The organism is Psychrobacter sp. AOP22-C1-C5, from assembly GCF_052378885.1.
Taxonomy (GTDB): Bacteria; Pseudomonadota; Gammaproteobacteria; order Pseudomonadales; family Moraxellaceae; genus Psychrobacter.
In genome coordinates this window covers 57,672-173,014 of the sequence record NZ_JBQSYC010000003.1, presented here as the reverse complement: position 1 = coordinate 173,014, position 115,343 = coordinate 57,672, and the positions used below count along the sequence as shown (strand labels likewise).

General features: G+C 41.7%; 94 protein-coding genes, 1 pseudogene and 1 riboswitch (2 of these 96 cut by a window edge). Of the genes and pseudogenes, 35 read left to right on the top strand and 60 right to left on the bottom strand.

Annotated features, from left to right (window positions below; genetic code table 11):
• On the top strand, positions 1-65 hold the 3' portion of the coding sequence (aroE, locus tag ACT3TH_RS05485) for a shikimate dehydrogenase (RefSeq protein ID WP_444754846.1). The gene continues 796 nt to the left of window position 1, outside the view; only the last 65 of its 861 coding nucleotides appear in the window; its start codon lies off the left edge, out of view; its stop codon occupies positions 63-65.
• A gap of 91 nt (positions 66-156) precedes the next feature.
• On the opposite strand, the gene ACT3TH_RS05480 is transcribed toward aroE, so the two are convergent.
• On the bottom strand, positions 157-1,284 hold the full coding sequence (locus tag ACT3TH_RS05480; protein WP_444754845.1) for an FUSC family protein: 1,128 nt from the start codon (positions 1,282-1,284) through the stop codon (positions 157-159).
• A 408-nt stretch (positions 1,285-1,692) separates the two neighbouring features.
• On the opposite strand from ACT3TH_RS05480, the gene ACT3TH_RS05475 reads away from it, so the two are divergent.
• On the top strand, positions 1,693-3,513 hold the full coding sequence (locus ACT3TH_RS05475) for an acyl-CoA dehydrogenase C-terminal domain-containing protein (protein ID WP_444754844.1): 1,821 nt from the start codon (positions 1,693-1,695) through the stop codon (positions 3,511-3,513).
• A gap of 122 nt (positions 3,514-3,635) precedes the next feature.
• Positions 3,636-4,121: a hypothetical protein gene (locus ACT3TH_RS05470; RefSeq protein WP_444754843.1), complete on the top strand. Its 486-nt coding sequence runs from the start codon at positions 3,636-3,638 to the stop codon at positions 4,119-4,121.
• An 87-nt stretch (positions 4,122-4,208) separates the two neighbouring features.
• Here the strand turns inward: ACT3TH_RS05470 and ACT3TH_RS05465 are convergent, their stop codons facing one another.
• A complete protein-coding gene (locus ACT3TH_RS05465) occupies positions 4,209-4,583 on the bottom strand; it encodes a 5-carboxymethyl-2-hydroxymuconate Delta-isomerase (protein WP_444754842.1) in 375 nt (124 codons plus the stop codon).
• 100 nt (positions 4,584-4,683) lie between these two features.
• Positions 4,684-5,172: a Cys-tRNA(Pro) deacylase gene (gene ybaK, locus ACT3TH_RS05460; RefSeq protein ID WP_444754841.1), complete on the bottom strand. Its 489-nt coding sequence runs from the start codon at positions 5,170-5,172 to the stop codon at positions 4,684-4,686.
• Positions 5,173-5,337: 165 nt separating this feature from the next.
• Here ybaK and plsB point away from each other — a divergent pair, with 165 nt between their 5' ends.
• Positions 5,338-8,091, top strand: a complete 2,754-nt coding sequence (gene plsB / locus ACT3TH_RS05455; RefSeq protein ID WP_444754840.1) for a glycerol-3-phosphate 1-O-acyltransferase PlsB — start codon at positions 5,338-5,340, stop codon at positions 8,089-8,091.
• A gap of 229 nt (positions 8,092-8,320) precedes the next feature.
• Positions 8,321-9,670 carry a hypothetical protein gene (locus tag ACT3TH_RS05450; protein ID WP_444754839.1) on the top strand — a complete coding sequence of 450 codons (1,350 nt, stop codon included), beginning with the start codon at positions 8,321-8,323 and terminating at the stop codon, positions 9,668-9,670.
• Positions 9,671-9,765: 95 nt separating this feature from the next.
• Here ACT3TH_RS05450 and ettA read toward each other — a convergent pair whose 3' ends face one another.
• Entirely contained in the window at positions 9,766-11,427 is a 1,662-nt protein-coding gene (gene ettA, locus ACT3TH_RS05445; protein WP_444754838.1) for an energy-dependent translational throttle protein EttA, read from the bottom strand.
• A gap of 394 nt (positions 11,428-11,821) precedes the next feature.
• Between ettA and ACT3TH_RS05440 the strand changes: the two genes are divergently transcribed.
• From ACT3TH_RS05440 to ACT3TH_RS05425, 4 genes are all read left to right on the top strand, one after another.
• Positions 11,822-13,036: a flavin reductase family protein gene (locus tag ACT3TH_RS05440; protein WP_444754837.1), complete on the top strand. Its 1,215-nt coding sequence runs from the start codon at positions 11,822-11,824 to the stop codon at positions 13,034-13,036.
• Between the two features lie 29 nt (positions 13,037-13,065).
• Entirely contained in the window at positions 13,066-14,358 is a 1,293-nt protein-coding gene (locus tag ACT3TH_RS05435) for a fatty acid desaturase family protein (protein ID WP_444754836.1), read from the top strand.
• 231 nt (positions 14,359-14,589) lie between these two features.
• On the top strand, positions 14,590-14,883 hold the full coding sequence (locus tag ACT3TH_RS05430; RefSeq protein WP_444754835.1) for a GNAT family N-acetyltransferase: 294 nt from the start codon (positions 14,590-14,592) through the stop codon (positions 14,881-14,883).
• A gap of 127 nt (positions 14,884-15,010) precedes the next feature.
• On the top strand, positions 15,011-15,304 hold the full coding sequence (locus ACT3TH_RS05425) for a 4a-hydroxytetrahydrobiopterin dehydratase (protein ID WP_444754834.1): 294 nt from the start codon (positions 15,011-15,013) through the stop codon (positions 15,302-15,304).
• 101 nt (positions 15,305-15,405) lie between these two features.
• Here the strand turns inward: ACT3TH_RS05425 and ACT3TH_RS05420 are convergent, their stop codons facing one another.
• Positions 15,406-15,561 (bottom strand): DUF1328 domain-containing protein, encoded by a 156-nt coding sequence (locus tag ACT3TH_RS05420; RefSeq protein WP_087041892.1) that lies wholly within the window; start codon positions 15,559-15,561, stop codon positions 15,406-15,408.
• A 561-nt stretch (positions 15,562-16,122) separates the two neighbouring features.
• On the opposite strand from ACT3TH_RS05420, the gene ACT3TH_RS05415 reads away from it, so the two are divergent.
• The 3 genes from ACT3TH_RS05415 to ACT3TH_RS05405 all read left to right on the top strand — a co-directional run bounded on the left by ACT3TH_RS05415 (position 16,123) and on the right by ACT3TH_RS05405 (position 19,691).
• Entirely contained in the window at positions 16,123-17,424 is a 1,302-nt protein-coding gene (locus ACT3TH_RS05415; protein ID WP_444754833.1) for a saccharopine dehydrogenase family protein, read from the top strand.
• A 552-nt stretch (positions 17,425-17,976) separates the two neighbouring features.
• On the top strand, positions 17,977-18,756 hold the full coding sequence (locus ACT3TH_RS05410) for a hypothetical protein (protein ID WP_444754832.1): 780 nt from the start codon (positions 17,977-17,979) through the stop codon (positions 18,754-18,756).
• A 479-nt stretch (positions 18,757-19,235) separates the two neighbouring features.
• Entirely contained in the window at positions 19,236-19,691 is a 456-nt protein-coding gene (locus ACT3TH_RS05405; protein ID WP_444754831.1) for a hypothetical protein, read from the top strand.
• 128 nt (positions 19,692-19,819) lie between these two features.
• On the opposite strand, the gene ACT3TH_RS05400 is transcribed toward ACT3TH_RS05405, so the two are convergent.
• Positions 19,820-22,366, bottom strand: coding sequence for a helix-hairpin-helix domain-containing protein (locus ACT3TH_RS05400; protein ID WP_444754830.1), 2,547 nt, complete (start codon positions 22,364-22,366; stop codon positions 19,820-19,822).
• 391 nt (positions 22,367-22,757) lie between these two features.
• Between ACT3TH_RS05400 and ompR the strand changes: the two genes are divergently transcribed.
• Both ompR and ACT3TH_RS05390 read left to right on the top strand, forming a co-directional pair.
• Positions 22,758-23,516: an osmolarity response regulator transcription factor OmpR gene (gene ompR, locus ACT3TH_RS05395; RefSeq protein WP_444754829.1), complete on the top strand. Its 759-nt coding sequence runs from the start codon at positions 22,758-22,760 to the stop codon at positions 23,514-23,516.
• A 36-nt stretch (positions 23,517-23,552) separates the two neighbouring features.
• Positions 23,553-24,737, top strand: coding sequence for a CobW family GTP-binding protein (locus ACT3TH_RS05390; protein WP_444754828.1), 1,185 nt, complete (start codon positions 23,553-23,555; stop codon positions 24,735-24,737).
• A 107-nt stretch (positions 24,738-24,844) separates the two neighbouring features.
• Here ACT3TH_RS05390 and ACT3TH_RS05385 read toward each other — a convergent pair whose 3' ends face one another.
• The 4 genes from ACT3TH_RS05385 to ubiG form a co-directional block, all read right to left on the bottom strand.
• The gene (locus ACT3TH_RS05385; protein WP_444754827.1) at positions 24,845-25,111 is read right to left on the bottom strand and encodes a DksA/TraR family C4-type zinc finger protein; all 267 of its coding nucleotides are present in this window, start codon (positions 25,109-25,111) and stop codon (positions 24,845-24,847) included.
• Between the two features lie 301 nt (positions 25,112-25,412).
• A complete protein-coding gene (locus tag ACT3TH_RS05380) occupies positions 25,413-26,237 on the bottom strand; it encodes a YciK family oxidoreductase (RefSeq protein ID WP_444754826.1) in 825 nt (274 codons plus the stop codon).
• A 112-nt stretch (positions 26,238-26,349) separates the two neighbouring features.
• Positions 26,350-27,060 (bottom strand): HAD family hydrolase, encoded by a 711-nt coding sequence (locus tag ACT3TH_RS05375; RefSeq protein WP_444754825.1) that lies wholly within the window; start codon positions 27,058-27,060, stop codon positions 26,350-26,352.
• A 75-nt stretch (positions 27,061-27,135) separates the two neighbouring features.
• The gene (gene ubiG / locus ACT3TH_RS05370; RefSeq protein WP_444754824.1) at positions 27,136-27,996 is read right to left on the bottom strand and encodes a bifunctional 2-polyprenyl-6-hydroxyphenol methylase/3-demethylubiquinol 3-O-methyltransferase UbiG; all 861 of its coding nucleotides are present in this window, start codon (positions 27,994-27,996) and stop codon (positions 27,136-27,138) included.
• Positions 27,997-28,340: 344 nt separating this feature from the next.
• On the opposite strand from ubiG, the gene ACT3TH_RS05365 reads away from it, so the two are divergent.
• Positions 28,341-28,961: a thiol:disulfide interchange protein DsbA/DsbL gene (locus ACT3TH_RS05365; RefSeq protein ID WP_444754823.1), complete on the top strand. Its 621-nt coding sequence runs from the start codon at positions 28,341-28,343 to the stop codon at positions 28,959-28,961.
• A gap of 157 nt (positions 28,962-29,118) precedes the next feature.
• Here ACT3TH_RS05365 and yjgA read toward each other — a convergent pair whose 3' ends face one another.
• From yjgA to mazG, 8 genes are all read right to left on the bottom strand, one after another.
• Complete coding sequence (yjgA, locus tag ACT3TH_RS05360) at positions 29,119-29,631, bottom strand: ribosome biogenesis factor YjgA (protein WP_444754822.1); 513 nt, start codon at positions 29,629-29,631, stop codon at positions 29,119-29,121.
• Positions 29,632-29,688: 57 nt separating this feature from the next.
• The gene (gene rapZ, locus ACT3TH_RS05355; RefSeq protein WP_444754821.1) at positions 29,689-30,654 is read right to left on the bottom strand and encodes an RNase adapter RapZ; all 966 of its coding nucleotides are present in this window, start codon (positions 30,652-30,654) and stop codon (positions 29,689-29,691) included.
• A 42-nt stretch (positions 30,655-30,696) separates the two neighbouring features.
• Positions 30,697-31,620, bottom strand: a complete 924-nt coding sequence (panC, locus tag ACT3TH_RS05350) for a pantoate--beta-alanine ligase (RefSeq protein ID WP_444754820.1) — start codon at positions 31,618-31,620, stop codon at positions 30,697-30,699.
• Positions 31,621-31,646: 26 nt separating this feature from the next.
• Positions 31,647-32,447 carry a 3-methyl-2-oxobutanoate hydroxymethyltransferase gene (panB, locus tag ACT3TH_RS05345; protein WP_444754819.1) on the bottom strand — a complete coding sequence of 267 codons (801 nt, stop codon included), beginning with the start codon at positions 32,445-32,447 and terminating at the stop codon, positions 31,647-31,649.
• A gap of 108 nt (positions 32,448-32,555) precedes the next feature.
• Positions 32,556-33,128, bottom strand: a complete 573-nt coding sequence (gene folK / locus ACT3TH_RS05340) for a 2-amino-4-hydroxy-6-hydroxymethyldihydropteridine diphosphokinase (protein ID WP_444754818.1) — start codon at positions 33,126-33,128, stop codon at positions 32,556-32,558.
• A gap of 62 nt (positions 33,129-33,190) precedes the next feature.
• Positions 33,191-35,416, bottom strand: a complete 2,226-nt coding sequence (pcnB, locus tag ACT3TH_RS05335) for a polynucleotide adenylyltransferase PcnB (RefSeq protein ID WP_444754817.1) — start codon at positions 35,414-35,416, stop codon at positions 33,191-33,193.
• 163 nt (positions 35,417-35,579) lie between these two features.
• Positions 35,580-35,963 (bottom strand): ComEA family DNA-binding protein, encoded by a 384-nt coding sequence (locus tag ACT3TH_RS05330; protein ID WP_444754816.1) that lies wholly within the window; start codon positions 35,961-35,963, stop codon positions 35,580-35,582.
• On the bottom strand, positions 35,947-36,813 hold the full coding sequence (mazG, locus tag ACT3TH_RS05325; RefSeq protein ID WP_444754815.1) for a nucleoside triphosphate pyrophosphohydrolase: 867 nt from the start codon (positions 36,811-36,813) through the stop codon (positions 35,947-35,949). Before mazG ends, ACT3TH_RS05330 begins: the two co-directional genes overlap by 17 nt.
• 184 nt (positions 36,814-36,997) lie before the next feature.
• On the opposite strand from mazG, the gene ACT3TH_RS05320 reads away from it, so the two are divergent.
• A complete protein-coding gene (locus tag ACT3TH_RS05320) occupies positions 36,998-38,485 on the top strand; it encodes a phosphomannomutase CpsG (protein ID WP_444754814.1) in 1,488 nt (495 codons plus the stop codon).
• Between the two features lie 85 nt (positions 38,486-38,570).
• Here ACT3TH_RS05320 and ACT3TH_RS05315 read toward each other — a convergent pair whose 3' ends face one another.
• The 3 genes from ACT3TH_RS05315 to ACT3TH_RS05305 are packed head-to-tail and all read right to left on the bottom strand — an operon-like array spanning position 38,571 to position 42,588.
• Positions 38,571-39,998 (bottom strand): UDP-glucose/GDP-mannose dehydrogenase family protein, encoded by a 1,428-nt coding sequence (locus ACT3TH_RS05315; RefSeq protein WP_444754813.1) that lies wholly within the window; start codon positions 39,996-39,998, stop codon positions 38,571-38,573.
• Positions 39,999-40,035: 37 nt separating this feature from the next.
• A complete protein-coding gene (gene pgi / locus ACT3TH_RS05310) occupies positions 40,036-41,709 on the bottom strand; it encodes a glucose-6-phosphate isomerase (protein ID WP_444754812.1) in 1,674 nt (557 codons plus the stop codon).
• Positions 41,710-41,712: 3 nt separating this feature from the next.
• Positions 41,713-42,588, bottom strand: a complete 876-nt coding sequence (locus tag ACT3TH_RS05305) for a UTP--glucose-1-phosphate uridylyltransferase (protein WP_444754811.1) — start codon at positions 42,586-42,588, stop codon at positions 41,713-41,715.
• 393 nt (positions 42,589-42,981) lie between these two features.
• Here ACT3TH_RS05305 and ACT3TH_RS05300 point away from each other — a divergent pair, with 393 nt between their 5' ends.
• The 6 genes and pseudogenes from ACT3TH_RS05300 (at position 42,982) to ACT3TH_RS05275 (ending at position 48,851) form a co-directional block, all read left to right on the top strand.
• A complete protein-coding gene (locus ACT3TH_RS05300; RefSeq protein ID WP_444754810.1) occupies positions 42,982-43,428 on the top strand; it encodes a capsular polysaccharide export protein, LipB/KpsS family in 447 nt (148 codons plus the stop codon).
• A 216-nt stretch (positions 43,429-43,644) separates the two neighbouring features.
• Positions 43,645-44,904: a nucleotide sugar dehydrogenase gene (locus ACT3TH_RS05295; protein WP_444754809.1), complete on the top strand. Its 1,260-nt coding sequence runs from the start codon at positions 43,645-43,647 to the stop codon at positions 44,902-44,904.
• A 284-nt stretch (positions 44,905-45,188) separates the two neighbouring features.
• A pseudogene (locus ACT3TH_RS05290) lies at positions 45,189-45,329 on the top strand (NAD-dependent epimerase/dehydratase family protein); the annotation flags it as partial.
• A gap of 163 nt (positions 45,330-45,492) precedes the next feature.
• Positions 45,493-45,735, top strand: a complete 243-nt coding sequence (locus ACT3TH_RS05285) for a hypothetical protein (protein WP_444754808.1) — start codon at positions 45,493-45,495, stop codon at positions 45,733-45,735.
• 208 nt (positions 45,736-45,943) lie between these two features.
• Positions 45,944-46,978 (top strand): capsular polysaccharide export protein, LipB/KpsS family, encoded by a 1,035-nt coding sequence (locus tag ACT3TH_RS05280; protein ID WP_444754807.1) that lies wholly within the window; start codon positions 45,944-45,946, stop codon positions 46,976-46,978.
• 10 nt (positions 46,979-46,988) lie between these two features.
• On the top strand, positions 46,989-48,851 hold the full coding sequence (locus ACT3TH_RS05275; RefSeq protein ID WP_444754806.1) for a glycosyltransferase: 1,863 nt from the start codon (positions 46,989-46,991) through the stop codon (positions 48,849-48,851).
• Here ACT3TH_RS05275 and ACT3TH_RS05270 read toward each other — a convergent pair.
• From ACT3TH_RS05270 to sdhC, 12 genes are all read right to left on the bottom strand, one after another.
• Entirely contained in the window at positions 48,812-49,516 is a 705-nt protein-coding gene (locus ACT3TH_RS05270; protein ID WP_444754805.1) for a hypothetical protein, read from the bottom strand. The two genes, ACT3TH_RS05275 and ACT3TH_RS05270, sit on opposite strands and share 40 nt — an antisense overlap.
• Complete coding sequence (locus ACT3TH_RS05265; RefSeq protein WP_444754804.1) at positions 49,500-51,500, bottom strand: glycosyltransferase; 2,001 nt, start codon at positions 51,498-51,500, stop codon at positions 49,500-49,502. The genes ACT3TH_RS05270 and ACT3TH_RS05265 overlap by 17 nt, the downstream gene beginning before the upstream one ends.
• 59 nt (positions 51,501-51,559) lie before the next feature.
• The gene (locus tag ACT3TH_RS05260) at positions 51,560-53,746 is read right to left on the bottom strand and encodes a glycosyltransferase (RefSeq protein ID WP_444754803.1); all 2,187 of its coding nucleotides are present in this window, start codon (positions 53,744-53,746) and stop codon (positions 51,560-51,562) included.
• Between the two features lie 106 nt (positions 53,747-53,852).
• The gene (sucD, locus tag ACT3TH_RS05255) at positions 53,853-54,728 is read right to left on the bottom strand and encodes a succinate--CoA ligase subunit alpha (protein ID WP_444754802.1); all 876 of its coding nucleotides are present in this window, start codon (positions 54,726-54,728) and stop codon (positions 53,853-53,855) included.
• 138 nt (positions 54,729-54,866) lie between these two features.
• Entirely contained in the window at positions 54,867-56,033 is a 1,167-nt protein-coding gene (sucC, locus tag ACT3TH_RS05250; protein ID WP_444754801.1) for an ADP-forming succinate--CoA ligase subunit beta, read from the bottom strand.
• Positions 56,034-56,178: 145 nt separating this feature from the next.
• Complete coding sequence (gene lpdA, locus ACT3TH_RS05245; protein WP_444754800.1) at positions 56,179-57,633, bottom strand: dihydrolipoyl dehydrogenase; 1,455 nt, start codon at positions 57,631-57,633, stop codon at positions 56,179-56,181.
• Between the two features lie 263 nt (positions 57,634-57,896).
• On the bottom strand, positions 57,897-59,138 hold the full coding sequence (odhB, locus tag ACT3TH_RS05240; protein WP_444754799.1) for a 2-oxoglutarate dehydrogenase complex dihydrolipoyllysine-residue succinyltransferase: 1,242 nt from the start codon (positions 59,136-59,138) through the stop codon (positions 57,897-57,899).
• A gap of 139 nt (positions 59,139-59,277) precedes the next feature.
• Positions 59,278-62,163 carry a 2-oxoglutarate dehydrogenase E1 component gene (locus tag ACT3TH_RS05235; protein ID WP_444754798.1) on the bottom strand — a complete coding sequence of 962 codons (2,886 nt, stop codon included), beginning with the start codon at positions 62,161-62,163 and terminating at the stop codon, positions 59,278-59,280.
• A 908-nt stretch (positions 62,164-63,071) separates the two neighbouring features.
• A complete protein-coding gene (locus tag ACT3TH_RS05230; RefSeq protein WP_444754797.1) occupies positions 63,072-63,782 on the bottom strand; it encodes a succinate dehydrogenase iron-sulfur subunit in 711 nt (236 codons plus the stop codon).
• 213 nt (positions 63,783-63,995) lie between these two features.
• Complete coding sequence (sdhA, locus tag ACT3TH_RS05225; RefSeq protein ID WP_444754796.1) at positions 63,996-65,846, bottom strand: succinate dehydrogenase flavoprotein subunit; 1,851 nt, start codon at positions 65,844-65,846, stop codon at positions 63,996-63,998.
• A gap of 361 nt (positions 65,847-66,207) precedes the next feature.
• The gene (gene sdhD / locus ACT3TH_RS05220; RefSeq protein ID WP_444755114.1) at positions 66,208-66,609 is read right to left on the bottom strand and encodes a succinate dehydrogenase, hydrophobic membrane anchor protein; all 402 of its coding nucleotides are present in this window, start codon (positions 66,607-66,609) and stop codon (positions 66,208-66,210) included.
• A 2-nt stretch (positions 66,610-66,611) separates the two neighbouring features.
• Positions 66,612-66,998, bottom strand: coding sequence for a succinate dehydrogenase, cytochrome b556 subunit (sdhC, locus tag ACT3TH_RS05215; RefSeq protein ID WP_444754795.1), 387 nt, complete (start codon positions 66,996-66,998; stop codon positions 66,612-66,614).
• A gap of 1,017 nt (positions 66,999-68,015) precedes the next feature.
• On the opposite strand from sdhC, the gene gltA reads away from it, so the two are divergent.
• On the top strand, positions 68,016-69,296 hold the full coding sequence (gene gltA, locus ACT3TH_RS05210) for a citrate synthase (RefSeq protein WP_444754794.1): 1,281 nt from the start codon (positions 68,016-68,018) through the stop codon (positions 69,294-69,296).
• A gap of 153 nt (positions 69,297-69,449) precedes the next feature.
• Here the strand turns inward: gltA and ACT3TH_RS05205 are convergent, their stop codons facing one another.
• On the bottom strand, positions 69,450-70,415 hold the full coding sequence (locus tag ACT3TH_RS05205) for a hypothetical protein (RefSeq protein WP_444754793.1): 966 nt from the start codon (positions 70,413-70,415) through the stop codon (positions 69,450-69,452).
• A 29-nt stretch (positions 70,416-70,444) separates the two neighbouring features.
• Positions 70,445-70,993, bottom strand: coding sequence for a type IV secretion protein Rhs (locus ACT3TH_RS05200; RefSeq protein ID WP_444754792.1), 549 nt, complete (start codon positions 70,991-70,993; stop codon positions 70,445-70,447).
• Positions 70,994-71,414: 421 nt separating this feature from the next.
• Between ACT3TH_RS05200 and ACT3TH_RS05195 the strand changes: the two genes are divergently transcribed.
• Both ACT3TH_RS05195 and ribBA read left to right on the top strand, forming a co-directional pair.
• Complete coding sequence (locus ACT3TH_RS05195) at positions 71,415-72,707, top strand: replication-associated recombination protein A (protein ID WP_444754791.1); 1,293 nt, start codon at positions 71,415-71,417, stop codon at positions 72,705-72,707.
• A gap of 325 nt (positions 72,708-73,032) precedes the next feature.
• Positions 73,033-74,145: a bifunctional 3,4-dihydroxy-2-butanone-4-phosphate synthase/GTP cyclohydrolase II gene (ribBA, locus tag ACT3TH_RS05190; RefSeq protein WP_444754790.1), complete on the top strand. Its 1,113-nt coding sequence runs from the start codon at positions 73,033-73,035 to the stop codon at positions 74,143-74,145.
• Between the two features lie 146 nt (positions 74,146-74,291).
• Here the strand turns inward: ribBA and ACT3TH_RS05185 are convergent, their stop codons facing one another.
• The 6 genes from ACT3TH_RS05185 to ACT3TH_RS05160 form a co-directional block, all read right to left on the bottom strand.
• Positions 74,292-74,783, bottom strand: coding sequence for an acyl-CoA thioesterase (locus ACT3TH_RS05185; RefSeq protein ID WP_444754789.1), 492 nt, complete (start codon positions 74,781-74,783; stop codon positions 74,292-74,294).
• Between the two features lie 50 nt (positions 74,784-74,833).
• Positions 74,834-75,793 (bottom strand): hypothetical protein, encoded by a 960-nt coding sequence (locus ACT3TH_RS05180; RefSeq protein ID WP_444754788.1) that lies wholly within the window; start codon positions 75,791-75,793, stop codon positions 74,834-74,836.
• Positions 75,794-75,857: 64 nt separating this feature from the next.
• Positions 75,858-76,844: a uroporphyrinogen-III synthase gene (locus ACT3TH_RS05175; protein WP_444754787.1), complete on the bottom strand. Its 987-nt coding sequence runs from the start codon at positions 76,842-76,844 to the stop codon at positions 75,858-75,860.
• Between the two features lie 82 nt (positions 76,845-76,926).
• Positions 76,927-77,961, bottom strand: a complete 1,035-nt coding sequence (hemC, locus tag ACT3TH_RS05170) for a hydroxymethylbilane synthase (protein ID WP_444754786.1) — start codon at positions 77,959-77,961, stop codon at positions 76,927-76,929.
• 223 nt (positions 77,962-78,184) lie between these two features.
• Positions 78,185-78,922 carry a LytR/AlgR family response regulator transcription factor gene (locus ACT3TH_RS05165; RefSeq protein ID WP_444754785.1) on the bottom strand — a complete coding sequence of 246 codons (738 nt, stop codon included), beginning with the start codon at positions 78,920-78,922 and terminating at the stop codon, positions 78,185-78,187.
• A 117-nt stretch (positions 78,923-79,039) separates the two neighbouring features.
• On the bottom strand, positions 79,040-80,065 hold the full coding sequence (locus ACT3TH_RS05160; protein WP_444754784.1) for a histidine kinase: 1,026 nt from the start codon (positions 80,063-80,065) through the stop codon (positions 79,040-79,042).
• A 239-nt stretch (positions 80,066-80,304) separates the two neighbouring features.
• Between ACT3TH_RS05160 and argH the strand changes: the two genes are divergently transcribed.
• Together argH and ACT3TH_RS05150 are read left to right on the top strand one after the other, a co-directional pair.
• Positions 80,305-81,678, top strand: a complete 1,374-nt coding sequence (argH, locus tag ACT3TH_RS05155) for an argininosuccinate lyase (RefSeq protein WP_444755113.1) — start codon at positions 80,305-80,307, stop codon at positions 81,676-81,678.
• Positions 81,679-82,012: 334 nt separating this feature from the next.
• Complete coding sequence (locus ACT3TH_RS05150; RefSeq protein WP_062843543.1) at positions 82,013-82,303, top strand: oxidative damage protection protein; 291 nt, start codon at positions 82,013-82,015, stop codon at positions 82,301-82,303.
• Positions 82,304-82,393: 90 nt separating this feature from the next.
• Here ACT3TH_RS05150 and phoU read toward each other — a convergent pair whose 3' ends face one another.
• The 5 genes from phoU to pstS form a co-directional block, all read right to left on the bottom strand.
• A complete protein-coding gene (gene phoU / locus ACT3TH_RS05145) occupies positions 82,394-83,179 on the bottom strand; it encodes a phosphate signaling complex protein PhoU (protein ID WP_444754783.1) in 786 nt (261 codons plus the stop codon).
• Between the two features lie 122 nt (positions 83,180-83,301).
• Positions 83,302-84,222 (bottom strand): phosphate ABC transporter ATP-binding protein PstB, encoded by a 921-nt coding sequence (gene pstB, locus ACT3TH_RS05140; protein ID WP_444754782.1) that lies wholly within the window; start codon positions 84,220-84,222, stop codon positions 83,302-83,304.
• Between the two features lie 154 nt (positions 84,223-84,376).
• Positions 84,377-85,162 carry a phosphate ABC transporter permease PstA gene (pstA, locus tag ACT3TH_RS05135; protein ID WP_444755112.1) on the bottom strand — a complete coding sequence of 262 codons (786 nt, stop codon included), beginning with the start codon at positions 85,160-85,162 and terminating at the stop codon, positions 84,377-84,379.
• A 183-nt stretch (positions 85,163-85,345) separates the two neighbouring features.
• A complete protein-coding gene (pstC, locus tag ACT3TH_RS05130; protein WP_444754781.1) occupies positions 85,346-86,299 on the bottom strand; it encodes a phosphate ABC transporter permease subunit PstC in 954 nt (317 codons plus the stop codon).
• 218 nt (positions 86,300-86,517) lie between these two features.
• Entirely contained in the window at positions 86,518-87,696 is a 1,179-nt protein-coding gene (pstS, locus tag ACT3TH_RS05125; RefSeq protein WP_444754780.1) for a phosphate ABC transporter substrate-binding protein PstS, read from the bottom strand.
• A gap of 346 nt (positions 87,697-88,042) precedes the next feature.
• Positions 88,043-88,173, top strand: a riboswitch (TPP riboswitch).
• Between the two features lie 243 nt (positions 88,174-88,416).
• Between pstS and thiC the strand changes: the two genes are divergently transcribed.
• A complete protein-coding gene (gene thiC, locus ACT3TH_RS05120; protein ID WP_444754779.1) occupies positions 88,417-90,546 on the top strand; it encodes a phosphomethylpyrimidine synthase ThiC in 2,130 nt (709 codons plus the stop codon).
• Between the two features lie 213 nt (positions 90,547-90,759).
• On the top strand, positions 90,760-93,969 hold the full coding sequence (locus ACT3TH_RS05115; protein ID WP_444754778.1) for an autotransporter domain-containing protein: 3,210 nt from the start codon (positions 90,760-90,762) through the stop codon (positions 93,967-93,969).
• Positions 93,970-94,220: 251 nt separating this feature from the next.
• On the opposite strand, the gene ACT3TH_RS05110 is transcribed toward ACT3TH_RS05115, so the two are convergent.
• The 3 genes from ACT3TH_RS05110 to ACT3TH_RS05100 all read right to left on the bottom strand — a co-directional run bounded on the left by ACT3TH_RS05110 (position 94,221) and on the right by ACT3TH_RS05100 (position 97,148).
• Positions 94,221-95,075, bottom strand: coding sequence for a hypothetical protein (locus ACT3TH_RS05110; RefSeq protein WP_444754777.1), 855 nt, complete (start codon positions 95,073-95,075; stop codon positions 94,221-94,223).
• A 167-nt stretch (positions 95,076-95,242) separates the two neighbouring features.
• Positions 95,243-96,133 carry a fructose bisphosphate aldolase gene (locus ACT3TH_RS05105; RefSeq protein WP_444754776.1) on the bottom strand — a complete coding sequence of 297 codons (891 nt, stop codon included), beginning with the start codon at positions 96,131-96,133 and terminating at the stop codon, positions 95,243-95,245.
• A 166-nt stretch (positions 96,134-96,299) separates the two neighbouring features.
• A complete protein-coding gene (locus ACT3TH_RS05100) occupies positions 96,300-97,148 on the bottom strand; it encodes an EamA/RhaT family transporter (protein WP_444754775.1) in 849 nt (282 codons plus the stop codon).
• A 368-nt stretch (positions 97,149-97,516) separates the two neighbouring features.
• On the opposite strand from ACT3TH_RS05100, the gene ACT3TH_RS05095 reads away from it, so the two are divergent.
• The gene (locus ACT3TH_RS05095; RefSeq protein ID WP_444754774.1) at positions 97,517-99,418 is read left to right on the top strand and encodes an ABC transporter ATP-binding protein; all 1,902 of its coding nucleotides are present in this window, start codon (positions 97,517-97,519) and stop codon (positions 99,416-99,418) included.
• Positions 99,419-99,728: 310 nt separating this feature from the next.
• Positions 99,729-100,346 carry an alpha-ketoglutarate-dependent dioxygenase AlkB family protein gene (locus ACT3TH_RS05090; protein ID WP_444754773.1) on the top strand — a complete coding sequence of 206 codons (618 nt, stop codon included), beginning with the start codon at positions 99,729-99,731 and terminating at the stop codon, positions 100,344-100,346.
• Positions 100,347-100,380: 34 nt separating this feature from the next.
• Here the strand turns inward: ACT3TH_RS05090 and ACT3TH_RS05085 are convergent, their stop codons facing one another.
• From ACT3TH_RS05085 to ACT3TH_RS05070, 4 genes are all read right to left on the bottom strand, one after another.
• Positions 100,381-101,235 (bottom strand): EcsC family protein, encoded by an 855-nt coding sequence (locus ACT3TH_RS05085; protein WP_444754772.1) that lies wholly within the window; start codon positions 101,233-101,235, stop codon positions 100,381-100,383.
• Positions 101,236-101,463: 228 nt separating this feature from the next.
• A complete protein-coding gene (locus ACT3TH_RS05080; protein WP_444754771.1) occupies positions 101,464-102,462 on the bottom strand; it encodes an NADP-dependent oxidoreductase in 999 nt (332 codons plus the stop codon).
• Positions 102,463-102,516: 54 nt separating this feature from the next.
• Positions 102,517-103,275, bottom strand: coding sequence for an endonuclease/exonuclease/phosphatase family protein (locus ACT3TH_RS05075; RefSeq protein ID WP_444755111.1), 759 nt, complete (start codon positions 103,273-103,275; stop codon positions 102,517-102,519).
• Between the two features lie 201 nt (positions 103,276-103,476).
• A complete protein-coding gene (locus ACT3TH_RS05070; RefSeq protein ID WP_444754770.1) occupies positions 103,477-104,589 on the bottom strand; it encodes an AOC03_06830 family ribosome hibernation factor in 1,113 nt (370 codons plus the stop codon).
• A 619-nt stretch (positions 104,590-105,208) separates the two neighbouring features.
• On the opposite strand from ACT3TH_RS05070, the gene ACT3TH_RS05065 reads away from it, so the two are divergent.
• The 4 genes from ACT3TH_RS05065 (at position 105,209) to ACT3TH_RS05050 (ending at position 108,913) form a co-directional block, all read left to right on the top strand.
• On the top strand, positions 105,209-107,404 hold the full coding sequence (locus ACT3TH_RS05065; protein WP_444754769.1) for a M3 family metallopeptidase: 2,196 nt from the start codon (positions 105,209-105,211) through the stop codon (positions 107,402-107,404).
• The gene (locus ACT3TH_RS05060; RefSeq protein ID WP_444754768.1) at positions 107,405-107,662 is read left to right on the top strand and encodes a YheV family putative metal-binding protein; all 258 of its coding nucleotides are present in this window, start codon (positions 107,405-107,407) and stop codon (positions 107,660-107,662) included.
• 132 nt (positions 107,663-107,794) lie between these two features.
• Entirely contained in the window at positions 107,795-108,319 is a 525-nt protein-coding gene (locus ACT3TH_RS05055) for a hypothetical protein (RefSeq protein ID WP_444754767.1), read from the top strand.
• A gap of 30 nt (positions 108,320-108,349) precedes the next feature.
• Positions 108,350-108,913, top strand: coding sequence for a hypothetical protein (locus tag ACT3TH_RS05050; RefSeq protein WP_444754766.1), 564 nt, complete (start codon positions 108,350-108,352; stop codon positions 108,911-108,913).
• A gap of 270 nt (positions 108,914-109,183) precedes the next feature.
• Here ACT3TH_RS05050 and pnp read toward each other — a convergent pair whose 3' ends face one another.
• The 7 genes from pnp to ACT3TH_RS05015 form a co-directional block, all read right to left on the bottom strand.
• A complete protein-coding gene (gene pnp, locus ACT3TH_RS05045) occupies positions 109,184-111,286 on the bottom strand; it encodes a polyribonucleotide nucleotidyltransferase (RefSeq protein WP_444754765.1) in 2,103 nt (700 codons plus the stop codon).
• A gap of 817 nt (positions 111,287-112,103) precedes the next feature.
• On the bottom strand, positions 112,104-112,370 hold the full coding sequence (rpsO, locus tag ACT3TH_RS05040; RefSeq protein ID WP_058023603.1) for a 30S ribosomal protein S15: 267 nt from the start codon (positions 112,368-112,370) through the stop codon (positions 112,104-112,106).
• A 390-nt stretch (positions 112,371-112,760) separates the two neighbouring features.
• Positions 112,761-112,934, bottom strand: coding sequence for a hypothetical protein (locus ACT3TH_RS05035; RefSeq protein WP_444754764.1), 174 nt, complete (start codon positions 112,932-112,934; stop codon positions 112,761-112,763).
• Positions 112,935-113,071: 137 nt separating this feature from the next.
• Positions 113,072-113,233, bottom strand: coding sequence for a hypothetical protein (locus tag ACT3TH_RS05030; protein WP_444754763.1), 162 nt, complete (start codon positions 113,231-113,233; stop codon positions 113,072-113,074).
• A gap of 66 nt (positions 113,234-113,299) precedes the next feature.
• Positions 113,300-113,824 (bottom strand): type 1 glutamine amidotransferase domain-containing protein, encoded by a 525-nt coding sequence (locus tag ACT3TH_RS05025; protein ID WP_444754762.1) that lies wholly within the window; start codon positions 113,822-113,824, stop codon positions 113,300-113,302.
• 401 nt (positions 113,825-114,225) lie between these two features.
• Positions 114,226-115,302 (bottom strand): tRNA pseudouridine(55) synthase TruB, encoded by a 1,077-nt coding sequence (gene truB, locus ACT3TH_RS05020; protein ID WP_444754761.1) that lies wholly within the window; start codon positions 115,300-115,302, stop codon positions 114,226-114,228.
• Between the two features lie 9 nt (positions 115,303-115,311).
• Positions 115,312-115,343 carry the end of a ribosome-binding factor A gene (locus ACT3TH_RS05015; RefSeq protein ID WP_346716724.1) on the bottom strand. Its footprint extends 358 nt past the window's final position, so only the last 32 of its 390 coding nucleotides appear in the window; its start codon lies beyond the right edge, outside the window; the stop codon is at positions 115,312-115,314.

The window sequence follows — 115,343 nt, the reverse complement described above, 5'->3', positions numbered from 1 at the left end:
TTGAGCGTTGGACGGGTCATCGTATTGATGTAATACAAGCAACTGAAGAATTGAATAAAGAATAGATAAAATAAAGCATAAAAAAGGCGTATAAACCCAATGTATACGCCTTAAATTTGTCTATCTTTTTATAAAGATAAGATTGTCTAAAACGCGTCATTCAAAACGCGCCAATAGCCATTTTTCCATGCGCCGTAACGGCGTGCGTAGATTGGTTGAATGCATCACCACTGCCCCTGCCAGACCAACCAAACAGCCAATTGCTGTATCAAACAAGCGCGCCTGAATTACGGATTGATAGGCTTGCTCAGTAAAAGGCAACCCGCTGCCATACTCAGCAATGAATATTGTCAGTGGTGTGATAAATATCACAGCCAGCCCATAATGCCGATCAACCAAAGATTCTATACAAAGCATCATGAGCAAGATTGCCGATGCCACGCCCCATATTGGCAAATCCCAAGCCAGCATCCAACTCGCTAACCCCAAGCCCAAGATTGTGCCTAGCAGACGATGTATCTGCTTAATCCATACGGTTCGCAAATGAATACCTTGAATAATTAAAAAGCAGCTGATTGCCGCCCAGTATGGATTGGCGAGATTTAACATCAAGGTAATGAGTAAGGCCAGACTGACAAAACCTGCCACGATCATACTTTCGCCCAGCGTGTCTGGCTCATAGCTATAAGTGGGCGTCGGTGTAGCTGGGCGCGTCGCTACTAAAAACAACGAATACAACAGCGACAGTATTAAGGCAAAACCACTGCCTAGCATTACCAACCCCATAGCGGGCATAAGTGCTTCTAAAGGCAAAGGAATAAATAGGGCAATAGCACCTGCCATCATAACAAACAATCCAGCGGGCGGTGGCTGACGATAGTAGCGACCCAAAATCACAATACCAAACGCCATTAAAGTAAATACTGGCAATTTTAATACAGGGACTTGCTGTGCAATCAAACCCAGCGCAAAACATAGTGACATGGCAAAGCTCCATGCCATCACTGTCACCAATCGATAAGGCAGTTTGCCAACGAGCGGCGTATTTAAAATCACCATCGCACCCAAAGATGCCTTAATCCCTGAGGACAAGTCACCAAAATAAGCACCCACAAATACAGGGAAACTAATGGCAATTGCAGCAATAATTGGCATGTGCCAAGGTCTTTTGCTTCGGTTTACGGTCAGTAGATGAGACAGCTCACCACCAATCAGTGTTTTTATGCGAGCAAGCAGTTCTATCAGCCAAGAATCTTGCTGGGGCTTGCGTGTCGACTCACCCATCACTGGCGCTCCTTATACTATAAATACGTATATCTGTCGTGTGTTAAAACCAATGCTAAAGACAAATACGTACTGTTCAATGAACAGTCATAAAAGCCAAACCGATTTATTCATAACTTATTATTTACGTTTTATACGATTGCAATGAATATTAGTTATTAGTTATATATTTGTCGTCATATAAGACTTATACTGCTATTACTACTGTGACGGCCGCTTTCTATCGAGAAAGCCTTAACATTACTCAAAAAAAATCATCTGTTTTTAACAAACTCAAGTAACGACCAGTGTTATTGTCTAGTTTCATCCAAAATAATCAAACAATCGTTTATATAAACTGTCTATACCAATCAGGGCTTACCAACTAAGCCGACTACCTAAGATAACGAATAACTAAAGAGAGCGACTATGTTAACTTACAAAGCACCTTTGCGTGATATCAAGTTCTTGATTAACGATGTTTTTGACTTTCAGACGCATTATAAAGACTTGGACAATGGCGCAAACGCCGACCCCGAAACCATCGACATGATATTACAAGGCATGGCTGATTTTGCCGAAAATGTCATTGCTCCTATCTATCAGTCTGCTGATGAAGAAGGCTGTCATTTTGAAAATGGCGTGGTGACAACACCAAAAGGTTTCAAAGAAGCGTACAATCAGTTTGTCGAAGGTGGCTGGCAAGGTATCTCATATCCTGAAGAATATGGCGGTATGAATCTACCTATGTCGATTAACCTTATCAAAGGTGAGATGATCGGTACTGCAAACTGGCCATGGGCGATGTATTCTGGTCTATCTATCGGTTGTACCAACACATTATTGCAGTATGGAACAGACGAGCAAAAAGCGATTTATCTGCCTAAGCTGGTTGAAGGAACTTGGGCTGGCACCATGTGCTTGACTGAGCCGCAGTGTGGTACCGATTTAGGACAGGTCAAATCAAAAGCCATTCCACAAGATGACGGTACTTATAAAATCAGCGGCACTAAGATTTTTATCTCAAGTGGCGAGCACGACTTGACAGAAAATATCGTTCACATCGTGTTGGCTCGTTTGCCAAATGCGCCAGAAGGCACACGCGGCATCTCATTGTTCATTGTACCAAAATTCACGCCTAATGCAGGAGGTGAATTGGGTGAACGTAATGCCGTGGTTTGTGGTTCAATCGAACACAAAATGGGTATCAGCTCTTCTTCTACGTGCGTATTGAACTTCGATGGTGCGACGGGTTATCTGATCGGTGAGCCGAATAAAGGCCTAAAAGCCATGTTCACCTTTATGAATACTGCTCGTATCGGTACTGGTATCCAAGGTCTAGCGCATACTGAATTGGCGTTCCAAAATGCCTTGCCATATGCCAAAGAGCGTCGTTCTATGCGTACGTTATCAGGCACCAAAGAGCCTGAAAAAGTTGCCGATGCCATTATTCATCACGCTGATGTACGCCGTATGTTATTGACGCAAAAAGCCTTCGCTGAAGGTGGCCGCTCAATGATTTATCACTCTGCTCGCTACGCTGATAAAATGGCACAAGGCATCGTAAATGGTGACGACGAAGAATTTGAAAAGTGGGATGACAAACTTGGGTTTTATACGCCAATCCTAAAAGGCTTTTTGACCGAGCTGGGTATCGAAGCGGCCAAGCATGGTCAGCAAATCTATGGTGGTCACGGCTATATCAAAGAATGGGGCATGGAGCTGATCGCTCGTGATGCTCGTATTGCTACTTTGTATGAAGGGACGACTGGCGTACAGGCGCTGGATTTACTTGGCCGTAAGGTTATCTTGCAGTCTAAAGGTAAAATTATCCGCGACTACACCTCAAGCATCATGAAATGGTGTGGCGAGTACGCACTTGACAAAGACATGCGTAAATTTGTTTGGGCACTCACCAAATTATGTGCTGAATGGAATACCCTCACCGTACGCTTGATGCTGATGGCACGTAAAGATCGTGAAATCATCTCAGCCGCTTCAGAAGATTTCTTGATGTATTCAGGCTATGTCATGATGGGTTATCATTGGGCACGCATGGCAGCTGTCGCTTATGAAAAAATCAAAGATGGCGGCGTAGAATCACCGGAATTCTACAAAGCGAAAGTCCAAACGGCGGAATTCTATTTTGATAAAATATTGCCACGTACTTCGGGCCACGCCGAAGCGATGGTCGCGCCAAGTGAGAGCATGACATCGATGGACATTGATAACTTCGCTTTCCTAGACTAGGATTGCATAAAACTTATATCACGCTCGTTAAAAAAAGCGCCTAGCAATTAGGCGCTTTTTTATGTTTAACTAAAACTCACTGCGCTTATTAAAAGAATAAGTAGCAATATTCGGAGTCCATTATGTTGCCTATCAACCATAAAACCGTGTCGCTAGCTTCAAAAGGCTTAGGAGTGCTGTTGCTCAATACCGCAATTATCATTATAAGCACTAATAGTGCCATTGCTAAAAACAGCGATACCCCTATTCACTTTGCCAAAGGCGCAATCACTAGCGTGACGACTGGTAAACTCAACCCCAATGAAGATGATCATTGGTACCGTTTTCAGGCAGAAAGTAAGCAGTATACCGTGATCAATATTTTGCCACTGGCAGGGACTTCTGAAACCGCCAATGTGGGCATCCTGCACATGCCAAACGGTACGCAAGAGGGGACCAAAGGCGGTATTGTTTATCAAGGCTGCTTACCCACGACCGGAGAATATCGCTTGCGTATCGCGCGCAATCTGATGGCAACCAACGGCAAAACTGCAGGCTATACAATAGAAACCATGATACTACCTAAATACGCCAGCGAATCCCTATGCAAGCAATTAGCGCCCAAGTAGTCATCGCTACAGTCAGTCAGCGCACCCGCTTTATAAAAAGCTTGGACAGCACAAACGCTTGAACTGTCCAGTATTAATTTTCTAGTATTAACTACCCAACATTTTCTTGTGATAAACCGCACTAATTTCTTCGACTTCAACACATACTTGTAGCGAGGCGCGACCTGATTGTTTTGGGTTAAGCTCGGCTTCTATTGCTGCCACCAACAATTGCGCTAGTTGATTGCGAGTTGCCAAATCACGCCCTGTCATTATTTTTAGACTGGCATAAATAAAACCATCGGCTTGTTCATCATCTTCTATGCCCACCAAAAACTTCTCAATCGGGACGAGACGGGTTTTGATTTCTGCTGGTGCACCAAAGTGACCGCTGTCCCATAGTGCTTTATTCAAAGATTTGAGTAAAGACTCTTCATGAACGATACTGACATTGGGCGTTGCTTGAATGGTCAAATGCGGCATAAATACATCCTTTAAAGTACGAGTGAAAAAAGTGGGGGGGAAAGATAACAGATCAGCGACTACAAGCCGCTCAATTTATCCACAATCAATAATAACCGTTTTAGTCATCGGTAATCGCGCTAAAACGAGCAGCAAGAGCGTCAGCCAATTGTAGAGGCGGTAGCTCAATCTCTAGGCCGCGGCGTCCACCACTCACATAAATCGTGGCATGCGCTTGCGCGGAGTCATCTATGATGGTCGTTAAACGCTTTTTTTGTCCTAGTGGACTGACGCCGCCCAGCACATAACCAGTGCTACGCTCTACTTGCTTGGGGTCAGCCATTTGGACTTTTTTGCAGGACAGCAATTTATTAGAGGATAAGGCTTTAGCCATTTTCTTAAAATTCAATGTTTTATCTACCGGCAAAATAGCCACAGCAAGCGCACCTGCATCTGTCGATACCACCAATGTTTTAAAAACCTGCGTAACATCAACCCCAAGCTTTTCAGCGACTTCTAATCCAAACGAGGCGGCTTGACTGTCATGAATATATTCGTGTAATCGGTAATCAAGACCACGTTTTTTAGCAAGATCAATGGCTGGCGTCATAAGCGTTTACCTTTATTTGTTACCACGACTGCGCTAGCAGCCATGAGCTTCCTTGTGAGCATTAAGCAATAGGAATAATAGCAGTATATACAGACACTATATATCGCTTTGATGGCTTTTATGGCATTATAAGCGCAACATATTTGACTATTTTTGATACTAATTATGATACCGAAGTTCCTGAAAAAACGGATTTTTACAGCGCCCACCGCGACCAATAGCCCATCTGCAACTGACACCAATTCAGCCGCCTCCACAACTTATGCGAAGGCGCCAATCAATCAGCTGTATCGTAAGCTATCGGGTCAACTGCTTGACGTTGCCGTCAAACCCAAGCTCTTGGGCGAGCTGCCTGAGTTTGAAGCTGACGATCAGATACTAAGATTTTATGTATTACAAGATTATTCGCGCTCAAACAGTATTTTGATCGATTTGCAGACACAAGAACATAAGCTACCACCTGCGTTGGTGGGCGTAAATGATGCTGCCCATCGTATTAAAGAAAATGCAGCCATCATTTTTTTGAATCATCCAAATGCCAAAGACAATCAATTATCACCGCGCCTTTCACGCTTGGTTTCTGCTGTATTGCAGTATCCAGATCTGAAGGTACGTTTGGTGCCTGTCTCTATTCTGTGGGGACGCGCGCCAGAAAAAGAGGACTCGCTGTTTAAGCTGCTCACGGCCGATAACTGGGAAGACCCAAGTATCACTAAGCAGTTATTTAATATCGGCGTGATGGGACGTGACACTTTTGTACAATTCCACCCGCCGCAAGATTTGCGTACCATCATCAATGACAATCTTAAAGGCGATACAGAGGACGATACTACCCTTGATTCAGTAGCTACTGAACCAAGTAGAAAGGTATCAAATAATACAGACAATGAAAATAATGCTAGCGTATCGCCAAGTTATTCGTTGATGGCGGCGGCTGATGGCAATCGTGAGTTGGTTCGTACCTTACAGCAGCAGTTGACGATTTATTTAGACAAGCAGCGTGCCAGTATGCTCGGTCCTGATTTATCAGACAGGCGTAACCTCGTAGACAAGCTGGTGTACTCGCCAGCCATTAAGCACGCGATAGAAGCAGAAGCCGAAAAGACAGGTACTAGCGTTCGTGAAGCTCGCTTGTTGGCCAAAGGCTATGCTAATGAGATGGTCAATGATTACTCACACTCTATCGTGCGCGGATTTTATAAGTTCTTAACTTGGTTATGGACACAGTTGTATGATGGCGTCGAGGTTCATCATTTTGAGCGCGTGCGCGAGCTTGCCGCGGACTATGAATTGGTTTATGTGCCTTGTCACCGCAGCCACGTTGATTATCTATTACTGTCTTATGTCATTTACAAACGTGGTCTCAGTATTCCTTATATCGCAGCAGGCGACAATTTAGACGTCCCAGTATTAGGCCCTCTATTACGGGGCGCTGTGGCTTTCTATATACGTCGTAGTTTCCGTGGCAACGCGCTGTATACTGCCGTCTTACGTGAGTACATGCACACGCTCATCACGCGTAACACACCGATTGAATACTTTATTGAAGGCGGGCGTTCGCGTTCTGGGCGTTTGTTACCACCGAAGATGGGCATGCTTGCAATGACAGTGCACAGTCAATTGCGCCAGACCAATAAACCAGTGGTTTTCATTCCAACGTATATCGGTTATGAGCGCATCATGGAAGGCGGCACTTATGTCGGTGAGCTAAAAGGTAAGCCAAAAGAGTCTGAATCTTTGATTGGATTGTTGAAGGTTGGCCACAAAATCGAGCGAATCTTTGGTACGGTGCATTTGAGCTTTGGTAAACCCCTATATCTCAGCGAGTTCATGCAAAAATTTGATGTGCCAGCCAACAGTCTGCCACCTGATCGTACCGACACCCCGCTAGATGACAAAACCAGTGCTATGGTCGATAATATTGGCGTCAAAGTCATGCAGCATATCAATAAAGCGGCAGTGGTCACGCCTGTGTCGTTGCTGTCATTGGTACTGCTATCCGCACCCAAAGCGGCCTTAGATGAAAGCAGTTGTCGTGAGCAAATCGCACTCTATCAGGGGCTTGCTCAGCAGTTAGCGTATTCCGATGACACTGTCATCACAGATATGAGCCCGCAGCAAATCATTGATTACGGTATCAAGCTTAAGCTTATCGAACGTACGCCGCACATCTTAGGCGATATTATTCAAATCGCAGGCAAGCAAGCAGCATTACTCAGCTACTTCCGTAATAACATTTTGCATGTCTTTATCCTATTGTCGTTCTTGGCTGCTTTAGTGGCGCGTAATGGCCGCATGGAACGTAGTCGCTTAAATAGCATTGCTGAGCAGTTATATCCATTTTTACAAAGCGAGTTATTTTTGTATTATCCTGCTCATAGTCTAGGCGATACTCTAGATAAAAAAGTCGATAGCCTACTCTCTCACGGACTGATTGTAGAATTAGGCAACGGCATGCTTAGTGTGCCTGAGTCGAATAGCATGTGTTACCAGCAGCTGCAAGTATTGGCGACCCCTGTTGGACAAAGTCTTGAGCGTTACTTTATGACCCTTGCTCTACTGGCTCAACAAGGCTCAGGCAATTTGACCGAAAACGAAGTCGTTGACTTGTGTCACCTGCTTGGCCAACGCTTGTCTGTGCTATACGCTGATGATATTCCTGACTTCTTTGACCGTGCTTTATTTACTAGCTTCATTAGTGCCTTGACTCGTCTCGATTACTTACAAAAGAATGAGGAGACTGGCGTATTGACATTCGATCACCGCATCAATGACATTGCTCATCACGCCAAATACGTCTTGACGCCTGACATGATGCAAATCTTGCATCAAGTAGCAAGCTTAGATGAAAGTGAGATTACTCATGCCATTACTGAAATTAGTAATAAAAAGCAGCGTAAATTTGGGCGTAAACGTTAATAATCGATAAAAAAGTCAGCAGTGGGCTGTTTGCAACCAATTGATAGTTTTTATTCAGAAGGGACTTTTAAGTCCCTTTTTGTTTGCTATCTGATTTATTTTTGCTATGATTGCAGAGCATTGTAAATCGCTATTAAAATTGTAATCATTAAAAAGCGCATTTCATAATGTATTTTAATTTCTTAAATAATCTGACCCCTCGCCTGTCGTCATGCTATGACAGCTATATATGAATCTAAATTTTTATCAAGTAAATCGTCCTTTTTCTTTGTTCAATACCTCTCAAATTAACCATTCACGAAACTTCCAAAGCTCAATAACACCCAATATAGATAGCTCAACATTTATATTGTTTCCCTATATCATGCCACAACCCCCTTATCCTACACCTCCTAGTTCTATAGCTAAATTCACTAGATATGTCAGAAATGAAAGTATTTATAACGATCTAAAAAGTCTTAATTCTCAGCAAATCAAAGAATTCCTACTTAGCTATCAAGCTTTTAAGCATCAAATATTCGGTACTCAAAATCCAACCGATATTACTAATCCTTTCTATCAATGGGTAATCAAACACAACTTATCCGCTTGGGATATTCAAAAAAGTATTATCGACTGCTATCACAATGATATTAATAAAAAGGTTAAGCCTATTTGGTCTCGAGCTCGTATGGGACAAAGTCGAACCATATTGCCTGATGGTCGTATTATCTTAATCGGTGGCGAGTACGAAGACGCTTACGATCCAAATTTTTGTATTTATAATGACGTTACGGTGATTTATCCAAACGGTGATATCAAGATCTATAACTATCCAAAATCTGTATTTCCGCCTACCGACTTCCATACGGCGACGCTGATAGGTTCAGGAGATAGCGAACATATTATTATTATCGGCTCATTAGGCTACCCTGAGGATCGTAAATTTAGTCATACACCAGTTTATCGTCTCAATACGCGTAGTTTTAAGATAGAGCAAGTTGCCGCACGCAATAGTATAGGTTGGATTCACCATCATAACGCTGTATTAAAAGACAATCGAATTATCGTCACAGGTGGTCAGGTTCTGATAGATGAGACTATGCCCCTACTCGATAATATCGATACGTGGGTACTCAACCTAAACACACTCATTTGGAAAAACATTACAAACCTGTGTAGAAAATGGCAGCGCTTTTATGTCAAACGACAAGACGATAGCTGTCTCAGTCTTTACGACTATGGACAACTGAACTATCAAATAGAATCAAACAATCTGCAACAGGCTAAATACCATATTGAGACCATTAAACATTTGATAGGTAAAGCACCTGATCTGGACAGTTATCGTTTGCTCCTTATTCCGCCTATTGATCATGAAGTTGTTTCTACTTTTGATGATAGCGATAAGCTAAATAGCTACGATACAACACTATATGTAGATGGTATTAAAGTAGGCTATAAAACCAGTGATGACAGCTGCATCCAAGTAATTATTGAAGGCAAACTATCCAGTGATAAACTTGAATTATTACAACAAAGCCTACGTCATAAATTAGAAAAAGTTGAAAACATGGCTTGTGAGATCATAGACATCTAATTTAACCCATTCATTAAATTAAACACAAAAAAAAGACCTCTAACGATTAGAGGTCTTTTTTATTACGTCAGATCTAAACTTTTACAGCCAAATTCCTAGGTAGAAATCTTTTTATATTTCATGCGCTTAGGGCTGGCATCATCACCCATGGTCTTTTTGCGATAAGCTTCAAACTCAGTGTAGTTGCCATCGAACCATACCGGGCCTTCATCTTCAAATGCCAAGATATGAGTGGCGATACGGTCAAGGAACCAGCGATCATGCGAGACGACCATAACTGTGCCTGGGAATACTTGAATCGCATCTTCTAGTGCACGTAAGGTTTCGATATCCAAATCGTTTGATGGTTCATCGAGTAGCAGTACGTTAGCACCTTGCTTCAATGTCTTCGCCAGTTGCAAGCGGTTACGCTCACCACCAGAGAGTTGACCAACATGCTTTTGTTGATCTGAGCCTTTAAAGTTAAAGCGACCGATGTAGGCACGGCTTGGCGTCGTATAGTCGCCAACAGTGATGATATCAAGGCCGTCCGACACTTCTTCCCAGACCGTTTTCTTATCATCTAGGTTGTCACGTACCTGACCGACGTAGGCCACTTTAACACTTTCACCCAAATCAACTGAGCCAGTATCTGGCGTATCGCGCTCGGTAATCATGTTGAATAGCGTGGTCTTACCGGCACCATTTGGCCCGATAATACCAACAATAGCGCCCGCTGGTACGTTAAAGCTTAAGTCTTTATAAAGTAAACGATCACCAAATGATTTGGAGATATCGTTCACTTCAATGACTTTGTTACCTAGACGTGGACCAGGTGGAATATAAATCTCAGAAGTCTCATTACGTTTTTGGAACTCGGTTGAGTTCAACTCTTCAAAACGCTGGACACGAGATTTAGACTTGGCTTGTTGACCTTTTTGATTTTTACGAATCCACTCAAGCTCTTTTTTCAGTGCTTTAGCAAAAGATTCTTCTTGCTTGTTTTGCTGCTCAAGACGCGTATTCTTTTGCTCTAGCCACTCAGTATAGTTGCCTTCATACGGATAGCCATGGCCACGGTCAAGCTCCAAAATCCACTGGGCGACATTGTCCAAGAAGTAACGGTCATGGGTAATGGCCACGATCGTACCGCTATAGTTCTGCAAGAACTGCTCAAGCCATGCGACAGATTCTGCGTCCAAATGGTTGGTCGGTTCGTCAAGTAACAGCATGTCAGGGCGTGATAGCAGCAAACGGCACAATGCGACGCGGCGTTTTTCACCACCAGACAGTTTGCTCACATCCGCATCCCATGGTGGCAGACGCAAGGCATCAGCCGCTTTTTCTAGCTGGGTGTTTAAGTTGTGCGCATCCCATGCTTGAATGATGTCTTCCATCTTGCCCTGCTCTTCTGCAAGCTTATCAAAATCAGCATCAGGTTCCGCATATTCTGCGTAAATAGCATCCAGACGCGACAATGCATCTAAGGCTTCGCGCATGCCATCTTCGACATTACCACGGACGTCTTTGCTGTCATCAAGCTGTGGTTCCTGCGGCAGATAGCCCACTTTTGTACCTGCTTGCGCACGGGCTTCACCACTAAACTCAGTATCCACGCCTGCCATGATACGCAGCAAGGTGGATTTACCTGAACCATTAATACCCAATACACCAATTTTGGCACCTGGGAAAAACGATAGGTTAATATTTTTGAGAATTTCACGTTTAGGTGGAACAAGTTTTGACACGTTGTTCATCGTGTAGATATATTGAGCCATTAACACTCCGATAGACTGCATAGAAGAGGCAAGCGAATCATACTCAGCAATGATACCAAGCGTGCTACACCTCAAAATCAGGGTTACAAATTATGGATCATTATCGCATTGTGACGCATACCCTGCAAGCTGAGAGGTTGTTTTACCACGTGTTTTACCGCTTTTGTCATGAATCGGTGATATTTAAAGGTACAAGCTGTGACGAAACTGACAATTAAGCACACAAAAAAAATCATGAAATCTTTCGATAATTTAATCAATAGTCGTTAGAATGTTAGATTACCTTAACAAGATCAAGTAGTTTGCTCTAACTGATAACCCATAAAACTGCCTAAATTTTGATATAAAATTGATGGTATTATTTGTCTATAAGCATTAGGAAGGTAATAACTCTATGACCACTGGTTACCGCCCTGAATGGGTTCAAGGTGCGTTTGTTGATTTTATTGGGTCGCGCTTGCACCCGTTTTGGTCTCTGAAGATACCGAAACTACGCTTTTTAGCACGGCATCAGTTAAGTGATGATTTGATAGCGCTACAGTTTGAAACCAATTATGCCTTTAGACAACAAGCGCCTGACTGGCAAGGTGGACAGTATCTGAATTTAAGTGTTCTTATTGATGGTACTTATCATCAGCGCAGTTACTCGCTAGTGGGTCTGCCCCAACAGCCGCTTTGGTGGCAAAATGAGATCGTTAATAATAAAACAAACAAAAATAATCAACGTCATACGGTGACGATTGCCATTAAGCCACAAGGATTGGTTTCGGATTACTTAACCAAACGTATGTCCCTTGGCACAGTAATCAATAGCAGCCTCCCAAGTGGTGCATTTACCTTAACACAAACACCATCGGTAAAGCTGGCAAGCGCCCTTATTAAACAAGAATCTACCGTACCATTGGCATTTAAGAAATCCACACCGTTACTGTTTATTGCGGGTGGTAGCGGCATTACGCCAATGCTAGGACTCATCACGCAGGCACTAAAATACGGACATCAGGTCACCTTATTACATTACAGTCGTGCTGTACTGCTTCAAAATGAATGGCAACAACTGGCTGCAATATACCCAGCTTTTACTTATCATTTGATTAATACAACAGATTCCAATACTTACTTGGTAGGCACGCGATATTTGAGCGGACACAGCTTGTTGGCATTAGACTTGCCATTGGCAGATACGCAGATATTTGCTTGCGGCTCGCCCGCTTTATTGGCTGGCTTATACAATGCAGCTACCGAGATAAGCTTGCCACAGAACAAACAGTTGCGTGACAACATCATTGTAGAAGACTTTGGCAATGCTTCTTCTGATTTCACTAGCGACCAAATACACGATAAAACAGCAAAGCAAGAAGCACAGACGATTTATTTACGCGCACGGCAGCAGCAATTTAGCAGTGACACGACTTTACTGATTGCCGCTGAAAAAGCAGGTATTCGCCTAACCCACGGTTGCCGGCAAGGTATTTGTCAATTGTGCCGCTGTCGTAAAATAAGCGGTGTGGTCAAAAATATCCAAACAGGCAAACTCAGCAGCGATGGCAATGAATTTATACAGACTTGTATCAATATTGCTATGACTGACGTGGTATTAGATGTTTAACGATTTTTCAAAATAATGAGTACCAATCAATGAAAATAAACAGCAATCACAAAAGCCTACCACCCCAAGCTGGGCGCTATCCGATATTGACAGGGACGCCATTGACAAAAGAGCAGACGGAAGCTCTGGGTGAAGAGTTGAACGCCCTTTACCACAGCGTGATGGACTCGCTAGGCAGTGATGAGGCAAAGTACATTCAGCGAGTTTATGCCACAGTAGTATATAGCGAGCTGGTCGCACGCGGCTTATTGGCCACAGCAGGACGACTGTCAACAAAACCTCATCAAGTAGGTACTTGGTTAGCGGGCACAGCTTTGCTCAGTTTTAGCAAAATACTGAACAATATGGAGCTTGGGCACAACGTGATGCACGGTCAATATGACTGGATGCAGCACCCGTATCTCAACAGCCAGAAGTTCGATTGGGACAACGTCTGTCCTTCTCCATTATGGCAACATTCACACAATTACTTGCATCATACCTTTACCAATATTCTCGGCCGTGATCATGATGTGGGCTACCATCTGATTCGAGTGACTGATGAGCAGACTTGGACACCAAGTGACCGCTACAATATGTTCAAAACGGCAATATTGGCATTGGGCTTTGAGTGGGCAGTCGCTTTTCACGACATTCAAATCAGTGTCGATGAGTATGCAGACTCTCCTGAGCTACACAAAACGATGCAACAAAAATCGCGCGCACTATTTGCCAAAATCGCTCGGCAAGTGGGTAAAGACTACATTGTCCTACCGACTACAGTGGGGCTGACGCTGGGTCGAGGTAGTGCTCTAGCGACGCTGAGCGGTAACGCTACTGCCAATGTTGCCCGTAATCTGTGGACATGGGGAGTGATTTTTTGTGGACATTTTACTGAACAGGCGCATATTTATACTCAGCTCGATGCCAATGAGAGCAAAGGCGACTGGTACGTGCGCCAAATTCTAGGTTCTAGCAATATCAAAGGCAGTAAGTTGTTTCATATCTTGACGGGCAATTTATCGCATCAGATTGAACATCATATCTTCCCTGATATGCCGGCCAGCCGTTATGCCAGCATAGCCCCACAGGTACAAGCCATATGTCAAAAGTATGGTTTAACCTATAATACAGGCCGCTTCAGTACGCAGTTCCGGCAAGTGCTCGGACGTATCCGCCATTTCAGTAAGCCAAGCGCAGATGAGTGGCAAGCCCATACACAGTCGCTGGCTAATATTGACACTATTGCTGCTAATAATGTTGATCCAAATACTCAAGCCCCCACTGGTTTAAGTAGATTTCTTTCTCCAGTCGTCCGTCACGCTGTGTCCTATGCTTGGTGAATGCTTTACATAAGATAAGTCTATCAATATTAAGAATGTTAACAGTCATACTATCTACTCTTACGCTAAGTTCCTAGATTGTTGAATATCATTCATCCATACTTAGGGCAACCATATAACAATTTATGAATATTCCTTTTTAAATGGCAGCAATTTGAGTGGCAGCAAGCTGTACAATCAACAGAATGCACCCAAAAGTTTAATAATAACATCCAATGATGGAGAGTAAATATGAGCAACCAAACATCCGAACCAAATCTTGAAATTACCCATAATCAAGCAGCAAACCGTTTTGAAACCTCTATTGGCAGTCAGACGGGATACATCAGTTATCAAGAACGTGATGGCAAACTGGTTTATGACCACACTATCGTACCTCAAGAGTTGGGCGGACGTGGTATTGGATCTGCACTGGTCAAAGAAGCGCTGGATTATGCACGTGAACATAATAAGAAAGTAGTACCTCAATGCTCATTTGTATCGTCTTATATTAACAACCATCCTGAATATCAGGACTTGATATAGTTCGACATTACCGAACTAGGCATATAACAATAGGTCTGCTAAAACATGTGATCACTTATTTATCAGTCATCTGTGTCCCATATAATTTTTAATAAACCAAAACATCATAACAATAAAGGTTATTAATATGAGTAGTTTATCCAACAAACAAATTGATCTTCAGCTAGAAGATTTGGCAGGATGGGAACGCGACGGCAATAGTATCGTCAAAAGCTATCACTTTAGCGATTTTATTGAAGCCATAAGCTTTATGAATCAAGCGGCCTTTCACGCAGAGGCGCTTGAGCATCACCCTGAATGGCACAATATTTATAATGTGGTAAAAGTGCGCCTTACCACACACGATACAGGCGGCATTTCTAGTTTGGACATCCGCTTGGCAAAACGCATGGAACATATCATTCAACCCAAACGTTTTTAGTGCTTTTGTTATCATCTATTTTAGCGAATTTTAAATAAGCAATACCAAAAAAAAGTCCTCAATTGAGGACTTTTTTTGACTTAACGAAGTATGATATGACGTTACATTTTGCGACTGACAAATGCTACGATAAATAGGATGACAGCAACAGCTAAGAAGATATATGCCAAATTAGCAGATAGGCCAGCGACGCCGCCAAAACCTAGTAAACTTGCAATCAATGCAACTACAGCAAAAATAATAGCCCAGCGAAACATAACATTCTCCTCAAATTAATTGTTGAAAAATAAGATGAATAAACGAATAAAGTAAGTTTCAGTTAAATACTTCCTACTGAAATAGTAACTACTAATATTTGTCTAAATTCCTCCGATTCTCCTTTAATGTACTTTTTGTTTTTTTAGTACTTGTTATAACTGCTTACGATTCATAGATTAGCAATGTTTGACTTTAAAAAACGTTCATTTTGGTAATGATAGCGATAACTTATGTAATCTTTGTAGCAAATCTTAGTATTATGCCACTTTTGCCCAACTTTATAGTGTTTGTGTGTAGAGATGGTGACACTCTAACCAATAGTAATTATTTTCGTCCTATAATCTGCTATACATGTTATCAATAAGTAAAGATTGTCTTTACTAGGACAACCATTTTTAAGAGTAATTTTTAAAAACATAAATTTTGATCAACATATATGCTACTAACAAACCTAGTTAAATACGTTAATTCATTCACTGTGTGAATACCTTAACTTATTGTTTGAGCCCTCAAGCATTTTTAATAATTCATCTACAACATACCTATTAAGGACAATAACTATGAACGATAACGCGGATACGTCAAACAGCACATCACAAAGCAATACGTCAAAAAGCAATGCAGAAAAGCGCCCTTATGCGGTTGTTTTGTATGGTGCGACAAGTTTTGTGGGAAAAATTACAGCGCACTATTTGACATCGTTTTTATCCAACGCTAAAGATAAGGATGGTGCCAACGTCACTTGGGCAATAGCGGGCCGTGATGAGGAAAAGCTCAATAAATTGCAGTCTGAACTTGACAGTAAAGTAGATATTATTATTGCCGATAGTAAGGATGTTGCCAGCTTAGATAAAATGACCGAGCAAACTCAAGTCATTATCTCAACCGTCGGCCCTTATCTTAAATACGGTGAGCCTTTGATTAAATCATGTGCTGAAAAAGGGACTGACTATGTCGATCTCACAGGCGAAGCCATTTTTATCAAAGACATGATGGACAAGTACCAAGATACTGCCAAACAAACTGGCGCTCGCATTGTCAACTCGTGCGGATTTGACTCTATCCCATCAGATTTGGGCGTTTATTTTACCCAAACCAAAGCAGAAGAAAAATTCGGTGAGACTTGTAACGTAATTCACATGCGAGTGAAAGCAGCAAAAGGTGGTCTATCAGGCGGTACAATTGCTTCAATGGCAACTATTTTTGAAGAAGTCGGTCAAGACCCCTCGCGCCGTAAGCAAGTAGCAAACCCTTATTTGCTTAACAACGATAAAGAAGCACCAAATGTGCGCCAAACCAATATTAGCAAGCCAGAATATGACAGCGAGCACAAACGCTGGGTCGCGCCGTTTGTCATGGCAAGTATTAATACTCGCATCGTCCATCGTACCAACCAATTGCTCGACTACGAATATGGTCGTGAATTCAAATACGATGAAGCAATGTGGATGAAAGATGGAGTCAAGGGTAAGTTATCGAGTTACGCGATGAGCGCAGGCTTGTTTGGGTTCGCCACTGCCATGATGATCAAACCAAGCCGAGAGTTTTTATCCAAACATGTGCTACCCAAGTCAGGCTCAGGTCCCTCTAAAGATGAGCAAGAGAACGGCTATTTTGACATTCGCTTCTTTGCACAAACCGCCGGGGAAGAAACCATTACTACCAAAGTAACGGGCGACAAAGATCCTGGTTATGGCAGTACCTCGCGAATGCTGGCACAAGCAGCATTATGCTTGGCACAGGATGTCAGTAAAGAAGATGTCAGTGGTGGTTTTTGGACGCCCGCCTCTGCTATGGGCGATAAGCTTTTGATGCGCTTAGAAGAGCACGCTGGTCTCAGCTTCGAAGTTGTTGAAGGTTAGATGGTCTAAATTTATACTTTATTAAATTCTTAAAACATTTTCTGATTCGGTTTTTGATCAGTTGGAAGTTTTAACCGCATTAGTTCTCAATTGATTGTTTTATAACCGTATCTTGTACGCAAGGTACGGTTTTTTATTTTTCAAAATTTTTAGTTCTTGCAAGCAATGTTAATAAATAATAATAACGTTATTTTTAGGTAAGCGATGTTGCCGATTTTCGCGACTTTAATACATTATGCTACACATTCCTAGCGTAATGTCACAGCCATATTGCAGCGAGTGACGTAGGATTGAACAGGTGAGGACATTGGTCATAGGGCATTATCTCTAGTTTAGTAAATCCGGTCTATGACTTTTAAAAATGATCCAGTCTTATTAAGGTACATTTTTAAAAGACAAACGAGGCACTCTATAAAGATGCCAACAAGATAAGCCAATTATAAAAACACTTTAAAGAACCGTGCGGTGTAATCTGCGCAGTTTCTACCTGAAAAATTTCTATTACAAAGCCTCATACTCAAAAAATTTATTCATCATTCAGAGGAAATTACCATGAAACTAAATATAATAACCGCCGCAGTAATGACGACAGGTCTTGCCATGTACGCCAGCTCTGCTAATGCCGCTATGACCACAGATGGCCATGGCAATGTCGGCTATGACAGTTATGATGAGTGCGTGACAGCTGTCAAAGATGGCTCAGCCAAGTTTTATACGCCTTATACTTATCAAAACCCTAAGCGCCAAGCTGGAGAAGCCACTGTTAAAAAAATGCGCTTATCAGAAGTCATGATTCCTCAAAGCGTGGTTAACAGCAACAGCTTACGCACCAGTGACTACTCTGCAGGTGCTTGCGACTTAGGTGTTGGTCAATCAAATGGTCGTTATGGCGTTTCAGGGGCATTGGTTGGCAAATATGTGCCTATTGCAGCTGATATGCCGGTCAACGTCTATATGGACACAGCCGGTAATCCGGTACGCTTAACCATGCAGCAATGCGATAACCATTTCGGCAGTAAGTTCCCCACGCCAGTTGTTAGTGAAGTCGAGGCACCAGAGGCACAAGTTGCTATCACTGAAGTACGTACTATGGAACCAGTCATTGTCGAGACCACTCGTGTTATCCGTCCTTCCAAGTTCAGTATAAAAGAAGTCATCATTGCACCATCGGATCAGGTAAAACGTGTGAACACCGCGCAAGGCACAGCAGTTGCTATTGAAGGGGTAAATCGTACTGTCATCGTCGGTGAAGAAGCAGATCCAGACATCATTGACAACATCGAAATTGACCAGACTTTCCCTGTAAAACGTGTGCCAGACACCAATCCTTAATAAAGGACTGTAATTTTAAACACTGACCAATATATAATTATTGGTTGGTGTTTCCATGCTTAATAAATAACTAAAATTGTTTGAAGTGGGCATAAAATAAAAAATAAACGCTTTATTTTATGGCAATTTTTAATCTGACAATAAGAATACAGTAATTGCACAAAATCACCTGCCAACATCAATCTGTTAGATTATTAATCTATGCACTACTGAATCATTGAATGCTTAATTGCTATTCTCCTCCTTGGAGTTTGTAATCGATTTAGGTTAGCTTATAAAACTCTTCATTGAAATCGATCATGATAATCGCTTAATGGTTATCATGATTTTATTTTTTCTATAGATTGAATGTTAGAGATAGTAAATATATATATTCAAAAGACTAAATAAAATTTTGATATACAAAAAACGCTAAATAAGAGTCAAGTTTGAACCCTTTTAAACTGACATTATAAGACTATAAATTAAGGAATTCATTAATGAAAAAACGTACCCTACCTTCATCGCTACTTATTGCTGCCGTGCTTACTATTCCAAGCCTAGCTATGGCAGCACCTGCTACTAATACAACAACGGCAGCACAAGCAGACATGCAAGCAGCGGCAGAAATGCAGGCAGCGCAAGCAGCATCTGCTAACAATACTCTTGAGACTCAAGCTGCAGCTGCTAATAGCGAACAGGGCGCAGACCAATCTAATTCGTTTGTAATTAATGAGACGCAAAGAATCTCAAGAGCCAGTGGAAATAGCATAACTAACACTGCTACTTCACAAGTAATGCCTACTGATCTGCAAACCCAGCAACAAGACATGCAGCAACCAGGCGATATACAGCTACAAACTCAGCAACCAGATATGCAAGATCCAGAAGCTGACCTACTACAAGAACAAGACGCTCAAGAAGTCATGATACAAGAAGAAGAAATGGCAGAATAAAAAATATTGATCGCGAGTTTCAAAGAACACTGTATAAAACATTTTATTGAACTTGTTATTCAATATACCAGTCAAAAAAAGGCAGCCTAATGGCTGCTTTTTTTATTGCTTGTCATTACTAATACTGACTATTTTTTAGCTTTAGTCACACCTGCTTCTTTTAATAAGGCGCCAAGCGTACCCATTTTGTTAGGAGCTTCTGTGTTTTCAGGTTTGGCTGCCTTCTTACTACGATTGGTCGCGCTGCTCTTGTCCTGACGATTTTCTTGGCGACCGTCTTGACGATTGCTGCGCGGCTTTGAAGCGCGCTTATCAGCGGCGGGACGATTACTACGAGGACGACTGGCTTTGTCATCATTCGCAACGTTTGCCTCAGCAGACTTCGCAGCTGGGCGCGCTGATTTTTCAGCTTCAGGTTTCATACTAAAACCAATACGACCACGTTTTTCGTCAATGGAGATGACACGTACTGAGATAATATCACCCGGTTTAACACGGTTCATCGGATCAGCAACAAAATCGTTGGCCATCTGCGAGATATGTACCAGACCGTCTTGGTGAACGCCGACATCAACGAAGCAACCAAAGGCGGTGACATTTGTGACCACGCCTTCAAGTGTCATACCTTCACTCAAATCTTTAATGCTATTGACGTCATCACGGAAACTTGCCGTTTTAAACTCAGGACGCGGATCACGTGCAGGCCTAGCTAGCTCATCCAAAATAGCCTTTACGCTGATGTTATCATCGTTAGCAGCAAGTGCCGTGGTATCGATGGTATTTAATACCCCTTCGTTACCGATGATATCTTGCAGCGCTTTGCCCGTTTGCGTCAATAAGCTATCAACCAGCGCATAGCTTTCTGGATGGACACCTGTCGCATCAAGTGGATTGCTACCACCATGAACACGTAAAAATCCTGCTGCTTGTTCAAAGGTTTTCACCCCTAGACGCGGGACGTTCTTTAGCGCTTCACGACTGTCAAAAGCACCGTGTTCTTTACGATAAGTAACGATCTGCTGCGCGACATTGCGATTTAGACCAGCAATGTGTGCCAAAATAGCAGGACTTGCTGTGTTCACATCAACACCAACGGCGTTCACACTATCCTGAGTTACTTTATCTAAGCTATCAGCCAACTGACTTTGGTTAACGTCATGCTGATATTGACCCACACCAATGGCCTTTGGATCGACCTTCACCAGCTCTGAGAGCGGATCTTGTAAACGACGAGCGATAGAAACAGCACCACGTACTGACACATCTAGATTGGCCAATTCATCACTAGCAAGCTCACTGGCTGAATAGACAGACGCGCCAGATTCATTGACGATCACCACATTGGCGCTTAGAGTATCATTGGTGGCCAAAATCTCTTTAATCATCGCATCTGTTTCGCGACTGGCAGTACCATTACCGATGGCCACCAAATCAACCTGATAAGTACTTAATAATTTGTCGATGACCGCTTTGGCTTCGTCTATTTTATTATCAGGGGCAAATGGATAAACCGTGGCTATGACCGGCTTATCTTCATTATCTAACATCACATGACCTTGAGCATCAATGATGGCCATCTTCACGCCATGACGGATACCAGGATCAACGCCCAAGATAACTTTACGACCGGCAGGCGCTGACATCAATAAGTGCTGTAAGTTATTCGCAAAAACTTCAATAGCATCAGCTTCAGCGGTCAAACGCTTTTCAGTCAATAAGCGATGTTCGATATGTGGACGCCATTTGTCTTTCCACAAACTGCTGGCAGCTTCTGTTAAAAATTCACGGCGGGCATCAGGTGCTGTGGTATCAACATTAAAATGACTGATTATTTTTTCGATAAAAGGCGTGTCTTCGCCTTCAACTTTTAATCCCAACACGTTTTCTTGACGACCACGCAGCATTGCCAATAGACGATGGTTTGGTAGACGCGCCAAGCTTTCGCTATGCTCGAAATAATCTTTAAACTTCTCACCGACTTCACGCTTCTCTTCACTGGCAACGTTCGATACGATACTGGCCGTTTTGGCAAAACCGTTACGTAAGTTATCAAGTAAATCTAGCGCTTGCGTCCATTCATCAACGATGATGGCTTGCACGCCAGCCAGCTGTTTTTCGACGTCACTGAAATCCACATCAATCTCATGACCACTGTCATCCGTCACACTTGATTGAATCTGATAATCCGCTAAGGCATCAGTTGGTGTGATTTCTTGAGTAAGAATCGCTTGGGCGGCAGCGTCAAGACCAGCTGCACGTGCTTTGGCCGCTGGTGAACGACGACGTGGACGATATGGCAAGTAGATGTCTTCAAGCTCAAGCTTGGACGTCGCATTATCAATACGCGTCTGTAGCTCGTCAGTCAAATTGCCCTGTGTGCTCAGTAGCTCAGTAATTTTGAGGCGACGAGTGGCCATGTCACGCTCATAATTAAGAGACTTCTCTAATGCTCGCAATTGCGCATCGTCAAGATTCTGAGTCTTCTCTTTGCGGTAACGAGCAATAAAAGGAACAGTCGCGCCTTCATCGTAAAGTTTGACAAACGCATTGACTTGAGCAGTCTTAATGCCAAGCGCGCGAGCAAGCTTGTCGTGAATATTCGCGTGTGTGGTTGCATCCAAAACCTGTGCATTTGTCGAGGCTTGAGATGGCGTTAAGGTATCAGTGCTACTCATATACGTATCAATCGTTGAGAAATGTAGTTTTGCATTATAGCAAAAGCTGCATGAATAAAAATCCTTTTTATCTTTTCGTTATTTATCACCTGTTTTACTTCCAAAATCGTCTGATATCATAAGTTCTGTCGCCTTGTTAAACAAACGCATACAGCATTTTTCTTTATGAGTGATGCAATTATGATTGCAATCTTATACACTAAAGTGTCAATAGTACAAATATTACTAAGTGCTACCAAGTTGAACAAATGTATTTATTTTTACAGGATTTTTCTGATAAACAATGGATTGACTACTAGATACTGATTGTATTTTTGCAAGCCATCGTATTTTAACCACACTTTTACTAATTAGTTTTTGCTAATAATAATTTTTATAAGAGGATGCTTATATGACTGATAATAATAGCCCTGACACTTTGACGCAGCGTATCTTAGTTGTCGATGACGATGCCCGTCTGCGCTCTTTGTTACAACGCTTTCTAGAAGACGATGGTTTTGTGGTTCGTACGGCGCACGATGGTAGTCAGATGGACAAATTGATGCAACGTGAGCTTTTCTCATTGGTAGTATTGGACTTGATGTTACCTGGTGAAGACGGCATCCATATTTGTAAACGTCTGCGCGAAAACAATGGGGATATCCCAATCATCATGTTAACGGCAAAAGGCGGTGATGCGGATCGTATTGCAGGCCTAGAGGCAGGAGCAGACGATTATCTGCCTAAGCCTTTTAACCCAAAAGAGTTATTGGCTCGTATCAAAGCAGTACTGCGCCGTCAGAATCGCGAACTGCCGGGCGCTCCAAGCCATCAGCTTGAAGTGGTTGAGTTTGGTCCATGGACATTAGATCTATCGACTCGTACGCTCAAACGCGATGGTAATGTTGTCACCTTAACGACAGGTGAATTCTCTGTATTAAAGGCGCTGGTTCAGCATCCACGTGAACCTTTGACGCGCGACAAACTAATGAACCTTGCGCGCGGTCGTGAATGGGGTGCGATGGAGCGCTCAATCGATGTACAAGTCTCACGCTTGCGTCGTCTGATTGAAGACAACCCTTCACAAGCGCGTTATATTCAGACTGTATGGGGTGTAGGTTATGTGTTCGTCCCTGATGAAGCTGAGATTGAAGCTGCTAAAAGTGAATAATGCTCATTCAATACTTTTAGCGCTATGAGTCCCGCTTTGAAGACCTCTATTGTTTTCCAAAACATACCCTGCACCTTGGTGACAGGGTTTTTGGGCGCTGGTAAAACCACGGTTATTAACCAGTTGCTGGCTACTAAACCTACTGCTGAACGGTGGGCGTTACTGATCAATGAGTTTGGGCGTATTGGTATCGATGGATTATTATTGGCAAGCTCACAAGACAATACCGATGATAAAAACAGTATTGCGATTCGTGAAGTAAGCGGTGGGTGTATTTGTTGTACCAGTCAGCTACCTCTTCAGATCGCTATTAGTCGACTACTAAGTGAGCATCATCCACAGCGGCTTCTCATTGAACCTACAGGCCTTGCTCATCCGCGCGAGCTAATACATCAGCTCAGTGCCCCGCATTGGCAGACTGCCCTAAAGATGCAGGCAGTGATTACAGTGCTCAGCGCTGTGCAGTGGCAGCAAGACAAATATCGCAATCATGATGGGTTCCAAGCTCATGTTCGTGATGCCGATGTTTTGGTGATTAATCGTTACGCTCAATTGGACGATGGCGAAACACAGGCTTTAAAAGCGTGGATAACTAAGCTCAACACACAGATTACTGTGATTTGGGCAGCGCCTATACAAACTACGCCTGATAATGACAACACATTGAATGCGCATCTGTCTGAGCTGAGCATTCAGCTGACTGAACCCAGCCACGTTATTGCGCAACAGCGTATGGTAAGCATCGCTCACTCTCGGCGATCTTCTGTGAGTTTACAACCAATAAGCACTTCTTTATCACCTACTGCGCTGTCACATCCTTTACAAGCCAACGATGACGCTCAGTCTGACTCAGATCTTGAGCAGCCTTATCGTTATCATGAAGAGCAGCAAGACATGCTATTGGCAGGTTGGCGACTGCCAGCGCACTATGTATTAAAAGCGGATGATTTACAAGATTGGTTATTAAGATTACCGAGCTGGCAACGTATTAAAGGCGTGGTGCATACTTCTGACGGCTGGCTACAGATTAATTTTACGCCAGACAGCTTGACCACCAGTACCATCAGCACGCAGACAGATAGCCGACTAGAAATCATTTTGCAGTCTGATAATGACAACCAAACTCAAGACACTACCATAGACAACAACCAAGCACACAATGCGTCATCTGCCATCGATTGGGAAGCACGCGACTGTGAATTGATGGCACTGGTCATATAATTGCCCTGTTCCATAATAAGAAAAGAAAAACAATCACATTATAAAGTCAGCATAAAAAAAGCGAACCCTGCTATGTTATGTAGCAGGTTTCGCTTTTTTATTTTTAATTAACGCAATTGACTGTCTTTACTACCACGTCGATTGAATAGCTCAGTCGCTTTTGCCTCTTGTTCAAGCTCAGTTTGACAACGCACACAATGTTGGATACCCGGCACGGCCAGTCGCCGAGCTTCTGGAATGGGATTGCCGCATTCATCACAAAACTCAGCACTAACGCCCGTTGGTAACGAACGTCGTGCGCGCTCCAATGCATCATTGACAGTTGCATCCATCTGTTCGTGCTCAGCACCATCTCTTGACCAGCCACCTGCCATAATCTTATCCTATTTGTTTTTATTCATTACATAACTTCTTTAATAACAAATAGATGGGGTGTTAAACGGCGAATTACAACCTGCCAACGAACATTAAAAACTATTAAAGAATAAGCTGTGGTTCGTTAAATAAAATTAAAATAAAAACAAGCATTATAGTGCGACACGCTACTGGGATAAACTTTTCTTGTTTGTTGCAGCATTGCTGACAGAGGCTACGCAAAATCTTTCCCAACAGCACTGTGTTTATTTTATAGTGAATTGACGATTGCACTGGTTCATAAACGTTGTTGAGAGGTTACTAATCTTTTGGCTGTAACTCAACCACTTGTCCGCGTACACCAATACTTTCATCGCTCATGAGACAAACGTAGCCTGCCATGATGTCTTCAGGCGTTTTTAAGCTCATAGGATTTTCTCCTGGATAAGCATGGGCGCGCATGTTGGTACGCGTGCCGCCTGGGTTTACACAATTGAATCGCAGATTCGTGGTGTTTTGCGTCTCTTGCGTGAAAATATCACTCATGCCTTCCACTGCTTGTTTTGATAGCGCGTAAGCACCCCAAAATGCACGAGGATGCGTGCCAACCGTGCTAGACGTAAATACGATAGAGCCATGAGCTGCATCTTTTAGTAACGGTAATAATGCTTGGGTGAGCATAAAGGTTGCAGTAAAATTGACCTTCATCACTTGGGCAAACATATCAACGTCGTACATCTCAAGCGGTGTCAACTGTCCGAGCATACCCGCATTATGCAAAATACCATCCAGTTGACCCACTTCTTTATTAATCAGTCCTTCTAACTGCTGCATTTCAGCATAGGTAGCGCCTTCTAGATTCATCGGTAGCATGGCTGGCTGCTTGCCGCCAAAGCTCTCAATCTCATCATAAACGTATTCAAGCTTACTGCTGGTACGTCCCAATAGTAAAACGGTAGCACCATAACGGGCATAGGTTAACGCCGCAACACGACCAATACCGTCCCCCGCGCCCGTTACCAAAATCGTTTTACCGTTTAAGCAGTTATCAGGCGGCAAAAAATTACGAATCTCATCGTGAGTCAAAGGCTGAGTAGGGTTTTGAACGGCTTGAGAGTCAGATAATTGGTCTATTTTTGTGCTCATGGCATTGCTCACTACTTATTGTTTAATAGTTTATTATTCAAAGTTTAGAAGTACGTGTTTAAAATTATCGCGCCAAAACGATTGTTAAAAGGCAAACTGTATAAACAGCGAATTATATATAATCAAAATTACCAGAAGAAAGCAGCAACTCATTCAACTGCTTAGGAGTATCAACAATATAGTTTGCAGCCCACGCCTTTAGGTTTTTCTGCTCCTCAATAGGAATGTATCCATAAGCCGCTAAAATCGTTGGCATACCAGCGGCATTGCCCGCTTCAATGTCGCGTATGTGGTCGCCGACATACAGTACACAACCAGCTGCACCGCGAGGTATACCAAGCTTCTCTAACGCCATATACATAGGCTCTGGATCAGGTTTGGTGCGGGACACATCATCCGGACAAATCAAAACGGCACAGCGCTCATCCAACTGCATCTTATTTAATAGCTGCTCTGCCAAATAGCGCGGCTTATTGGTTACGATACCCCATGGCACGCCCTTTTCTTCAAGAGCCGTCAACACTTCTTCTAGCTCACTGAACACACAGCTATCGATGCATATATCCGCTTCATAGTCGTCCAAAAACTGCTGGCGAAAATCAAGTAATTCTGCCTCACTGACTTCCAGTTGATCGTTGTGCCGTAACATCAATTGCACCATTGCCGATGCACCCGCAGAGACTTGTTCACGGATCTCTGCTCCAGATGGCGCTTGCCAATCATTTTCACGACTCATTTTACCGATGATACGGACAAAGTCAGCAGCAGTATCGATTAATGTCCCATCAAGGTCAAATAAAACCGCTTTTATGAATTGGGCCATAGTGAATGCTCCTGAAATTGATAACGTGTTTAGTGAAATGGGATGGAATATACGCAGTGGCATATGCCGTCAAGCTTAGGCCATTGGTTTTTGTACTGCCATCATATAGTTGACATCGACATTTTGCGCCAGCCAATAACGTTTGGTCAGTGGATTGTAATGTAAACCAATGATGTCTTGGCGCGTAAAGCCTGTATTGACAGCCATTTTGTCCAGCTCAGCTGGAGTAATAAATTTGGCGTAGTCGTGCGTACCACGGTCGAGCAAGCGCAAGACATACTCTGCCCCAACGATGGCAAACAAATAAGACTTTGGGTTACGGTTAATCGTTGAAAGCACACAAACGCCGCCTGGCGCTAGTAGCTCAAAGCAAGCCTGTACAATTGAGCTCGGGTCAGGCACGTGCTCTAGCATCTCCATGCAAGTTACTACATCAAACTGCCCTGCATGCGTTTTGGCCAGCGCTTCTACTGGAATGTGTTGATAGCGCAATGTATCGTCTAAACCGCTTTGCTCTGCATGTAGCGCAGCTGCTTTTAGATTCTCAGTACCCAAATCAATGCCTGTAACATCAGCGCCGCGGCGTGCCATCGATTCTGACAATATACCGCCACCGCAACCGACATCCAACACTTTTTTACCAGCCAGTCCTGTCGCAGCCGTTTTACTCACACCTTGAGCAGCGTCATTTTCGACATCATTGTTTTTGGTAGAGCTGTCGCTTTGATAACCACGTTTGACGTTTTCTTCTATCCAATTCAAACGCAGAGGATTGATTTCATGTAAGGTTGCAAATGCGCCCGTATTGCTCCACCACTCGCTCGCCAGTTTGTTGAATTTCTCGACTTCACTTGGATCCACATTGATAGTGGTAGTCATTGTGTCATTAAGACTAATGTTTGCTTGCTCATTCAAAGAAGGGTTAGCTGAGCCCATAATGGTTTTCCTTTATTGTCATTATCATTATTATCGTATAAAGTGCACGATTATGTGCTCAATATTAGCATGAGAGGGGTAACTTTGTCGTGAGTACATCGTCACCGATTGTGAGTGGTCTTAACCCCTGCCAAAGCCTGTAAGAAATGTACCTTAAATAATAACTGACAGCTTTACAACCGTTAGTTAAGATTCGGATTCACAAGCGCACGCATTTTACGTTATTATAGTCAGTACGCTATTATGGCTAAATTATACTTGACGCCATATCGTTTACGCCCTTAAAGCCATCGATATGTAAATACCCAAACAACCTCTAAGTCTTCACATCTCAAGGATAAAGTATGAAACGTGTCATCACACTGACTGGTCTGGCTATGGCCATTGGACTTGCTACTACGGGCGCACAAGCTGCCAATTATGTCGCTGGAAAAGACTATCGCGTGCTAGACAATCCAGAAAAAATCAGCGGTGATGCGATCATTGTTCGTGAATTTTTCTGGTATGGTTGCCCACATTGTAATGTGCTTAATCCGCATATGGAAAAATGGGCGAAAACCAAAGACAAAGATGTGGCCTTTTTCAAGACTCCAGCAGCGCTTAACCCCGTTTGGGAAGCCAATGCTCGTGGCTTTTATGCAGCACAGCTTCTAGGTTTTGAAAACAAAACGCATGATGCGCTATTTAATGCGATCCATAAAGATGGCAAAAAACTGTTTGATCAAGCGTCTTTAAGCAAATGGTATGGCTCAAAAGGCGTTGATGAAAAGAAATTCAACAGTCTTTATAACTCATTTGCTGTCGGTACCAAAATTGGTCGCTCGCAAGCTGGCGCTAAGCGTTATCAGCTCTCAGGTGTGCCAGCCGTGGTCGTACAAGGTAAATACGTTGTGACGGGCGAAAATGCGACCGTTCCTAAAGTCGTTGATTTCTTGGTAGATAAAGTTCGCGCTGAAAAGAAATAAGTTAGCGCTTATTATTGACAAATAATGTCTTAGTAGTCGCTAACTTAGTATAAATAAGCTACCTATAAAAAAGCCAATTCTTTGAGAATTGGCTTTTTATGTTTTTTAGACTGAATAATGACTGATGTAATTAATGTCGTAAATCCTGACTACCTCACTATTTTTTCAATTGCGATAAAATAGCCACTTCCCGAATATAACTTGCCAGATCTGCTTTAGACTCGGCCATTAATTCGTCATCTTGTGTGTGTTTGGCGTACTCAATCCATAGCAGTAATTGATACATGCTATTGTGCTCAGAGGCTTTGTACTGTTTTACAAACTGTTTTAGCGTGCCTTCATCATTGATGTTTAGACGCTCACACCAGCTCTCTATTTTCGAGATCTGCTCTTTAGGAAACACCGCATCAAACAATGCTTTTACCAATTCATGGCGGTTTTCTTCACTAATAAGTTTACCAACACGCTTGGTCTGACGATTACGAGCATTAGCACTGGTAATATCAGCCAGTGCCATCAACTCTGCCATAAAGTAATCGCTGGCTGGCAGGGCTTTTAGCTGCTTTTTCGACAAGTTAGCGAGCGGTATCGACAACTGTTGCAAGCGCTCATGTCCTTTTTTAAGTTCTGTGCGCGAGACGCGCATATCCTGTTCTGACCAGTCAATCATAAAACACTTTCCAAAATAATGAATAATAAAAAAATACTATTTAACGTATATCAGTAACTACCAACGCGTCTTTTCGCGATGCTTTGCCAGCACTTTTATGCCTTGTGGCATTGCCTTGGCAAGGCGACGTTGTAAGTTATCGGTGATGAACACTGAACGGTGCTTGCCGCCCGTACAACCAATTGCAACCGTCACCGTATGGCGATTATTGTGTAAAAACTCTGGCAGCCAACGAGTCAAAAACTTGTCAACATCATTGGTCATCTCGGCCACTTCTGGACAATCTGCAAAAAATGCAGCAACCTCAGCGTCAAGACCTGTCGAAGTACGTAGCTCAGGGTTCCAATGCGGGTTTGGCAAAATTCTTACGTCAAACACAAAGTCTGCATCAATGGGACTGCCATACTTAAAACCGAAAGACAGTAAGTTGACTACAATCTGATTGTCTACGCCAATGTATTCACGCAAACGGTCTTTTAACTGATGGATATTTAAATGACTGGTATCAATGCTGATATCAGCATGACTAGCCACTGGTTCCAACAGTTGGATTTCTTTTTTGATCGCAGCGGGTAGATTAAAAGCAACGTGCTTAGCGTGGTCACTATTAACATCTTGCGACATTAAAGGATGTACACGACGAGTCGCGCTAAAACGTGCTACTAACGCACTCTCCTGCGCCGTCACATACACCACCTTTACCGCATTAGCGCCATACATGGCTTTTAAAGCTTCATACGTCTCTATAAAATTGGACAAATCAGCACGCGGGGTTCGGATGTCAACTCCAAGCGCAATGCGGCGGATGCCACTTTCATTGACCAGTTTATAGGTAGCACTTACGAGCAAAGATAATGGCAAATTATCAATAGAGTAATATCCCAGATCTTCTAGGATATTCAATACTGAGGTTTTTCCTGACCCTGAAAGCCCTGACACCACTAATATACTGAGCTTATCATTGGTCACTTTACTCGCTACCTGCTCAGAGTGATCATTACTCTTATCCTGATTTACATCCATGCTTCACCCATCTTAGTCCATTGCGTTTTGTAGGTTACTACATCATGACGGTTGATTTACCGTCACTAATTGATTGTCCAACAAGCGTGCACGTCCTAGCCATGCGGCGACCAGAATGATTAAATCTTTGCGTTCAATATTAAATTTTTCTGTATTAAGACTTGCGGAATAGTTAACGATAGAACCCAATTCGTCTGTCTTTATTTCTAAGTAATCAATAGTGAAACCCGCGTTAGTAATACGCGTATAGGTTTCTGCTAGTAACGACTCAGTCTGTTGCCAACTCAGCTCATCACTTTTTAGCCGATGCGCCAAACGTTGTAGCTCTTGATGCAATACAGGGGCGATTTGACGCTCCGTTGCATTTAGATACTGGTTGCGTGAAGACAAAGCCAACCCATCATCAGCACGGACGATAGGCGCCCCTATAATCTCAATAGAGTAGCTTAAATCGCGCACCAGTTGCTTGATAATGGCCAGTTGTTGATAATCCTTTTGCCCAAAAACCGCTACATCAGGCTGTACGATATTAAACAGTTTGGAGACAACAATACCAACGCCATCAAAATGCCCAGGGCGTGACTGACCGCATAACTGAGCGGCAATATCACCTGCTAGTACCGATGTTGGTGGTGGCAAGACAGGATACATCTCGTCGATACTTGGCGCAAAAACATAATCTGCATCCACAGTGGCGAGCTTTGCGATATCCTTATCTAGCGTGCGAGGATAGCTATCAAAATCTTCGCCAACCCCAAACTGAGTAGGATTGACAAAAATACTGACTACCACGACATCAGCATGCCGTTTGGCAATTCTCACAAGCTCAAGATGACCATCATGCAGATTGCCCATCGTCGGCACCAAAGCAATACGCTGCAAGCCGCCTGACTGACTGTTTTTCTGACCACGATAAGGTTGCAGGGCAGCACGCAATGCTGAGATATCATGATAAATAGTTGGCATGGTTCAGTATTCTTCTATTCCAAATATTAGACAAATTGGTGTTGTTCAGTGGGAAAAGCGCCTTCACGTACGGACTGCTGGTATAAGGCAAAGGCGCCTTCAACACTGCGTGCAACGTTGCGCTCATCGGTCAAAAAATCGTGTACAAAGCGCGGCGCACGTCCATGAACCATGCCCAGCATGTCATGCATTACCAATACTTGACCATCCGTATTTGCACCAGCCCCAATCCCGATCACTGGTACTGCCACGGCTTCCGTAATGGTTTTTGCAAGTGCCGCTGGCACACACTCTAGTACTAACAGAGCAGCACCAGCAGCGACGACAGCCTTAGCATCCGTCAACAACTTATCAGCCGCTTCATCACCGCGTCCTTGGATCTTATAACCACCAAAGACATTGACTGACTGCGGTGTCAAACCTAAGTGCACACAAGTAGGCGTTCCGGCTTGCGCCAAAGTCGTGACCAAATCACAAAGCTCGCTGCCACCCTCAACTTTGATCACATGCGCGCCTGCCTGCATCAACCGCCGACTATTGGCAACCGCTTCTGGTAATGTCACGTAACTCATAAACGGCAGGTCAGCCAGAATCAGTGCATGCTTATTGCTTCGAGCGATATTAGCCGTATGATAAGCCATATCGTCAACGGTCACGGGTAGTGTTGAATCATGGCCTTGCACGACCATACCCAAACTGTCGCCAATTAAAATAGTATCAATCTGCGCCTTGTCCATCATTCTGGCAAACATCGAGTCATAGCACGTCAAGCAAGTAAATTTGATACCATCTTTTTTAAACTTATTTAAAGTAGATAATGTTGTCATAGGTTCCTCAATTGACACTCAATGTCTTTAATTATCAGTCAACCACCCATCATTTCAATTTTTAAATCTTATTTGACCAATACCGCTTCTAAATATCTCTGAACGTTTTTAGGCGTTTGACAATTGTGTTAAGCCTGTCCAATCTGCACTTTGTGGATAGTCTTGTATTGGTATGCCTGCAATGGTTAGCTCTGACGCTAATTCTCGCAGCGGTATCAATACAAAATTTCGTTCAGACAGACCAGCATGTGGAATGGTCAGTTGTGGCTCTGCCATCTGTAAATCGCCGTACAATAAAATATCGACGTCCAGACTGCGCTCACCCCAACGTCGTAGGCGGGCACGTTTAGCAAGCTGCTCTAGCTGCTGACAAAATGTAAGTAATTCAAACGCTGTTAATCTGGTCTCGAAACCTGCGACCGCATTGACAAAGTCAGGTTGATCTTGTGGTCCCATGGGCGGCGATGCATAGAATGAAGAAACGCTCACGTCGCGTATGTCCTCACAATCCCGAATACCGGCAAGCGCTTGTTGCAAGTGCTCCACTGGCGACCCTAAGTCATTCGCCAAATTGCTGCCTAGCCCGATATAGCAAGTAACCCACACAGTCTCGTCTTTATTAGCGTCAATCTTGTAATCAGATTGTTGACTCAATTCTGTACCGTCTTTAAAGCCATTCATGGTTATCACTTTACTCTAAAATCTAGGGTTAATATCGCTAGCAATATTAAACGCTATTGATGCTAAGCGTTATCCGTATTGGGCTGTCGGCGGCGACGCTTCGCTGGTACTGGACCTTTATTGTCAGTCATGTTAGTAGCAGCCGTCTGACTGTTAACTGCTTGACTGGTTTTAGCTGATACTTTTCTAGAGGTCGTTTCTATAGGGTTTGCTTCCGCAGAGCTCACTTCTATAGATGCTTTCTTCGATCTTCTGGGCTTTCTAGCTTTGGCTTGTGTTTGATCGCTAGACTCAGCAGCTGGTTTTGGTGCTTTTTTCTCATATTTAACAGTCGTCTGCTCGCTATCAGTTGCCTCTTGCATTGCCACATTGTTGGAACTGTCTACAGTAGGTTGACGACGGCGACGCTTATGCGGAATTGGTTCATTATTCATGCTCACGAGTGCAGGCGAGCTTGCCACTGAACGAGCTATATTGACTTCGACCGACGATGATTTGACCTCAGACGGTTTTGTTTTACTCTGCTGAGCGCCATCCGACGTTGTTTCCTGATGATGCGAAGCTTTTTCAGTTGAAGCTGTCTCAGTGGCTACTTTTTTCTGCACAGACGCTTTAACTGGCGCGGGCTTCTCATCACTTGCCAGCTGCCTTTTTAATGGCGGTACAACTTTTTCATGCTCTATGACAAACAATGGCGCAGGCTTAGCGCTGTGGCGCTTGTTCGACGCTTGATCATTGCTATTGGCAAGAGACAATTGCTGCAGTTGAGCAAGCTCACTACTGTCTTGTTTTGCTTGCTGCGTATCATACGATTTGGCTTGATGGTTACTCGATTGCTTGGCTGAAGACTGACTGGCAGCACGGCGGCGACGTGATGGAATATTTGCAGGATCGTTTACCATTGTCTGATCATTCATACCTTTTTCAGTGCTTTTATTGGAGTCGCTGTGCTTAGTACTACGTTGATTGGTAGTTGACTCATCAACTGTATTTGACTCCAGCTTTTGACGATTGCGTCCGCGACCACGCTGACCTTGACCTTGCTTGTAAGCGCCGCGACGAATGTTTTCATCGAAATCTTCAACAGCTTGCTGTTGTTCTTGCTCAGATAGGGTCTGATACGTCTGCCACCAGTCGCCCATCCCATTGGTCGACTCAGACAAAGGATGTTCAGCATCACCGCAGTGCTCACGCAATAATAAAAAGTCAAAACCCGCTCGAAAGCGTGGATGCTCAGAGAGCTGGACAATTTGTTTACTGCGCGGTGCGGCAAGTTTTGGCTGCAACACCCAAATATCACGGATGAATTGCTCAGCAAATTTAGGAATTGCCGTCTTAATACGTTGACGGTCAATGACTTTGCCAGCAGCATGCATCTGCGCTTCTGCGAATGGCATATTACGCTTTTTGGCTTTTGCCAATTGGTGCAAATAGTTTTCCCATAATAGAGCGGCATAGAAAAACGCTGGATTGATGCTTTTGCCCGCTGCAATACGCTTGTCTGTATTGATCGCTACCTGCTTGACCAGCGCACTTGGCTCAGACGGTGGGTATATGATTAAACTGTCAATCGCGCCTGACTCAAATAACAATGGCAATAGTGGCACCAGATAGCCACCTGTGAACATCTTCTGCGTCTCATCATAGAGACGATGCGGCGATATTTGTTCAAGCAGCGCCCAATTACCATCATGAAACTGGTTAGCCAACGCGTCATCAAATTCAAAACCTAGCTTGGCTTTAAAACGTAGGGCTCGCAATAACCGCACTGGATCTTCTTCAATACGGACAGGCGCATCACCCAATAAGCGAATAATTTTATTATCAATGTCTTCAAGCGCACCGCAAAAATCGTGCACCACACCTTTGAGCGGTTGATAATAAAGCGCATTGATAGAAAAATCACGACGAGAAAAATCTTGTTTGATATCGCCCCAAACATTGTCACGCAAGATCATGCCATCACGATTGGTATTGGCATCATTGATGGGTGGACCACGAAAGGTTGCCACTTCAATCAACTCGCGACCTGAATACACATGCGCTAACTGGAAGCGGCGACCGATAATGCGGCAACGCTTACCAAAGACGTCTTTGATTTCATGCGGCTTGGCATCAGTAACGGCATCAAAGTCTTTTGGGCGCAAACCCAATAAAGTATCACGCACACCGCCGCCAACGATATAGGCATCAAACCCAGCTCGCGTCAATGTGGCAATCACTTCAGTAATGGAATTGGGTAATTCAGATTTATTCAGTTCTAACTGCTTGGCGGCACGCTCGGCCATGCATCTACTCCTCGCCGGTATTCTTTAACCACCCTTGACGAACACAGCGTTTATCAGGCGGATGTACCTGCTAGTTTAACAAATTTTGCGCGTAGTAGGTGTGTTATGACATTTACTTACGTGCTATTTTATCAATATTAGGGTTAATTAGCGCAAAATACTGCTATCTGTCCTGCACGCTCAAACGCGCGCGATTGTTCTCAACAGTTTTTGCACCAATGCCTTTAACTTTTGCCAATTCATCAATGGTTTTAAAACCGCCAAACATCTCACGATATAAAACAATCGCTTGCGCTTTACTGCTGCCGATACCATGCAAGGAGACAAGCTCTCCTTCGCTGGCACGATTGATATTAACAATTCTTTGATCACGCGCCTGCCTGTCTGATTTTTCTTTTGCTAACAAATAATCATAGGCACGTTGCGGATTATCGAAACAAGGTGCAGCATTGATAGCATTGGCACTATTTAGCATAAAGATAGTCGCCAGACAGAAAGCCGCGTTTATTACCGAGTGAGTAAAAATGCTTTTACGGTGAGCGTTCATGGCATTTAGCTGCTTCCCATAAGATATCCATTTCTGTTATGTCGCTGTCTTCTAAACGCTTGCCAACAGCCTCTAATTGTTCTTCGATATAACCAAAACGCGATTTGAATTTATGCACGCAAGTCAATGTGGCAGTTTCAGCATCAAGGTTTAATTTACGAGCGACATTGACTAGAGCAAACATACAATCGCCAAGCTCTTTTTCTATCTCTTTGATGTTGGCTTTGATGTCCGCTTCGGATTTATTTGCCAGCTCAGCCTTCAATTCACTCACTTCTTCATCTAACTTATCAAAGGCACCGCTTATGCCCTCCCAGTCAAACCCAAGTTTTGATGCCTGCTTTTGGACATCCTGCGCTTGCATGAGCGCACTGCCCGCTTTGACTTCATCCAAACGGCGCTGCGGTTTACCGCGCGCCACACGCGCTCGCTTCTCTTCTGCTTTAATCTCATCCCAGCGCTCTCTTACTGCCACGTCATCTTTGAGCGTTTCAGCCTCAAACACGTGAGGATGCCTGCGAACCAGCTTTTCTTGTAGAGTAGCAATGACATCGCTTATATCGAAGCGACCTTGCTCCGCGTACATCTGACAATGAAAAACCACTTGTAGCAGCACATCTCCAAGCTCGCCTTTTATATCCTCGTCATCATCGCTTTGAACAGCCGCGCCTAACTCATACGCTTCTTCAATCGCATACGGAATCAGACTATGATTGGTTTGTTTTTTGTCCCAAGGACAATCAGCTCGCAGCCGTGCCATCAGTGCTAAAAGATCTTCAAATTGCCCGCTTATTTCTGGCAATCCTGGCACAGGTGCGGGTGCTTTAATTTTATTGTCTACAATACTCATAAGGGATGCTCTTATATATTTACTTATCGTGTCACTTAGTGATTTAGAATAAAATCTGGCTTAACCCAGATGCTCAAGCCTTATTCAGTCAGTCGTTAGTGTATCATTGAACACTGACTGGCCTACAATGATGCTATTTATTTCTCTATCTTGTCACTGCTTATGCGCAAGGAATCTTATAATTATGTCCACTTCTGTGATCAATGGCTATCAACCAGCCACTGAGTTTGCTCCCATTATTATTGACTCATTTAAAGCTTATGATATTCGCGGCGAGCTTGGGGTCAATCTTGATGAAGACATCGCTTACCGTATTGGTCGCGCCTTTGCCCAAATTTTGTATGAACGATATAAAACAGCTGCCAAGAATAAAACCAGTGATATAACAGATCTACAGCCTGCTATCGTTATCGGTAGTGATATTCGTCACTCGAGTGAGCAATTAAAACAAGCCACCATCCAAGGCATGATAGACGCGGGCGTCGATGTTATTGACTTGGGTATGACTGGGACGGAAGAAGTATATTTTGCTACCAGCCATTATCAAGCGTTGGGTGGTATTGAAGTGACGGCCAGCCATAATCCGATCAATTATAATGGCTTAAAATTGGTCAAGGAGCACTCAAAACCCATTAGTGCGGATGATGGTTTGGCAGAGATTCAGGCGCTAGCAGAATCTGGACAATTCGCTAGTGATAATCAATCAGGAAAATTGCAATTATTGACGGATAAAGGACCTTACATCGATCACGTGATGACTTTTATCGACACCGATAAACTCAAACCGCTCAAATTGGTGATCAACTCAGGCAATGGCAGCGCTGCCCCTGTTGTGGACTTGTTAATCGATAAGCTAACGCAAGCTGGGGCGCCAATCAAGATTATTACGTTGCATCATACTCCTGACGGCAGTTTTCCAAATGGCATTCCCAACCCAATGATTGAAGCCAATAGAGTGGCTACTCAGCAAGCAGTTTTAGAAAATAAAGCCGATCTTGGCATCGCTTTTGACGGCGATTTTGATCGTTGTTTTTTATTCGATGAAAATGGCAAATTTATCGATGGCAGTTATATCGTAGGCATGCTGGCACAAGCTTTTTTGAATAAATATCCAAACGAAGCAATTGTTTATGATCCACGAGTGATATATAACACTGAAGCCGTCATAAACGAGCACAATGGCAAAACTGTGATCAGTAAATCTGGACACTCTTTTATTAAGCAAGTCATGCGTGATTCTGGGGCGGTCTACGGTGGCGAGATGTCCGCTCATCATTACTTTCGAGATTTTTTCTATTGCGATAGCGGCATGATCCCTTGGTTACTGACCATTGAGCTATTGTCCGTTACGGGCAAAACCCTATCTGAGCTGGTCACTGGTTATATTCATGCTTATCCCAGCTCAGGCGAACGAAACTTTCGCCTCACTACTCAGGATGCGCCAACGATCATTCGTGATATCGAGGAAAACTTCAGCGCTCAAAACCCAGCCAAATCGACCCTGGATGGTTTAAGTCTCAACTTTGGAGAATGGCGCTTTAATTTACGCGCGTCCAACACTGAGCCGCTGATCCGATTGAACATTGAAAGTCGCGGCGATGAGCAATTATTGGCCACTAAAATCCAAGAGATTGAGCAATGGTTAGGGAAACAAGGTGCAGTATCAACTTAAGATATTATAGTTAGTTAAAAACAAAAAAAATGCTCATTAATAATTATTGGTGAGCATTTTTAGTTTCAAGAAGACTTTAATCAGATTATTTAGACCGACCAATACCAATATAGTCACCTACTAGGCCATCTATCTGCGACCGCGCTAAAGCGTTTTGCGCATCAAATATGGGTATGGCCTGCTGATTGATCTTAGTAACATCCAACTGATCTCTTGACGACCAGCTTATGACAAAAACTGCTTGTGCTTTATGAAGGTGCTGATAAGGCGTGCGTGCCAGCTGAAACAATGGTTTGTCACCATAAAGCGTTGCCAACTCAGTCTGCGCTTTATCACTATAAATAAAGGTACGAATATTATAAGACCATAATAACGCTAACAATGGATGGATGGCTGAGCCTGCCGTACGTCCAGATCCTGCTTTATAGCTGCCGCCCCAAATCATCACCGTTTTATTGTCAATAAACCCGTCAAAGTATTGCCAAAACTTACGGAATATCAGCTCTTTTTGGTCTTCATTAATATACATAACAGACTGCAATAGCGGCATATCTAAGCTATGCGTTTGACTTGATTGCTGCAACTTGTTTAGCTCAGTCGGCAAGGTACTACCACCAAACCCCCACCCCGCTTTCAAGTAACTGCTACCAACGCGCTCATCAAGTCCCATGATATGACTCACTTGTCTGATATCAACCTGCTGGCTATCAGCCAAGCGCGACATCTCGTTCATAAAGCTCACTCGTGTCGCAAGCATAGCCATGATGCTACTACGGGCAAACTCTACTGTCGCGATATCCGTATGATGCGTAGCATGCGCATGTTGCATTATAGGTTTTAATACCTCTAGATGCTGGCTGCTATTCGCGGTTTTTTCGCCAAGTAACCATAGTGATGGATGTAACATTGAGCTATAAGCATCACCATCTTTTAAAAAGACAAACGGTACATAGTACACCCAAGCACGCTGCAAACGCTGAGACAGCGCTGAGACATGCCCTAGCGGCTCAATACCGCTCATAATCAAGGGTACAGATTGCTGATGACTGTGATTAAAAGCGGTGATCCAGCTGTCCTCAAGCCAGACTGACTCAATACTGTTTAAGAACAACCAGTAAAGCGCGACCGTATTTTGCTCATCAACATTGGGGCGTACTTCAATATCGCCACCGTTTTCACAATTTATGGTTTCATAATGCTGCATAAGTTTGTCAGCGCTGTCTGGCAAAGCTTGACTCACAATGATTTGCTGCTGCTCGTACATTTGCCATAGCGCTTGTAAATGATGTTCAAAGCCATACTGCTGTATTTGCTGTGCCAGAACTTCTCTATCTGCATACAAGTGGACACGCTGACCCAAACTTGCCAGTACTACCGCACTGGTAATGGCATCAATGCTATGACCAATAAGCACACAGATAGTAGGATTGCTAAATTGACTTTGATCCAACTGGCTTTGGTCTAATTTGCTTTCGGACTTAAGCCTAGGTGTATCGCTTGCATCAGCACTCATGAACGTACCTCGTATCATTATTCATCGACTAACAACATCAGTAAGACAACTGTTTAATGTGTTGGAGCAACTGGTTAGTAGAAGTATCGAATTGGGCGTTACTTTCGTGCTGCATAGCCTCATGTACAGATTCCGCCATTTGTTTGCCCATCTCAACGCCCCATTGGTCAAATGGATTAATATCCCAAATGCTGGCCATCACATAGACTTTATGCTCATAGAGCGCAATCAGTGAGCCCAAACTATGCGGGGTCAGCTCATCAATCAACAATGTAGTTGACGGTTGATTGCCACGGTAATATTTGTATTTTTCTGCATCAAAGTCGATTGTAGCCCCAGCTATTTTTGCAATAGCCGTATTACCAAATGCCAGTACTCGGCTTTGAGCCAAGCAGTTGGCTAAAGACAACTCATGCTGCTGCTGTAAGGGCGCATTTTGTACATTGTCACTATAGCGGCGCACACAGGCAATGAAATCACAAGAAACCTGCTGCGTGCCTTGATGAAGCAGTTGATAAAACGCATGCTGGGCGTTCGAACCAATCTCACCCCATAAAATCGGACAAGTATCATAGTCAATGTGATTGCCATGCTGGGTAACTGACTTACCATTACTCTCCATCTCAAGCTGGGTCAAGTAGCTCGGCAAATAGCTTAAACGACCATCATACGGCAGTACAGTATGAGCATTCACTTGTAAAAAGGTACTGTTCCAAACGGCCAGTAAGCCCAATAACACGGGCAAGTTTTTTGCAAAATCAGCTTTTGCAAAATGCTCATCCATACTGTGAGCACCGTTCAATAGTTCTCTAAACTTAGGCATACCGATACGAATAGCAATCGCCAATCCAATCGCCGACCATAAAGAAAAGCGACCACCCACCCATTCCCAAAGCTGTAGTTGATGCTCAGAATGAATACCCCATGCGCTCATTTTTTCACTATTGGCTGAAATACCAATAAAGTGCCGACGCAATACACTGTTTTCCGTACCAGCGCGCAGTTTGGCAGTCGCCAGCAGCCACGACAGCGCCGTTTTAGCATTTGATAGAGTGTCTACCGTGCCAAAGGATTTGGAAGAAATAATAAATAAAGTCGTCTCAGGATTTAGGTGTTTCAACAGATTATCGAGCTGAGTGCCATCCATGTTGGAGACAAAATGCACCTCAATCTGAGTGTCTGCCCATTCGTCCAAAGCGGTCGTTGCCATAAGTGGACCAAGATCCGAACCACCGACGCCAATGTTGACCACATCCGTAATAGCCTTGCCCGAAAAACCGCGCCATGTCCCATGACGTACGCGTTCAGAGAGCCTGGCCACTTGTGTCAAACTGCGATGCACATCAGCGACCACGTCTTGATCAGCAACCTTTAACTGTGCTGTTTCTGGCAGGCGTAGTGCTGTATGTAGTGCTGCTCGTTGCTCGCTAGTATTGACCATCGCACCTTGCATCAGCGCATCGATTCGCTTCGATAACTCGCAGCTGTCAGCTAAATGCAATAGACTTGCCAGCACCTGCTCATCAATACACTGCTTGCTATAGTCCATGTACAGCGCACCTGTTTTTATACTGAAGCGCGTGGCACGACCATCATCTTGCGCAAACAAGCTTGCCAATGACCAGTTCTGCGTGGCAAGCGTTTGCAACTGCTGCCAGTATTGAGAGCTGCGGGCATTGTTATATTCGTCAGTGCACTTTATCTCATCCATCGGCTATTCATCATTTGCTAGTTGCTGCTGAGCAAAGTAGACAAAGGCCTGCATGTAAGAACGCATGTCGCCTGCATCATAACTATCGCCGCGCATGATCGTCACATTGACGCCGTACTTACTAATCAACGCATCGATGGCGTCGGTCAGCTGTATCTCACCACCAACAGACGCTTTGGTATGAGCTAGATAATCAAAGATTTTATTATCAAATACATAGCGACCGACCACTGCCAGCTTTGACGGTGCCTCTTCTAAACTGGGTTTTTCTACAAAACCTACAACCCCAAAGCTGGCATTAATACCGTCAGATACATCATTTACATGACTAGTATCAGTAAGTTTGGCAATACCATATTTATATACATCTTCATCGGCAACTTCATCGACCAATATTTGTGAATGACCATCTTCATTGAAAGCATTAATCATAAATGCCAAATTATCAGCAGACATATCGGTATTAAATGGATCAAGCACCACATCCGGCAACAAGACAGCAAAATTATGCTCTCCAATGATCGGCTGAGCCGCGAGTACAGCATGACCTAACCCTAACGCCTTACCTTGTCGTATCATTGACACTGTCACATCATCTGGTAGCCAATTTAAGCTATCTGCCAGCTCGTCCTTACCTTTGTGACGTAACTGCGTGTCCAACTCAGCATTAATGTCGAAGTAGTTTTCAATCGCGCTTTTTTGCGCATGACCGACCAAGACAATGTGTTTGATGCCAGCGGCAATTGCCTCTTCGACGACATAATGAATGGCGGGACGATTTCCTAAAGGCAGCAGCTCTTTTGGTACAGATTTAGACAATGGCAGCATACGAGTGCCGAAGCCTGCGACAGGGATGACAGCGTAAGTTATTTTTTTCATAGTATTTGGGCTGTGTTGAAAAGAAAAGTGAAGTTAAAATGATTATGAAGTATCATTAGACAACTATAACTCATTAAAGTTTGAATAACTTATACATGTAAACAAACATGTTTTACTTTATTAAAGGCTACTTATTATCTATAAGATTGAGCAATTGGTCATTTTTAATCATAAGTGTTTCTATACTGGAAGCCATGAGACACTAATTACCAGTACTTGATTGGGACAATAACAAGCTTGCTAATTTAATAGAGTTGACGTTATTTTAAAAGTACTAATAACCAAAGGTAAACACTGTTAAAATTTATTATTAGTATAGACTTTATTCTTCACAGCATATCTTACTAATATACTTCTACTTTTTCGTTGTCAATCTAAGCCGTTAAGCCCACTATGAAATTTAAGCCTTACATCCGGCCACTACTGTCAGGCTACTATACTCACTACCGCAAACCCAAACAGCGCTTAGCATTAGTGATTGGCATGTTGCCATGGAAAGATAGCATTGGGGGTTGGGTATTAGAATCGTCCCACATTCAAATACAATGCCATTTCAATGAATGCTATTTTAAACAATGGCTCGAACCTTTTATCAAACGCGTAGATCCTGTTATATATATTTGGGGTTATAAAGCGCCTGATTTTTTTATCGATTATATACGTGAGCAAAAGCTAGATATCTTCTTCTTAGAAGATGGCTTTATTCGCTCAAGACCTTGTGATGAGAGTGGTACTCCGCCATTGTCTATTGTGATGGACAGTCAAGCACCCTATTTTGATACGACTCGTCCAAACGATTTGACTGATTTGATCGCCAATTTTGACTTTGAACAAGTATAGTTATAATGAGACATTGGCGCAGGAGATGCTTGATTACTACGTGTCAAAACGGTCACTAATCTGGAAAAATTTTACCCAAACTGATACTTATATAGGGTATATTTTGATGTTTCAGAAGTAAGCATAATGTCGCTTTCTCAGTTGTTCTATATCTGTTACTATAAGACACCTTAATTTGCTAGTATACTCTACCTGATTTTATCAAAAGGTCATTAAATGAATTCGAAAAAAATTGCGATTATAGGGTTGGGTTATGTAGGTCTACCTTTAGCTTGTGCGTTTGCAAAACAGTATGATGTTATAGGCTTTGATATAAATAAAACACGTATTGCTGAGCTTTGTAACAACATTGATAAGACTCGAGAAGTTACTAGGGAGTATTTAGAAGGTACTTCTAACCTTACTTTTACTTCAAACACTAATGATTTATCTGCGGCAAACGTTTTTATTATTACTGTGCCAACCCCAATAGATGATAATAACTTACCAGATTTATCACCCTTAGTTAAAGCTTCACAGATGTTGAGCAAAATTATCAAGGTAGATGATATTGTTATATACGAGTCCACAGTATATCCTGGTGCTACAGAGGAAGTTTGTATCCCAGAGTTAGAAAAATCGGGTCTCAAATTGAATAAAGACTTTGGTGTAGGTTATTCTCCAGAGCGCATTAATCCAGGTGATAAGCTTCGCACCGTAGAAAATATATTAAAAGTAACGTCAGGTTCAAACCCTTATTATACAGATACAGTAGATGAGCTGTATAAGTCAGTAATTACTGCTGGCACCTTTAAAGCTTCTTCTATAAAAGTCGCTGAAGCTTCTAAAGTTATTGAGAATACACAACGTGATGTTAATATTGCGCTAATAAATGAGCTGGCGCTTATTTTTAACGAAGTTGGTATCGATACCCATGAAGTAATTGAGGCTGCAGCTACTAAATGGAACTTCATTAAGCTCATGCCTGGTCTAGTAGGTGGACATTGTATTGGTGTAGATCCTTACTATTTAGCTCATAAAGCATCATCTTTGGGATTAAATCCTAACTTAATTTTAACTTCTCGTGCGATTAATAATTCTATGAGCAAGTTTGTTGCTGAACAAACTATCAAAAAGCTTATCTCGTACGGAAAAAATATTAAAGACGCTCGTATTTTACTTTTGGGGGTTACTTTCAAAGAAAACTGCCCTGATGTGAGAAACACCAAAGTCATAGATATTGGTATTGAGCTTGAGAAGTATGGTGTAAAAATAACCTATTCAGATCCTTGGGTTGCTGAGGAAGACTGGAGCCACTTGAATGTTGACTATATCGATTATAAAGATATTAGAGAAAGTATTTTTGATGCGGTAGTTGTGGCTGTTAATCACACTGAATTTTTAGGTGAAGATGACAAGATAAATAGCTTTTGCAAGGCACCTAAAGTTGTTATTGATGTTAAAGGTGCTTTAAATAACCCAGATTGGCGATTATAGTTTTAAGAATGAGAATTGTAGCAACAGATAATGCAGGTTTTATACTTGTAAAAATGCTTATGGAAAAACCAATTGTCATATAGTAGGCGTAGACAGTGTCAACGATTCTTACGATATTAACCTGAAAGGGGACACACTAAATTTCCTTAAGAACTTGTCTAAAAAACTACATGCTCTATAGGTTTAACTTGGCAAACTCTGAACAGGTAGGGGGAGCCTTGAATAAACATAAATTTGATGGAGTAATCAACTTAGCTGCTTAAGCAGGTTTTAGGCATTATTTAGAGAATCCTCATGCATATATTGAAAATAATATTACTGCATATACCAACTTAATGGAAGCTTGCGTTAGAAACCATGTAAAACATATTATTTATACTATTACCAGTCCAGTGTATGGACATAATACGATATTCCTCTGCTAAAGAAAGTCAGCCAATTGATAATCCATTACAATTTTACGCCGCGACTAAACGTTTCAATGAACTTACGGCCCATGCCTACAGTCATTTATACAAACTGCCTGCAACTGGTTTAAAATTTCTTATGGCTTCTGAACCATGCTGAAGACCTGATATGGGACTTTTCATGTTGACGAAAAACATACTAGAAGATAAACTCATTAATGTATCTAATTATGAACATCATATCAGAGACTTTACCTATATTGATGATATCGCTGAAGTTATAATTAGGGTAACTGATAGAGATCTGAATAGGGATGGTAAAAATTTGTTCCCTAATAAAACGAAATTCTCTCTCAAAATATATAATCCTAATAAAATGAAAGTCTCTCTCAAAATATATAATATAGTTAATAATCCTATTTAGATATTATATTCATGAAATTGAAAATACTTTCAATAAGAAAATGATTGCGAGTATGATGCCTTTGAAAGCTAGAGACGTACCTAGTATTTATGCAGATACAAGCGAACTAGAAAAAGCTATAAGATATAAACCTTCTACTACAGTCCAAGTTGAAGTAAAAAACTTTGTAGAATGGTATAAAGCATACTATAAATAAGTTGGTAACGATATGCTTTTCCTGCAAAAGAATAAAAGCGTTAAAGCTCTTAATAAAATAGACTCCTCCAGTAATATTTTTTTCGGCTTCAGCGAATGGAAGCACGACTTTATAAAGAAAATATTTGGTGGTAATTGTTATTTTTTCACTACAAAAGACGCAAATAGTAGTGATTTTCTTCGTTTATTTGAAGAAAAAATCACGTTAATAAATAATATTTACGTTTGGAGTTACAATGATCCTTACTGGCTATTTAGTTTTTGCCTTAGTTTAGGCAAGAATTTCTGTAGAATAGAAGATGGATTCATACGCTCGAATAGTTTAGGGGCGAAAAAATCTATTCCTAAATCGCTTGTCATTGATAATTCAGGTACGATGTATTTCGATGCTGCTAGAGAAAGTCAGTTACATAATTTAATACGTAATTTATCATTAGATGAAGAAAAGACTACTGAAGCAAAAAACTATATTGATAGGATAATTAAAAATAATATTTCTAAATATAATTTACCTAATTCTGAACATTCATATAGTATTAAAAATGCGATATTAGTAATTGGACAAAATGAAAATGATATGTCAATTGCTAAAAGTGGGGCGATATTTACTACTAATGAAACATTACTTAGATATGTAGCGTCTAAAAATGTAGGTAGGGATATTATATATAAGCCTCATCCTGACACTATAAATAATGATGCAAGTAGAAGAAGCTATCCTGAAAAGGTAGATGGAGTATTGATAATTAATGATCTACATTATTTATTCGATAATATTTCAAATATTAATGAAGTTCATACTATAAGCTCGTTATTAGGTTTCGAATTCTTATTCAGGGGTCTTAAAGTTTATTGTTATAGTAGAACCTGGTACAGTGGATGGGGACTTACGAAAGATACCTATAGCTCAGAGGATACAATATATAAAAAGACTGTTATTGAATTATTCTACTGCGCTTATATACTATACCCTTTTTATTATAATTCAACATTCCAGCCAGTAACTATTGAGAATACGCTTAATAGTTTATTAGGTTATGATAGTTAGTAAATTATTTATGAAAGACTCCAGTTTAAAAATTTATTCTATTTTTGCAGAACATATAAATATCAAAAATTTATTATATAACAGTATTAATAACGATATTAAACTTTATTTTTCAACAGATTTAAACTTCTTGCGAGAAAGTCGCATACTGCCTTTTTTGAATTATTATTTCAATTCAGAAGACAATGATGTTATAAGATATAATTTTTATTTAATTATTAGAAAAATGGTAGATCTAGATTTAGATGAAACTTTCATAGATATTTTAAAAGTAAATTATAAGAAATTTAATAAGAAATGGCGAAAAATAATAGATTTCGGTTTTACTTATTTATTAAAATTCTATGGAATTTCTCTTGCACTAAACAATCATCATTTAAATAGTCAGATTAACTTAAAAAAGTTTATTAAAAAAAATTACGGTAAAAAATCAGTTGCAGATTTTAATATTTTATCTAATGGAAACTATGAAGTCCCAAGAAGAAGATATTATATTCTTAATCACAAATCTTGTTATTTCAATGAGTTGCTTTTAGAAGAAATAAATTATATAAGATTACAAACAGATAAAAGTATAGAAGACGATCTAGGATTAATTAATTTTATTTCGGCTACAGATTCTACAGATTCTACAGATTCTACAGATTCTACAGATTCTACAGATTCTACAGATTCTACAGATTCTACAGATTCTACAGATTCTACAGATTCTACAGATTCTACAGATTCTAGCATATTATTTAATATAGAAAAGCGCAAAGTTGGAGGGGCAGAAAAGCAATTTCATATTTTATATAATACTGTTAATAATTATTTCCAAAATGCGGAGCGTACTGCAAAGCTTACTTATTCTGAAGAAAAATCATTTGATTTCGAAAAGTATAAGGGAGCCAGATTAAGCTCTCAACACAAAGCCACCATTAGGTTAATCAAAAATACTACTTTAAAAAAGTATGTTTTCAACGCTGCGGTAGATCAATTATTTTATAACCCTTCCTATATCGTCTCATCAATGCATTATTGCGGTCTCGGTAATTTAATAGCGAATAAGATCATAGGTCGAAATTCCTATAATTATATTAGGATAGGAAGCCAACCTCCTCTAAGTTCAAAAGGTCTTAGTAGCAGGTTAAATAAGTATAATTTAATACAGAACATATACGAACTATATAAAAATGAGATGAGCATTATAGTAAATTGTGATTATTTAAAAAAATCTTACCAAAATATTTTACCGTATAATAGAATCGTAAAAATTTATAATGTTGTTGATAAGCCAGATATAGTCATTAGTGTAGATCCTAAGGCCACCATCATGAGATTGGGCTTCGTTGGCAGAAATACTGCTTCGAAAAATATAATAAATTTAATCAAATTATTTTCTGAATTAGAGAATAACGTCAATGTTCCAGTAGAAATGTATATTTATTCGGATGAATTGCTTGGTACACCAATAGAAGAATCAGTAAAAAAGTTAAATTTGCATTCTAAAGTACACTTATTAGAAAATGAGGAAGATCCTACCAAGATTTATCCTACCTTTGACCTATATGTCAGTATGTCTAATGAAGAAGGGCTTTCGAATAGCATTATGGAAGCTCTATCTTACAATATACCTTGCGTAAGTTTGGACGCCGGAGGAAGTAAAGAGATAATAGTACATAACTTTAACGGCTATTTATGTGAAGATAGTCATGAACTCTATAATTGTCTTGTGAAAATGGTAGAGAACAATAAAGAGTTCATGAAAATTAAGAAAAATATGGATAGGTTCAATCTAGAAAAATTTTCTACGGTGCAACTCTACAAAAAAATAGAAGAAGAAGTGGCTTATCAAAAAACAATTCTACCTTTGGGAAATAAAGAAGTATGACAGTTTACATCTTTTGAACTATGAAAAATAATCTTTGAAAGTAAGTTATTGGAATTTAACTTACTTACTAGACTTGAGTGTGTAGTACCATAACAAGGAATTTTTTGAACGTCATGAACACTTTCTAATAAATCAATATGTGATTTATCTAGTAAATCATTAAAACTGTAGTAAAGTGCTATTTTGCAATCTGGTTTTTTATCAATCTCTCTAAGATCTAAGAAAGAAACATTTTTATTATTTTTTCTTGCTCTTTCAAAGTAAGTCTCCCATCTATAGTCATTCAAGACTTCATCATTTTTTAAGTATGATTGAGGAGAAATAGCAACTACATTAGTAGGTTCTATTAGTAATCCGAATAATATAGCAGCATATCCACCCATTGAGTTACCGATAAAGACCGTATTTTTATAAGGCTTAATAAACTCTGCAAGAAAATCTATCGTATCTTGTAAACTTGTTCCTAGACCATCAACTCCCAGTTGATACCAACATTTAAAAACATCTTTGATAAATAAACAAGAAGAACCGCTATTGCTCATCATATTTTTGAACTCAAAGACAGGTATACCTTTTTCGTCAGGGAAAAATCCTGAAAAACATACGTATAAGTTTTCATATCCCTTAAAAAAAAAGTCAAAACCATTATTACTTAATTGTTTCATGTTGATAGTCCAAATTTTCTAACATAGACGTCTGACTTCTCTTTACAGATAAGACATTGTTTAACATAGTATTAGGACCAAAATTGGCCTTAACAAAGTATTCCGCATATTCAGAACAACTATTCCTTAATTTCTTATTCTCTATTAAAAGCTCCAAATAGTGAATCATGTCTACCGGATTCTCTTCATCTAACTCAGTAACGTACCCATTCTTAGCATGTACTATAGTTTCTGGCATTCCACCTACATAAGGTACTACGGGTACTACCCCAAAGCTCTCAGCTTCTAATATTACATTCCCCAGTCCTTCAGAAACAGAGGTCATATAAGTGATATCGGAGTAGTCATAAATATAGCTTGGATCTTGTATAGCGCCTAAGAAATTAAATCTATCTGCATAAGGACTCGCATTTACTTTCGATTTACATTCTTTTAGTAATGCCCCATCCCCTACTAGGTAAAAAGTCACATTACTATGGCGCTTAGCAATATATAATGCAATATCTATCCATAAAAACGGACGTTTTACGGGATGAAATCTAAAACAACCTACAATTACTACTTCGTTATCTTTTTTCCTAGGTAATTTCATCCTATCTAAACTTACTGTAGAATTCGATATATTGTCAGTAATTATACTTACATAATTTACATTAAATTTACTAGAACTTTCTTGCTTTAACCAAGTCTTATAGTCTACACAAGCTGCAATCGAACAAAAGAAAAGGTTTACATTTGCTATTTTCAATAATGCTTTGTAACCTGAAGATAAGAGATATTCGACCTCAGGTCTAATTTTAGGTCTACTTGCAGGTGACATACTGCCAGGGTTGACAGAGATTACTGGTATTCCTGCTAATGCAGCAGCAATACCAATAATAATACATCTGGTATCAGAACAAAAGCAATGAATATGATCTAAATCTAACTCGACCAACTTTACAAATGCAGCTTTTAATTGTATGGTGAAATCTTTAATAATCACATCGCAATCTTTAAATACTCTATCAATGAATTCTATTCTAAAATTAATCCAAGATTTATTTGTTACCGTTGGCGTTCCCTTTATATTAATAACTTCTAAATTATTTTTATATATGATGTCGGCCCAGTGATTATTTATCTCTTGATCTGAATAATGTAATAAGAAAGTACTTTCGTATACTTTACTGTGCTTAGACTCTATTGCGGTAAAAACTGCATTCCTTTCATTACCACCCATTTCTAAAGTATCTGTAAAAAACCCAATCTTCTCCCCTTTGTAGGGCTTTTCGGACTTTATTTCACGGTTACTAACAAATAAGCTAAAAATAGTTCCTATGCTATGTTCTACCTTATAATAACTGTCTTCATTTCTTTCTGAATTATTTCTTTCGTCTATGAATAATAGTCTATCTTCTATATCGAACAAATTAATAAAAAAATGTTTATCATTTTTTTCTATTATTTTACCTAAAGGAAAACTATATCTTAATCCTAATTTTCTCAGATTTATAATTAGTTTTCCCAGCTTTTCTAAACTTTGCTCAGGAAATTCAATATTATCATCTTCTAGTATAAGTAATAAACTATCCAAAAAATCTATATTATATTTCTTATATATAAAGTCATTGATACCGTTGAATACTTTATTGTTTACTCTATTATTAAGTAATACTTTTTCAATATAATGCTTCGCAGCAACGTCAGCATTCCTCGTTTTGTATAAAAATGTATAGTAGTTAACGAGAAAGTCGATACCAAAATTAGCTTCATACATGTTACTAAGTTGTTCAAATGCCCATAGAGACTCTTCGATAATACCTATTTTTGACGCACTCTTAGCATACATTAATAATGATGATTCATTATGTAATTCCATTATTCTTAAATAACGGCAAGTTTTGATACTCTCCTCTATATCTAATGTGGTCAATTGCAATCTAAGTTGTGCTAATGATGACAATATATCTTTCTCTGCTAAGCTATTATGATTAACTTTCATTTAAAACCTCATTCTGACTTTAATTTAAAAAAATGAAATATATAATTTAGTTTTTATTTTTAGTATTGATTATATATATCTGTTGCATTTTTCACCATTTCTGGCATTGAAAAATTCTCTTTAATCCATTTTTTTGCTTCTACAGAAGATGATTCCATAAAAAGTCGATCATTAAATATTTTCAAAATACCTTTTGCTATAGTTTTAGGATCATTGTTTTGAAGAGTAGAACCAGTAACTTGTTCTATAATAGTTTCACGACATCCACCTACATCAGAAGTTAAAACAGGTACACCGAAGCTCTGTGCCTCTAACAACACATTTGGCATTCCTTCTGCTAAAGAAATCAGTACACATAGATCCATAGCGCTGTACATAACTGGCATATCTGAAGTGAAACCAAATATGGAAACCTGCTCCTCGAGTCCATTACTATTAATAAAGTTCTCCATAGACTCTCTTAGAACACCATCTCCGACAAAAACAAATTTTATATCAGCTCTTTTTTTACTAATTATTTTTATGGCTTCTAAGACGTTAAAAGGTAGTTTTTCATAAGCTAACCTGCCTACTATACCAACTAATAAATCATTTTCGCTGGCCATTAACTGGTGTCTTAGTAGTTCAACTTCATTGACTTCTATTAGCTTCTCTGGTATATGAATACCATTGTATAGTACGCCAGTTTTTTCAAGTGTATCGGTATTATCTAATCCAAGCCATCTGTCGAAGCTATTTGCCGATATATACGAATTATTATATAGTTTGACATTTTCGTGTTTTAAAATATTGAGTAATATATCTTTATTGAAGTTACATTCTAAAATATGCTGAGAAGTCACAGCATATTCTGTAGGATTCATCATCCCAGGATTAAGTACAATTTTAGGAATACCAACAATAATAGCAGCCATAGCTGCTTGTATCTCTAGCTCCAACGTACCAATAATATGTACAATTTCAGGTCTTATTTCATCAAATACTTTGATAAACTTGATAATAGAGTTTTTACGGTACTTTGGATATAACCTGTTAAGATAAGCTTCATTGATACCATAACTATTGAGGTTTTCGTCCCCTTCTACACTTATGTCATCCAGTACAATTATATCTGATACGGAATTGACCAATTCAGTATTTTGTATTGCGCTTCCATTCGGAGCTAATGATGGAGAAATATAAGTCACGTTTTTGTCTGTGTAACTATTAAGACAGGATGCTAACCTCATTGCTTTTTGAGGTGAACCTCCAGTACCTTGATGCATTCCCACAATAACAATCCGAGAAGCATCAAAGCTAGTTGGCTTTAAACCAGAAGAGGCGTCTTTCAAAATCTTATTACAAACATGAGATACTAGAAGAACTTCTTTATTTACACTAAAGTCTGATAATTGAGCAAGACTTTTTATTGGCTCATAAAAAACATTTAGACTATTTAAGACGTTTAAAAGTTCTTCGTAATTGTCTATATACTTACTTCTATCTATCTTTATTAGTTCAGATAAACTCCATAACTCAAGAAGATATATTCCGTACTTTTTAGATATAACATATAACTTATGCAACACTTTTTGTTCAGAGACCTGTCTTGTATACTCCCAAAGCAAATAGTCTTTAGTATTTTGAATATCTCCAGAGGTTTCTAAAAGATTTACCATTTTATCAAAAGGAAATTTATATATTTCATTTAAAGCAACTAATCTATTAATAGTATAATTTAGGGAATCACTGTCGCCCTGTTTCTTGAGATTATTTATTACGTTTTGCAAATTTTCAAAATCAAAGTTGACTATGAATAGATCCAAAAAACTTTGATTTTTATCATATAACTTCTCTAAGTAGATTTTTTCATTAATAGATTTTAATATCTGATTCTTTTGAGATATTGAAGCTTCATGCTTCAGTTTACTTGTTAAATTCTTAGTAATTTGACTTAAAGGCTTATCATCTATTTTAAGAGAAAGAGGTGATTTAACTTGAGTTACAACTTTAGCGTTGTCACTGTTGAGAACATTGCTAAGATAATTACTATCAATATCATCGGATGACAATCTATTTTTAATGATTTTGGGAGTATAGTTAGAATCTATAAGAGATTGTCTAGGTTTGAGAATGAGTTTTCTTGTTTTTTTATTTAATACTACATTGTATCCTAATATCGACAAGGTGGAGTCCTTGTCAACTTGGTATTTGATATCTGATATTTTTTCTTTATCAAAAAATACGAGCAGCTTATTTAACTTCATTATCAATTCCAATTTAGTTTAGTTATAAAAAAACACCCCATTGTAGGGGTGTCTTTGTGTCATTTCAATGAACTTTTGGTAGTTAAAGTGTAGGTATCTCCCTACATTACCAACCAGTAACTTCTTTTAGCTTCTCACCAAGTTTAGATGGATCACGCGTGTAAGCGATACCAGCATCTTCAAAGGCTTTGAATTTTTCTTCAGCAGTACCTTGACCACCAGAGATGATAGCACCGGCATGGCCCATACGCTTGCCTTCAGGAGCAGTAACACCAGCGATGTAACCAACAACTGGTTTAGTGACATGGTCTTTGATGTAAGCGGCTGCTTCTTCTTCAGCAGTACCACCGATTTCACCAATTAAGATAATCGCTTCAGTCTGTGGATCATCTTGGAACAGTTTTAACGCGTCAATCTGGTTCATACCAGGAATCGGGTCACCACCGATACCGATACAAGTCGACTGACCAAAACCAAGCTTAGTCGTTTGTGCAACGGCTTCATAAGTCAATGTACCAGAGCGCGAGATGATACCCACTTTACCTGGCTGATGGATATGACCTGGCATGATACCAATTTTGCACTGACCTGGAGTGATAACGCCTGGGCAGTTAGGACCAACCAAACGTACATCGCCAGCCGCTTCAAGATAGCGCTTAGCTTTTAGCATATCGATAGTCGGTACGCCTTCAGTGATCACAACGATCAGCTTAACGCCTGCATCGATTGCTTCAATGATAGAATCTAGTACGAATGGTGCTGGTACATAGATAACAGAAGCGTCAGCTTGAGTCGCTTCCATGGCTTCCGCCATGGTGTTGAATACTGGTAGGCCTAGGTGAGTTTGACCACCTTTACCTGGCGTTACGCCGCCAACAACTTTAGTACCGTATTCGATGGCTTGTTCAGAATGGAACGTACCGTTTTTACCAGTGAAACCTTGTACCAATACTTTGGTATCTTTATCGATTAATACACTCATTATTTTTTCCTTGTATTCGGTTGTCTTGTGATAACCACTTGATGATTTATCGATCAATAATTAAAAGCGATCTATTTTTATACCAACAAGTTGCTATCACGCTTTGACTACGATGCTTAAGCACCTACATTTAAAGGATTATGCTTTTACAGCATCTACAATTTTTTGAGCAGCGTCAGATAGGCCTTGAGCTGAGATAAGCTTTAGACCAGACTCTTCTAGAATCTGTGCGCCTTTTTCAGCGTTGTTACCTTCTAGACGTACAACAACAGGTACTTTTACGTCAACTTCTTTAATTGCAGCGATAATGGCTTCTGCAATCATGTCACAACGTACGATACCACCGAAGATGTTGATTAGAACACCTTCAACACTGCTGTCTTCTAGGATGATTTTGAACGCTTCTACTACGCGATCTTTAGTAGCCCCGCCGCCAACGTCTAAGAAGTTAGCAGGCTTTCCGCCATACAATTTGATAATGTCCATCGTGGCCATTGCAAGACCAGCGCCATTAACCATACAACCGATATTGCCTTCTAAAGCAACGTAGTTTAGGTCAAATTCAGCCGCTTTAAGCTCACGCTCATTTTCTTGTGTTTTGTCTTGTAGCGCTGCAATTTTAGGCAAACGATAAAGAGCGTTCGAGTCGATACCAATTTTGCCATCGACACAAACGATTTCGCCGTTTTCACGAACGGCTAATGGGTTGATTTCCATTAAAGCAAAGTCGTTTTCGATGAATGCTTTATAAGCGCCAGTCATCAATTTAACGAATTGATTGATTTGCTTGCCTTCTAGACCTAGCTTGAACGCAACATCACGCGCTTGAAAAGGTAGTAGACCAACTAATGGGTCAACATTCACTTTAAAGATCTTTTCTGGAGTATTGTGCGCTACTTCTTCAATGTCAACGCCGCCTTCAGTAGATGCCATGAAAGTCACACGACGCGTAGCACGGTCAACTACTGCACCAAGATATAGCTCAGTTTGTACTGGATACATATCCTCTGCAACCAATACAAAGTTAACTGGCTGACCATCAGCGTCAGTTTGGAACGTTACTAGATTGGTACCGATAAGTTCTTCAGCAACTTGTTTGGCTTCTTCACGAGTTTTAACCAGTTTTACACCACCTGCTTTACCACGGCCACCAGCATGTACTTGCGCTTTGATAACCGCAATGTCAGTTGGCGTCTTATCAAAAGCTGCAGCAGCTTCATCGCCGTTATAGGCAATAATGCCTTCTTGGATAGGCAGTCCGTAGCTTTTTAATAGCTCTTTTGCTTGATACTCATGTAGATTCATTGATTGTATCCTTTATTTTTTACAATTAATAAAAAGTGAAAACAAGTGCACATAGACATACGTCCAATACACTTATGATCGCAGCGACACCTTAAACAGTGACACCGCGATCAGGTTATAAGTCGGTACTTATTAAAATAACTACTTATTTCTTACGCTTTTTACGCTGAATGGCGTGAATAGCACGGCCATCTGCAGACAGAGCAGCTTCATGCACCGCCTCTGAAATAGTTGGATGCGCAAAAGTCATTAGCTGTAAGTCTTCGATACTAGAGACAAACTCCATTGCGATCATGCCTTGATGGACGATGTCGCCTGCACCAGCAGAAATAGCGTGCATACCTAACAGACGATCTGTTTTGGCATCAGCAACAACTTTGATAGAACCTTGGGCTTCGCTTTGTGCAAGTGCACGACCGTTGGCCGCTAGGTTAAATGAGCCAGTTTTAACTTCATAACCCGCTTCTTCGGCTTCTTGTTCAGTCAAACCAACCCATGCGATTTCTGGATGCGTATAAATAACATTGATAATCGTATCATAGTTAATTTGAGCTTTTTCGCCATGAATGCGCTCAACGGCCATCATGCCTTCTTCCATCGCTTTGTGCGCAAGCATAGGACCACGTACCAAATCACCGATAGCATATACACCATCAAGATTGGTTTTGCATTGATCATTTACATCGATCAGGCCGCGTTCAGTCAATGTGATACCACTGTCTTCACCGAGTAATTTTTCAGCGTAAGCACGGCGGCCAACACAAACGATAAGCTTATCGAAGCTTTCTTCAGATGACTCACCTTTGCTTTCACTGGTAACGACCACTTGATCGCCTTTTACTTCAGCATTGGTTACTTTGGTATCAACACGGATATCAAGACCTTGCTTTGTTAGCATCTTACCAGCTTCTTTGGCAATATCTTTGTCAGCAGCAGCAAGGAAGCTTGGAAGCGCTTCATAAACGACTACTTCTGCACCCAGACGACGCCATACAGAACCAAGCTCAAGGCCGATAACACCAGCACCGATAACGCCTAAACGCTTAGGGACTGAGGTAAAATCAAGGGCACCAGTAGAATCAACAATACGATCGCCGTCAGTTTTAGCAACTGGAATCTCAATAGGGACAGAACCTGCTGCAAGAATGACGTTTTTGGCAGTAATGGTAGTTTCACTGTCATCTTCTAAAGCAGTGAATTTCACCTTTTTGTCAGTACCTTTGCCATCAACCAATGTGCCCCAGCCTTGTAGCCAGTCAACACCATTGCCTTTTAATAATGCAGCAACACCGCCCGTCAATTGCTTAACGATGCCTTCTTTACGTGCAATCATTTGCTCGATATCGATGGCTACGTCGCCAGTACTGATACCGTGCTCACCAAGATCGTGTTTGGTGGCTTCATAACGATGCGAGCTATCAAGTAATGCTTTTGATGGGATACAACCAACGTTTAAGCAAGTACCGCCAAGTGCAGGCTCACCTTTATAAACACGTTTTTCGATACAAGCAACACTCATACCCAATTGGCCTGCACGGATAGCGGCTTCATAACCACCAGGACCGCCGCCGATGACGACTAGATCATAATTGTCTTTCATAGTACGTTCCTATTTTTTAAATTCTAAGTTCTAATTTCATTTGTCATGCGAATTACGGGTTATCAGAGTAATGGATAAAAAATGGTCTTAATTTATAGTCAATATACTATGTTAGTAAACTACATTCTTATTCATCATTAAAAGATAATAAACAATTAAAAATTCATTGTTTTAATGAATCAATCGATCGTTTATACAAAACCCGGTATCTATACTAAAGTTAAAAAGCTTGTATTAGCGGTTGCCAATACAAGCTTAAAAGCTTACAGGTCTAGTAGTAGCATGGCTGGGTCTTCGACCAACTCTTTAATAGTTACTAAGAACTGTACTGCTTCTTTACCATCGATCATACGATGGTCATAAGATAGAGCAAGATACATCATTGGTAAGATTTCGACTTTACCATCAACTGCCATTGGGCGATCATTGATAGCATGCATACCTAAGATAGCGGTTTGCGGTGGGTTCAGAATAGGCGTTGACATCAATGAGCCAAATACACCGCCATTTGAAATGGTAAATGTACCACCAGTCATGTCTTCTAGACCAAGCTTACCTTTTTGAGCAAGGCCACCAAGCTCACGGATACGGCTTTCAACATCCGCCATGCTCATGCGATCTGTATCACGTAATACTGGAACCACCAAACCACGATCTGAAGATACGGCTACACCGATATCATAAAAACCATGATAAACAATGTCGTCACCGTCTAATGAAGCGTTCACTGCTGGGAAGCGTTTTAGAGCTTCTGTGGCCGCTTTCACAAACAATGACATAAAGCCTAGGCGTACGCCATGACGTTTCTCAAACTGGTCTTTATATTTAGCACGCATGTCCATCAACGGCTTCATGTTAACTTCGTTAAACGTAGTCAACATTGCAGTTTCTTGGGAAGCTGCTAGCAAGCGATTCGCCACTGTCTTACGAAGACGTGTCATTGGAACACGTTTTTCAGTACGCTCACCCATTGATTCAGCGACTGGACGGCCACTGTCAGACTTAATACTGCTGTCTGCTTTCAACGTTGGATTTGCCATATCTGTTTTAGTGACACGGCCACCACGACCACTACCTTCAACTTCTTTAGGATCTACGCCGCTTTCTTTAACCGCTTTACGGACTGCTGGGCTTTGATCTTTGTGGTCAGCTTCGTTTTTCTTATCTGTCACTTGTACAGGCTCGCCACCATCAGTGGCTTGCTTCGCTTGTACAGGCGCTGCTGGTTGATCTGGATCTACAGCAGGAGCAGTATCTGCACTGGCGCTGGCACCCGCTTCAAATTCAGCGATAAGCTCGTCAGATAGAACCGTATCATCAACCTGCTTAACGATCTTAGTAAGAACGCCATTATCAGGCGCTACAACTTCCAATACGACTTTATCAGTTTCGATTTCAGCCAATAGGTCATCACGATTTACTTGCTGACCTTCAGTAACATGCCATTCAACGATTGTGCCATCGGCAACCGATTCTGGAAAAACGGGGGCTTTGATATCAGCCATCGATATACTCCTTAGATTTGGATATTCATACTTATTATTAAGTCGTGATAAGCAGTCAGTACTATTTAAATCGTGTTACTCATATTGTATTAAATAATACTGCCTGTCATCGCCTGATTCATTTATCTTCTATAATCTATTAATTAGACAGCTCGTCGACACTTATACCAAGTCCACCAGCGATCAACGCTTGCTGCTGCTGAGCGTGTATTTTTGGTGAGCCTGTCGCAGGTGCAGCACTAGGAGGACGTGCTACTGGCTCCATGACTTTTGCCTTGGTTGGGTGCGGTACAACAATACGGAACATATGCGGTGCTAAATAATACCAAGCGCCCTGATTAAGCGGCTCTTCTTGCGTCCATACGATCTCGGCCAAGTTGCTATACTTCTCAATCTCAGCAATCAGACGTTTTTCTGGCAACGGATAAAGCTGCTCAATACGAACAATAGCAACATGGTCTAACCCTAAAGCACGGCGCTGTTCAAGTAAATCATAATAAACCTTGCCGCCACATAGCACCATACGCGTTACTTTATCTGCGTTGTGATCGTCCATCTCTGGTAGTACGGTTTCAAACTTACCATTAGCCAACTCTTCTAAGTTCGACGTTGCCAACTTATGACGTAGCAAACTCTTCGGTGACATGACAATTAATGGTTTGCGAATTGGGCGTACAGCTTGACGACGCAATGCATGATAAATTTGCGCAGGCGTGGTTGGTGTAATTACTTGCATGTTGTCTTCAGCACATAGCTGTAAGAAACGCTCAAGACGAGCAGATGAATGCTCAGGGCCTTGACCTTCAAAGCCATGCGGCAATAACATAGTCAGACCACAAACGCGCTGCCACTTAGTTTCGCCACTGGCGATAAACTGATCGATGACTACCTGAGCGCCATTGACGAAATCACCAAACTGCGCTTCCCAAACGATTAATGCGTTTGGTACTGTAGTTGCATAACCATATTCAAAGGCCAACACCGCTTCTTCTGATAGCAATGAGTTATAAGTTGCAAAACGGGCTTGTGTTTCACTCATGTGAGCCAATGGCACATACATGCTACCATCGTTGACATTGTAGATTTCACTATGACGATGTGAGAACGTACCACGGCCTACATCTTCACCTGTAATACGTACTAATACGTCATCATTGTCTACCAATGAAGCATAAGCCAATGTCTCAGCCGCACCCCAGTTCAAGGGTTCTTCGCCAGTTTGCATGGCCAAACGTTGCTCTACCATCTTTTGAACTTGGCGCTGTAACTTATAGCCTTCTGGCATCTCAGCCATACGGCGTCCATAAGCTTTGAGCTTCTCAATATCTACGCTGGTGTCCCATTCATCGACTAAATCGTGACCCAGATAAGGTTTCCAATCGACAAATAACGTTTCGTTAGGCTCATTGACTAATGAGTTGGCAACGTAGTCACCACGGTCTAAAGACTCACGGTAGTCATCTTCGTACTGTTTTTCTTCTTCAGCATTCAAGACACCATCTTCAATAAGCTTTTGCGCATAAAGAGTACGTGCCGTTGGTAGCTTTTTGATCACAGCATACATAAGAGGCTGAGTTGCTGACGGCTCATCCGCTTCGTTATGACCATTACGGCGATAACAGAACAAATCAATGATAATGTCTTTATCAAATTCGCGGCGATAATCTAATGCCAACTGCGCGGCAAACACGACTGATTCAGGATCATCGCTGTTCACATGCAAAATCGGCGCGTGAACCATTTTAGCAACATCAGTACAGTACTCTGTTGAACGAGCATCTTCTTGACGACTTGTGGTAAAGCCAACTTGGTTATTGATAACAATATGTACTGTACCGCCAGTGGTATAAGCACGAGTTTGTGACATCTGGAAGGTTTCTTGAACGACACCTTGTCCAGCGAATGCTGCATCACCATGAATGACGATTGGCAATACTGAATTGCCATCTGTATCTCCCGTCAAAGGCTCATCATTACGACGAACTTGACGTGCGCGTACTGAACCTTGCAATACAGGGGCGACAATTTCAAGATGCGATGGGTTAAATGCCAAAGCCAGATGCACTTCGCCGCCTGGTGTCATCACATTAGATGAAAAACCATTATGGTATTTAACGTCACCTGAGCCTTTTTCTGGCTGTACTTTACCGTCAAACTCATCAAACAAATCGGCAGGGTTTTTACCCAATATATTTACCAATAAGTTTAGGCGTCCACGGTGCGCCATACCAATGACCATCTCTTTGGTGCCATAGTTACCAGCACGTTGAATGATTTCATTGATAGCAGGAATGAAGCTTTCGCCCCCTTCTAAACCAAAACGCTTAACACCTGTATATTTACGTGCCAGATATTTCTCTAAACCTTCTGCTGCCGTTAAGCGCTCAAGAATAGACAAACGCTTTTCTTTATCGAACTTGATATAACCTAAGTTGGTTTCTAAATACTTTTCCATCCAGCGTTTTTCGGTGCTGGTAGTTACGTGCATGTATTCGACACCAATATAACGGCAATAGACCCGTTCCATGATTTCGATAATTTCACGTAAGGGCGCTTCATCTTTACCAATGTTCAAATCATTGGTAGGGAATACAGTATCAAGATCTGCTTCTGATAAGTTATGATAAGCCAGCGTTAGATCTTCCACTTCGGCACGTGGATGCAAATCTAATGGATCAAGCTTAGCGCGACGATGACCACGGCGACGGTAGGCCGAAATTAACTGTTGTACACCCATTTGTTTGGGATCGGCACAGTTAGCTGAGTTGTTGGCGTTTGAATCGGTAGTTTGAGCACTACCTTTATTGGCGGTTTGATTGCGAGCAAGCAATAAAAACTGATCTTTAATAGCATTATGGTGTGCATCGTTCGGCGACTTATATTGTTCAAAATACGTTTGCCAATCTTCACCCACGCTATTAGGGTCGTTTAAGTACTGCTCATAAAGGGCTTCTACATAGCTGGCATTATCAGCAGCCAATTCTGTATGGGAAAGACTCACTGCTTCTTTAGTTATACTATTCATAATAATCGTCTATTTTGATAGATAAATGAATGGAATCGTGCTTATTCTTGTGTAATCTGTTCTGTGCTAGCTATTTGACACTATATCTAGTGAGATCAAGCATCATTCGATAAAAATTTACCGTTATATAAATCTGATGTCACTTACTTCTAATGGCATTAACTACTATAATCGGTAATGCTAAATGGTCATGAACAAGCGTTAGTGCAATACTTTTAGTAAAAATATAATTATTTGTGAACGTTCAGTTTTCTTATCTGACTCGTTCCAAAACATTAATTTATATATACTATTTTCAGGCATAAACAATTTATCAATAATAAAATATCACTCAATTGTTAATGCTTTTAATCAGCTTATAAACCAATCATTGATATCGATATACTTTGGCATTTCTAAGATATTATTTGTTATCAGCCAAACATACACTGCCGTATAGAATACCACGGCTACTTTTTATGACATAGTTTGTTTGTTCAATACTAGATATTTATGTAATGAATACCTAGTATCATTTTAAACACATTATCTGAAGTTAAAGTTTTTCTGATACATCTATAGATAGCAGAAATTCAAATAAATAGTCATTTTTCTAGCAAGAAAGTTGTCTACCAACGTGCTTCGGTATTCTACCATTTAACTACGCTAATATCTCTTAGCGAATGCTTTTTTCTCCTAGTAATTATATAGATTGCTTGCCTGTATATCATGTATTCTTACACACGACCAACGTATTGTAAGCACAGCCTTACCTTCAAATATATATCATTATTTTCATTGTTATAACCTTCCATAACTTGATAGAAGTTTTTAAATAGCATTAGAGTATGACAGGCAAAAAAACACCACCTAATGACCAGGTGGTGTTTTCGTATGACATTGATAAAATATCTTATGCTTATAAACAGTTAACCGGCTTGGTCAATCAGCAGACTACGTAGATGACCAATGGCTTTGGTTGGGTTCAAGCCTTTTGGACAAACTGATACACAGTTCATGATGCCGCGGCAACGGAATAGGCTGAACGGATCGTCCAAACGCGCCAAACGCGCTTGAGTATCACCATCTCGGCTATCTGCAACAAAGCGATACGCGTGCAATAGTGCTGATGGGCCTAAGAACTTTTCAGGGTTCCACCAGAATGATGGGCAGCTGGTTGAACAGCACGCACACAAAATACATTCGTATAGACCGTTTAATTTTTCACGCTGCTCAGGTGACTGCAGACGCTCTGTCGGTGGCGCTGGTTGGTCATTGATTAAGTACGGGTGTACTTTTTCATATTGCTCATAGAATTGGTTCATATCAACAACCAAATCACGAACTACTGGTAAACCTGGTAATGGGCGAACCGTGACTTTTTCTGGCAACGTGTTCATGTTGATTAGGCAGGCTAGACCATTTTTACCGTTGATGTTGACGCCATCAGAGCCACAAATGCCTTCACGGCAAGAGCGACGGAAGGTGAGCGTTTCATCTTCCTTTTTCAAGCGTAATAACACGTCAAGCAACATACGATCTGACTCTAGTAGCTCAATCGTATAAGTTTGCATGCGCGGTGCTGCGTCCAGATCAGGATCGTAGCGATAGATTTCGATGGTGCGAGTACCTCGGCTCATAATGCTAAACTCCACACATAGGTGATGGCGGGCATACAAAGATTGCAACATACTAACGCTATCTATCTATAAGTCGGTACTGATAATCGATATAAATACAGACCAATAGTATGATAGCGCTGGCATGGGCATGTAGCTGGCGGTCACCTTTTAATAAATTAATAAGGGATAAAACGTTTACGCGGATCGTTACATCAAACGCACGGTCTAAACTTAATAGACACGAACTTTTGGTTCAATATAATCAACCGTTAATGGCACTTTGCGAACTGGCTTATAAATGATACGGTTGCCTTCAGAGTACCATATAGTATGCTTCATCCACTCATGGTCATTACGGCCATTTGGTGCATAATCATCATCCTCTGGACGATCATAGTCAGACACACTATGAGCACCGCGGCTTTCATGACGCTTCGCTGCTGATATCATCGTGGCTTTTGCCACTTCATACAAGTTAGCGACTTCAAAAGCTTCAATACGGGCTGTATTAAATACTTGTGATTTATCAGCCAAATGAATTTTTTCTATTTTTTCACCCAGCGCTAAGATCTTCTCAACACCTTCATCCATCATGGCTTGTGTACGGAATACACTGGCATGTGTCTGCATGGTCGCACGAATCTCATCCGCAACATCTTGCGCATTAAATCCTTCAGTTGACTGTTGTAGCTTGTCTAAACGGCGCACTGTGAAATCAAGTACACGTGGATCTAGTGGTTTATAATTGTGGTCAGCATGATGAAACTCATCAACGATATGCTTACCAGCCGCGCGACCAAATACCAATAAATCAAGTAGTGAGTTGGTTCCTAAACGATTGGCACCATGAACACTGACACAAGCACATTCGCCGATGGCATAAAGACCTTTAACCACATTGCCTTTTGCATATAAACCATCTTCATCCGTACCAGCTTCTAGATCAGGTACAATCACTTGACCATGAATCGTCGTTGGAATGCCGCCCATCATATAGTGAATGGTTGGAATAACAGGGATAGGTTCTTTAGTGATATCAACGTTGGCAAAGTTTTTACCAATCTCAAATACTGATGGTAAACGCTTCATGATGGTTTCTACACCCAAATGCGTCATATCCATGACGATATGATCGGCATTAGGACCACAACCACGACCTTCTTTGATCTCTTGGTCCATAGAGCGTGATACTAAGTCACGCGGAGCCAAGTCTTTCACGGTTGGTGCATAACGTTCCATGAACGCTTCGCCATCTTTATTACGCAAGATAGCACCTTCACCGCGGCAACCTTCAGTTAACAGTACACCAGCGCCATGGACACCGGTTGGATGGAACTGCCAGAACTCCATATCTTGTAGTGGAATACCCGCACGGACTGCCATACCGATACCGTCACCAGTATTGATATAAGCATTGGTTGAGGCAGCAAAGATACGACCTGCACCGCCTGTCGCTAAAACAGTGATTGGTGACTGGAATACAGCCACTGTACCAGTTTCTTGTTCAAGCGCAACGACGCCATTGATGTTGCCAGCTTCGTCTTTAATCAAGTCAAGAGCAATCCACTCGATAAAGAACTCAGTGCCTTGCTGTAAGTTTTTCTGATATAGCGTGTGTAGCAACGCATGGCCTGTACGGTCAGCTGCAGCGCAAGCGCGTTGAACGGCCTTTTCGCCATAATTTGAGGTATGACCACCGAATGGACGCTGATAAATCGTACCATCTTCATTACGGTCAAACGGCATGCCCATGTGCTCAAGCTCATAAACAACTTTTGGCGCTTCACGGCACATGTATTCGATAGCATCTTGGTCACCTAACCAATCTGATCCCTTGACGGTATCATAAAAGTGAAAATGCCAGTTGTCGTTACTCATATTACCCAAACTTGCACCAATACCGCCTTGAGCGGCAACAGTGTGCGAGCGCGTTGGGAATACTTTGGTCAGAACTGCAACCTTCATACCTGCTTCCGCCAAATGTAGTGAAGCACGCATACCGGAGCCACCGCCACCAACGATGACTGCATCGTAGTTTAGGGTCTTAATGTTACTGATGGTATTGTCTTGTCTAGTTGCCATTACGGTTTTCCTAATGCCTGTTAATGCTTAAAAGTAAATAAAAAGGCTATTTTGAACATCATCGAATTGCAGGACTCACATCTTTATATGCGGTCAATACATGCACTTATTCAAGCGGATGATACAAATCGCCTTTGACCACTTAAATTGCATATCTATCGTTATATTAGGCTAAGTTCGCTCAACTCTATATTCACTCAGTTACTAATCTATTAATAATCTGAATGATTGGTTAAACCAGCACCAGCCCAATGCTATGACTATTTTTGGCTTCTAACGGACAACTCATATGTCAGCTGCACATAATACTAATAAGTCTGTCCGTTATGGTTTATAGATATTAACGGTAATAAGTTAGTGGTTAAACCGCAACAACACTAGCTGTACCCCAAAAAATCATGATGCCCCAAAATAGAAACACTAAGATGGCGATAATCATCAAAGTCTGTAATACCAAACGTAGTCTTGGCGCGCTTTCTCCCATCTTGCCAGAAGTAATGTAATCGGTGAATACCGTCCACATTCCAACCCAAGCATGACCAGCTAACGCTAGTATAGTCACTAAGCTAAATAAACGCATAGGCAGACTGGTCATAAATGACGACCATTCAACATAAGTAACATTACTATGGGTCAAAAAGAATCCCAGTAATACCACACTATACACAGCCAAAACGACAGCACTAATACGCTGGACAATCCAATCGCGTGAACCAGAGCCTGTCAGACCAGTAGCACTTTTGGTTCCTGAATCATTTTTTATCATTAGAACATCACCCATACAAATGACGCGACAATTAGAATCGCTGAAATCACAAAACTGGCCATAGAAGCAGCACGGCCAGATTTTAGCTCTTCAGTCATGCCCATATCAGCAAATAAATGCTTGATACCCATCACAAAGTGATAAGCGATTGAGGCAACAAAAATCCACGCCACAAAGCGCACAAGTACGTTATCAAATACGGTTTCAAAACTCTCAGGCGACGCCAATGAGTTCTGTAGTAACCACAACATGACAGGAATCAGTAAAAATAAAATAATGCCAGAGATACGATGCAGAATTGAGGCGATCGCAATCGGTGAGCGATTAACGCTAATCACTTGGCTTAAAGGCAGATCAATAGGTCGGTTGCTTTTCACAGCGGGCATCCTTTTTGCGGTTATACTCCTGTATATGCTAGCCATGCTTAACATAAATGGTATTAAACACTGAGCAACACACGAGACGAATAAAGTAAGGAAGAGCTAGCTGACTTCGTTTGGTTTGCGCCAAATATGAAGAGACGGTCATTTGGTATAAGGCATTGATAAACTGTTTAATATTTCGCATGGCTCATCAAATTGATAGGTTTATAGAACAACCCATCTATCATAGAACAAAGAAAATAAACATACGTAAGATCGATTAACTAGTCTATTTTTACTGTCTATCATGATAAAAACAACGTTGCTCCATTATTAGTATCATGACAAACTTTGGAACAAGTACTTAAAAATAGAACAGTTAACAAGAACATTTGAACCGTGAATGGCGATTCTTGTCTATCAAGACATTATAGAGTCGTAACCAATTATGAATAGAGAAGGCTCTAAACAACATTATATCATGACCGCTTATCAATCCGCACAAAACTAATGCCAGTTACATTCCTCTAATTATAAAATGACTGAGCGACAATTACAAATTTATCCCCTAAATAGTGGAAATAGGACAATGAGTTAACAAAGAAATAGAGGATCGTAATAAAAAATTTTTAGAATCATCTAATTGACTGAAAATTTATACTCAACTCAATCCATCTGCCACTCATGCTCTACTTGTTTTTGACACATATAATCATAAAAAATTATTCATTAGTTTGAGAAATCTTTGCAAAAACTCCAGTAAGAATATGTTTTTGCTTATCATCATAGAGAAGGTAGTTTTAAGCGAAATAACCAAGCAGACATATTTTGATACAAAAATTACAGTGAATAAACACGACTACACCGCGCCAATTAGAGGCACTGTTGGTAAAAGTCTTTTCAAATCATAAAGAATTACTGCTAATATACCTTGCGTATCAAATGAGCTAAGTTCAAATTACTTGTTTAACTGATGACGACGCGAGGGTATGCGTCTGAGATAATTTTATTCTAACAAGCTAAAAAAATGGAGATTAAATTATGGCTGATAATCAAGCCACATTGACTGTAGATGGTAAGGATTACCAACTTCCTATTATTGAAGGCACTTTAGGCCCGTCGGTAATTGAAGTTGCTGCTTTCCAAAAAGCTGGCTACTGGACTTATGATCCAGGTTTTATGGCGACAGCGCCTGTCGAATCAAAAATTACCTTCATTGATGGCGGTAAAGGCGAGCTATTGCATCGTGGCTACCCTATCGACCAACTAGCGAACAATGCAGAATATCTAGAAGTCGCTTATGCTCTGATTCATGGTGATCTTCCTAACAGTGAACAAAAAGCAGACTTTTTCAAGAAGATTCACGAACATACGGGCGTTCATGACCAATTACGCAAATTTTTTGAAGGCTTCCGCCGTGATGCGCATCCAATGGCTATCATGGTTGGTGTCGTTGGTGCGTTGTCAGCGTTCTATCATGAACATTTAGACGTAAGCAACGAAGAGCATCGTGAAATCACTGCGATTCGTCTGATTGCAAAAATGCCAACGCTTGCTGCGATGAGTTATAAATACTCACGAGGCGAACCGTTCATGTATCCACGTAACGACTTTAATTACGCCGAAAACTTCTTGTACATGATGTTTGCAACGCCTGGTGATGTAGATTACAAAACCAATGATGTCATCACCCGCGCCATGGATAAGATCTTTACTTTGCATGCTGACCATGAGCAAAACGCATCAACGTCTACTGTACGTCTAGCGGGCTCTACAGGTGCTAATCCTTACGCTTGTATCGCTGCTGGTATTGCTGCTTTGTGGGGCCCATCACATGGTGGTGCTAACGAAGCCGTCCTTGAGATGTTAGACGAAATCGGTTCAGTTGAAAACGTGCCCGAGTTCATGGAAAAAGTGAAAAGCCGTGAAGTGAAGCTAATGGGCTTTGGTCACCGTGTTTACAAAAACTTTGACCCACGTGCACAAGTCATGAAAGAAACATGTGACGAAGTACTAGGCGCACTTGGCATCAACGATCCTAAGCTTGAATTAGCAATGGCACTTGAAAAGATTGCGTTGGAAGATCCGTTCTTCGTCGAGCGTAATCTATATCCAAACGTTGACTTCTATTCTGGCATTATCTTGAAAGCCATCGGTATCCCAACGTCAATGTTCACCGTTATCTTCTCACTAGCTCGTACTTCTGGTTGGATCAGCCATTGGTTAGAGATGCACAGCACACCTTTCAAAATCGGTCGCCCACGTCAGTTATATACGGGTGAGAAGCGTCGCGATTTCGTAAAAGCTGAAGATCGCAAATAAGAAATAGTCCTACACTTTTTATAAAAAATCCCGCCATTGTGCGGGATTTTTTATGGATCTATTTTTTGATTTAAATACTTTGAGCCTTACGTTCTTCGTTCAATATAGGCTTTGGTAAGTGATAAATAGCACAATCACACCTGCTCACAATCACTACTGGAATTCTCTCAAGGTCTGTTCGTATTTTGCAATTTGCTCATCGTAATCTTGAATGGTGTCATTAAATTTGGTCATAAGCGCTTCAAACTCTTTTTGTTGATTCAGTTTCATCTGCTGCATATCGACGACTTGCTGATCTTGTATCTGTTCCCAAACCTGATGTTGAATAATCAGTCTCGCTAATGCAGGACTCTTTGCGCTAACACGCCCCGCAATCTCTGCATGTTCAAACAACTCTGGCACCAAAGTTGCGATATTGATCAGCGTATCTGCGTCCTCTGCACTAAGTGGCGTCGTTACAGGCTGGTAAAGTGCATCCATCACTTGTTGATAACGGTCAATGATTTGATCTTCTGTCAACATCGTAGGTTTGCGCGGCTCAAGACTGATGCGCTTTAATACCGTTAAATCACGCTCACCCACTTCCGTACTGGTATTGATATCATCTTCAGTGTTCAACTCACTTTCGCTGTCTGTAGCAACGTCGGGTGCAGTCAATGCCACGGCAGATTCTGTATTGATATCGCTCGTTGCGTTATCATTAGTGCTATCATCAGCAGTAGGATCACCTGTTAGTAAAGAGTTTTCACTATCTGAAGCATCAGCGGCCTGCAATGACTCGTACTCCGCTTGTAGACGGCGCTGTAGTCCTTGTACTTGGGCAACGTATATAGGTTCAAACTGCTTAATACGAGCAGCAGCTGAATCACTTTTTGTCATAGGCCTGTTGTCTTCAGCACTGGTTTTTTCAGCAGGCTGGGTATTGTCTGTCACTGGCTGCGTGTCTGATGGCTGCTGGCAACCCGTCAAAAATAACACACCAGTGAGTGTTGCTATCAGCAAGGTTGGCGATCGCCATAAGGAATGGCTTGTTTGAGGCATACAGTCCTTATAAGCTGCATCCATCTCAGCGTCTTGGCTTGCATCAATCGCAAACGTTGCTGGCAAAAATTTAAACATGAGAGTACTTATCCTTATCAATGCAAATGTTAAAAGCTAACTTTATCATCATTCATTACTGACTTGTTTTGTGTGGTTCTGTCGACGGACTGCGCACCCAAAAATGGAATGCAGGCTTCTAAATCTCGGCAGTCTTGTCCACGCTGACGACGAATAAAATAGTCTTGCACCATGCGGGCTTGTTGCTCGATGCCATACTTAAAAAACGACTTGCCAGTTTCGAGCACATAATCATAACGTCGATTCATAACTGCACCGCGCACTACTTTTAGACCTCGCTGTAACTGCCACACATGGGTCAACTCATGTATTAGCCAACCTTGTTTGCCAAGGGGCGCGTGGCTAAAATCTGTAATCCAATCTGCTGGATGAAAATAAATATTGCCATTAGGGCTAACTGCGTAGTTCTTTAATACCCACCAAGCTGTTTTTAATTGAACTTCACCTAGCTGAATACTGTCACCAAACACTGAACGTGCCAGCGTTATTTCTCCAGACGTCAATAAGCGTGACTGCTGTTTAGCCCCTCTAGGTAAATAGCATTGTGACAAATATTTAAAAACAGGTTGAAACCTCATTTCTGTCATACCTTATATTTGGCGAACCGCTATGGGTAATTGACTACGCTTTATAGACTGTCTTTGAAAACCACACCTGAGAACGTTGACTTATTAGTTAGTCATACTCCATTAATGAGGATAAAAATCTAAAAACTAAAGCGTTTAGGACATAAGTTGTACATTTAGTTGACTTTCATTAACGTGAATCTACGGTAGCCTAACCTTTATAACAGTGCTTCTATGACTATAATAATACTTTTACAATCATACTTTATTTTTACCTGTCTAAATTAGCCCACATTGACTCATGATGTTTAATATTCATGATGCCTAGTATTCATGAGTCACTTATTTTGATGCATTGATGAGCAAGCCACGAAACGCTGCTGTTTTGATCAATTGATGACCCTACATTTTTATTACTATAATAGAGAGCTTTATGTCGACTAACTTCCATGCTGATACTCCCCTTGCCCAGCGTATGCGCCCTACCACGCTTGATGCTATTATCGGTCAAGAGCACTTATTAGCAGATGGAGCACCATTACGACGTTTGGTACAACAAGGTCATCTGCCTTCCATTATTTTGCACGGCGAAGCTGGGATTGGTAAAACAACCATCGCGATGCTACTGGCTGATGCGGTGGGCAGGCCTTTTCATGCCCTGTCTGCTCTCAATACTGGCGTTAAGCAATTGCGTGAAGTATTAGATAGCAAAGATTCCCTTAGCTTTGAGTCGCCTGTGGTGTTCATTGATGAGATTCATCGTTTTAACAAAGCCCAACAGGATGCACTATTAGGTGCGGTAGAGTCTGGTGATATTACATTAATCGGTGCCACAACTGAAAACCCTTCGTTTAGTGTCAATAATGCGCTGTTGTCCCGCTGTCAAGTGTATCGCTTGCAGCCATTGACGCCCGAACAAATCAGTGCAGTACTACAGCGGGCACTTTTGGAAGATAAAGTACTCCAGAAATTGACTATCGACTTGCAAGCACAGGAAACTATCAGCCAATTGGCACACGGGGATGCAAGAAAAGCACTGAACGTATTAGAGCTTGCCATTCAAACAGCGGACACCAATCAATCATCCCTTATCATTGACAATGAGCTGGTCGGTCGGGTAGCACAGACGGCTTTGGTTCGGTACGACAAAGATGGTGAGCAGCATTATGATATCGTCTCTGCCATGATAAAATCCGTACGTGGCTCAGATCCTGATGCAGCGCTGTATTGGATGGCGCGAATGCTGGTTGGCGGAGAGCCTGCTGATTTTATTGCGCGGCGTTTGGTTATTTTGGCCAGTGAAGACATCGGGAATGCCAATCCTAACGCGCTACTTCTTGCCGATGCTGCCTTGCGAAGTGTACAGTCAATCGGTATGCCAGAAGCCCGTATCATTTTGGGACAAGTAGTGGTCTACCTTGCCACCAGTGCCAAAAGTAATAGCACTTATAAAGCCATTAATGCAGCGATGGCGTTGGCAGAAAAAGACGCATCACCCGTACCACTACATCTACGCAATGGCGTAACCAAACTGATGCGCAATCAAGGGTACGGTCAGAACTATCATTATCCACACGATTACCCCAACCATTACTATCCTCAAAGCTACTTACCTGATGCCTTACTAAATAACAGCTTTTATGAGTTTGCAGACAATCAACGAGAGCAACACAGTAAGCAATTTATGGATTGGCTAAAAAACCAAGCCGCAAGCAATGACCGATGATGTGAGGCATTATTCAGACGTTACTGTGCAAAAAATCAGTACTGATCATTGATAAAACTTATTCCTATTTTTGAGAGACTAATCAGGGTAGTACAGAGATGAGGCAGCACGTTGGTGTAAAAAGCGTTAAAATGTCATCATCATAATATAGGCAGGCAATGAGTGAATAAATTCTAAAGCTCCTTACTATCGTTGTTTGCTTTAATCAGAGTACGTTTTGCTTAACCACAACAGCGCTTTGTATCATCTACTGCTACAATAGGCAGATAACGTTTTATATTACGAATCACACTTATTTATAAATAATAAAATATTGAGATTTACTATGAGTTTAAATACGATCCCTGAGATTATCGAAGACATTCGTGCTGGTAAAATGGTCATCTTAATGGATGACGAAGATCGCGAAAACGAAGGTGATATCATCATGGCAGCGACCCATGTTCGACCTGAAGATATTAATTTTATGATTACTCATGCGCGTGGCTTAGTCTGTTTGACCTTGTCACAAGCACGTTGCCAACAATTGGCATTGCCACTGATGTCAGATCGCAATGAGGCAAAATTCAGTACTAACTTTACTGTGTCTATTGAAGCCGCAGAAGGTGTGACCACTGGTATCTCTGCCGCCGATCGCGCTCGTACCATTCAAGCAGCCGTTTCTTCTTCAGCAAAGCCAGAGGACATCGTTCAGCCTGGGCATATTTTTCCAATCATGGCACAAAATGGTGGCGTCCTACACCGTGCAGGTCATACCGAAGCGGGTTGCGATTTGGCACGATTAGCAGGGCTTGAGCCAGCAGCAGTCATCGTAGAAATCATTAACGCTGATGGTACGATGGCGCGCCGTGATGACCTTGAGATTTTTGCAAAAGAGCACAATCTTAAAATTGGTACGATTGCAGATTTGATCAATTATCGTATTGCTAACGAGCAAACCGTAGAAGAGATTGAGACGCGTCCTTTTGAAACTGAGTATGGCACCTTTACCCTGCATCGTTTCCGCGAGTTTGGTGCTGATGAAACGCATTTGGCTTTAGTAAAAGGTGATGTGAGCGAAGGCATCAGTACCGTACGTGTCCATGGCTTCCATCCACTGCGCGACTTGTTTGCTGCTAAAAATGACACGACAGGTCGTGGTGGCTGGAGTGTGCAATCAGCCTTACAAGAGATTAGCGCCGCAGATCGCGGTGTCTTTGTTTGGGTTGGTAATCATGAACCTGTGGACTTGGGAGAGGCATTAGATAAAGCCTCAAACAATCAGTCACAGTCGACCATTACTCAGCAGCCGTATCGTAGCATTGGTGTGGGCGCACAGATATTACGCCATCTTGGTGTTCGTGATATGCGCTTACTGTCATCACCGATGAAATTTTATGCCTTGTCAGGTTTTGATCTTAACGTAGTAGATTTTGTTCAAGCACCGAATCAAGAGTAATATTACTTGAGCATTTGATGTTGTTTTAACCTTTAACATAAAAGATTAGTCAAAAAAAGGCACGCTACTTTAATGTTAGCGTGCCTTTTATTTTGAGCTACAATCAGTCCGAAACAAAAGAGTGATGCGAGAAAGGTATTAACAAATTAAAATGTTGGAGTATGACCAACTTCTGCTTCTAGTGCCAATAGCCGTTCGCGTTCTTCATTTGTCCAAGGTAGCTTGTCTTTGCCTTCACTATCTAAGCGTACTACAACTGCCTCAGCTGTAGCGACGATGGCTTTTTGAGCAATACTATAATAACTGTACTCCATGACGATACTGGTATTGCCCAAACGCTGGCAGCGCACACCCAATAACAACGTGTCAGGGTACGTCACAGGCCGCAAATATTGGCAGCTAGATTGTGCCAATACTGTCACCATACTCCCATCAAACATTCCTAAAGCTTGCAAATAGCCGATACGCGCTGACTCAGAATAACGATAATAAACCACATTGTTTAAATGATTAAAAGCATCCATTTCACCCCAATGTATGGGTTGATGATGAATGATAGGATAATGAGCCAAAGCGTCAGGATGAGGATTGTCTAAAGTTTCAGGCGTTACGTTCAAAGTTTGATTAAAACTGTCCATGAATTATTTCTCTTATTTTTTATATTAATCGCTTTTTAAAGTAGTAGCACTTAGCGTTGAGACTTGTCCAAAATCTGCGTCGTCAACAAGGGCGTTGTCTTCGGTGCACCAGCAACCAATTGATCTAGTAAGTGTATGACTTCTAAAATATCAGTTGGCGCGGCATTGGTTTGTGAGCTGCTCTCAGTCGACGATTGTGTCTTAGTGACAGACGCAGAACGAGAGGGTCTTTCGTCAGCAGTGCTACCTGTTTGCGGTGTAGATACTCTTGGCAATAGGGTCTGCAACTGTTTTTTAGCTTGACGGAGATAACCAATCATCGGCTCTCTTTCTCGCATATTGCTGGCCTGAATCGCCAAGTTCAAAGTCATAATAACTTCGTGAATCACAAGTTGCCGACGCGTTAGAATCACATTTTTATCGCTGGTATTCATCTGCGCGTCAGACGTAGTAGCGCGTTCGTGATTGTGTAAAAAGTCCTGAATGTTTTGAATGGATAAATTCTGTAGTTGCCAAGGACTGGGCTGCGTACTTCTCGCCTGCAAGCGCTCAATGTCTTTAATCAAGCTTTGCTTGATAACAACGGTGAGTGCTGGGGCAATCTCATTGTTGCTTTGAGAGAGCTGCCAATGGAGGCCGCGCAACAACTCTATCGCTGCACTGTCATTGTTGTCTACTAGCAGCCTATCAGCCGCTTTGGTTTGGATACGCAATAAATCCAGCTGGTTTTGAGCTTGGCTACTGGCGACCGTACTCGGCTCTGGCAACGTTTGCTGACTCATCGAAAATAGACGATCGTCCATCTCATTTAAACGGCTAACGACTTGCTCGTTGCTTTGCAAACGCTCGTTGACGTTTTGCTGGAAACGATATTGGCTGATATATAATCCTATTAAAGCGGCAATGAGTAACAAAATAACCAGCCACTGTAGTCGCAACAAAAACATCGTCGCTTGTCGGCGCTGCTGAACAGTAGAAGGATTCTTTAACGATTCAGAATTCATTGACATAAGGCAGTACCGTTATTGATAAGTTTAAACATATTAGTAGCAAGTAAGTAGAAGATAAAAAATACTAAGTCTTTGAAGTAATAGCCGCAAGAATGGTTTGTGGCGCTAAGTCATCTACACGCCAATGGCTTAACTGCTGCTCTGCCACCATATTGGTTAAGCGCTCACCTAATACTACGTAAGCGAAGTCTGACAACGTAACGGCCATTTGATACTCTATAAGGCCTGCGCTTAGACTGTCTAGACTTGGCATTATAGATTTCTCTGATACTTGATTGACGACCTGCGTCCAATGCTCAAAAGCAGTACCGCTACTGACAACAACGATGGGCTTTGATTGCTTGGCTGGCATGACAATCTGCTCTGTATTATATGCTAGAAAATCTTGTAACCACTCCTGATACTGAGTCGCTGCCTCAATTGGCATGATACGCTCATACCAAGCAATACTATCAATATGAACACCGCGTGCCTGTAATGTATCAACCAATAATCGTCGTCCACCAAGACCGCGCCATATCAGTACCCTATCACCTGCTTGCAAACTGTCAATCTCAGACATTGCTAGCATGCCTTCGTTATTGGCAATCTCAGGCTGGCGCACTTGATAACTTGCTGTCTCTAGCCTGACATGACTTAGGGCAGCAGCGGTTGCATCACCAACAGCAATAATAGGACTTGGCGCTTTTAACGTATCAGATGCTGCTACGTCCGCCTGATTATCCGTACTGCATCGCACTTTATGCTCACGCGCCAGTGACTGCCAAACCGCCAACCCTGAAGCAGCAGCGGTTGGACTGACAATAACAAGCGCCTTGTACTTGCCTGCTAACCACTGCTGCATTATCGCGATGTCATTGTCCGTTATCGGCCTCGATTGTAACGCCAACATCGGCATGTCAATCACTGTCATTCCGGCTGCTTGTAGATAGTGTGTCAATGGAGAAGCACGTTCTACTGGTCGCGTATTGATAACCACTTGTGACCCCAATAAGGGTTTGTCTATCTGTTGATTGTTGCCTGTAGACTCAAAATAAGTGGACGATGACATAGAAGTACCATGACAAAAAGCTGATAAAATTGGCTCAATGACAGACTGATATATAACAGCCTATAGCCAAACTACTGACGTATTATTCAGGCTGATAGATCGCTGATAAAATGTCGCCCGCACCATCCGCAAGCAACATATTGGCGACATCAATACCAAGCTGATTGGCTTGTACTTCTTGTGCGTCTTGCGTCCCAACCAACGTTACTCGTTTTTCAGCTTTTAGCAGCTCACTACCATCCGCTTGACCGACTCGACCTCGTAGCCACAGCACATTACCAAGATCATTATTGCCATTTTCGCCGTTGTCATCATTATTCGCATCGGTTTCATTCGCCATTTGTAAAACAGCATAAGCGGCAATTGGCACCTGACAGCCACCGTCCAAATGACGGTTTAGGGCGCGCTCAGCGATAAGGCGAATACGGGCTTTGTCATCATTAAGCGGTGCTAGCAGTTTCAATACTTCATTATCACCATCACGACATTCGATTGCTAATGCACCTTGTCCAACCGCTGGCAAGCAAGTATCAATCTCAAGCTCGCAGCGTATGCGTGCGTCCAGCTCGATACGCTGTAAGCCACTGGTTGCCAAAATGATGGCATCGTACTCGCCAGCATCCAGCTTACCCAAACGGGTACCAACATTGCCGCGCAAGGTCTTGATCTGTAAATCTGGGCGATACGCTTTGATTTGACACTGACGGCGCAAACTTGACGTTCCAACGACCGCGCCTTGTGGTAACTCATCAATACTCTCGTAAGTGTTGGAAACGAAAGCATCCGTTGGTGAAGCGCGTTTACAATAGACACCCAACATCAAACCTTCAGGCAGTTGCATCGGTACATCTTTCAATGAATGTACCGCAATGTCTGCCTGTCTGTCATAAAGTGCTTGTTCAAGCTCTTTAACGAACAAACCTTTTCCACCAATCTTGGCCAAAGGTGTGTCCAAAATCTTGTCACCCTTAGTGACAATTTTTAGCAATTGAATCGTCAATTTGGGATACAGCTCAAGTAAACGGGCGCGAATATGCTCAGCTTGCCATAACGCTAACGGGCTTTGACGCGTGGCAATCGTGAGGGTAGTTAAAGCAGGTTGCTGCGAGTTGCTCATAAAGGACCTCGATAAGTTCGATACTATTAAGTTCGATATTATAATGTCAGTATTCAAATACCAGTACTCAAATATCCGTACTGAAAAATACTGCAGTCTCGCCATAGAACATGGGCGATATCAATGATTGATAGTAAATGCTGACGCAAAAAAAATACCCCTATTTAAGCATAAATAAGGGCTTGATGATATGGGAGGATTCTATCGATGATAACACGTCAGGCTACATGCTCTGAATTTTATCACGTAACGCTGGCAAGTGACGACGGCTGACTGCCAATGTATCATCAATGCCTTTAAAACGTATCTGGTACTGTCCTGCATCCAGCGTCTCTAAAAAATCCAAAAAACTGAGATTGATAATCGCATTGCGATGGACACGAAAAAGCTTGTCGCCAAACTCTTGCTCCAGCTCTTTTAGCGTCTCATCAATCAGCAAAATACCTTCTTTATGACGTACTTTGACGTATTTTTGATCTGCCGTAAAATAATAAATATCTTTGAGTTTAATCAACTCAACACCGCGGTGGGTACGCGCAGCAATGTGCTCGCGCACTGGGCGCGCAGTTGGGTCTGCAAGCTTACGGATCTCATTTAATTGCGCCGCGTTTAGGTTCTTGGCTTTGTCCAAAGCCTCTAACAATTCATCTTTATTGGCAGGCTTTAATAGATATCCGATTGCGTTGGCTTTTAAAGCTGCTATCGCATAATGATCGTAAGCGGTGACAAAGATAATGGCTGGTGGATGCTCAAGCTTGGCAAGCTCTTGAGCACAGCGTACACCGTCCATCTCAGGCATCCGAATGTCTAACAATATAATGTCAGGCTGCTGACTTTTTACAGCAATAATGGCTTCTATTCCTGTTTTGGCCTGAGCAATCACTTGATGACCTGATTCTTGTACAATTCTGACCAAACGCTCGCGCGCTAGTGGCTCATCATCACAAACTACAATACGCATGCAAACTCCTATCTTCGGACAGTCCTGATATGTTTTAATCGTACGGGCATTAATGCAATAAGTATGCCATGCTTATCTATTCAAAAAAGGAGAGAGTCAGCGGTAAAAAATTAGAGATTATAAGCCGGCATCATGCAAAGGATAGTCAATCACAGTGATGATATCGGTGCTGGTTACCACGCTATTGATAGTGGCGCTATGACCAAAATAGGCCCGTAGACGCTCAGCTTGAATATAAAAATCCATATGCTGACGCAAATCATGATTAATAATAAGGGTCTTTTTGGGCAGCTCAACGCAAACTGTAATCACAACTCGATGCTGCTGCCATGTCGCTTTAATATCAATATAGATGGTCTCAGTGGTCATCTCAACCACATTGATCAGCATTTTTTCTAGCACACTTTGTAACGCTAAGGCCGTAATGACCATGTCGTACATGATGTCTTCGTCAGGTAACTGCCAACTTACCTCAAGCTTATCTGACAACCGGCTAGATTCAATCGCCAGATAATGCTCACAAAGCGCAATCTCTTCTTCAAAGCTGATCTCATGAGGTCCTGTAAAACTGGCACGAAATAGCGCGGAAACGTGTTGTAATAAGGACGCAGCTTTTGGTGGGTTAGATTCGATAAGCGACACAAGCGTATTTAAAGTGTTAAAGAAAAAGTGCGGAGCAATGCGCGCTTTTATCAAATCATTTTGAGTGGCCAATTTATATTCAAACGATAACTTAAGCGCATTAAGCTCACGATGATTACGCAAAAAATACAGCAGAAAGACCACTGTAAATCCACCTGTAATTAAAGTATCAAATAGCAGGCTAAACACAAACTCTTGGTAATTATATTCAATCCAGCGCATATTTACCATGACTAACATCACTAAAGTCATCGCTACGGTAGAAGCAAACATCATTATCATTACAACACGCATGCTTACGCTCAAAACGCTGGCATTTTTGAAGGTAGGGCGCAGATAGTCAACCAGATATAGTGAAGGTATAACGATTAGGGTGTTTTGAATAAACCTGCCTAAAAAATTAATCAAAAATTCTGACCAAGTTGCTAAGCCGTGGCGCTCAATGATAGTAAGAAATAGCGACCAAAAAAAGATGTACAGCAGCCACTGCCAAGGTCTCATGATCTCCATGAGCTTGGGAATAAAAAACTCTAAGCGCTCCGCTAGTAAGGCAACCTCATCCTTTGCTATACTTGAGTTCTTATTCTCTTGACTTGTCTTGTACTCATATGAATGCCAATTCTTCAAACCATAGTAATCCCGAATCAAATATAAATGCCTCTGTTTCTGATTCTAGCACAGATGCTTCTATAACAAATAACGCTTCACAAAACATCCCTGCCACCAGTCAGGGTCAGCAGATGTGGGGTGGCAGATTTAGCGAAGCGACCGACAGTTTTGTGGCAGCTTTTACCGCCTCTGTTGGTTTCGATCAGCGTTTTGCGCGTCACGATATTCAAGGCTCTATTGCTCACGCGACCATGCTAAAGGAGTGTGAGATCTTAACGGCTGATGAAGTAGCGACCATCATCGAAGGTCTTCAGCAAGTACTGCGTGAAATCGAAGCGGGCGAGTTTAACTGGTCCATCGCACTTGAAGATGTGCATATGAATGTTGAATCGCGTTTAACTGACATTGTCGGTTCAGTTGGTAAAAAGCTACATACGGGACGTAGCCGCAACGATCAGGTAGCCACTGATATCCGTCTTTGGTTACGTGAAGAAACAGACAACATCATCGCGTTGTTGGTGCGCCTGCAAAGCGGTCTGCTTGATCTGGCAGAACAACACACCACGACCATTATGCCAGGCTTTACTCATTTACAAACCGCACAGCCTGTCAGCTTCGGTCATCACGTTATGGCATGGTTTGAGATGTTGTACCGCGATACCGAGCGTCTGATCGATGCGCGCCGCCGTATCAATCAGATGCCACTTGGTAGCGCAGCTCTTGCTGGCACAACGTTTCCTATCGATCGCACCATTACCGCTGAGATACTGGGCTTTGAAGGCATTTGTCAAAACTCGCTTGATGCGGTATCAGATCGTGATTTTGCCATTGAGTTCACCTCAGCCGCCTCTATTCTCATGATGCATATGTCACGCATGAGCGAAGAGATTATTTTGTGGATGTCAGCACAGTTCAATTTTGTGCAGATACCAGATCGCTTCTGCACTGGCTCCTCTATCATGCCGCAAAAGAAAAACCCTGATGTGCCTGAATTGGTACGCGGTAAAGCGGCACGCGTGTTCGGTCAACTTATGACCCTGCTTAGCCTGATGAAAAGCCAGCCACTTGCCTACAATAAAGACAACCAAGAAGACAAAGAGCCACTTTTTGATTGCGTGGATACTTTGACTGGCTCATTGCTGGCCTTTGCTGATATGCTACCGAACATCAAGCCAAACGTTGAAGCTATGCGCGCCGCCACTATGAAAGGCTATGCAACAGCGACAGATTTGGCAGACTACTTGGTACGTAATGGTGTGGCATTCCGTGATGCGCATGAAGTGGTCGGCAATGCCGTTGCTTTAGGTATTGCCGAGGGCGTTGATTTGAGTGAATTGTCTTTGGCGCAGTTAAAACAGTTCAGCGATGCCATTGGTGATGATGTGTTTGACTACCTCACGTTAGAAGGCTCATTGGCCGCTCGTGACCATTTAGGCGGTACAGCACCTAATCAAGTCAAACAAGCCGTGATCAATGGACGTGCGCGCTTAAAAGCATTTGCTTAATATCTTGATTAAGCTGTTTGCTTCATCTTTGTATAAAAAACACCCGTCTCAGTAGCGGGTGTTTTTTATTTGTCATACCACCTGCAAACTATAATCAGTTCAAAATAAAAGAGACATACTTATAATAGCGTTCTGCTGTTATAAATTTTCCTTGCTTGCTGTGTACTTCGCACTCCAAAGGCTTTGAAAAATATATAACAGCAGCAGTAAACTCATTTTGAAGTGAATTGGCTATATACACCAGATACCCTTTGCTAAATCTGTCAAGACCGTTATCATAGATAAATATGCCTATTCGATGTCACCACTTACTATAATAAATAAGGAATGCCTTATGACTGAGACTTTTAATCCACAGGCCAATACTGTGTTTTGCCGTAAATATAAGCAAGAATTGCCAAAAATGCCGCACCCGCCCTTCCCTAACAAAAAAGGTCAGGAGCTACAAGAGACGGTATCCGATAAAGCGTGGAAAGAATGGCTTGAGCATCAAACCATGCTGATCAACGAAAATCACTTAAGTATGATGGATCCTGAAGCCAAAAAATTCTTAACAGAACAGCGTGACAAGTTTTTGGACAATGAAGACTATGAGCGTGCACAAGGCTGGACACCAGAGAGCTAGTCATAGCCTTTTCTAGTTTTCTTTATAAAAGACAAGCCAAAAAAACGCGCTATTTCACTATAGCGCGTTTTTTTGAGTCGATTTTTATGATTATTGATTGGTGTCTTTATCCAATGACTCAAAATCAGGTACGGACGTAGTACTTATTTGACGCGCAGCCATACGGTCATTGGCTTCTTGTACGGCTTTTTCGACCTTGGTATAGTCTGAGTGACGTACATCTTGACCACTAATGTAATTGATGACCAACTCTGCCAAGTTTTGGGCATGATCGCCAATTCGCTCAAGCGCGCGCAACACCCACATAACATTAATCACTTTTGATACATGTCGTGAGTCTTCCATGATATAAGTCATCAAAGCGCGAATGGCTGATTGGTACTCATCATTGACTACGTCATCATTGCGCATGACTTCAAACGCCTGCTCAGCATTTGACTGACTAAAGGCTTCTAGCGCGTTGTGTAGCATCAGACGAACTTGATTGCTGAGATGTTGAACCTCAGCGTAGCCATAAGATGATTTGCTTTGTAACGCAATTTTACTGGCCATCTGAGCAATTTTGACCGCTTCATCACCGATACGTTCTAAATCGACCACGCCTTTACTGATGGACATTACCAAGCGTAAATCGCTGGCAGCTGGCTGGCGTTTGGCTACCAATAATAAAATATGTTCATCCAGCTCAACTTCCATCCGATTGATTTCAAAATCCATATCGATGACTTCTTGCGCGAGCACCTCATCTTTGTCAATAAGCGCATGGACGGCTTTGGCAACTTGGTTGGCCGCACTATCACCCATGTATAAAAACAGACGAATGGCTTCATCAAGATCTTGATCGAAACTTTTGGAGATATGCTTATCACTTTGCATAAGAGGTATTCCCTGAAATCCATATTTTAGGAGCGCGGTCTGCTTCTTGGGTCAAACGTATCGACTCATGATATGTGTTGAAATTGGCTATCGAGCATCCCGTGCCTGCTCAAACCTTAGTATTAACCATAGCGACCAGTAATATAATCTTCCGTCGCTTTTTGATTCGGTTTGGTAAATATCTGATCCGTCTCGCCCATCTCAATCATATCGCCCAAGTACATATAGACGGTGTAGTCTGACACGCGCGCGGCTTGTTGCATGTTATGAGTGACGATGGCAATGGTATAGTCATTCTTTAAATCTTCAATTAAGTCCTCGATAGCACCTGTTGAGATAGGATCGAGTGCTGAGGTCGGCTCATCGAGTAACAACACTTCAGGCTTGGTGGCGACACTACGCGCGATACAAAGACGCTGCTGCTGTCCACCTGATAGAGACAATCCAGACGCTTTTAGTTTGTCTTTTACCTCTGGCCATAATGCTGCTTTTTTCAGCGCCCATTCGACGCGATTATCCAGCTCCGCTTTGCTCAACTTTTCATAAAGGCGTACACCAAAGGCGACGTTGTCATAGATTGACATTGGGAACGGTGTTGGTTTTTGAAACACCATACCGACTTGGGCGCGTAGTAAATTCACATCAATGTCTTTGGCCAAAATGTTTTTGCCATCTAGGTTAATATTGCCTTCTGCACGCATGCCTGGATATAGATCATACATACGGTTAAAGGTACGTAGCAACGTAGACTTACCGCACCCTGACGGACCGATGAAGGCAGTTACCTTTTTGTCCGGTATATCGATATTGATATTTTTTAACGCTTTAAAATCACCGTAATAGAAATTCAAATCACGAATCTCCATTTTGGCAGGGGGCATGTTTTTTGGGATGTCATGGAGCGTTTGTTTGGTCAGACTGCTGATGTCTGGCTGTTCTTTATGGCCGCTAGTAGACTTGGATCTAGTTAACAGATTGCCTGTTGTCTCATTGAAGCGATCAGCCGTCTTTTTTGTGCGAACTTTGCTTACGACGTCATTCATAGTCTTATCCAACCTAGCTCAATTAAAATTTATATAAGTTTAAGTAAATGCTGAGTATTCATAGTACTTAATGTTCATAGTACCTAATATTCATAGTGCTTAGTAGTTACAGTGTTCAGCATTTACCTAGTATCATGCGCTCTATTGTCAGTATTTACTTGACCTGACCTCTACTACCAATGTATCTGGCGGTAATATTCAACACCAATACAGAAGTGGTAATCAGAAGTGCTGCTGCCCATGCAAGTGTGTGCCAGTTTTCGTAAGGACTCATCGCAAACTGATAAATGGTATTGGGCAAGTTGGCCAGCGGTTGACCCATATCCGTACTGAAATATTGATTGTTCAGCGCAGTAAATAGTAACGGTGCTGTCTCACCAGTGATACGAGCAAACGCCAATAATACACCTGTGGTCAGACCCGCTTTTGCCGCCTTAATAGTCACCTGCGTCACCATTTTCCACTTAGGCGTACCCAGTGCATAGGCCGCTTCACGGATACTGTTTGGCACCAGATTGAGCATGTTTTCGGTGGTACGTACGACTACAGGGATGACAATCAATGCCAATGCCAACGCGCCTGCCCAACCAGAAAAATTTTGGCCTTTTACCATTAGTGCATAGATAAAGAGACCGATAACAATTGATGGCGCTGAGAGCAAAATATCATTTAAAAAGCGCGTCACTTTGCCAAGCATACTGCCTTGAGAGAATTCAGACAAATACACACCTGTCATCAATCCAATCGGTGCGCCAATAAACAATCCTGAGAACGCCAACATGATTGAACCGACGATGGCATTACGCAAACCGCCTGGACTCATCGGCGGCGGCGTATCGGCGGTAAATACTGGCAGTTGTACGATGCCTTGAAAGCCTTCAACAAACAGTGTAAATAGAATCCAAAATAACCAAAACAAACCAAAAACCATCGCCGACATTGCAAAGCCTAGACCAAGTTTATTGGTCCAGCGGCGCTTGTTATAGAGGCTTCGGTTATAACGACCTTCAAAACCTGTGTTAACTGGCAGTGGCGCATTGATTGTATTGTTAGAAAGCATAAAATTTGTGTCCCGTTTTTTTGTCAATACCGATAACCATCAAAATCTCAGGCCGCCGAATGACTATCGGTTGCCTGCTTTATTGTCCATGCGCATGAGCATAAGCTTCGCAAGAGACAGCACAATGAAGGTAATGACAAATAGGATTAAGCCTAAATGTAGTAAAGAAGCCAGATGTAGCTCACTAGAAGCTTCAGCAAACTCGTTCGCCAAGGCTGAGGTAATCGTGACGCCCGACGTAAACAAACTTGGACTGATGTTAAAGGCGTTACCAATTAAGAAAGTCACTGCCATCGTTTCACCCAGTGCTCGTCCCAGTCCCAAAATGACACCGCCGACGACACCCGCTTTGGTATAAGGCAAGATAATCTTGAACATAACTTCCCAAGTCGTCGCGCCCATGCCATAAGCTGACTCTTTTAATAAGTCTGGCACAACAGAAAAAACATCACGCATGGTGGCAGCGATAAAAGGAATAATCATGATGGCAAGCACCAATGATGCGGTGAACAAGCCCAGTCCCATTGGCGCACCAGTGAACAGCTTACCAATAATAGGCAACGGCCCCACATGTTCAATAAACCATGGCTGAATATGATCGCCAAAGAAAGGCGCGAATACAAACAATCCCCACATACCATAAATAATGGAGGGGATACCTGCCAGCAGCTCAATAGCAATGCCAAGAGGTTTCTTTAAAAACTTAGGGCACATCTCAGTCAAAAATATGGCAATACCAAAACTGACTGGTACGGCAATCATAATGGCAATAAACGATGTCACTAATGTGCCGTAAATAGGCGCTAACGCACCATACTCATTAGAAACCGTATCCCAGTTATTGCTGGTATAAAAGCCAAGACCAAATTCTTGAATGCTCGGCCATGCTCCAACGATTAAGGAAAGTAAAATACCGCCTAGAGATAAGAGTACAAGTATGGCAAAAGCCTTGGTTGCATTGACAAACAACGTATCGTAACGTCTTTGTTTAGCCAATTGGGACCTTAAGTCATTCATAAGTGTCTCAGCATTGAATAGATCGAGTCAAAATATTGGAAGAATTACGCAGGTTTTATGACAACAAACTTAAAAAGCAGAAGTGGATATGTTTATCAGTACAATCCATCAAGATGAAGATTAAATTTGCTGTGATAAAACCTCTCAAACCACTACCGGAGAATAGTGATTTGAGAGGGTAACTGGAACATTATTAAACAATGATTAGAATAAACTGGTTACTGTGCTGGCTTATAAACAGGTTGTCCATCGCTGCCTTTTACGTCATTCCATTTTGCTTTGAATAGTGCTACAGCAGTATCTGAGAAAGGAACATAATCTAATGCCATGGCATCATCATCGCCTTGGCTATAGGCCCAATCAAAGAAGTTCAATACGCCAGCCACTTGCTGAGGATTCTCTGGTTGTTTGTGTACCAAGATGAATGTCGCTGCAGCGATTGGCCATGCTTGAGCAGTTTCAGAGTTGGTAATAACTTTGTAAAAACCTTCTTCTTTTGACCAGTCAATGTCACCTGCCGCTGCAAACGTTTCTGCAGAAGGCTGTACGAAGTTACCAGCTGCGTTTTTAAGCGCTGTGTGTGACATGTTGTTTTGTTTAGCGTAGGCATACTCAACATAGCCGATAGAGTTTTTCATACGGTTGACGTAGCTTGAAACGCCTTCGTTACCTTTACCACCAGCACCAGTCGCAGACGTTGGCCATTTAACCGTTTTATCAACACCGACTGTATCCTTCCAATCAGTTGAAACTTTAGCCAAATAATCTGTGAAGTTAAAGGTTGTACCTGAACCGTCTGAACGGAATACTGTCGTAATAGCTGCATCAGGTAGCGTTAAATCTGGGTTCAATGCTGTGATAGCAGGATCATTCCATTTGCTAATTTTACCCAAATAAATATTGGCTAGGGTTTCACCATCCAACTTCAACGCGCCTGGCTCAATACCATCGATATTAACGATTGGTACTACGCCGCCGATGACCGTTGGAAACTGAATAAGACCCGCTTCCTCAAGCTCTTCAGGAGTCATAGGCGCATCAGAAGCACCGAAGTCTACTGTTTTTGACTGGATTTGTTTGATACCGCCAGAAGAACCGATTGATTGATAGTTAACCTGACCACCAGTGTCAGCGTTATAGTCAGCAGACCATTTAGCATAAATAGGCTGCGGGAACGAAGCGCCAGCGCCTGTGATGTTCATTGCGATATTTTCAGCAGATTTAAAACCTGTGCCAGCAGCAGGGGCGGCACCGGTAGTTGCATTGCCAGTAGTTTCAGTGGTTGTAACAGGAGCACTACTAGTATCAGCAGCTGGCTCTGTCGTATCAGTCGATTTGTTACATGCCGTAAGTACTAATGTACAGCTGACGGCCACTGCTAATAATGAATAACGCATGTAGGACTCCTAAAGTTTAACAACGATACAAAAAAACATTGTTTGTGACATGCGGGATATATTGACAAGTTTTTATGACAGTTTGATGACAACCACTTTTATCTTTCATTTTCGCTCACATTCATTAAACCTTTTTTCAGGCGTCTATCGTCAATAGTAAAAAACAGATAGGCGACATGATGGTACGTGAGTGGTACATATTTTTCTTGCTTGCTGCGTTATTGCTGACCGAAGCTGCGGGGGATTTGTATCATTCATGCTGCATTCCCTTTTTAGCAGAATATCTTTCCTAAATACCATTAGCCGTCAGGGTAGAATTTTGCTAGTATAAAGTTGATTTACAACACTGACAGACTCGGGGTGCGGTGTGTTATTGGCCTACTTTTTTAAAGTAGTCGCCTTGATACATTCGCTGAGAGATCACCCGCCGAACCTGATGCGGTTAGTACCGACGCAGGGAAGTCTTAAGCCTATGTTCTATATGTACAAAGGGCGCGCAGAAATGCCTTTTTATTATTGCCAATGTTTAGCAGCGTTTTTATCTGCGGACGTATGGTTTTAATAATTAGCTGTGCCTAGCAATCGTCTAAAGACGACTTACCACTTTCAGTGCGATAGTCTGTCTGCTTTATGATTGCATTTGTCTGTATCCCATAGCGCCACCCCCGCAGCTACTGGCGGTGTTGATTTTATTCAAAAACCAACACGCTAGGACAGCATATGACACATTCAAACGTACAGACCACCCAAATCTACACTCCAGATAATGACACGTCTGCTATTCCGAAACCTGCTGATAAGTCGAGCAGTAAAACGGACAAAAAATCAGAGGCGCTAAAAACCCCTGCCCACCGTGCAGCAGGTGACACGCGTTTTGAAGAAGACGCTCGCGATCTGCATCGTATCCTCCCCGCCTCCAAAAAAGTCTATATCGAAGGCACGCGTCCTGATATTCAAGTACCCATGCGCGAAATCACTCTTGATCCAACACCTATTCAAGGCACGGATGAGGCAAATTGGGAACGAAACCCACCGTTTTATGTTTATGACACTTCAGGTGTTTATACCGATCCCACCGTCGATATCGACTTAACTCGTGGCCTACCAAAATTGCGCGCCGACTGGATTGCAGAACGCGGCGACACCGAACAATTAAACGGTTTATCCAGCTCATACGGACAAGCACGCGCCCGCGATATCAGCACAGCCAACCTAAGATTCGCTCATATCGATAAGCCACGTCGCGCTAAGACAGGCAATGGTTTCTCAGGCAATGTCACGCAAATGCATTACGCCCGTTGCGGCATCATCACGCCTGAGATGGAATATATTGCCATTCGCGAAACCCAAAAGCAGCATGAGCTGACCGATAGGCGTCAACATGAAGGTGAAAGTTTTGGTGCCAATACACCCAAAATTATCACGCCTGAATTTGTGCGCAGTGAAGTTGCTGCTGGACGCGCCATCATCCCTAATAACATCAATCACCCTGAGTCCGAACCGATGATTATCGGTCGCAATTTCTTGGTGAAAATCAATGCTAATATCGGTAACTCAGCGCTTGGTTCTTCCATTGATGAAGAGGTATCAAAAATGACATGGGCGACGCGTTGGGGCGCGGACACTATCATGGATTTATCAACGGGCAATCATATCCACGAAACGCGCGAATGGTTGATTCGCAATTCGCCTGTGCCGATTGGCACCGTACCCATTTATCAAGCACTCGAAAAAGTCGATGGTGTAGCAGAGGATCTCACATGGGAGATTTTCCGTGATACCTTGATTGAACAAGCAGAACAAGGCGTTGATTACTTCACCATTCACGCAGGTGTCCTGCTCCGCTATGTACCGCTGACCGCGAATCGCTTAACAGGGATCGTGTCCCGTGGTGGCTCTATCATGGCGCAGTGGTGCCTTGCGCATCATAAAGAAAGCTTTTTATACACGCATTTCGAAGATATCTGCGAGATTATGAAGCAATATGATGTGGCATTTAGCTTAGGTGATGGTCTGCGTCCTGGCTGTTTGCAAGATGCCAATGACGAAGCGCAATTTGGCGAACTTAAAACCTTGGGTGAGTTGACCAAAGTGGCATGGCAACATGACGTACAAGTCATGATTGAAGGGCCGGGACACGTGGCGATGAACCGTATTAAAGAAAATATGGATTTACAGCTTGAGCTGTGTGCAGACGCGCCATTTTATACGTTAGGACCTTTAACGACTGATATTGCACCAGGATACGATCATATCACCAGCGCCATTGGTGCGGCGATGATTGGCTGGTTTGGTACGGCCATGCTTTGCTACGTCACCCCTAAAGAGCATTTGGGTTTGCCTAATAAAAAGGACGTCAAAGACGGCATTATTACATATAAGATTGCCGCCCATGCCGCTGACCTTGCAAAAGGACATCCCGGCGCACAGGCACGTGACAATGCCTTATCCAAAGCACGTTTTGAGTTCCGCTGGGACGATCAATTCAATCTGGCGCTTGATCCTGATACGGCACGTGAATTTCATGACGAAACTTTGCCAAAAGACGCTCATAAATCCGCGCACTTTTGCTCCATGTGTGGACCAAAATTTTGCTCCATGAAGATCACCCAAAACGTGCGTGATTATGCAGCAGGACTGGACAAAGATGCAGCTAATCAAAAAGTGATTAACAAAGGAGTCACGCCACAAACGGGCGACTTAACGGACATAGGTCATCAGATTAAAGAAGTAGATACTGAACTTGTAGGGCAAGTAGGCGAAGCGAGTGCTGAAGAAGTACGTCAAGGTATGGCGGAAATGGCTGGGAAATATCATGAAGAAGGACGTCAGTTATATAAAGAGGTTTAACGGACGCTAGTATAAAAATATTAGAGAATAAAGCTCGAACCTAATTATTAGGTTCGGGCTTTTTAATAAGAATATAGTTGATAGCTTATGTGCGTATTTTAGAATATAAACATTTGTGTAAAAATAGATAGACAAATCCATTACTTAGAGTAAGATACGGGTAACTTTACAAGCAATTGTTATGTCCTCACTGTCTACTGTTAAGGTACATTTATGAATCATGTCTATCGTGTTGTTTTTAACCATTCTCTAGGTGTTTACCAGTGCGTGTCTGAGCTTGCCAAATCGCGCGGTAAGTCTTCTGGTAAGTCTCAAGTCGCGACCAAGCTTTTACTTACGCCACTAGCTGTAACTGTGCTTTGTGCTTCTGGTTCGGCGCTGGCAGTTACCTATGACAATGGTCAGACGACGACGATAAATGATGATGCATATTTTGTTGAAAATGATACGGTTAGCAATCAAGGAACTGAACTAGTAGTCAATAAATTAATCTTGGAAAAAACAGAAACAGGACAGCCCTCAGAGCTATTTATTAATAATAAAGGTACTGTTACTGCCAATGACATTACTGGCGTGGTAGGCAATGCCACCATTAAAGTATCTGGCCAAGGTAGTTCTTTCAATGCACAAGGTATACTCATTGGACAAAACGACGGTAGTGGTAATTTATCGGTAAAGAGCAATGGTTCAGTTACGGCGGATAATCTTTGGCTTGGCAATCAAGAGCTCAATGCCCAAGGTGGCAATATAGGCAATGTAAATATTGACAACGCTATCGTTAATATCGCAAACGAAGTTCTAGTAGGGGCAGAAACTCAAGGGAACTTGAACCTAACCGAACAGTCTCGATTAACCGCAAACCAGATGCGTATAGGCTATAACGAAGGCTCTGTAGGTGAAGTTGTTCTCGATAAATCAACTATGAGCATTGGTAATAATGGTCTAGCTGTTGGTTTATTTGGAACAGGCACACTTGACGTTAAAAATGGCGGTAGTGTATCCGTAAATAGCCTTATGACAGTGGGAGATGCTACAACAGGAGTTGGTACTGTTAATTTAAATGGCGGCTCAAACTTTTTTACGAGTAGCATTGATAGTGAGCGTCTCGTAATAGGCGGAGAAGGCAAAGGCATCGTAAACATTAACAACACTTATGATGTTGATAATGAGGCTTGGTCTATTGGAATGGATATCTCAGAAGATACCATTATTGGTGATACTACAACAGGTATCGGTGAGCTCAATATTGATAGTGCTTTTGTCGATGCTGGTAACCTTATAGTTGGTAATGCAGGGTCAGGGACTCTAAGGGTTGTTAATAATGGATTTTTAGGTGTTGATAATATTTCGCGTGGTGTTAATTCGGTACTTTCTGATGTTTATTTTGATGGATCTACTCTAAACGTTGGAGCTCAATCAAATTTATTTGCTAATTTTACTGATAAACAACGAATTGAGATTGGAGCAAATGGGCTGAAGTTTGAAGTTAATGACGATATTACTATCAATCCTAATGCTGTTATAACAGGCAATGTTGGTTCTGTAGACTTTGAAAGTGGCAAGGGAGGATTTTTAAAAGTTGGTGATAGCACGTTAACAATGTCTGCTAACAGCAAGCAATGGATAGGTGAGACACTAATTACAGAAGGTGTTCTTCAGTTAAATGGCAACTATACTATGGCGGCAAATGAATCGCTAGGTATTGCCCTTGATGTCGAAGATGAAGGTAATTTGAACAGCTATGGTAAGTTATTGGTTAATGGTACGGCTAATATAAGTAAGGGCGAATTAAAGATCCATGCTTCTGATGCTATCCAAAACCTATCTGGCAATAACGAATGGAAGGATATCGTCAAGGCTACCACTCGCGTAGGTGAGTTTACAAAAATAAGTGACAACAGTCCATTAGTAAGCTTCTATGCAGACTATAGCGATCCTAATGCTGTTCATCTAAAAATGGGCGCACCTACACCGCCAGTAGTCACACCTGAGCCGCCAGTAGTTACACCTGAGCCACCAGTAGTCACGCCTGAGCCACCAGTACTCACACCTGAACCGCCAGTAGTTACGCCTGAACCGCCAGTAGTTACGCCTGAACCGCCAGTAGTTACACCTGAGCCACCAGTAGTCACGCCTGAACCGCCAGTAGTTACGCCTGAGCCACCAGTAGTCACGCCTGAGCCACCAGTAGTCACACCTGAACCGCCAGTAGTCACACCTGAACCGCCAGTAGTTACGCCTGAACCGCCAGTAGTTACGCCTGAACCGCCAGTAGTTACGCCTGAACCGCCAGTAGTTACGCCTGAACCGCCAGTTACTGATACTACATTTGTAGAGTCAGTCAATACTCAATCACAACGTAATGATGTAGGCATTGCTTACGCTCTAGACCGCGCTATTCAAGATCAAATTGCAAATGACGATAATGATCTGGCGAAAACACTTATTAGCTCAACCACCAATTTTAATCAGAATCAGTTAGCAGCCGCTGCTAATCAGCTACAACCCTTATTCATGGGTGCAACCAACCGTATCATTACAGATACTAACTATGCGGCAAGTGAAGCCGTTACTGAGCATCGCGCTACTACAACTGAGCGAAATGTTTGGGCGAAACTGATCGGTAATACAGGCAGTCATGATGCCGAAAACGGAGTCACAGGCTACGAAGCAGATAGCTATGGTGCTATTGTTGGTTTAGATATGCCGATAAACAGTGACCTTAATTTAGGTGTAGCAGTGTCTTACATCGACACTGATGCCGACACCGATGGTGGCCGTCTGGATCACAAACTGACTGCCAAAAACTGGCAGGTCTTGGGCTACGGTAACTATGCAGCAGGTGAGGCAACTCATGTGAACTTCCATGCTGGTGCTGGTAGTAGTTCGGTTAAAGGCGAGCGTCACTTGTCTATCTTGACTAACGCTATTGCTCGCTCTGACTACGATGTCGATACCTTACGAGCGGGATTGGGGGTCGATCATCGCATTGGTAGTGAACAGCGTCATGTAACACCATTTGCACAAGTAAATTATGCGCAAGCGAAGAGCGATAGTTACCGTGAAACAGGCGCTGGCGTTTATAACTTAAACGTCGATGAAAACAGATACGAGTCCATGCGCTGGACGGCAGGTCTAAAAATGTCTCAATATCTTACGCCGCAGTTTGCTATTACAGGACAGTTAGCAGCCGCTATCGAAAATGGTGATCAGAATTCAGACATCACTGCGAGCTTCGTTGGTTTGTCGAATGACCGTTTCACAACAATTGGACAAGAAGTTGGACGTGAGATTGGTATCGTAGGTATTGGTGTCAGCTACATGCCTACTCTTAAAACTACTCTATCTGCTGGCTATCGCAGCGAGTGGCGTGAGAACTATGATGACCAAGGTGCTAGTATCGCGCTTCAAACCACCTTTTAAAACATAGTCTTATCATTGAAAAGCCTGAACCTAATTATTAGGTTCGGGCTTTTTTGCATTGGCTTTTAAATCGTTAAGAAATAAACGCTTAATATGACGACCAAATAAATGTAGCAGGTAGTTATATAAAAAGGTGTAGGTCAACGCATCGTGACCCAAAAGTACCAATGAAAAAAGCTCAGATCCGATTACTGAATCTGAGCTTTCTATGCTTCGATAAAATATCAATTTTTATTATCAAACATATTTTATTAGGCGTAGTTAAAGATATAGCCATTATTGTCATTTGGAGTGGTAAGTAAAATAGTGCCACCTTCATCATCTATTAATCTTATGCCGCTAGCTACCCCATCTTCTAATGGGCATCGTTGAGAGCTCGCATCAATGATGGCGTCAACTACAGTAAACTTGGAGTTATTATTATTTTTTAACGTACCTCGAATAATACATTGTCTGGTGTCAATAATATTAAAAGTACCACCTTTATTGACAGTAAAAGTACCACTACTTATTCCAAATGTCCCAGCAAGTACGCCTGTGCTTTGTCCTACCTGTTCACTAATTTCCTGTTTTTCCGGTAGAGTAGTTCTTGCAAGTACTGAGTTAGTGTTGACGGCAAGGGTATCCCCAAAATCAATTACATATATTAAATTTAAAGCATTATTCGCTACTGTTTCAACAGAAAAGTCAAACACCCTACGAGTTCTATTAAGTACACTAAAGTCAGTACTTTCTGAGTTGTAGCTATAATTAACTGTATTCTCACTAAAGGTTCCATGCATTAATCCATAAGATACTTTATCTGGTAAAGGGTCTAATTGATTGCCTTGTAAATCAATAGTGTTGTTATAAATCATCCAATATTCACCGCTATCATCTACCACCAAACGTTGCACTACATTGTTAGTATCATGAATATTTCGTAAATCTGACTTACCATTAAAGGCAAATCCAAATACTTGGTTTTGAGGTCTGTCTGGCTTTGGCAGCTCAGGAGTTGGTAAAACGGGCGCTGATGGTAGACTGACATTATTATTACTGTCGTTTCCACAACCAGAAATTACTAGCATAGAAGCTAAAGCCAGACTCAAGTAACGTATATTCATTGATATATCCATTCAGATTAGTAACTATTTGATTTAGCAATAAACTTAATTCTGTTAATAATAGATAAAAATTGATACTTAACCAATACAAATAAATACATTTAAGAAAAAAATCCCAACGAACAATTTGTTCATTGGGATTCTTATATTAGCTAAATTGAAAAGTATTAAACCTTTGACGCCTCATAAATCTTTTCAATTGAGCTATCAATCGTATTGGCAAACTCTTCATCGCTTTGCTGACGATTTAAGCCTTCAGTGAAAGCTCGGGAGAAGCTCGCAATCATACCTGGGTTTTGCTTAAGCTTAGCACATGCCTCGTCTCGACTATAACCACCTGATAAAGCCACTACTTTTAGTACTTTTGGATGATCGATTAATTCTTGATAAAACCCTGCTTCCTCAGGCAATGTCAGTTTCAGCATCACTTGATGATCGTCATTCAGACGCTCTAAATTATGCAAGATACTGGTTTTGAGAATAAGCTCACAATCATGTTTTTCATTACTATTGATATCCACTTCTGGTTCGACAATTGGCATCAAACCTTTTGAGATGATTTGTTTTGCCACATCAAACTGCTGCTGCACGACCAACTCAATACCGTCGACGTCTGGCTCATAAATCACTGAGCGCATTTTGGTACCGAATATAGAGTGACTTTTCGCTTTATCTAACACCGAATCCAAATCTGGGATCGGACGCATGACTTGTACACCGCTCATTTGCTCAGCCAAACCTTTATCTACCTTCAAAAACGGGACGATATGTTTGTCTTCCCATAGATAGGTAGCTGTTGGTTTGCCATTGACTTCACGATCCATAGTATCTTCAAACAAAATCGCGCCAAGCACACGCTTACTGTCAAAAGCGTCACAGGTAATAATCCGGCTACGCATCTCATGTACCAAATCAAACATGGCACCATCATTGTCATAATCATTACCAGTAACACCATAGTTCTCTAATGCTTTTGGTGTACTGCCACCACTTTGATCAAGTGCTGCAATGAAACCTGAACCATTTTTTATACGTTGTAATTGCTCTTCATATTTCATTGAGAGGGCATCCTATTTTTATTTATTGAGGTCAAATAACACAAATTATTGGCTCACTGTGAGTTTTTATAAGCCTCATTGTTTGTGCATAACCTTACCATAGGACTCTCTACATGCCTATATACGATACGTTAACGCTTTCATAAAATCTGTCCCTATCCTACTTTTAAGCCAAAAACAGCACGCCCACACAACAAATCGCGAGCAACAGGCCCAACACATTGATACGGTTGAGCGTCTCTTTAAATACGCCTACCCCAATTAAGGTGGCGACAGCGATAACCCCAACATTCATACCTGTGAAGACGATACTTGGCGACTCAGACAACACTTGATGCGCGCGTACATACGCATAGATATTCCCCATATTAAGCGCCCCTAATAGCAACCCTGCTACAAGTGCATTCCCCTGCCAGCGTACACGAGTGACAAGTAGGTAGATAAACAACAACAGTCCTGCCAAACCAAAACTGACAAATAACGTGAGCGGAAAGGCAGTTCCATGTTTAGCAACCTGTTTAAATAGGATGTCGATAACACCATATCCTGCCCAAACACCAAACAACCAAAGCGGCGTACGTTTGGCTTCTTTGCTCAGAGCAGTATGTTGTGGACGATAAACCAACGCCCCTAGTGCTAGAAATCCGAGCAGTAATCCGAAAATCCGCGTACCCGTCAATACTTCACCGAACAATAAGAAAGCAGCTGCAATCGGTATGATTAAAGACAAACGCTGAGCGGCATCGGTGGCGACCATACCGACCGCCTCAATGGCACGCCCAAGGATAATAAATACAGTCGGCAAAAGCACACCAAGTGCGATAATAGTACCCCACTCGTTATTGAGCGTACTCACCTCGCTTATCTCTGGTTTTAGCAAAAACCAAGTAAGCAAAAAAGCCACTGGATAACCTGCAACAATCGTTTGGCGTATGTCTATATTTTTTTGCCGCAATATTTTTAGTAACACTGAAACGGCGACACTACAGAGTACCGCTATCGTTAAATACATCATCAGCTTCTACCCATTTCAATCGCAATTTTTGCGTGATTATCATTCATATATTAGAAAAAGCGCGCTACATACATTTATCTTTTATCAATCAAGTCTGACAAAATAACGAGCGCATAAATAAAATAGGGCCACTAGACACCCCAAAACCATAGAATGTAACAAAATATTTCTTATGCAGCAATCTATTTATCGCTTTTCACAAATCGATGTTAGACATAATTGATGGCTTCTAAATTACAATTCGCATGCAGGTCTAATGGGGAAATTTGTTAAAATAATTAGCATTCCTAATAACAAAAGTAAAGATTCAAAACAACGAGTGATATCGTTGATTTTGGCGTACTACTATTGATGTTTTATGACTGCCTATGAATGCTCTATTTCGCTTTTTCGAAAACCGCCTCCCTGCTTTCCCTGAAACTCCTATGCCATTACCCTCACCTCGTGACGGTATGCTCAAGTTTATGTGGGCATGTACCAAAGGGCTACGGGGCTGGCTCTTGCTATTCATGATTTTGTCTGCTGGTATCGGTATCTATGAGGCAATGCTGTTTGCTTGGATTGGTAATATCGTTGACTGGTTGGGGGTTTATACACCGGAGAACCTTTGGTTAGAAAAAGGCGATATGCTGCTTTTGATGCTGGCAGTCATGATAGTGAGCCCGATATGGATTGCATTGTCATCGTTCGTTCATTTTCAAACCTTGCAAGGCGTGTTTCCAATGCAAATGCGTTGGCGTTTTCATCAGCGTATGCTTGGGCAGTCAATGCAGTTTTATCAAGATGAATTCTCAGGCCGCGTTTCAGCAAAGGTAATGCAAACGGCTTTGGCAGTTCGTGATACGGTCATGACCGTCACCGATATGTTTATGTATGTCGCGGTCTACTTTATCACCTCAGGTGTGATTTTATTCAATCTTGATAGTCTATTACTCATTCCCTTTATCGTTTGGCTTGTTCTGGTTGGATTATCCATTTGGTATTTTATTCCTAAGCTAAAATTAACGGCCATTATACAAGCGGATGCCCGCGCCTCGATGACAGGCCGCATTACTGATGCTTATGCTAATATTATGACCGTTAAGCTATTTAGTCATTCACGCCGTGAGCTAAGTTACGCTAAGAATGCGATGGGCCAGTTTTTGGGTACCGTTCATGCGCAAATGCGCTGGGTCAGCTATCTAGAAGTGTCGACGCATCTTATCAGTGTGATTTTGGTCAGTGGTACGGCTGGTATCGGTATATATCTGTGGCAACAAGGCGCAGTGGGCGTTGGGGCCATCGCGGCCGCAACAGCGATGGCACTGCGTTTGAATGGTTTGACACGCTGGATTATGTGGCAAACTGCCAGCCTATTTGAGAGTATCGGTACGGTACAAGATGGCATGCGCACATTATCGGCACCGCAAACAATTACTGATAAACCAAACGCACCTGCCTTAAAAGTTACCAAGGGCCGTATTGTATTTGACCATGTTGATTTTAGCTATGAGCATAAAAATGAAGATATTGAGGGTGAGACAGTAGACGAAGTCAATGCGCCATCAACTTCGACCTTCAAACTTCTTGATAACTTCTATTTAGATATTAAACCTGGAGAAAAGATTGGTTTGGTTGGGCGCTCAGGTGCAGGTAAATCAACGTTGGTGAATTTACTATTGCGCTTTTTTGATGTTGATAAAGGTAAAATCTTCATCGATGGACAAGCCATTGATGAAGTCACGCAGGAATCTTTACGCCAACAAATTGGCATGGTAACCCAAGATACTTCATTATTGCACCGCACAGTACGTGAAAACATTGCTTACGGTCGCCCTGATGCTACTGACGAGGAAATTATTATTGCCGCGAAGCAAGCCCAAGCTTGGGACTTTATCAAAGACTTATATGATGATAAAGGCAATAAAGGTCTGGATACGCAAGTGGGTGAGCGCGGTGTCAAACTCTCTGGCGGGCAACGTCAGCGTATCGCTATTTCTCGTGTCATGCTAAAAAATGCGCCCATTTTACTATTGGATGAGGCGACAAGTGCACTTGATTCTGAGATTGAATTTGCTATTACTGAAAGCCTAAATGACATCATGACGGGCAAAACGGTCATCGCGATTGCCCATCGTCTCTCTACCATTGCTGCACTCGATCGACTGGTGGTTATGGATAAAGGGCAGATTATCGAGCAAGGCAGCCATGATGAGTTATTGGCATTGCACGGTGTTTATGCTCGATTGTGGCATCGCCAAAGTGGCGGCTTCTTAGGTGAAGACAGCTAAACCTTATAAAAAATGCGTACAAGGAAGTGCGCCTTTTTATTTAGTAACATTTATTACCCCTCTAAAGATCAACGATAGCTTTGTAGACAAGTTACGCTCCATCATTTACTACCACGTCATTTTTATTCAAATTCAAAGCGTTTTTAAAGCTACTTAGATCAGCAGCTTAATCAACCCTTTAGATTGAGCCAGCCAATTTTTTACACTTCATTAAAGAGTCATAAACATTCTGTGCGTTTGTGCTAATAAAAGCCTATGAGCCACGTGCGTAACTTTTTAATTATTATTACCATAATGAATGGGTGCAACCATGACCGACCTCTTCGCTCCAGCTCCTACAGACAACTTATTGCCTTATGATGGCCAAGTGAATGATTTGGGCATTGTCATTGATGCTCCCAATATCCTGTACGATACTCTACTGACCGAGCTGCCTTGGTATGCGGATATCGTGACTCTATTTGGAAAGACGCACGTTACTACCCGCCAAATCGTTTGGATGGGTGACGAGAACATCACTTACCATTACTCAGGACATGCGCGTCAAGCTATACCGTGGTCAGACTCAGTGTTTGCCGTGAAACAGCATATTGAGCAGACTTTGATGACCACTGGAATAAAGGCGAATTTCAATTCGTGTTTGTTGAATTATTATCCTTCTGGAGCTGATGGCATGGGTTATCATGCTGATGATGAAAAAGCGCTTGGTCATCAGCCAATTATTGCCTCACTCTCGCTAGGGGCTACCCGTAAGTTTGTTTTTAAGCATAAAAAAACTCAAGATAAAGTCGAGCTTTATCTTGAGTCCGGGCAGTTAGTTGTCATGCACGGTGACACCCAAACATTTTGGAAACACACCATCACCAAGACTAAAACCGTCTCAGATGGGCGCATTAGCTTAACGTTTCGGCGTATGCAGACCGTCTAACCTTGATTCCTTCCCCTCTAGATCAATAAACAAATTACGCCTGTCGATCTAAAAAACGCTCACGGTAGCACTGATAGGCAGCTTCGCAAACGCTCGCAGTATAATTAGCATTGACACCACCTGCTATCACAGCGCCCGCTACCGGAATGATTTGCGCCGCTTTGGTTTTGACAATATTGGTCGCAACCTTGGTCGCTGTTTGACGTAATACCCGTGCCATCACTTCCTCATTTACCTTATTGAATGCCAGCGTTTCTGGATCTTTACTCAACTCGTAGGTATCATCAAGTGTTGCTTTGCGCTCTTCAGCAGAGGCAGATGTGGCCACCGCTAATAAAGACATGGCAAATAATTGCTCGCCTTTATCATTGATATCAAAGCCATAGTAGCTTGCATAATCGCCAATGGCACGCAAGTTGGCAGTGATTAGGCCGACTACATCAGCAGGAATACCTACCCAACCAACGATACCTGTCGTCACCCCTTGGGCGCTAGTCAATGCCACATACTTACTTTTGAACAGTTTGACCTGCTGATCAACAACTGCCACTGGTAGAGCTGCGATATCAGCAAGTGTATCCACAAATGACTCTGTACCATCTATGTCATCCTGATAAGCCTCAATTACCTTTTGAGTATCTAAGGTCCAATTGGCAGCATCACTTAAGGTGATGATAGTTTGTTCAGTTGCTTTTTTTAAAGCCTCGCCAAACTGCGGAGCATTCATCAATGCTCCACCTGCTGCAGCGATGGGAGTATTTATTGCAGCCAATGCCTTATCAAGTATATTTTTGCTAGGATTTTTCCATGCTTCTATCTCTTCGCGAACTTGGGTTTCATAAGCAGCATGGTCAGTTATTTTCCCATCATTATTTTTATCAGTAGTCATAGTTACTTCCTTTATAAACATATTCTTTAGAGCTATTCACCCTCTATACTATGGTAAATGGCGTCCAAAAGTGGAAGTACTCAGTTGTTAAAACGACAATTCTTGTAGGGTTTTACGAAGTACGTGTAATATCCTATTGTTTTTAGTAATATTTTCCTGAACATTTATAATAGAGCTTTATGGACTACCTCATTCATGTCTTATAAGTACTTTACGGCCATCGTTCAATCATTTAGCAACAGCCAGTACAATCTTACCAAAGGTATTACCTTTTTGAAGCTCATAATGAGCAGCAACGACTTCTGACAATGGGTACGTTTGCTGAATACATAGCGTCAGCTTATCATCAGCCACAAGCTGTAAAACCCGCGCCATATCATCACCATTACGCTCAGCTTTATAGCCAGCGACTTCCAAGTCTTTTTGCGTACCCGTTTCTTTGAGCTTGTCGACCCAAATGGTTGGTAACACATTCACGCGCGCGCCAGATTTGAGCACAGCAAGGGCACGAATACCCGCCTCATCACCAACCAAATCGAGCAATACATCGGCTTGTAACTCAGTGAACGTCTCATCTTTGGTATAGTCAATCCAACCTGCCAATTTACTGGTATCTATTAACTCACCGAGCTTGGCATATTTTTCTGGTGAGCAAATAATGGTGACTTTAATATTATCTTCAGCAACTTTTTGCATTAACAGCTGAATCAGTAAATGACCGACACCCCCTGCTGGGGCGTTCATCACCACATGCTCGCCTTGTTGAATGTCGGCAAATTCTACAAACTGTAATGCTGTTTGACCGATACAAGGCAGTGCTCCTGCTTGCTCTAAAGTCAAGGACGACGGTACTCTTGCCAGTAGCTTGGCATCAACTGCCACATACTCAGCATAGCAGCCACCATTAAAAGTCAGTGCAGCAACTTGGTCACCAACATTGAATTGAGCGCTATTACTTTTGACAACCTCGCCTGCCATATCAAACCCTAAGATCGCTGGCTCATTTTTATCAAAAAGATTCTTTTGAATGGCTTCAGCGCCCCAGCCTTTGCCCTGACGGGTTTTATAATCAACTGGATTGATACCAGCATAGGCGATCTTGACCAGCACCTGATTGTCTTGCAAGTCAGGAATGGCCACGCCGTCTTGGTAGGTCATGACTTCAGGTTCACCAAACTCGCGTATGAGTACGGCGTGTTGGGTTGTTAGTAATGCATTGTTAGACATTTTTATATCCTTATACGTCTGAGTTATTTTACTTTTGCCTGTTTTAGCACCCTATCACAATAATACCAGCTCTGCACTGATTGGCAGATGATCGGACAACGTTGACCAAGGCTTACCTGTATGTACCCAAGCCCCTTTAACGCCTAGGTTACGTACGTAAATGCGGTCTAAGCTGAGTACTGGTAACTTGGCTGGAAACGTGGCTGACAGCTTACCGTGACAATGCTTGAAGGCTTCTGTCATCCCTAAGCTGGTAGCAAGCTTGTCACAAGACATTTTTTTCCAATCATTAAAATCACCCGCCAAAATCAATGGTTGGTCACAGTCAATCTCGTTGCGCACATAATTGGCAATGGCTTCGTATTGCTTGATACGGTCGCGCTCAAACAAATTCAAATGTGCGCACAATACGACGACGGGTGTCTCCCATCCGACTGGCTGTACCTCACAATGGAGGACACCGCGCTGCTCAAGCTTATTGACAGTAATATTGACATTGTGTTTTGGATCTAGCGGAAAACGGCTGAGTACCGCATTGCCATGATGACCATTTTCATATTCAGAGTTTTTGCCATAGCTGTTTTGCAGCTTCAAATACTCGCCAAACCATTCGTGCTGTGATTGGTCAGGGTATTCGTTGTATTGCATGTTGCGCTTAAGATTTTGACCTTGCACTTCCTGCAAACACAGCACATCAGAGCCAATTATATCAAGCGCTTGAGCGATACCCTGCATTTTCACTTGGCGATTCATGGGCGACATGCCTTTATGAATGTTATAGCTGGTCAAAACAAAAGAAGGCGTGGTAGTCATCATTTTATTAGTCATAAGCTCAGTATTTATAGCGTGAAAGTGAATAGCGCTTTATCAAAAGTATTGTAAAAATGAATATCAATATTAAGTAAACAAGGAAAAAGAGCATTGATTCTTATTGAACCAATGCCCTTATATTATACCTATATGTTATCAATGGCTAATTCATCTAGAATCGTCATTGATGGTAGCACTCACGGATTAGTAACGAGTGACCAAAGCAATCGGCTGATCTTCACCCATGATATCTTGCGGCATAAATACTGCCTCGCCACCATTATGAATCACATGCTCAATGATTTCACCAATGGCATCATCGGTAATGCCCTCAGCAGCAGGATCATTTGCTATGCTCAGTGTTTGCGCTTTTTCATCAATCTTAGCAGATTGAATATAGCCGCGACGTACATAGAGGGTTTCACCTGCACCTTGGAAGGCACTGCGATAGACTTCTTGTAAATCCGTCTGCAACATATTGGCACCGCGTGCTTTATCAATCTCTCCCAAAGCCGCCTGATGTAGTGACGTGCGATATTCTTCTACGGCTTCTTGGACACTATCAACGATATGTTGAGCACTGCCCTCGTCTAGATTAGTGGCATTAGATACAGTAGCGATAATATTGTCTGGACGATCACACACTTCTTTGTAATAGCCAATGTTTTTGGCATCACCAACGATAACTAGAGGCATTTTATGTTCGCCCCATAGCTCTTGTACGCTCTTATCGACTTGGTTAAAGAATTCTTTCAAATAGCTGCTTTCGTTGTTTGCTGAACGATCTGATCCTGCGTCACCTGTAGTATATAGACCATTGTTTTCAACAGGGAACGGGATATTTTCCATATTGTTCTGAGCATCGTCATCTTTATCGAACTCTTTAATGACTCGGTCATTAGAAGCTTCGATCAGACGTGCATGATCACGGGTTAGTACGACAGTATAGTAGTGAACCGCACTTGCCATATCGCGAACCAAATCACGAGTAGCGAAACTGGTTGAGATGACTACACGTTCTTGTGTATCAAGCGGCATACGGATGATTTGTACATCGTCAGTGCTTGCAAAAATAGCTAAAGTATCGAGATTATAATTATGATTAAGCTCATCAGTCTTAGAATGAATCTTTTCTAAAATAGTGGTAGCAGTACGCTTATCATATTCATTAATTAAGCGTTCTTCAGCTACTTTTAACTGATTCTTTAGCGCAATTGGATCCTGATCATTAGCAGGGTGAGCGCGATGCGTTTTGACGAAAATGCTGACTGCTGGATCTGCCTTGGTTTGACGTAGGCTTTTAAGAGTTGCTTTCATGTATTGCTCCTTATTTCATTATGGTTCACGCTTAACATTGTCATTCTTTTATGTGTTAAGCAGTAGGTACGTAAATACTCATGTAATTATTATTAATAGGTCATATTAAATCTAAGCAAAACAGTATGAGCAAATAACTGACATTAACTCATTAACCGTCCTTGGTCCCTTTCCTTACTATGGTTATTTTTATCTATTCTGGGACCAGTTGTTAAAATCCTTGTAAATACATCTTATTAATTTTTATTCCATTACAGTGATGCTAACAGTTGAATCTGACCCGCTATAGGGTTAATTTGCAAGCAAATGATGACGCTTTGTAAATAGAACAACCAATATTGTTAAAAGCCAACCCTATTCGTTTCTAACCGTTTTTTATTGCTAATTTCCTCCTACATTTTCAAGGCCTGCAAAGGGATAGGTTGCATTTTTAGCAAATGAACCCATCTTTTATATAGTCCACTTTTTATATAACTTACCTATCAAACAATAAAGTACCAAAAATACTAAGAACAATTTATGCCTTATACATTGGCGTCAAAATACGACTCTACAGAGCAATTTATTTATTCATTCACACCTCACTCACATACTTCACTCATTGATACTGGATACTTTTATGACTTCTACTTCTACAAACTTACATCTTGTCGATTTTACCAATGCGACGCCACTTACCTTACAAGACCAAGTCATGAGCGCTATCGATGAAGCCAATGATTTTTTAGACAAAATGGCAGCGGCAACTGACAATAACAATGGAACTACTGACTTCAATGCCGAACAAGCCTTAGCCGATGTCATGGCATTTGATCATCTTAATTTGGCTTTGGACCGCAGTTGGGGCATTTTTTCGCACCTAAATGGCGTGATGAGCAATGATGAGATTCGTCATGTCCATCATGAACTGCTACCTAAACTCTCCGCTTATGGCACGCGTGTGGGACAGCATCAGCCCTTGTTTAGCCGCTACCAAGCGATCGTTAGTGATAAAACGTTTTTTGCGAGTCTTGATCCTGCACGTGCGCGTGCAATCGAGCTTGCGTTGCGGAGTTTTGAGCTGTCCGGAGTGGCATTACCGACAGCTGAACAAGAAAAATTTGCTGCGATTCAAAGTGAGCTATCAACACTCTCAGCCACTTTTTCTGATCATGTTTTGGATGCGACCCAAGCCTATAGCTTGGTGCTCAACGATGAGCAATTGGCAGGATTGACAGAAAGCGGCCGAGCACTTTTGGCTGATGCAGGTGAGCAATATAAGGCACAAGCACTTGCTAATGGTACATTGACGCAAGAAGAAACAGAGACGTTACCAACACCTTATTATGTCGCCACTTTAAATATACCTGTTTATCTTGCGGTCATGACTCATGCTAATGACCGTAGTTTGCGTGAGACGCTATACCGAGCTTATGTCACCCGTGCCTCTGAGTTTGATCAGCACACTAATGCCAAAGGCGAATCATTGAACAATGCTGATATCATGAGTCAAATTGTGCAATTGCGTGAGCAAAAGGCCAGGCTGTTGGGCTTTGAGCATTATGCAGATGTGTCACTATCGACTAAAATGGCAGATAGCGTAGCAGAGGTTGAGACCTTTTTACGAGATTTAGCCGCACAAGCGACGCCAGCCGCTAAGCAAGACTTGGCTCAATTGCAAAAGTGCGCACATGAGTATGGCATTGATGACTTGCAACCATGGGACAGTGCTTATATTGCTGAAAAAGTAAAACAAAGTGAATTTAGCTTGTCGCAAGAAGAAATTCGTCCTTATTTTCCGTTACCAAAAGTTATCAGCGGCTTGTTTGCAATTGTAGAGCGTTTATACGGCATCAAGGTTAAAGAACAGACCAATGAAACGACTGATGATAACTCAGCATCACTCTGGCATGGCGATGTCCGCTTTTATCAATTGTTTGATGCTGACGATCACCTAATTGGTGGCTTTTATTTTGATTTGTTTGCGCGAAGTGGCAAACGTGGCGGCGCATGGATGAGTGGCTTTCAGTCGCGTTATCGTTATGACGAACAAGATCATCAACAACTGCCTGTTTGCTTTATGGTTGGCAATTTTACACCGGCGCTGGATGGTAAGCCAAGCTTACTGACGCATGACGAGGTGCTGACCTTGTTCCATGAGTTCGGTCATGGTCTGCATCATTTATTAACCCAAGTGACCGTTGGCGATGTCGCTGGCGTCAATGGAGTGGAATGGGACGCGGTTGAGCTACCAAGTCAGTTTATGGAAAACTGGGCATGGGATGCTGAAGGTATTGCGCTTATTAGCAGTCACGTTGAGACCGGCGAAGCCTTGCCTAAAGACAAGCTTGATGCCTTATTGGCCGTCAAGAACTTCCAAAGCGGTATGCAAACACTGCGTCAAATTGAATTTGCACTTTTCGACCTGTTGATTCATGCGCACAAGCCAGCACTGGATTACGAAGGCATTTTGGCGACTCTAAACGCGGTGCGTAGTGATATCGCTATTATGCAAACGCCTGATTATAATCGCTTTGCCAATGGTTTCAGCCATATCTTTGCCGGAGGGTACGCGGCAGGTTACTATTCTTATAAATGGGCTGAGCTTTTGTCTGCAGACGCCTTTAGCAAGTTTGAAGAGGATGGTATTTTTAACCCAATAACAGGCAAAGCGTTCCGTGACACTATTTTATCAGTTGGCGGTAGCTTCCCCGCAAAGACCAACTTTGAAAATTTCCGTGGTCGTAGTGCCAGTATCGATGCCTTGTTGCGGCACAATGGTTTTGCAAACGCTGACCCTGCGGCAAACGTCCAAACGAATCGTGAGGCAGTCTAAATGCGCTATCAGTCATCACAACCAAAGCGTCAATTCTTAGCCGGGGTTCGCTGTCCTAAATGTCAGACGATGGATGCGGTGGTACAAGTGAACATTGTGATACCTGACCCTGATGAGTATATTGAATGCACTCAGTGTGGTCATACCGAACATCGTCCTGATCCGGTTGCGATCAGTGCCAAAAATCATCTTGAAGATCAGCTCACACGTGATGCGATGACTACAGGAACCAGTGGGACAGTAAAATTCAAACCTTAAAGCACATCCGTTACTGTTCAAGCCCATTCAAGATTAAGGGTGTTTTAAGCCTATCTATCAATAGATAGGCTTTTTATTTTGAGTTTGTTATAGTATGACTACCTATATTTTTGACATAAATTTGACTCACGTATGAACCGTAAAAAAATGTCTGATAATTTTCGCCAAAAGTGGTGGCTAATTGCTGTATTAGCCGCCCTATTTATTGGTTATTTGGTTTGGAAACTCGTTTTATCTGATGCCGATATAAGCTCTAGTGAAAGTCCATCTTCGGTAACCGAGCAAATTGAGGTTACGCCTGATGCTCCTACACAATCAAATGAGATGACAGATAGTACGATGTTAAATGAAGATACTGCATTAAATGATAAAGCCCTAGGTGAAAGTGCCGATCTTTCTGACCCTACAAATATCCAAGCCCTTGATCCCAAGGCTATCTTGAATGCCCCATTACCAGAAACGGACAGTCTGGCCAAAGAAGAGATTGATCGTTTAGAAGACGAGCGTCAGCGTTTGGCCGAACAAGAAAAATTGGCGGCAGAACAATTGGCTATGAATAAACAATTGACTGATATGAAGGCCGAACAAATTGCCCTACTTGAACAACAAATTGCCGAATTAGAAGCAAACAATATAAATAAGCCTGTGGCAGAATAAAATTATAACTTTTTTATAAAGGGGCTAAAGATGGCGAACTTACAATTAACGCATGCCCCTATTCTAAATAGTAGCGCACAGCTGCTTATCCTACCCGTCAATACAGCAGGTGTTCTTTTAGATCCTGTACTCACACGAACGAAGACTTTATTTCCTGACAATTATCAACGTTACTATCGCGCTTGCCGTGATGCCAGTCTGATCGTAGGTAGTTGCTTGTTGCATAAGCGCTCACTTGAGCAGACAGGACTTGGTGCTAGTAATAGCAGCAATCAACCTAGCTACATTGCCAATCTTATTATATCTGATCATCCTTATTACCCAGCTCGCACACGCTGGCTCAGTGCGGCTTTGATGGATCTGCAACAACAACTCCTGCCACTCATTCGCTATCAAGGTATTCGTAGAGCTGCACTACTCGCACGGCCTCTAGTTTTTGATAATTCGCGAGATTATGTGTCTATCACCTCTGATTCAGCAAGCTTGCTCCCTTTAGATTGGCAAGCTGATACTTTACCTTTATTGAATCAGCATTTACAAGCATTACCCAAACTTCACATCGATATTCATCTGCCTAAAGACATCAATATATAGCTGATACAAAATAAAATAGATACACGACATCATGACGCGAGACTGGGATAAATTTTTTGTAGCCTCTGTCTGCGCAAGCACAGCAAGCAAGCAAGCAAGCAAGCAAGCAAAATTTATCCTAGTCTCTCTGACTATGTTCTATATTGACCTAACTACATAAAACAAGCGCTTATTTCGACTTTTTTAGCGCATAAAAAAACCGCCTTGAGGACTAATAATAAGTCTCTCAAAACGGTTTTTATATATCTAAACCAAACCAATTATTAAAAATTAGTTTTGCTCGATACCTTTCATCGTCAGCTTAATACGACCACGGTTGTCGACGTCTTGAACAAAGACTTTTACAACCTGACCTTCTTTTAGATAGTCTGAAACATTCTCTACGCGCTCTTCTGCGATTTGTGAGATATGAACCAAGCCATCCGTGTTTGGCAACACGTTAACAAAAGCGCCAAAGTCTACGATACGAGCAACGGTACCTTCATACGTTTTGCCAACTTCAACTTCAGCAGTCAACGCTTCGATTCTACCGATAGCAGCTTTGGTTGCCGCTTTGTTTTCACCGAAGATACGAATCGTGCCGCCATCATCGATATCGATAACCGCGCCAGTCTCTTCAGTCAGCTGACGAATCATCGCGCCACCTTTACCGATTACATCACGAATCTTATCTGGATTAATTTCGATAACAGCATAATTAGGTGCATGAGCATTGATTTCAGTACGGCTTTCTGGCAATACTTTGTTCATTGCGTCCAAGATATGGATACGACCGGCATGGGCTTGCTTTAGCGCTTGCTCCATGATATCAGGCGTGATGCCTTCGATTTTGATGTCCATCTGTAGCGCAGTAATACCATCTTTAGAACCAGCAACTTTAAAGTCCATATCGCCAAGATGATCTTCATCACCTAAAATATCTGATAGAACAGCAAAACGCTCGCCTTCTTTAACCAGACCCATTGCGATACCAGCTACAGGCGCTTTTAATGGTACGCCGGCATCCATCAATGCCAAACTTGCACCACAAACAGACGCCATAGACGATGAACCATTAGATTCAGTAATCTCTGATACCACACGAATCACATACGGGAAGCGTTCGCTGTCTGGAAGCATGGCTTGGACACCGCGACGTGCCAAACGGCCATGACCGATTTCACGACGTTTTGGAATGCCTTCGCGGCCTGTTTCGCCGACAGAAAAATGTGGGAAGTTATAGTGCAGCATGAAATGGTCACGAATCGTACCACCTAAAGAGTCAATCATGTTGACATCACGGCTATTACCAAGCGTGGTAGTTACCAGTGCTTGCGTCTCGCCGCGAGTAAATAGCGCTGAACCATGCGTGTATGGTAATACACCAACCTGTACATCAAGGGCACGCACAGTCTCAAGATCACGGCCATCGATACGTGGTTTACCTGACAAAATGTTGTCACGAACCGTACGATACTTAAGGTCGTTGTAGATTTCTTTAAGCTCAGACACAGTATCAGCATAATTTTCTGATTCTGCATCGCCAGCAAGCGCATCGATAATTGATTGCTTGATTTCATCAAGCTTGGTGTAACGCTCTTGTTTATTAGTCGTGGTATAAGCATCAGCAACTTGCGCACCGAACTGTTCTTTCATGCTGGTCTCTAACGCTTTGTCACGCTCAGGGGCAGTGAACTGCTGCTTAGCAGTACCAATTTCTTCTGCCATTGAAGCGATGTTATCAATAACAATTTGCTGCTGCTGATGACCGTATAATACAGCGCCTAGCATCTGATCTTCTGATAGCTCTGCTGCTTCAGATTCGACCATCAATACCGCAGATTTAGTACCAGCGACTACTAGATCTAGATCACTGCTTTCAAGCTGTTCAAGTGTTGGGTTCAGTACGTACTCACCATTGATAAAGCCAACACGCGCAGCAGCAACAGGACCATTAAATGGCGCATCAGAGATCGCCAAGGCAGCTGAGGCTCCGATTAGAGCAGCAATATCTGCAGACTGAGTTTTGTCAGATGACACAACCGTTGCCGTAATTTGGATTTCGTTCACATAACCTTCAGGGAATAGCGGACGAATCGGACGGTCGATCAAACGTGAGGTTAGCGTTTCAAACTCGCTAGCACGGCCTTCGCGTTTGCCGTAAGCACCTGGGATTTTACCCGCTGCATACATTTTTTCTTGATAGTTTACTGTTAGCGGAAAAAAGTTTTGACCTTCTTTAGCGTCTGATTTTACGACGGCTGCTACTAGTACCGTCACGCCGCCCATGTGAACCAAAACTGAGTTGGCTTGACGTGCAATTCGACCTGTTTCAATAACAACCTGCTGGTTACCGTACTGAAATTCGCGCTTAATGGTGTTGAACATTGTCATATACTATTCCTAATGTTGACTGACAAAAATGATATCAGCGCTCTAAAGGCTGATACTTGTCATTAAAATGCTTTTTATATAACCGCTAATAAATACGTTTTCTGTTAAAACCATATAAATTAGCATCAATATCGTGATTTAGTTATCTGTATGTCCATGATAGTCATCGTACTATCATGTATGGATCATCGTTCAAATGTCAGTGTTATTATAAATACTGTTACATGGCAAAATCATACATGCAGTGTGTCTTTTGACTTTTAAATATTCTTGAATGGGTCGCCCCATTTCATATCGCATTACTATAAACCGTCACTGTATGAACAATATCCATGCTATAAAACGTACAATGTATTATTTTACAGGGATTTGTAGGCATTGACCAATGAATTGCAAAACAAGCTATTCGTTAAGATTCGGACATTGGTAGAGCCAATTTACTTTAGAAAAGGTATTACTGAGGTAAAACATCTACATTCTTAGCCATGCAAAGATCTAGCAAACAAGAAATCCTATACTAGCAGAACGTCTTTATCATTATTAGCCTTGTTTTGAACTGACTATACCATAACAAGTCAGTACCAAATTTCTTAATATATTTATAAGTTGCTATTAATGGATGTGCAGGTATTTAAGAGTGATAGCCCTTATCGACAAACATAAAAAAACGGCGTGAAACTATTCCACACCGTTTTTAGAAGAAATCTATTTTATCAATATCAGCAAGCGAGTTCTGAGAGGCTTGGCGAAAATATTAAAAGAACACCATTTGATGTGTCTTTTTATGCTAGCAACCACTCGCACTATTATCGCTAAATTAACGACGTAGACCTAACTGGCTAATAAGGGTGGTATAACGACCAAGATCTTTACCTTTTAGGTAATCAAGCAGCTTACGACGGGTGTTTACCATACGGATAAGACCGCGACGGCTGTGATGGTCAGCTTTGTGCTCTTTAAAATGGTTTTGCAAATCGTTAATACGAGCACTTAACAAAGCAACTTGAACTTCTGGAGAACCAGTGTCATTTTCGCCGCGTTGGTATTGAGCAATGATTTGTTCACGATCGGTATTAGTTAGCATAAATATCTCCGGCAATGCTAAAAGTTCTCATATACACTCATGATGAGTTATTTTAAGAACAGTAGAATAATAAATAAAGTCACTTATACGTCATTCAGGACAACCCTGCATTACTAGAGTTGACCTAGTGTACGATAAGCTCAATCAGTTGTTAGAACAAGCACTTAAAAATAATAAAGACTAACAAGATATATTCCTAACTCAATCATTCATTTAGAATGATAAGACGGAGTAAAACGTGTGATCTAAAATACAATTTAAATGTGCGGGCAATTATAACAAAAAACTGCTGAACTAGCAGCAGTTTTTCATAATAGTTTCGACGATATTTTAGCGTGTGTTAGAATGCTTCTTACTAAATATCAAAATAAGATGAATCAATAAGACGGCTTATTTTTTAACATCATCATTAGTAGCGTTGCCGCCAAGTTCATTGTCTGCAAGAGGCGCTGTAGTTGCTTCAGCCAAACTATCAGGTGTAGTATCTTCACTAGGGTTGATATCTGCTGCAAGCTTCTGAATCTCTTGTTCTTGCTCATCTAACGTTTTAGATACATTGCTCATAATGACTCCTAAATAGTTAGTATTAGACTGTCTTTTTTCGTACCTATCAGTGTAAGAGTGAAAATACCAGAAATTAAATGCGCTCTGATATTTTCACTCTCATATCAACAATCATCAGATAAAGAAAAGAATAGTATCTACTTATCTTCTTTTGCATCTTTTAAATTGTCAGCAATACGATCTGCTGCCGCTTCAGAATCTTCTGTATGGTTATTTTCAGTTTGACTCTCAAGTGAGGCTTTTGCTGACTCAGAGCGTTGTTGTTCAATTTTAGTGTCGTTTGGATTAGGGTTTGCCATTGTAATATCCTTAGTTTTAATCATAGTAAAAACAGGTACATCGTTCTAGAATTTTAAAAAAATAAATTAAGAAAGTGCTTTGTCGATAGCATCAACGAAATTGTCAATATCGTCTGGATTACGTGAAGTGATTAAGTTGCTATCTACTTGTACGGTCTTGTCTACAAAGTCTGCTCCAGCATTTTCTAAATCTGTTTGAAGAGATTCATAAGCAGTAAGCGTTTTGCCTTTAGCAATGCCTGTATTGATAAGTACCCAAGGAGCATGACATATTGCTGCTAATGGTTTGCCCGCTTCATTAATAGCATTAATTATCTTATGAGCTTCTTGATTACCACGAATAGAATCGGCATTGACTGTGCCGCCTGGCAATACTAATGCGTCATAATCATTAACTTGTGCCTCGTTTGCAAAGATATCAGCAGTAAAGGTATCCCCTTTATCTACATCTTGATTCATTGCTTGAACTTCTTTGTCTTTGTTGGTAGTAATCAGAATTGTCTTATAACCCTTGTCTTTCAATTGGTTATTGACGTCTTCATATTCTGCTTGTTCAAAATTATTATGGAGTAAAAAAGCAATTGTTTTCATATATCCCTTCTTCTTTTATTAATAAATCAGTTATAGGCGAGGTTATTGTTAAATCAGTTGATTATTATGTATTTATTATTTTTATCTCTTCAGTCAGTTATTATAATTTTTATTAACAGCTTCTTATTATAAAACCACATCCTTGCAACTTTACTTCCTTACTCTTTATTCTTATTATTTTTCATTATTATTGATTATTGCTCTAACTTATTCTTAATTATTATTCTTTTTGATTGTTGTCCTAAGTATTCTTATTATGACCTAGCTCTCCCTAGCTGACTTAACCAATGTACAAAAAAAACAGGTTTCACCATAGGAGAAACCTGCAATTAAATGTGACGATATGTGATTAGTGTAAACTGTTAGTAAAGTTCAATGCGAAGGTATTAAGACAAAATTGGCTATCGTTGAATCAACTTCTTAGGCTGTAATCGACCATTTAGACTGACAGCACCCAGACCAAGAAACTCACCTTCTTCATTTATCAAACGAATATCGACAGGCGTCTCAAACCATTCCTTTTTATGAGACTCGACTTCATCAAGCTCATCATCAGTGCCTGAATCAAACTCAGTAGATTGACAATCGCTCCTTGCTTTATCGATAAATGACTGGCTATCAATATTGTTCGATACATAATTTTTTAACTCATCTGTGAGCTGGTCAAATACGTTTAAGCGTTGACCCATGTGTATACGAGTACATTGCTCAGTCGTTAGAGTGAGTGTCGCATCGATATTGATACAAGCATCCACTGGCATCAATCTTATTTGTCGATCGTCAAATGCTGCCTCTTCTAGTTTTGACAAAGCAATTGCATTATCAATATTGAAGTCACCAACTTGCGTGCGTCGTAATGCCGTTAGGTGTCCTACTGTACCCATGGCCTTAGCAATATCTTCGCCCAATACACGTACATAAGTCCCTTTGGTACAAGTGACAGTCAATTGGATTCGCTCGTCATCAATCGTTTTTATATCAATTGCTTTGATAACAATATCTCTTGATGGTCGCTCTATCTCGATACCAGCGCGAGCATATTCGTACAGCTTTTTTCCGTCTTTTTTCAAAGCAGAATACATTGGTGGTATCTGCTGTTGAGCGCCTAAAAACTGCTTAGCAATGCCCTCTAATAGCGTATTGTCAAACTTTGGAATAGGCGCTTGTACGACGACTTGGCCATCCGCATCACCCGTATCTGTTTGACGACCAAGCAAGATGGTAGCTTGATAAGACTTATCAGCATCCAGTTGATAATGACTGAACTTGGTAGCTTCGCCCATACAAATAGGTAGTAGACCTGTTGCCATTGGATCGAGCGTGCCAGTATGACCTGCTTTTTTACTGTCATGGATTGGTGATTTAAACAGATATTTTACCTTTGATACCACCTGCTGCGAGGTCATGCCTTGAGGCTTATCTACTAGGACAACACCAGAGACTTTTATTTTAGCAATTTGATTGGGTGATATAGACATAGTAGTGGTTTACTCGTCATTCTCATTTTGTTCTGTCTTGG

Bases quoted from the DNA above. Each gene is read 5' to 3' on its own strand.
- ACT3TH_RS05480 (WP_444754845.1), bottom strand. From the start codon at position 1,284: ATGGGTGAGTCGACACGCAAGCCCCAGCAAGATTCTTGGCTGATAGAA.
- ACT3TH_RS05475 (WP_444754844.1), top strand. From the start codon at position 1,693: ATGTTAACTTACAAAGCACCTTTGCGTGATATCAAGTTCTTGATTAAC.
- ACT3TH_RS05470 (WP_444754843.1), top strand. From the start codon at position 3,636: ATGTTGCCTATCAACCATAAAACCGTGTCGCTAGCTTCAAAAGGCTTA.
- ACT3TH_RS05465 (WP_444754842.1), bottom strand. From the start codon at position 4,583: ATGCCGCATTTGACCATTCAAGCAACGCCCAATGTCAGTATCGTTCAT.
- ybaK (WP_444754841.1), bottom strand. From the start codon at position 5,172: ATGACGCCAGCCATTGATCTTGCTAAAAAACGTGGTCTTGATTACCGA.
- plsB (WP_444754840.1), top strand. From the start codon at position 5,338: ATGATACCGAAGTTCCTGAAAAAACGGATTTTTACAGCGCCCACCGCG.
- ACT3TH_RS05450 (WP_444754839.1), top strand. From the start codon at position 8,321: ATGAATCTAAATTTTTATCAAGTAAATCGTCCTTTTTCTTTGTTCAAT.
- ettA (WP_444754838.1), bottom strand. From the start codon at position 11,427: ATGGCTCAATATATCTACACGATGAACAACGTGTCAAAACTTGTTCCA.
- ACT3TH_RS05440 (WP_444754837.1), top strand. From the start codon at position 11,822: ATGACCACTGGTTACCGCCCTGAATGGGTTCAAGGTGCGTTTGTTGAT.
- ACT3TH_RS05435 (WP_444754836.1), top strand. From the start codon at position 13,066: ATGAAAATAAACAGCAATCACAAAAGCCTACCACCCCAAGCTGGGCGC.
- ACT3TH_RS05430 (WP_444754835.1), top strand. From the start codon at position 14,590: ATGAGCAACCAAACATCCGAACCAAATCTTGAAATTACCCATAATCAA.
- ACT3TH_RS05425 (WP_444754834.1), top strand. From the start codon at position 15,011: ATGAGTAGTTTATCCAACAAACAAATTGATCTTCAGCTAGAAGATTTG.
- ACT3TH_RS05420 (WP_087041892.1), bottom strand. From the start codon at position 15,561: ATGTTTCGCTGGGCTATTATTTTTGCTGTAGTTGCATTGATTGCAAGT.
- ACT3TH_RS05415 (WP_444754833.1), top strand. From the start codon at position 16,123: ATGAACGATAACGCGGATACGTCAAACAGCACATCACAAAGCAATACG.
- ACT3TH_RS05410 (WP_444754832.1), top strand. From the start codon at position 17,977: ATGAAACTAAATATAATAACCGCCGCAGTAATGACGACAGGTCTTGCC.
- ACT3TH_RS05405 (WP_444754831.1), top strand. From the start codon at position 19,236: ATGAAAAAACGTACCCTACCTTCATCGCTACTTATTGCTGCCGTGCTT.
- ACT3TH_RS05400 (WP_444754830.1), bottom strand. From the start codon at position 22,366: ATGAGTAGCACTGATACCTTAACGCCATCTCAAGCCTCGACAAATGCA.
- ompR (WP_444754829.1), top strand. From the start codon at position 22,758: ATGACTGATAATAATAGCCCTGACACTTTGACGCAGCGTATCTTAGTT.
- ACT3TH_RS05385 (WP_444754827.1), bottom strand. From the start codon at position 25,111: ATGGCAGGTGGCTGGTCAAGAGATGGTGCTGAGCACGAACAGATGGAT.
- ACT3TH_RS05380 (WP_444754826.1), bottom strand. From the start codon at position 26,237: ATGAGCACAAAAATAGACCAATTATCTGACTCTCAAGCCGTTCAAAAC.
- ACT3TH_RS05375 (WP_444754825.1), bottom strand. From the start codon at position 27,060: ATGGCCCAATTCATAAAAGCGGTTTTATTTGACCTTGATGGGACATTA.
- ubiG (WP_444754824.1), bottom strand. From the start codon at position 27,996: ATGGGCTCAGCTAACCCTTCTTTGAATGAGCAAGCAAACATTAGTCTT.
- ACT3TH_RS05365 (WP_444754823.1), top strand. From the start codon at position 28,341: ATGAAACGTGTCATCACACTGACTGGTCTGGCTATGGCCATTGGACTT.
- yjgA (WP_444754822.1), bottom strand. From the start codon at position 29,631: ATGATTGACTGGTCAGAACAGGATATGCGCGTCTCGCGCACAGAACTT.
- rapZ (WP_444754821.1), bottom strand. From the start codon at position 30,654: ATGGATGTAAATCAGGATAAGAGTAATGATCACTCTGAGCAGGTAGCG.
- panC (WP_444754820.1), bottom strand. From the start codon at position 31,620: ATGCCAACTATTTATCATGATATCTCAGCATTGCGTGCTGCCCTGCAA.
- panB (WP_444754819.1), bottom strand. From the start codon at position 32,447: ATGACAACATTATCTACTTTAAATAAGTTTAAAAAAGATGGTATCAAA.
- folK (WP_444754818.1), bottom strand. From the start codon at position 33,128: ATGAATGGCTTTAAAGACGGTACAGAATTGAGTCAACAATCTGATTAC.
- pcnB (WP_444754817.1), bottom strand. From the start codon at position 35,416: ATGGCCGAGCGTGCCGCCAAGCAGTTAGAACTGAATAAATCTGAATTA.
- ACT3TH_RS05330 (WP_444754816.1), bottom strand. From the start codon at position 35,963: ATGAACGCTCACCGTAAAAGCATTTTTACTCACTCGGTAATAAACGCG.
- mazG (WP_444754815.1), bottom strand. From the start codon at position 36,813: ATGAGTATTGTAGACAATAAAATTAAAGCACCCGCACCTGTGCCAGGA.
- ACT3TH_RS05320 (WP_444754814.1), top strand. From the start codon at position 36,998: ATGTCCACTTCTGTGATCAATGGCTATCAACCAGCCACTGAGTTTGCT.
- ACT3TH_RS05315 (WP_444754813.1), bottom strand. From the start codon at position 39,998: ATGAGTGCTGATGCAAGCGATACACCTAGGCTTAAGTCCGAAAGCAAA.
- pgi (WP_444754812.1), bottom strand. From the start codon at position 41,709: ATGGATGAGATAAAGTGCACTGACGAATATAACAATGCCCGCAGCTCT.
- ACT3TH_RS05305 (WP_444754811.1), bottom strand. From the start codon at position 42,588: ATGAAAAAAATAACTTACGCTGTCATCCCTGTCGCAGGCTTCGGCACT.
- ACT3TH_RS05300 (WP_444754810.1), top strand. From the start codon at position 42,982: ATGAAATTTAAGCCTTACATCCGGCCACTACTGTCAGGCTACTATACT.
- ACT3TH_RS05295 (WP_444754809.1), top strand. From the start codon at position 43,645: ATGAATTCGAAAAAAATTGCGATTATAGGGTTGGGTTATGTAGGTCTA.
- ACT3TH_RS05285 (WP_444754808.1), top strand. From the start codon at position 45,493: ATGTTGACGAAAAACATACTAGAAGATAAACTCATTAATGTATCTAAT.
- ACT3TH_RS05280 (WP_444754807.1), top strand. From the start codon at position 45,944: ATGCTTTTCCTGCAAAAGAATAAAAGCGTTAAAGCTCTTAATAAAATA.
- ACT3TH_RS05275 (WP_444754806.1), top strand. From the start codon at position 46,989: ATGAAAGACTCCAGTTTAAAAATTTATTCTATTTTTGCAGAACATATA.
- ACT3TH_RS05270 (WP_444754805.1), bottom strand. From the start codon at position 49,516: ATGAAACAATTAAGTAATAATGGTTTTGACTTTTTTTTTAAGGGATAT.
- ACT3TH_RS05265 (WP_444754804.1), bottom strand. From the start codon at position 51,500: ATGAAAGTTAATCATAATAGCTTAGCAGAGAAAGATATATTGTCATCA.
- ACT3TH_RS05260 (WP_444754803.1), bottom strand. From the start codon at position 53,746: ATGAAGTTAAATAAGCTGCTCGTATTTTTTGATAAAGAAAAAATATCA.
- sucD (WP_444754802.1), bottom strand. From the start codon at position 54,728: ATGAGTGTATTAATCGATAAAGATACCAAAGTATTGGTACAAGGTTTC.
- sucC (WP_444754801.1), bottom strand. From the start codon at position 56,033: ATGAATCTACATGAGTATCAAGCAAAAGAGCTATTAAAAAGCTACGGA.
- lpdA (WP_444754800.1), bottom strand. From the start codon at position 57,633: ATGAAAGACAATTATGATCTAGTCGTCATCGGCGGCGGTCCTGGTGGT.
- odhB (WP_444754799.1), bottom strand. From the start codon at position 59,138: ATGGCTGATATCAAAGCCCCCGTTTTTCCAGAATCGGTTGCCGATGGC.
- ACT3TH_RS05235 (WP_444754798.1), bottom strand. From the start codon at position 62,163: ATGAATAGTATAACTAAAGAAGCAGTGAGTCTTTCCCATACAGAATTG.
- ACT3TH_RS05230 (WP_444754797.1), bottom strand. From the start codon at position 63,782: ATGAGCCGAGGTACTCGCACCATCGAAATCTATCGCTACGATCCTGAT.
- sdhA (WP_444754796.1), bottom strand. From the start codon at position 65,846: ATGGCAACTAGACAAGACAATACCATCAGTAACATTAAGACCCTAAAC.
- sdhC (WP_444754795.1), bottom strand. From the start codon at position 66,998: ATGCCCGCTGTGAAAAGCAACCGACCTATTGATCTGCCTTTAAGCCAA.
- gltA (WP_444754794.1), top strand. From the start codon at position 68,016: ATGGCTGATAATCAAGCCACATTGACTGTAGATGGTAAGGATTACCAA.
- ACT3TH_RS05205 (WP_444754793.1), bottom strand. From the start codon at position 70,415: ATGTTTAAATTTTTGCCAGCAACGTTTGCGATTGATGCAAGCCAAGAC.
- ACT3TH_RS05200 (WP_444754792.1), bottom strand. From the start codon at position 70,993: ATGAGGTTTCAACCTGTTTTTAAATATTTGTCACAATGCTATTTACCT.
- ACT3TH_RS05195 (WP_444754791.1), top strand. From the start codon at position 71,415: ATGTCGACTAACTTCCATGCTGATACTCCCCTTGCCCAGCGTATGCGC.
- ribBA (WP_444754790.1), top strand. From the start codon at position 73,033: ATGAGTTTAAATACGATCCCTGAGATTATCGAAGACATTCGTGCTGGT.
- ACT3TH_RS05185 (WP_444754789.1), bottom strand. From the start codon at position 74,783: ATGGACAGTTTTAATCAAACTTTGAACGTAACGCCTGAAACTTTAGAC.
- ACT3TH_RS05180 (WP_444754788.1), bottom strand. From the start codon at position 75,793: ATGTCAATGAATTCTGAATCGTTAAAGAATCCTTCTACTGTTCAGCAG.
- ACT3TH_RS05175 (WP_444754787.1), bottom strand. From the start codon at position 76,844: ATGTCATCGTCCACTTATTTTGAGTCTACAGGCAACAATCAACAGATA.
- hemC (WP_444754786.1), bottom strand. From the start codon at position 77,961: ATGAGCAACTCGCAGCAACCTGCTTTAACTACCCTCACGATTGCCACG.
- ACT3TH_RS05165 (WP_444754785.1), bottom strand. From the start codon at position 78,922: ATGCGTATTGTAGTTTGTGATGATGAGCCACTAGCGCGCGAGCGTTTG.
- ACT3TH_RS05160 (WP_444754784.1), bottom strand. From the start codon at position 80,065: ATGAGACCTTGGCAGTGGCTGCTGTACATCTTTTTTTGGTCGCTATTT.
- argH (WP_444755113.1), top strand. From the start codon at position 80,305: ATGTGGGGTGGCAGATTTAGCGAAGCGACCGACAGTTTTGTGGCAGCT.
- ACT3TH_RS05150 (WP_062843543.1), top strand. From the start codon at position 82,013: ATGACTGAGACTTTTAATCCACAGGCCAATACTGTGTTTTGCCGTAAA.
- phoU (WP_444754783.1), bottom strand. From the start codon at position 83,179: ATGCAAAGTGATAAGCATATCTCCAAAAGTTTCGATCAAGATCTTGAT.
- pstB (WP_444754782.1), bottom strand. From the start codon at position 84,222: ATGAATGACGTCGTAAGCAAAGTTCGCACAAAAAAGACGGCTGATCGC.
- pstA (WP_444755112.1), bottom strand. From the start codon at position 85,162: ATGTCGGCGATGGTTTTTGGTTTGTTTTGGTTATTTTGGATTCTATTT.
- pstC (WP_444754781.1), bottom strand. From the start codon at position 86,299: ATGAATGACTTAAGGTCCCAATTGGCTAAACAAAGACGTTACGATACG.
- pstS (WP_444754780.1), bottom strand. From the start codon at position 87,696: ATGCGTTATTCATTATTAGCAGTGGCCGTCAGCTGTACATTAGTACTT.
- thiC (WP_444754779.1), top strand. From the start codon at position 88,417: ATGACACATTCAAACGTACAGACCACCCAAATCTACACTCCAGATAAT.
- ACT3TH_RS05115 (WP_444754778.1), top strand. From the start codon at position 90,760: ATGAATCATGTCTATCGTGTTGTTTTTAACCATTCTCTAGGTGTTTAC.
- ACT3TH_RS05110 (WP_444754777.1), bottom strand. From the start codon at position 95,075: ATGAATATACGTTACTTGAGTCTGGCTTTAGCTTCTATGCTAGTAATT.
- ACT3TH_RS05105 (WP_444754776.1), bottom strand. From the start codon at position 96,133: ATGAAATATGAAGAGCAATTACAACGTATAAAAAATGGTTCAGGTTTC.
- ACT3TH_RS05100 (WP_444754775.1), bottom strand. From the start codon at position 97,148: ATGATGTATTTAACGATAGCGGTACTCTGTAGTGTCGCCGTTTCAGTG.
- ACT3TH_RS05095 (WP_444754774.1), top strand. From the start codon at position 97,517: ATGAATGCTCTATTTCGCTTTTTCGAAAACCGCCTCCCTGCTTTCCCT.
- ACT3TH_RS05090 (WP_444754773.1), top strand. From the start codon at position 99,729: ATGACCGACCTCTTCGCTCCAGCTCCTACAGACAACTTATTGCCTTAT.
- ACT3TH_RS05085 (WP_444754772.1), bottom strand. From the start codon at position 101,235: ATGACTACTGATAAAAATAATGATGGGAAAATAACTGACCATGCTGCT.
- ACT3TH_RS05080 (WP_444754771.1), bottom strand. From the start codon at position 102,462: ATGTCTAACAATGCATTACTAACAACCCAACACGCCGTACTCATACGC.
- ACT3TH_RS05075 (WP_444755111.1), bottom strand. From the start codon at position 103,275: ATGACTACCACGCCTTCTTTTGTTTTGACCAGCTATAACATTCATAAA.
- ACT3TH_RS05070 (WP_444754770.1), bottom strand. From the start codon at position 104,589: ATGAAAGCAACTCTTAAAAGCCTACGTCAAACCAAGGCAGATCCAGCA.
- ACT3TH_RS05065 (WP_444754769.1), top strand. From the start codon at position 105,209: ATGACTTCTACTTCTACAAACTTACATCTTGTCGATTTTACCAATGCG.
- ACT3TH_RS05060 (WP_444754768.1), top strand. From the start codon at position 107,405: ATGCGCTATCAGTCATCACAACCAAAGCGTCAATTCTTAGCCGGGGTT.
- ACT3TH_RS05055 (WP_444754767.1), top strand. From the start codon at position 107,795: ATGAACCGTAAAAAAATGTCTGATAATTTTCGCCAAAAGTGGTGGCTA.
- ACT3TH_RS05050 (WP_444754766.1), top strand. From the start codon at position 108,350: ATGGCGAACTTACAATTAACGCATGCCCCTATTCTAAATAGTAGCGCA.
- pnp (WP_444754765.1), bottom strand. From the start codon at position 111,286: ATGACAATGTTCAACACCATTAAGCGCGAATTTCAGTACGGTAACCAG.
- rpsO (WP_058023603.1), bottom strand. From the start codon at position 112,370: ATGCTAACTAATACCGATCGTGAACAAATCATTGCTCAATACCAACGC.
- ACT3TH_RS05035 (WP_444754764.1), bottom strand. From the start codon at position 112,934: ATGAGCAATGTATCTAAAACGTTAGATGAGCAAGAACAAGAGATTCAG.
- ACT3TH_RS05030 (WP_444754763.1), bottom strand. From the start codon at position 113,233: ATGGCAAACCCTAATCCAAACGACACTAAAATTGAACAACAACGCTCT.
- ACT3TH_RS05025 (WP_444754762.1), bottom strand. From the start codon at position 113,824: ATGAAAACAATTGCTTTTTTACTCCATAATAATTTTGAACAAGCAGAA.
- truB (WP_444754761.1), bottom strand. From the start codon at position 115,302: ATGTCTATATCACCCAATCAAATTGCTAAAATAAAAGTCTCTGGTGTT.